Origin of the sequence: Delftia sp. SD018 (genome assembly GCF_017355445.1) — a bacterium.
Classification (GTDB): Bacteria; Pseudomonadota; Gammaproteobacteria; order Burkholderiales; family Burkholderiaceae_C; genus Comamonas; species Comamonas acidovorans.
The window spans coordinates 1-110,804 of the sequence record NZ_JADDRN010000023.1; the positions used below are offsets into that span (position 1 = coordinate 1).

The 110,804-nt window shown below is 65.6% G+C and carries 109 protein-coding genes, 3 pseudogenes and 1 riboswitch (1 of these 113 running past the window's edge); of the genes and pseudogenes, 39 read left to right on the forward strand and 73 right to left on the reverse strand.

What is annotated here, in order from left to right:
* Nucleotides 1-286 precede the first annotated feature (286 nt).
* Complete coding sequence (locus INR38_RS20835) at nt 287-667, forward strand: hypothetical protein (RefSeq protein WP_207442969.1); 381 nt, start codon at nt 287-289, stop codon at nt 665-667.
* Between the two features lie 49 nt (nt 668-716).
* On the opposite strand, the gene INR38_RS20840 is transcribed toward INR38_RS20835, so the two are convergent.
* From INR38_RS20840 to INR38_RS20865, 6 genes are all read right to left on the reverse strand, one after another.
* Nucleotides 717-2,003 carry an arsenic transporter gene (locus INR38_RS20840; RefSeq protein WP_207442968.1) on the reverse strand — a complete coding sequence of 429 codons (1,287 nt, stop codon included), beginning with the start codon at nt 2,001-2,003 and terminating at the stop codon, nt 717-719.
* 76 nt (nt 2,004-2,079) lie between these two features.
* Entirely contained in the window at nt 2,080-2,583 is a 504-nt protein-coding gene (locus tag INR38_RS20845) for an arsenate reductase ArsC (RefSeq protein WP_207442967.1), read from the reverse strand.
* A gap of 40 nt (nt 2,584-2,623) precedes the next feature.
* Nucleotides 2,624-2,947 (reverse strand): metalloregulator ArsR/SmtB family transcription factor, encoded by a 324-nt coding sequence (locus INR38_RS20850; RefSeq protein WP_012206185.1) that lies wholly within the window; start codon nt 2,945-2,947, stop codon nt 2,624-2,626.
* A 118-nt stretch (nt 2,948-3,065) separates the two neighbouring features.
* Complete coding sequence (locus tag INR38_RS20855; protein WP_046989091.1) at nt 3,066-3,770, reverse strand: SDR family oxidoreductase; 705 nt, start codon at nt 3,768-3,770, stop codon at nt 3,066-3,068.
* A 30-nt stretch (nt 3,771-3,800) separates the two neighbouring features.
* Nucleotides 3,801-4,802 (reverse strand): NADP-dependent oxidoreductase, encoded by a 1,002-nt coding sequence (locus INR38_RS20860; RefSeq protein WP_207442966.1) that lies wholly within the window; start codon nt 4,800-4,802, stop codon nt 3,801-3,803.
* Nucleotides 4,803-4,875: 73 nt separating this feature from the next.
* A complete protein-coding gene (locus INR38_RS20865) occupies nt 4,876-5,481 on the reverse strand; it encodes a TetR/AcrR family transcriptional regulator (RefSeq protein ID WP_207442965.1) in 606 nt (201 codons plus the stop codon).
* A 70-nt stretch (nt 5,482-5,551) separates the two neighbouring features.
* On the opposite strand from INR38_RS20865, the gene INR38_RS20870 reads away from it, so the two are divergent.
* The 4 genes from INR38_RS20870 to INR38_RS20885 all read left to right on the forward strand — a co-directional run bounded on the left by INR38_RS20870 (nt 5,552) and on the right by INR38_RS20885 (nt 9,359).
* Complete coding sequence (locus INR38_RS20870; protein ID WP_207442964.1) at nt 5,552-6,862, forward strand: flavin-dependent oxidoreductase; 1,311 nt, start codon at nt 5,552-5,554, stop codon at nt 6,860-6,862.
* A 131-nt stretch (nt 6,863-6,993) separates the two neighbouring features.
* Nucleotides 6,994-7,896 (forward strand): glutamate ABC transporter substrate-binding protein, encoded by a 903-nt coding sequence (locus INR38_RS20875; RefSeq protein WP_013801878.1) that lies wholly within the window; start codon nt 6,994-6,996, stop codon nt 7,894-7,896.
* A gap of 3 nt (nt 7,897-7,899) precedes the next feature.
* A complete protein-coding gene (locus INR38_RS20880; RefSeq protein ID WP_207442963.1) occupies nt 7,900-8,562 on the forward strand; it encodes an ABC transporter permease subunit in 663 nt (220 codons plus the stop codon).
* Entirely contained in the window at nt 8,559-9,359 is an 801-nt protein-coding gene (locus tag INR38_RS20885) for an amino acid ABC transporter permease (RefSeq protein ID WP_013801876.1), read from the forward strand. Before INR38_RS20880 ends, INR38_RS20885 begins: the two co-directional genes overlap by 4 nt.
* A 6-nt stretch (nt 9,360-9,365) precedes the next feature.
* Here the strand turns inward: INR38_RS20885 and INR38_RS20890 are convergent, their stop codons facing one another.
* On the reverse strand, nt 9,366-10,823 hold the full coding sequence (locus tag INR38_RS20890) for an MFS transporter (protein ID WP_242699141.1): 1,458 nt from the start codon (nt 10,821-10,823) through the stop codon (nt 9,366-9,368).
* A 128-nt stretch (nt 10,824-10,951) separates the two neighbouring features.
* Here INR38_RS20890 and INR38_RS20895 point away from each other — a divergent pair, with 128 nt between their 5' ends.
* The 3 genes from INR38_RS20895 to INR38_RS20905 all read left to right on the forward strand — a co-directional run bounded on the left by INR38_RS20895 (nt 10,952) and on the right by INR38_RS20905 (nt 14,218).
* Nucleotides 10,952-11,890, forward strand: coding sequence for a LysR family transcriptional regulator (locus INR38_RS20895; protein ID WP_013801874.1), 939 nt, complete (start codon nt 10,952-10,954; stop codon nt 11,888-11,890).
* A 150-nt stretch (nt 11,891-12,040) separates the two neighbouring features.
* Nucleotides 12,041-12,724, forward strand: a complete 684-nt coding sequence (locus tag INR38_RS20900) for an energy-coupling factor ABC transporter permease (protein WP_034395797.1) — start codon at nt 12,041-12,043, stop codon at nt 12,722-12,724.
* A gap of 330 nt (nt 12,725-13,054) precedes the next feature.
* A complete protein-coding gene (locus tag INR38_RS20905; protein WP_096916662.1) occupies nt 13,055-14,218 on the forward strand; it encodes a GGDEF domain-containing protein in 1,164 nt (387 codons plus the stop codon).
* A gap of 51 nt (nt 14,219-14,269) precedes the next feature.
* Here the strand turns inward: INR38_RS20905 and INR38_RS20910 are convergent, their stop codons facing one another.
* Nucleotides 14,270-15,349 carry a glycosyltransferase family 9 protein gene (locus tag INR38_RS20910; RefSeq protein ID WP_207442962.1) on the reverse strand — a complete coding sequence of 360 codons (1,080 nt, stop codon included), beginning with the start codon at nt 15,347-15,349 and terminating at the stop codon, nt 14,270-14,272.
* 186 nt (nt 15,350-15,535) lie between these two features.
* On the opposite strand from INR38_RS20910, the gene INR38_RS20915 reads away from it, so the two are divergent.
* The 7 genes from INR38_RS20915 to INR38_RS20945 all read left to right on the forward strand — a co-directional run bounded on the left by INR38_RS20915 (nt 15,536) and on the right by INR38_RS20945 (nt 22,479).
* A complete protein-coding gene (locus tag INR38_RS20915; RefSeq protein WP_065346221.1) occupies nt 15,536-17,650 on the forward strand; it encodes a metallophosphoesterase in 2,115 nt (704 codons plus the stop codon).
* A 227-nt stretch (nt 17,651-17,877) separates the two neighbouring features.
* A complete protein-coding gene (locus INR38_RS20920; RefSeq protein WP_012206197.1) occupies nt 17,878-18,033 on the forward strand; it encodes a hypothetical protein in 156 nt (51 codons plus the stop codon).
* A gap of 248 nt (nt 18,034-18,281) precedes the next feature.
* On the forward strand, nt 18,282-18,683 hold the full coding sequence (locus INR38_RS20925; RefSeq protein WP_034395786.1) for a BLUF domain-containing protein: 402 nt from the start codon (nt 18,282-18,284) through the stop codon (nt 18,681-18,683).
* A gap of 60 nt (nt 18,684-18,743) precedes the next feature.
* Nucleotides 18,744-20,528: a sensor domain-containing phosphodiesterase gene (locus INR38_RS20930; RefSeq protein WP_063325636.1), complete on the forward strand. Its 1,785-nt coding sequence runs from the start codon at nt 18,744-18,746 to the stop codon at nt 20,526-20,528.
* A gap of 86 nt (nt 20,529-20,614) precedes the next feature.
* Nucleotides 20,615-20,798: riboswitch (yybP-ykoY riboswitch) on the forward strand.
* A 14-nt stretch (nt 20,799-20,812) separates the two neighbouring features.
* The gene (gene mntP, locus INR38_RS20935) at nt 20,813-21,382 is read left to right on the forward strand and encodes a manganese efflux pump MntP (protein ID WP_043824905.1); all 570 of its coding nucleotides are present in this window, start codon (nt 20,813-20,815) and stop codon (nt 21,380-21,382) included.
* Nucleotides 21,383-21,546: 164 nt separating this feature from the next.
* Nucleotides 21,547-21,954 carry a PRC-barrel domain-containing protein gene (locus INR38_RS20940; protein ID WP_034395775.1) on the forward strand — a complete coding sequence of 136 codons (408 nt, stop codon included), beginning with the start codon at nt 21,547-21,549 and terminating at the stop codon, nt 21,952-21,954.
* A 150-nt stretch (nt 21,955-22,104) separates the two neighbouring features.
* Nucleotides 22,105-22,479, forward strand: coding sequence for a cytochrome c (locus INR38_RS20945; protein WP_207442961.1), 375 nt, complete (start codon nt 22,105-22,107; stop codon nt 22,477-22,479).
* A 2-nt stretch (nt 22,480-22,481) separates the two neighbouring features.
* Here the strand turns inward: INR38_RS20945 and INR38_RS20950 are convergent, their stop codons facing one another.
* Complete coding sequence (locus INR38_RS20950) at nt 22,482-23,417, reverse strand: LysR substrate-binding domain-containing protein (protein WP_207442960.1); 936 nt, start codon at nt 23,415-23,417, stop codon at nt 22,482-22,484.
* A gap of 90 nt (nt 23,418-23,507) precedes the next feature.
* On the opposite strand from INR38_RS20950, the gene INR38_RS20955 reads away from it, so the two are divergent.
* The gene (locus tag INR38_RS20955) at nt 23,508-24,857 is read left to right on the forward strand and encodes an MFS transporter (protein ID WP_207442959.1); all 1,350 of its coding nucleotides are present in this window, start codon (nt 23,508-23,510) and stop codon (nt 24,855-24,857) included.
* Complete coding sequence (locus tag INR38_RS20960) at nt 24,854-25,492, forward strand: LysE family translocator (RefSeq protein ID WP_013801864.1); 639 nt, start codon at nt 24,854-24,856, stop codon at nt 25,490-25,492. The genes INR38_RS20955 and INR38_RS20960 overlap by 4 nt, the downstream gene beginning before the upstream one ends.
* Before the next feature lie 116 nt (nt 25,493-25,608).
* Here INR38_RS20960 and INR38_RS20965 read toward each other — a convergent pair whose 3' ends face one another.
* Nucleotides 25,609-25,914: an antibiotic biosynthesis monooxygenase gene (locus INR38_RS20965; protein WP_207442958.1), complete on the reverse strand. Its 306-nt coding sequence runs from the start codon at nt 25,912-25,914 to the stop codon at nt 25,609-25,611.
* Between the two features lie 166 nt (nt 25,915-26,080).
* Nucleotides 26,081-27,076 (reverse strand): NAD(P)H-quinone oxidoreductase, encoded by a 996-nt coding sequence (locus tag INR38_RS20970; RefSeq protein WP_207442957.1) that lies wholly within the window; start codon nt 27,074-27,076, stop codon nt 26,081-26,083.
* A gap of 140 nt (nt 27,077-27,216) precedes the next feature.
* Here INR38_RS20970 and INR38_RS20975 point away from each other — a divergent pair, with 140 nt between their 5' ends.
* Nucleotides 27,217-28,113 (forward strand): LysR family transcriptional regulator, encoded by an 897-nt coding sequence (locus INR38_RS20975; RefSeq protein ID WP_013801859.1) that lies wholly within the window; start codon nt 27,217-27,219, stop codon nt 28,111-28,113.
* Here INR38_RS20975 and INR38_RS20980 read toward each other — a convergent pair.
* The 6 genes from INR38_RS20980 to INR38_RS21005 are packed head-to-tail and all read right to left on the reverse strand — an operon-like array spanning nt 28,085 to nt 33,613.
* On the reverse strand, nt 28,085-30,046 hold the full coding sequence (locus INR38_RS20980; RefSeq protein WP_207442956.1) for a response regulator: 1,962 nt from the start codon (nt 30,044-30,046) through the stop codon (nt 28,085-28,087). The genes INR38_RS20975 and INR38_RS20980 overlap by 29 nt on opposite strands.
* A 45-nt stretch (nt 30,047-30,091) precedes the next feature.
* A complete protein-coding gene (locus INR38_RS20985; protein WP_012206210.1) occupies nt 30,092-30,952 on the reverse strand; it encodes an ATP-binding protein in 861 nt (286 codons plus the stop codon).
* Complete coding sequence (locus tag INR38_RS20990) at nt 30,949-31,947, reverse strand: ATP-binding protein (RefSeq protein WP_347566765.1); 999 nt, start codon at nt 31,945-31,947, stop codon at nt 30,949-30,951. Before INR38_RS20990 ends, INR38_RS20985 begins: the two co-directional genes overlap by 4 nt.
* A 47-nt stretch (nt 31,948-31,994) precedes the next feature.
* Nucleotides 31,995-32,399, reverse strand: coding sequence for an anti-sigma regulatory factor (locus INR38_RS20995; RefSeq protein ID WP_012206212.1), 405 nt, complete (start codon nt 32,397-32,399; stop codon nt 31,995-31,997).
* Nucleotides 32,389-32,763 carry an STAS domain-containing protein gene (locus INR38_RS21000; protein WP_012206213.1) on the reverse strand — a complete coding sequence of 125 codons (375 nt, stop codon included), beginning with the start codon at nt 32,761-32,763 and terminating at the stop codon, nt 32,389-32,391. Before INR38_RS21000 ends, INR38_RS20995 begins: the two co-directional genes overlap by 11 nt.
* A 7-nt stretch (nt 32,764-32,770) precedes the next feature.
* A complete protein-coding gene (locus tag INR38_RS21005; protein WP_099752385.1) occupies nt 32,771-33,613 on the reverse strand; it encodes an STAS domain-containing protein in 843 nt (280 codons plus the stop codon).
* A gap of 435 nt (nt 33,614-34,048) precedes the next feature.
* Between INR38_RS21005 and INR38_RS21010 the strand changes: the two genes are divergently transcribed.
* Entirely contained in the window at nt 34,049-34,750 is a 702-nt protein-coding gene (locus tag INR38_RS21010; protein WP_043821199.1) for a pentapeptide repeat-containing protein, read from the forward strand.
* Nucleotides 34,751-34,785: 35 nt separating this feature from the next.
* On the opposite strand, the gene INR38_RS21015 is transcribed toward INR38_RS21010, so the two are convergent.
* Together INR38_RS21015 and INR38_RS21020 are read right to left on the reverse strand one after the other, a co-directional pair.
* Nucleotides 34,786-35,286 (reverse strand): hypothetical protein, encoded by a 501-nt coding sequence (locus tag INR38_RS21015; protein WP_207442954.1) that lies wholly within the window; start codon nt 35,284-35,286, stop codon nt 34,786-34,788.
* Between the two features lie 103 nt (nt 35,287-35,389).
* On the reverse strand, nt 35,390-35,653 hold the full coding sequence (locus tag INR38_RS21020; protein ID WP_097202027.1) for a VF530 family protein: 264 nt from the start codon (nt 35,651-35,653) through the stop codon (nt 35,390-35,392).
* Between the two features lie 206 nt (nt 35,654-35,859).
* On the opposite strand from INR38_RS21020, the gene INR38_RS21025 reads away from it, so the two are divergent.
* From INR38_RS21025 to INR38_RS21050, 6 genes are all read left to right on the forward strand, one after another.
* Nucleotides 35,860-37,416 (forward strand): methyl-accepting chemotaxis protein, encoded by a 1,557-nt coding sequence (locus tag INR38_RS21025; RefSeq protein ID WP_207442953.1) that lies wholly within the window; start codon nt 35,860-35,862, stop codon nt 37,414-37,416.
* A gap of 26 nt (nt 37,417-37,442) precedes the next feature.
* The gene (locus INR38_RS21030) at nt 37,443-37,748 is read left to right on the forward strand and encodes an NIPSNAP family protein (protein WP_012206218.1); all 306 of its coding nucleotides are present in this window, start codon (nt 37,443-37,445) and stop codon (nt 37,746-37,748) included.
* Between the two features lie 112 nt (nt 37,749-37,860).
* Nucleotides 37,861-38,853: an ABC transporter substrate-binding protein gene (locus INR38_RS21035; RefSeq protein WP_034395739.1), complete on the forward strand. Its 993-nt coding sequence runs from the start codon at nt 37,861-37,863 to the stop codon at nt 38,851-38,853.
* Between the two features lie 19 nt (nt 38,854-38,872).
* Nucleotides 38,873-39,736, forward strand: a complete 864-nt coding sequence (locus INR38_RS21040) for an ABC transporter permease (protein WP_207442952.1) — start codon at nt 38,873-38,875, stop codon at nt 39,734-39,736.
* The gene (locus INR38_RS21045) at nt 39,733-40,458 is read left to right on the forward strand and encodes an ABC transporter ATP-binding protein (protein ID WP_207442951.1); all 726 of its coding nucleotides are present in this window, start codon (nt 39,733-39,735) and stop codon (nt 40,456-40,458) included. Before INR38_RS21040 ends, INR38_RS21045 begins: the two co-directional genes overlap by 4 nt.
* Nucleotides 40,459-40,505: 47 nt before the next feature.
* On the forward strand, nt 40,506-41,873 hold the full coding sequence (locus tag INR38_RS21050) for an LLM class flavin-dependent oxidoreductase (protein WP_207442950.1): 1,368 nt from the start codon (nt 40,506-40,508) through the stop codon (nt 41,871-41,873).
* 31 nt (nt 41,874-41,904) lie between these two features.
* On the opposite strand, the gene INR38_RS21055 is transcribed toward INR38_RS21050, so the two are convergent.
* A complete protein-coding gene (locus INR38_RS21055; protein ID WP_013801845.1) occupies nt 41,905-42,798 on the reverse strand; it encodes an amino acid ABC transporter substrate-binding protein in 894 nt (297 codons plus the stop codon).
* Nucleotides 42,799-42,980: 182 nt separating this feature from the next.
* Here INR38_RS21055 and corA point away from each other — a divergent pair, with 182 nt between their 5' ends.
* Nucleotides 42,981-43,955, forward strand: a complete 975-nt coding sequence (gene corA / locus INR38_RS21060; RefSeq protein ID WP_012206223.1) for a magnesium/cobalt transporter CorA — start codon at nt 42,981-42,983, stop codon at nt 43,953-43,955.
* A gap of 114 nt (nt 43,956-44,069) precedes the next feature.
* Nucleotides 44,070-44,990 carry a polyphosphate kinase 2 gene (gene ppk2 / locus INR38_RS21065; RefSeq protein WP_043821211.1) on the forward strand — a complete coding sequence of 307 codons (921 nt, stop codon included), beginning with the start codon at nt 44,070-44,072 and terminating at the stop codon, nt 44,988-44,990.
* Nucleotides 44,991-45,128: 138 nt separating this feature from the next.
* Here the strand turns inward: ppk2 and INR38_RS21070 are convergent, their stop codons facing one another.
* Nucleotides 45,129-51,173, reverse strand: coding sequence for a DUF4011 domain-containing protein (locus tag INR38_RS21070; RefSeq protein WP_207442949.1), 6,045 nt, complete (start codon nt 51,171-51,173; stop codon nt 45,129-45,131).
* Nucleotides 51,174-51,374: 201 nt separating this feature from the next.
* Between INR38_RS21070 and INR38_RS21075 the strand changes: the two genes are divergently transcribed.
* Nucleotides 51,375-52,262, forward strand: a complete 888-nt coding sequence (locus tag INR38_RS21075) for a LysR substrate-binding domain-containing protein (RefSeq protein ID WP_207442948.1) — start codon at nt 51,375-51,377, stop codon at nt 52,260-52,262.
* 65 nt (nt 52,263-52,327) lie between these two features.
* Here INR38_RS21075 and INR38_RS21080 read toward each other — a convergent pair whose 3' ends face one another.
* Together INR38_RS21080 and INR38_RS21085 are read right to left on the reverse strand one after the other, a co-directional pair.
* Nucleotides 52,328-53,197 carry a DMT family transporter gene (locus INR38_RS21080; RefSeq protein WP_207442947.1) on the reverse strand — a complete coding sequence of 290 codons (870 nt, stop codon included), beginning with the start codon at nt 53,195-53,197 and terminating at the stop codon, nt 52,328-52,330.
* Between the two features lie 127 nt (nt 53,198-53,324).
* Complete coding sequence (locus INR38_RS21085; protein ID WP_242699142.1) at nt 53,325-53,618, reverse strand: metal/formaldehyde-sensitive transcriptional repressor; 294 nt, start codon at nt 53,616-53,618, stop codon at nt 53,325-53,327.
* Nucleotides 53,619-53,663: 45 nt separating this feature from the next.
* Between INR38_RS21085 and dmeF the strand changes: the two genes are divergently transcribed.
* Nucleotides 53,664-54,680, forward strand: coding sequence for a CDF family Co(II)/Ni(II) efflux transporter DmeF (gene dmeF, locus INR38_RS21090; protein WP_207442945.1), 1,017 nt, complete (start codon nt 53,664-53,666; stop codon nt 54,678-54,680).
* A gap of 2 nt (nt 54,681-54,682) precedes the next feature.
* Here dmeF and INR38_RS21095 read toward each other — a convergent pair whose 3' ends face one another.
* Nucleotides 54,683-56,353 carry an ABC transporter substrate-binding protein gene (locus tag INR38_RS21095; protein ID WP_207442944.1) on the reverse strand — a complete coding sequence of 557 codons (1,671 nt, stop codon included), beginning with the start codon at nt 56,351-56,353 and terminating at the stop codon, nt 54,683-54,685.
* 115 nt (nt 56,354-56,468) lie between these two features.
* A complete protein-coding gene (locus tag INR38_RS21100; protein WP_207442943.1) occupies nt 56,469-57,950 on the reverse strand; it encodes a leucyl aminopeptidase family protein in 1,482 nt (493 codons plus the stop codon).
* A 68-nt stretch (nt 57,951-58,018) separates the two neighbouring features.
* Here INR38_RS21100 and INR38_RS21105 point away from each other — a divergent pair.
* Nucleotides 58,019-58,171: pseudogene (locus INR38_RS21105) on the forward strand (DUF6616 family protein); the annotation flags it as partial.
* Nucleotides 58,172-58,226: 55 nt separating this feature from the next.
* On the opposite strand, the gene INR38_RS21110 reads toward INR38_RS21105, so the two are convergent.
* The 3 genes from INR38_RS21110 to INR38_RS21120 are packed head-to-tail and all read right to left on the reverse strand — an operon-like array spanning nt 58,227 to nt 60,854.
* Nucleotides 58,227-58,901: an RraA family protein gene (locus INR38_RS21110; RefSeq protein WP_063325658.1), complete on the reverse strand. Its 675-nt coding sequence runs from the start codon at nt 58,899-58,901 to the stop codon at nt 58,227-58,229.
* Between the two features lie 40 nt (nt 58,902-58,941).
* On the reverse strand, nt 58,942-59,928 hold the full coding sequence (locus INR38_RS21115; RefSeq protein WP_012206232.1) for a tripartite tricarboxylate transporter substrate binding protein: 987 nt from the start codon (nt 59,926-59,928) through the stop codon (nt 58,942-58,944).
* A 47-nt stretch (nt 59,929-59,975) separates the two neighbouring features.
* Nucleotides 59,976-60,854: an NAD(P)-dependent oxidoreductase gene (locus INR38_RS21120; RefSeq protein WP_207442942.1), complete on the reverse strand. Its 879-nt coding sequence runs from the start codon at nt 60,852-60,854 to the stop codon at nt 59,976-59,978.
* A 188-nt stretch (nt 60,855-61,042) separates the two neighbouring features.
* On the opposite strand from INR38_RS21120, the gene INR38_RS21125 reads away from it, so the two are divergent.
* Nucleotides 61,043-61,699: a GntR family transcriptional regulator gene (locus INR38_RS21125; RefSeq protein ID WP_012206234.1), complete on the forward strand. Its 657-nt coding sequence runs from the start codon at nt 61,043-61,045 to the stop codon at nt 61,697-61,699.
* A gap of 6 nt (nt 61,700-61,705) precedes the next feature.
* Here INR38_RS21125 and INR38_RS21130 read toward each other — a convergent pair whose 3' ends face one another.
* From INR38_RS21130 to INR38_RS21155, 6 genes are all read right to left on the reverse strand, one after another.
* Nucleotides 61,706-62,959 (reverse strand): MFS transporter, encoded by a 1,254-nt coding sequence (locus tag INR38_RS21130; RefSeq protein ID WP_207442941.1) that lies wholly within the window; start codon nt 62,957-62,959, stop codon nt 61,706-61,708.
* 84 nt (nt 62,960-63,043) lie between these two features.
* On the reverse strand, nt 63,044-63,481 hold the full coding sequence (gene aroQ, locus INR38_RS21135) for a type II 3-dehydroquinate dehydratase (RefSeq protein WP_016451445.1): 438 nt from the start codon (nt 63,479-63,481) through the stop codon (nt 63,044-63,046).
* Nucleotides 63,482-63,537: 56 nt separating this feature from the next.
* Nucleotides 63,538-64,596 carry a Gfo/Idh/MocA family oxidoreductase gene (locus INR38_RS21140; protein ID WP_207442940.1) on the reverse strand — a complete coding sequence of 353 codons (1,059 nt, stop codon included), beginning with the start codon at nt 64,594-64,596 and terminating at the stop codon, nt 63,538-63,540.
* A gap of 10 nt (nt 64,597-64,606) precedes the next feature.
* Nucleotides 64,607-65,758 carry a porin gene (locus INR38_RS21145; protein ID WP_207442939.1) on the reverse strand — a complete coding sequence of 384 codons (1,152 nt, stop codon included), beginning with the start codon at nt 65,756-65,758 and terminating at the stop codon, nt 64,607-64,609.
* Nucleotides 65,759-65,849: 91 nt separating this feature from the next.
* The gene (locus tag INR38_RS21150; protein ID WP_099751514.1) at nt 65,850-66,683 is read right to left on the reverse strand and encodes a ThiF family adenylyltransferase; all 834 of its coding nucleotides are present in this window, start codon (nt 66,681-66,683) and stop codon (nt 65,850-65,852) included.
* Between the two features lie 48 nt (nt 66,684-66,731).
* On the reverse strand, nt 66,732-68,126 hold the full coding sequence (locus INR38_RS21155) for an MFS transporter (protein ID WP_207442938.1): 1,395 nt from the start codon (nt 68,124-68,126) through the stop codon (nt 66,732-66,734).
* Nucleotides 68,127-68,322: 196 nt separating this feature from the next.
* Here INR38_RS21155 and INR38_RS21160 point away from each other — a divergent pair, with 196 nt between their 5' ends.
* Complete coding sequence (locus INR38_RS21160) at nt 68,323-69,093, forward strand: IclR family transcriptional regulator C-terminal domain-containing protein (protein WP_012206241.1); 771 nt, start codon at nt 68,323-68,325, stop codon at nt 69,091-69,093.
* Between the two features lie 51 nt (nt 69,094-69,144).
* Here the strand turns inward: INR38_RS21160 and INR38_RS21165 are convergent, their stop codons facing one another.
* Genes INR38_RS21165 through INR38_RS21175 form a run of 3 tightly spaced genes read right to left on the reverse strand, consistent with a single transcriptional unit; the run spans nt 69,145 to nt 70,901 of the window.
* Entirely contained in the window at nt 69,145-69,633 is a 489-nt protein-coding gene (locus INR38_RS21165) for an HIT family protein (protein ID WP_278251407.1), read from the reverse strand.
* The gene (locus tag INR38_RS21170; protein WP_207442936.1) at nt 69,634-70,587 is read right to left on the reverse strand and encodes a ThiF family adenylyltransferase; all 954 of its coding nucleotides are present in this window, start codon (nt 70,585-70,587) and stop codon (nt 69,634-69,636) included. It lies immediately after the preceding gene.
* Nucleotides 70,588-70,634: 47 nt separating this feature from the next.
* Nucleotides 70,635-70,901, reverse strand: a complete 267-nt coding sequence (locus INR38_RS21175) for a hypothetical protein (RefSeq protein WP_199959473.1) — start codon at nt 70,899-70,901, stop codon at nt 70,635-70,637.
* A 401-nt stretch (nt 70,902-71,302) separates the two neighbouring features.
* Here INR38_RS21175 and INR38_RS21180 point away from each other — a divergent pair, with 401 nt between their 5' ends.
* A complete protein-coding gene (locus INR38_RS21180; RefSeq protein WP_207442935.1) occupies nt 71,303-71,716 on the forward strand; it encodes a nuclear transport factor 2 family protein in 414 nt (137 codons plus the stop codon).
* Between the two features lie 16 nt (nt 71,717-71,732).
* Here the strand turns inward: INR38_RS21180 and INR38_RS21185 are convergent, their stop codons facing one another.
* The 14 genes from INR38_RS21185 to INR38_RS21250 form a co-directional block, all read right to left on the reverse strand.
* Nucleotides 71,733-72,758, reverse strand: coding sequence for an aldo/keto reductase (locus INR38_RS21185; protein ID WP_207442934.1), 1,026 nt, complete (start codon nt 72,756-72,758; stop codon nt 71,733-71,735).
* A gap of 72 nt (nt 72,759-72,830) precedes the next feature.
* Nucleotides 72,831-73,727, reverse strand: a complete 897-nt coding sequence (locus INR38_RS21190) for a sugar phosphate isomerase/epimerase (protein WP_088164342.1) — start codon at nt 73,725-73,727, stop codon at nt 72,831-72,833.
* Nucleotides 73,728-73,792: 65 nt separating this feature from the next.
* Complete coding sequence (locus INR38_RS21195; protein ID WP_207442933.1) at nt 73,793-74,677, reverse strand: 4-hydroxyphenylpyruvate dioxygenase; 885 nt, start codon at nt 74,675-74,677, stop codon at nt 73,793-73,795.
* A 51-nt stretch (nt 74,678-74,728) separates the two neighbouring features.
* A complete protein-coding gene (locus INR38_RS21200) occupies nt 74,729-75,688 on the reverse strand; it encodes a Gfo/Idh/MocA family oxidoreductase (RefSeq protein WP_207442932.1) in 960 nt (319 codons plus the stop codon).
* Nucleotides 75,689-75,770: 82 nt separating this feature from the next.
* Nucleotides 75,771-76,640, reverse strand: coding sequence for a class III extradiol dioxygenase subunit beta (locus INR38_RS21205; protein ID WP_207442931.1), 870 nt, complete (start codon nt 76,638-76,640; stop codon nt 75,771-75,773).
* Between the two features lies 1 nt (nt 76,641).
* On the reverse strand, nt 76,642-77,097 hold the full coding sequence (gene ligA / locus INR38_RS21210) for a protocatechuate 4,5-dioxygenase subunit alpha (RefSeq protein ID WP_034395671.1): 456 nt from the start codon (nt 77,095-77,097) through the stop codon (nt 76,642-76,644).
* Nucleotides 77,098-77,145: 48 nt separating this feature from the next.
* Nucleotides 77,146-78,063, reverse strand: a complete 918-nt coding sequence (locus INR38_RS21215) for an amidohydrolase family protein (protein ID WP_013801815.1) — start codon at nt 78,061-78,063, stop codon at nt 77,146-77,148.
* A 13-nt stretch (nt 78,064-78,076) separates the two neighbouring features.
* Nucleotides 78,077-78,760, reverse strand: a complete 684-nt coding sequence (gene ligK, locus INR38_RS21220) for a 4-carboxy-4-hydroxy-2-oxoadipate aldolase/oxaloacetate decarboxylase (protein ID WP_071956256.1) — start codon at nt 78,758-78,760, stop codon at nt 78,077-78,079.
* Nucleotides 78,761-78,793: 33 nt separating this feature from the next.
* Entirely contained in the window at nt 78,794-79,822 is a 1,029-nt protein-coding gene (locus INR38_RS21225; protein WP_012206251.1) for an amidohydrolase family protein, read from the reverse strand.
* A gap of 49 nt (nt 79,823-79,871) precedes the next feature.
* Entirely contained in the window at nt 79,872-81,254 is a 1,383-nt protein-coding gene (locus INR38_RS21230) for an aromatic acid/H+ symport family MFS transporter (RefSeq protein WP_063325670.1), read from the reverse strand.
* Nucleotides 81,255-81,355: 101 nt separating this feature from the next.
* The gene (locus INR38_RS21235; protein WP_207442930.1) at nt 81,356-82,480 is read right to left on the reverse strand and encodes a 4-oxalomesaconate tautomerase; all 1,125 of its coding nucleotides are present in this window, start codon (nt 82,478-82,480) and stop codon (nt 81,356-81,358) included.
* A 180-nt stretch (nt 82,481-82,660) separates the two neighbouring features.
* Complete coding sequence (locus INR38_RS21240) at nt 82,661-83,179, reverse strand: hypothetical protein (protein ID WP_034395652.1); 519 nt, start codon at nt 83,177-83,179, stop codon at nt 82,661-82,663.
* Between the two features lie 184 nt (nt 83,180-83,363).
* Entirely contained in the window at nt 83,364-84,374 is a 1,011-nt protein-coding gene (locus INR38_RS21245) for a tripartite tricarboxylate transporter substrate binding protein (RefSeq protein ID WP_207442929.1), read from the reverse strand.
* Nucleotides 84,371-85,234: an amidohydrolase family protein gene (locus tag INR38_RS21250; RefSeq protein WP_207442928.1), complete on the reverse strand. Its 864-nt coding sequence runs from the start codon at nt 85,232-85,234 to the stop codon at nt 84,371-84,373. Before INR38_RS21250 ends, INR38_RS21245 begins: the two co-directional genes overlap by 4 nt.
* Before the next feature lie 122 nt (nt 85,235-85,356).
* Between INR38_RS21250 and INR38_RS21255 the strand changes: the two genes are divergently transcribed.
* Nucleotides 85,357-86,244 (forward strand): LysR family transcriptional regulator, encoded by an 888-nt coding sequence (locus INR38_RS21255; RefSeq protein WP_047327543.1) that lies wholly within the window; start codon nt 85,357-85,359, stop codon nt 86,242-86,244.
* Nucleotides 86,245-86,394: 150 nt separating this feature from the next.
* Nucleotides 86,395-87,171, forward strand: a complete 777-nt coding sequence (locus tag INR38_RS21260) for an SDR family oxidoreductase (protein ID WP_063325673.1) — start codon at nt 86,395-86,397, stop codon at nt 87,169-87,171.
* A 124-nt stretch (nt 87,172-87,295) separates the two neighbouring features.
* Here INR38_RS21260 and INR38_RS21265 read toward each other — a convergent pair whose 3' ends face one another.
* Together INR38_RS21265 and INR38_RS28765 are read right to left on the reverse strand one after the other, a co-directional pair.
* Nucleotides 87,296-87,712 carry a phage late control D family protein gene (locus INR38_RS21265; protein WP_242699144.1) on the reverse strand — a complete coding sequence of 139 codons (417 nt, stop codon included), beginning with the start codon at nt 87,710-87,712 and terminating at the stop codon, nt 87,296-87,298.
* Nucleotides 87,713-87,735: 23 nt separating this feature from the next.
* Nucleotides 87,736-87,960, reverse strand: coding sequence for a hypothetical protein (locus INR38_RS28765; protein WP_242699145.1), 225 nt, complete (start codon nt 87,958-87,960; stop codon nt 87,736-87,738).
* A 433-nt stretch (nt 87,961-88,393) separates the two neighbouring features.
* On the opposite strand from INR38_RS28765, the gene INR38_RS21270 reads away from it, so the two are divergent.
* Nucleotides 88,394-88,819, forward strand: a complete 426-nt coding sequence (locus INR38_RS21270; RefSeq protein ID WP_012206260.1) for a transcriptional repressor — start codon at nt 88,394-88,396, stop codon at nt 88,817-88,819.
* A 113-nt stretch (nt 88,820-88,932) separates the two neighbouring features.
* Here the strand turns inward: INR38_RS21270 and INR38_RS21275 are convergent, their stop codons facing one another.
* From INR38_RS21275 to INR38_RS21300, 6 genes are all read right to left on the reverse strand, one after another.
* The gene (locus tag INR38_RS21275) at nt 88,933-90,297 is read right to left on the reverse strand and encodes a DUF3526 domain-containing protein (protein ID WP_207442927.1); all 1,365 of its coding nucleotides are present in this window, start codon (nt 90,295-90,297) and stop codon (nt 88,933-88,935) included.
* On the reverse strand, nt 90,294-91,721 hold the full coding sequence (locus INR38_RS21280; protein ID WP_207442926.1) for a DUF3526 domain-containing protein: 1,428 nt from the start codon (nt 91,719-91,721) through the stop codon (nt 90,294-90,296). Before INR38_RS21280 ends, INR38_RS21275 begins: the two co-directional genes overlap by 4 nt.
* Nucleotides 91,718-92,533 carry an ABC transporter ATP-binding protein gene (locus INR38_RS21285; protein ID WP_207442925.1) on the reverse strand — a complete coding sequence of 272 codons (816 nt, stop codon included), beginning with the start codon at nt 92,531-92,533 and terminating at the stop codon, nt 91,718-91,720. The genes INR38_RS21280 and INR38_RS21285 overlap by 4 nt, the downstream gene beginning before the upstream one ends.
* A gap of 8 nt (nt 92,534-92,541) precedes the next feature.
* A complete protein-coding gene (locus INR38_RS21290; protein WP_207442924.1) occupies nt 92,542-94,743 on the reverse strand; it encodes a TonB-dependent siderophore receptor in 2,202 nt (733 codons plus the stop codon).
* A gap of 117 nt (nt 94,744-94,860) precedes the next feature.
* The gene (locus tag INR38_RS21295; RefSeq protein ID WP_071956267.1) at nt 94,861-95,250 is read right to left on the reverse strand and encodes a DUF2946 family protein; all 390 of its coding nucleotides are present in this window, start codon (nt 95,248-95,250) and stop codon (nt 94,861-94,863) included.
* Between the two features lie 134 nt (nt 95,251-95,384).
* Entirely contained in the window at nt 95,385-95,999 is a 615-nt protein-coding gene (locus tag INR38_RS21300) for a TetR/AcrR family transcriptional regulator (RefSeq protein WP_012206266.1), read from the reverse strand.
* A gap of 768 nt (nt 96,000-96,767) precedes the next feature.
* Here INR38_RS21300 and INR38_RS21305 point away from each other — a divergent pair.
* Nucleotides 96,768-97,046, forward strand: coding sequence for an H-NS histone family protein (locus tag INR38_RS21305; protein ID WP_012206267.1), 279 nt, complete (start codon nt 96,768-96,770; stop codon nt 97,044-97,046).
* Between the two features lie 87 nt (nt 97,047-97,133).
* Here INR38_RS21305 and INR38_RS21310 read toward each other — a convergent pair whose 3' ends face one another.
* The 7 genes from INR38_RS21310 to INR38_RS21340 all read right to left on the reverse strand — a co-directional run bounded on the left by INR38_RS21310 (nt 97,134) and on the right by INR38_RS21340 (nt 105,115).
* Complete coding sequence (locus INR38_RS21310; RefSeq protein WP_207442923.1) at nt 97,134-97,538, reverse strand: RidA family protein; 405 nt, start codon at nt 97,536-97,538, stop codon at nt 97,134-97,136.
* A gap of 4 nt (nt 97,539-97,542) precedes the next feature.
* Nucleotides 97,543-97,995 carry an acyl-CoA thioesterase gene (locus tag INR38_RS21315; protein ID WP_013801801.1) on the reverse strand — a complete coding sequence of 151 codons (453 nt, stop codon included), beginning with the start codon at nt 97,993-97,995 and terminating at the stop codon, nt 97,543-97,545.
* Between the two features lie 9 nt (nt 97,996-98,004).
* Nucleotides 98,005-99,645: an AMP-binding protein gene (locus INR38_RS21320; protein ID WP_207442922.1), complete on the reverse strand. Its 1,641-nt coding sequence runs from the start codon at nt 99,643-99,645 to the stop codon at nt 98,005-98,007.
* Nucleotides 99,646-99,686: 41 nt separating this feature from the next.
* The gene (locus INR38_RS21325) at nt 99,687-100,856 is read right to left on the reverse strand and encodes an acyl-CoA dehydrogenase family protein (RefSeq protein ID WP_207442921.1); all 1,170 of its coding nucleotides are present in this window, start codon (nt 100,854-100,856) and stop codon (nt 99,687-99,689) included.
* Nucleotides 100,857-100,858: 2 nt separating this feature from the next.
* Nucleotides 100,859-101,716, reverse strand: a complete 858-nt coding sequence (locus INR38_RS21330) for an enoyl-CoA hydratase family protein (RefSeq protein ID WP_012206272.1) — start codon at nt 101,714-101,716, stop codon at nt 100,859-100,861.
* A 42-nt stretch (nt 101,717-101,758) separates the two neighbouring features.
* Nucleotides 101,759-102,562, reverse strand: coding sequence for an SDR family NAD(P)-dependent oxidoreductase (locus INR38_RS21335; protein WP_207442920.1), 804 nt, complete (start codon nt 102,560-102,562; stop codon nt 101,759-101,761).
* 204 nt (nt 102,563-102,766) lie between these two features.
* The gene (locus INR38_RS21340) at nt 102,767-105,115 is read right to left on the reverse strand and encodes a bifunctional salicylyl-CoA 5-hydroxylase/oxidoreductase (RefSeq protein ID WP_097201988.1); all 2,349 of its coding nucleotides are present in this window, start codon (nt 105,113-105,115) and stop codon (nt 102,767-102,769) included.
* Nucleotides 105,116-105,303: 188 nt separating this feature from the next.
* Between INR38_RS21340 and INR38_RS21345 the strand changes: the two genes are divergently transcribed.
* Both INR38_RS21345 and INR38_RS21350 read left to right on the forward strand, forming a co-directional pair.
* Complete coding sequence (locus INR38_RS21345) at nt 105,304-105,558, forward strand: hypothetical protein (RefSeq protein WP_013801796.1); 255 nt, start codon at nt 105,304-105,306, stop codon at nt 105,556-105,558.
* Nucleotides 105,555-106,301: an enolase gene (locus INR38_RS21350; RefSeq protein WP_207442919.1), complete on the forward strand. Its 747-nt coding sequence runs from the start codon at nt 105,555-105,557 to the stop codon at nt 106,299-106,301. The genes INR38_RS21345 and INR38_RS21350 overlap by 4 nt, the downstream gene beginning before the upstream one ends.
* A gap of 19 nt (nt 106,302-106,320) precedes the next feature.
* Here INR38_RS21350 and INR38_RS21355 read toward each other — a convergent pair whose 3' ends face one another.
* The 7 genes and pseudogenes from INR38_RS21355 to INR38_RS21385 form a co-directional block, all read right to left on the reverse strand.
* Nucleotides 106,321-106,722 carry a hypothetical protein gene (locus INR38_RS21355; RefSeq protein WP_034368079.1) on the reverse strand — a complete coding sequence of 134 codons (402 nt, stop codon included), beginning with the start codon at nt 106,720-106,722 and terminating at the stop codon, nt 106,321-106,323.
* Nucleotides 106,723-106,825: 103 nt separating this feature from the next.
* Nucleotides 106,826-107,299, reverse strand: coding sequence for a hypothetical protein (locus INR38_RS21360; protein WP_242699146.1), 474 nt, complete (start codon nt 107,297-107,299; stop codon nt 106,826-106,828).
* 126 nt (nt 107,300-107,425) lie between these two features.
* Nucleotides 107,426-107,851, reverse strand: a complete 426-nt coding sequence (locus tag INR38_RS21365) for a hypothetical protein (RefSeq protein WP_207442918.1) — start codon at nt 107,849-107,851, stop codon at nt 107,426-107,428.
* Between the two features lie 47 nt (nt 107,852-107,898).
* A pseudogene (locus INR38_RS28770) lies at nt 107,899-108,169 on the reverse strand (RHS domain-containing protein); the annotation flags it as partial.
* 913 nt (nt 108,170-109,082) lie between these two features.
* A pseudogene (locus INR38_RS21375) lies at nt 109,083-109,451 on the reverse strand (RHS repeat-associated core domain-containing protein); the annotation flags it as partial.
* A 121-nt stretch (nt 109,452-109,572) separates the two neighbouring features.
* A complete protein-coding gene (locus tag INR38_RS21380) occupies nt 109,573-110,034 on the reverse strand; it encodes a hypothetical protein (RefSeq protein WP_207475991.1) in 462 nt (153 codons plus the stop codon).
* Nucleotides 110,022-110,804, reverse strand: part of the annotated coding region (locus INR38_RS21385; RefSeq protein WP_207442916.1) for an RHS repeat-associated core domain-containing protein (this coding region is incomplete at its 5' end). 370 nt of the annotated region lie beyond the right edge of the window; 783 of its 1,153 annotated nt are in view. The genes INR38_RS21380 and INR38_RS21385, both read right to left, overlap by 13 nt.

Below are 110,804 nucleotides of genomic sequence, written 5' to 3' on the forward strand. Positions count from 1 at the left end.
ATAGCGGTTGAGCCTTCCCGAAAGAAGGCCTCGTCACGTCTGAACACCTGGCAAGTGGGCCCGCCCGCTCGTCCACACGGTTACGGGCGGGATGGGGCTGTCCGCAAGGCTGCCCGCACGTCTATGCGCGTGTTTTGAACATCCCGTCCACCTTTTCCGTGCTTCAAAACACGGGGCTGGTGGTTTCAAATCTCGCATAGGAGTACGGAACCATGAACGCCGTTTCTCTCGCTCTTGCCTGCGCGCCCTCTTTTGGCGCCGCCCTTTCCACACGGAGGGCCCAGGCATGAACCCCGCCCAGCCCAAATCCGCCACGGACAGCCACAGCACCCGGCAGCTGTCCAACGCCCTCACCCAGGTGGACCATCTCGTGCAGCAAGGCTGTGCAGAAATCTCCGCCATCGCCCAGTTGGCCCTGGCATGGCTGGAGACGCCCAAGGGCCATCGCCACATGGACGTGGTGGCCCGCGCACTGCAAAGCATCCGCGACAGCGCGGAGACGCTGGCCGACTACGCGGGCACCGAGGCCCAGGCCATGGGCTGCGGGTTCGAAGACGCGGCCGAGATGCGCCGCGCCGAAGCGGCCGAGGCGGCGGCAAAGGCCATGGCCCACCTGTTTGAACGCCGCGCCAATGTGCCGATGCCTGCGCAGGACGGCAGCAGCTGATGCGCCAGCACGCCGGCCGGCCGGCGTTCAGACCACGCCCAGACCACGCTCAGCCCACACTCAGCCGCAAGGCAAGCGCGACCAGCGTGATGGCAAGGACCGGAAGGGTCAGGACGATGCCGACGCGCAGGTAGTAGCCCCAGGCAATCGTCATGCCCTTGCGGGCCAGCACATGGAGCCAGAGCAAGGTGGCCAGGCTGCCGATGGGCGTGATCTTGGGGCCGAGGTCACAGCCGATCACATTGGCATAGACCATGGCTTCCTTCACCAGCCCCGTGGCCCCGGAGTGCTCGATGGACAGGGCGCCCACCAGCACCGTGGGCATGTTGTTCATCACGGAAGACAGGCCCGCCGACAGAAAGCCGGTGCCTATTGCGGCGCCCCACACGCCGCCGCCTGCAAAGACTTCCAGCACCCTGGCCAGGGCGCCGGTCAGCCCAGCGTTGCGCAAGCCATAGACCACCAGGTACATGCCCAGTGAGAACACGACGATCTGCCATGGCGCGCCCTTCAGGACCCGTCCTGCGCTGATGACCCGGCCATGGGCGGCGACGGCCAGCAAGAGCAGCGCACAGGCTGCGGCCACCGCGCTGACGGGAACGCCCAGCGGCTCCAGCCCGAAGAAGCCCAGCATCAACAGCGCCAGCACGGCCCAGCCTGCGCGGAAGGTGGCCAGGTCCCGGATGGCGGCCGATGGCGGCTGCAGGCGCTCCAAGGCGTAGGTGCGGGGCAGATCCTTGCGGAAGAACAGGAACAGCACGCCCAGGCTGGCGGCCACGGCAACCAGGTTCACCGGCACCATGACCGACGCGTAGTCGTTGAAGCCGATGCCGAAGAAGTCCGCCGAGACGATGTTGACCAGGTTGGACACCACCAGCGGCAGGCTGGCCGTGTCCGCGATGAACCCTGCCGCCATGACGAAGGCCAAGGTGCTTGCGGCAGAAAAGCCCAGGGCCACCAGCATGGCCATCACGATGGGCGTCAGGATGAGCGCGGCGCCATCGTTGGCGAAGACCGCAGACACCACGGCGCCCAGCAGCACGATGAAGGCAAACAGGCGCCTGCCGCTTGCGCGCCCCCAGCGGGCCACGTGCAGTGCAGCCCATTCGAAGAACCCGGCCTCGTCCAGCAGCAGGCTGATGATGATGACCGCCACGAAGGTGGCGGTTGCGTTCCAGACGATGCCCCAGACGACGGCGACATCGGCCCAGTGCACCACCCCCAGGGCCAGTGCCACGATGGCGCCGAGCGACGCGCTCCAGCCGATGCCCAGGCCTGCGGGCTGCCAGATGACCAGAACAAGGGTGGCTGCAAAGATCAGGAGGGCCGCAAGCATGTGCTGTTTTCTTCGAGGATGTGCAGGCGGCAGCGGGGGCCGCAGCGGTTTCGGTGGCGGGTGTCAGTGGCAGGCTTCAGTCACGGGCCAGGTCGCGGGCAGACTGCTGCAGCGCGTGCCTGGCCAGGGACGATGGCGGCAGGTTGACGAGCCGCTCCAGGCGCTGCCGCATGGCCAGCAGGGTCTGGAGGAATGCGGCCTGCCGGCCTTGGTCGCTTCCTTCGGCCTGCGACGGGTCCGCGTAGCCCCAGTGCGCGGTGGCGGGCTGGCCCGGCCAATAGGGGCATGCCTCGCCAGCGGCGCTGTCGCAGACGGTGATGACCAGGTCCATAGGGGGCGCATCAGGCGCGCCGAACTCGTCCCAGCTTTTGCTGCGCAGGCCTTCGGTGCAGACGCCCGCCTGCTCCAGCGCCGCAATCGCCAGCGGATGGGGCTGCTGGTTGTCGCGGGGGCTGCTGCCTGCGGAGTAGGCCTTGAAGCGCCCGCCGCCGAGGTGATTCAGAAGGCCTTCCGCCAGGATGCTCCGGGCAGAGTTGTGCGTGCACAGAAACAGGACGTTCAGGGGTTTGTCGGAAGTCATGGCAGGAAGTGTTCGGGGCGGGGAAACCGGGGGAGCAGCGTCAGCAGGACTTGCAGGACATGTCGGCCACCTCGCATGCCGCACCTGCACAGCAGTTCTGCGTCAGGAAGCCGAGCAGGCCGTTCATGCGCTCATAGGCGGCGCGGTACACCAGGTTGCGGCTGGCCCGCTCCTGCGTCACCAGGCCCGAGCGGGTCAGTTCCTTGAGATGGAAAGACAGCGTGGTGTTGGCGGCGCCCAGGCTTTCTGCCATGACGCCCGGCGTCAGCCCCTCGGGCCCGGCCACGACGAGCGCGCGGAAGATGCGCAGGCGCAAGGGGTGGGCAAGCGCGGCCAGGGATTCGACGACTTCAGATTCATCCATGGGCAAATCATACGATATTTCAACAAATATGGAAATATAGGCCAAACCGGCGCTGACCGATTGTGCCAGCCCACGCCGATCCATGCGGATGGGCACCCATGGCTGGCACGGTCCGATCTCAGGCGCCCTGCGGCAGATAGCTTGGCCGGGCCGCCGTCATGCCGCGCTTGACCTGCTGGGTGAGCTCGTCGGCCAGCACTTCATCGAGCCCGGCCTCCAGTCCATCCAGCGCGCGGCTGACGATGTCCTCGGGGCTGGACTTCGGCGCGTCAAGCCCGCGCGTGAGGTCCGTGTCGACATAGGCCATGTGCAGGCCCAGCACCTGTGTCTTCTGCCCTGCAAGCTCGCTGCGCAGGGCGTTGGTGAGCGACCAGGCGGCCGACTTGCTGGCCGAGTAGGCAGCCAGCTCGCCGCCATTCACCCAGGAGGCCACCGACAGCACATTGAGCAAGGCCCCGCCGCCGTTGGCCTTGAGAACCGGCGCGAAGGCCTGGCTCATGCGCAGCACGGCGAAGAAGTTGGTCTCGAAGATGCGCCTGGCGACCTCTTCGCTGTCGGGCGCCATGAAGCCGCCGGGCTGGGCGATGCCGGCGTTGTTGATCACCAGCGTGACGTCCGACGCCTGCGCAGCGGCGGCGGCCACGTCCTGCGGGCGGTTCACGTCCAGCTGCAGGGCATGCACGCCGGGCTGGGTGACCGTGGCGGGGTCGCGCGCGCCGGCGTAGACCTTGCGGGCGCCACGGGCAAGCAGCTCGCGTGCGAAAGCCAGGCCGATGCCGCGATTGGCGCCGGTGACGAGAACAACAGCGTTTTCAATTTTCATGGAGCACTCCAGGGGTGGGGGAAAACAGATTCAACGGATCTTGATGACGACCTTGCCCTTGGCATGGCCGGCTTCGGAATAGGCAAGGGCCTCGTTGGTGGACTCGAATGCGAAGACCTTGTCCACGACCGGGCGGATGGCGCCCGCTTCGATGAGGCGGGTGATCTCGCGCAGCTGGCCGCCGTTGGCCCGCATGAAGAGAAATGAGTAGTCAATGCCACGGCCTCGCGCCCGGCGCCTGACACCGGAGCTGAGCAGCCGCATCACCAGCCGCACGAATGCGGGCGCCGCGATGTTTCTGCCAAATGCGGGATCGGGTGGGCCGGAGATGGAGACCAGCTTGGCGCCGCCCTTGAGCACGCGCAGGGATTTGCCAAGCGTCTTGCCGTCCTGGCTGTTGAGCACCACGTCGTAGTCGTGCAGGACGTCCTCGAAGTCCTGCGTGCGGTAGTCGATGACGACATCCGCTCCCAGGCTCCTGACCAGTTCGAAGTTGGCCGCGCTCGTGGTGGTGGCAACGGTGGCACCCAGGTGCCTGGCCAGCTGGATGGCGAACGTGCCCACGCCGCCGGAGCCGGCCTGGATGAAGACCCTTTGCCCCTTCGACAGCTTCGCTGTCTCCACCAGGGCCTGCCAGGCCGTCAGGCCCACCAGGGGGATGGAGGCCGCCTCTTCCATCGTGAGCCCCTTGGGTTTTGGCGCCAGTGACGACTCCTTGACCGGCACGAACTCCGCGAACGTACCGATCCGGAAATCGTCCGTGCGTGCATAGACCTCATCGCCGGGCTTGAACTGCCGCACGCTCGGGCCGGCCTTGACCACCACACCGGCCACGTCGTGGCCCAGGATCAGGGGCAGGCGATAGGGCAGGATGAGCTTGAATTGCCCGTCCATGATCTTGGAGTCCAGCTGGTTCACGCCTGCGGCATGGACCTGGACCAGGACTTCGTCGTCACGCAGCTGCGGCTCGGGTACGTCTGCCAGCTGCAAGGCGCGGTTCGCTCCATGGCTTTCCAGAACAAATGCCTTCATGGTCTTCCTTTATATGATGATCATCATATGTAACGACGAAAAAAATCCAGGCACATGCACAGGGCATGCGCCATCACTGGCTGGCCGGCGTCAGGTGCTTGAGTGCTGCTTCGCGCAGGCTGTCGGACAGGGCCGGATCGTCCACTGCCCGAGCCAGCAGCAGGCTGCCGACCATGGTGGACAAGGTGACGAGCGCGCGCTCATGGGCGCCGGGCTGTCCCCAGTCCGGCGATTGGCGGGCGATGAGATCGACCATTTCCTTGATGTGGCCCGTGGCCACGCGGCGCACCTCCGGCGCCTGGCGCGAGGTCTCGGAGCCCAGGGCCGCCAGGGGGCAGCCCACCTCGGCGCGCTGGACATGTTCCTTGGAAAGATAGGCGGCCAGCATGGCCTGCAGCACCATGCCGGGCGGCGCCTTGGCCACCACGTCGGCGACGGCGGCGCAGGACTCGGCGCAGGCCTTGCCCGCCGCTTCGGCCAGCATGGCGTCGCGCGAGGCGAAATGGGCGTAGAAGGCGCCGTGCGTCAGGCCTGCCTCCTTCATGATGTCCGCCACCCCGGTGCCGCCATAGCCGCTGCGGCGGATGGCACGCGCCGCCACGGAGACGATGCGCTCATGCGTGGCCTCCTTGGCGGAAGCCCGGGCGCTGGAATTTGTGTTTCGCATGATGGCCATCATACATTTTTTGCGCCATGCACGCGCCGCAGATGGGACATCCGCCCGCAGCCATTGCATGGACAATCCCGGCATGTCTGCTGCTGCTTCACACAACAATCCATCCCGCCCCGTGCTCATTGCCGGCGGCGGCATCGGTGGCATGGCCACTGCCCTCACGCTGCACCAGATCGGCGTGCCCTGCATCGTGTTCGAGTCGGTGGCGCAGCTGCAGCCGCTGGGCGTGGGCATCAACCTGCAGCCGAACGCGGTGCGGGAACTGCATGACCTGGGCTTCGGCAACGATGTGCTGGACACCATCGGCCTGCAGGCGCGGGAATGGGCGCTGGTGGGCCGCAACGGCAACGAGGTATATGCCGAGCCGCGCGGGCTGCAGGCGGGCTACCACTGGCCGCAGTACGGGGTGCACCGCGGGCAGTTGCAGATGATGCTGTTCAACGCCGTGCGGGAGCGCCTGGGCGACGACGCCGTGCAGCTGGGCCGGCGCGTGGTGGGCTACCGGCAGGATGCCGAGGGCGTGACCGCCCTCATCGACACCCGCGATGGCCAGCGGCTGGAGGTGCAGGGCTCGCTGCTGGTGGCGGCCGATGGCCTGCACTCGGCCGTGCGCGCGCAGATGCACCCCGCTCAGCCGCCCATCCAGTGGGGCGGCGCCATCATGTGGCGCGGCACCACGCCCGGGGTGCCTGTGCGCACCGGTGCGTCCTTCGTGGGTGTGGGCTCGCTGCGCCATCGCGTGGTGCTGTACCCCATCACGCCGCCGGACCCCGTCACGGGCCTGGCCACCATCAACTGGATCGCCGAGATCACGGTGGACAACGACGGCGGCTGGCAGCAAGGCGACTGGAACCGGCGCGTGGCGCTGGAGGAATTCATCCACCACTTCGAGGGCTGGGACTACGGCTGGCTGGACGTGCCGGCCATGCTGCGCGGCGCCACGGATGTCTTCGAGTACCCCATGATCGACCGCGACCCCGTGCCCACCTGGGTGGACGGCCGCGTGGCCTTGCTGGGCGACGCGGCGCATGTGATGTACCCGGTGGGCTCCAACGGCGCCAGCCAGGCCATCGTGGACGCGCGCGTGCTGGGCGCGCAGCTGCTGGACCACGGCGTGGGCCCGCAGGCGCTGCGCGCCTATGACGACAGGCTGTGCAAGGACATCTCGGCCCTGGTGCTGCGCAACCGCGGGGCCGGCCCCTTCGGCCTGCTGGGGCTGGTGGACGAGCGCTGCGGCGGCGTCTTCGACCATATCGACGAGGTGCTGCCGCGCGAGGAGCGCGAGGGCTTCATGGCCCGCTACAAGGCAGCGGCCGGCTATGCGATCGAGACGCTCAATGCCGCAGCCCCCACCATCGCACCCGGTCGGCGCATGGCCGGGACGTGACCGGCGCATGACCGGCGCATGACCAGGGACTGAGCCCTTGTGCGGCAGCAAGGGCCGCGAGTCGCCATAATCGGCCCTTGCCCCTGGCAGCCATCCCTAGATTTACATCACAGACCAAGCAGGAAGACCACATGCCCATCAAATCCATTCTGAAATCCACCGTGGTGACGCTGGCGATCGTGGGCAGTGGATCGCTTTTTGCGCAGGGCGCGCCCCTGAACACAGCGGCGTTTGACGCCCTGGTGGCGCAAGGCCCCGTCGCCGACGCCGCGACTATTGCATCGAGCACCTGGGCCAGCAAGATCAAGCAGACCGGCACGCTGCGCCTGGGCAGCACCCAGACCTCGAATCTGTTCTCCCTGCTCAACGAGAAGGACGGCAAGATCCGCGGCTTCGACGCAGGCCTGGCCCAGCTGCTCACGCGCTACATCCTGGGCGATGCGTCCAAGTACCAGTTCGCACAGGTGACCTCGTCCACGCGCGAGCAGGTGCTCATCAACAACCAGGCGGACATGGTGATCGCCACCTACTCCATCACCCCCGCACGCGCCGAGAAGATCTCGTTTGCCGGCCCCTACTACACCTCGCAGGCCGGGGTGCTGGTCAAGGCAAGCAACAAGACCGTGCAGTCGTACAGCGACCTGGCAGGCAAGAAGGTGGCCACGCAGGCCGGCTCCACGGGCCCCGCCATCCTGGCGCAGCACGCGCCCAAGGCGGTCGTGCAGGAGTTCCAGACCCACCAGGAAGCGCTGGACTCCCTGCGCCAGGGCCGTGTGGATGCCTATGTGACCGACTACACGCTGCTGCTCAACACCCTGAGCCTGGGCACTGGCGACGCGCGGCTGGCAGGCGCGCCCTTTGGCGCCCAGGATTCCTACGGCATCGGCCTGCCCAAGGGCTCGGACGGCGTGGCCTTCATCAACGCCTTCCTGAAGAAAATCGAAGCCGATGGCACCTGGGCCAAGCTGTGGACCGTCTCCATCGGACAGCGCACCGGCAGCACGGCCGTTCCCACGCCGCCCGCCCTGCCCTGAACGATGGGTGACATCTCCCGGCTCCTCGCCGACCACGGGCCTGCCTTCTGGCAGGCCCTCTTGCTGACCTGGAAGCTCTCCGCCTTCTCGTTCCTGCCCGGCTTCCTGCTGGGCGTGGTCGTGACGGTGCTCAGGCTTCTTCCGCTGCCGCCGCTGCGCTTCGTGCTGACCGCCTACGTCGAGATCTTCCGCAACATTCCCAGCGTGGCGCTGCTGATCTTCATCGTGTTCGCGCTGCCCGATCTCAATGTCGTGATCGACTATGAACCCAGCGTGATCCTGGCCCTGACCCTGGTCTGCTCCGCGTTCACGGCGGACTATCTGCGCGCGGGCATCAACACCATTGCCGGCAGCCAGATCGAGGCCGCGCTCAGCCTGGGCATGCGGCCCATGCAGATCATCTCGGCCGTGGTGCTGCCGCAGGCGCTGCGCTCGGTGGTGCAGCCGATGACGTCGCTGCTCATTGCGCTGATGCTGTCCACCTCGCTGGCGTCCCAGGTGCCGCTGGCGGGCCGGGAGCTCACGGCGCTCGTGTCCAAGATCGCCAACGACTCCGCCGCCGGCATGGCCGCGTTCGCGGTGGCCGCCGCCCTGTACGTGGCCACCGGATTGCTCATTGCCTGGGTGGGCGCCATCCTGGAAAAGAAGCTGCGGATACTGCGATGAGCCGTTCTCTGGAAGACATTCTGTTTGGCGCGCCCAGCCCGCAGGCCAGGAAGATCACGCAGGTGGTCAGCCTGATCGCCGCGGCCGGGCTGATTGCGCTGGCTGCGGGCGTCGTGTGGCGTTTTCATTCCGCAGGCCAGCTCGAGGCCCGGTTCTGGGAATTCTTCGCCTGGCCCACCACCTGGGCCTTTCTGGCCAAGGGCCTGCTCGGCACGCTGGCGTCCTCGGCCATGGCCGCCGTCATTGCGCTGAGCCTTGGGCTGGTGCTGCTGGCGGGGCGCCTGGCGCGGCCCCGCATCGTGCGCTGGCCCAGCATCGCCGTCATCGAATTCCTGCGCGGCACGCCCACGCTGCTGCTCATCTACGTGTGCTTTCTGGTGCTTCCCGCAGCCGGCATCAAGCTCGGCACGTACTGGATGCTGACCCTGCCCATAGGCCTGAGCACCGCCGCCGTGGTGGCCGAGGTCTACCGCGCAGGCGTGCTGGCCGTCCCTCGCGGCCAGACCGATGCCGCGCGAAGCCTGGGGCTGACCGAGGTCCAGGTCTTCCGGTTCGTCGTCTTCCCGCAGGCCCTGCGCTACATCGTCCCGGCCCTGGTCGCGCAGCTGGTCATCGTGGTCAAGGACACCACCTTCGGCTACATCGTCACCTATGGCGAGCTCATGCAGAACGCCAAGGTGCTCATCGCCAACTACCACGCGCTGGTGCCCGTGTACCTGGTGGTGGCGGTGCTGTACTGCCTGGTGAACTACGCGATATCGAGGGCGAGCAGGCGGCTGAGCCGGCCGGTGCACTGAGCCTTGTCACGAACGGCTTGTCGCGCGAGCACGGCTTGCAACTGCCATTGCCATGGCCAGGGCAACGACGATCAGAACGGCCGAGACTGCGAACGTGATCCGCATCGCGTTGGCAACGGCCTCGGGATGCGCCGTTGCGATGTCGGGCGTCTTTGAAGCGAGCGCGAAAACCGTCCCCATCATGGATGCCCCGGTGATGAGCCCGAGGTTGCGCGACAGGCTGAGCATGCCCGAGATGACTCCGCGCTGGTCTGGATGGACATTCGCCATGACGGCGGTGTTGTTGGCCGCCTGGAAGAGCTGATATCCAGGGGTCAGGACGACGATGGCCGCAACGTATCCCGCCACGCCGAACATCGACGCAAGCACGGACAGTGCAAATGCCCCCGCCGCCATGGCGATGAGCCCGACGATGGCCATGGATGGCGCGCCCCAACGATCGACGGCACGGCCAGAGGGGACACCGCTCAATATGGCGATCAACGGGCCCACCGCCATCACGATGCCAACAATGGCTTCGTTGAGCCCGAGCGCACGGGCGAGGTAGAACGGCCCCACCACCAGCGTCGACATCATCACCGTCGAGACGAGCCCGTTCATGGCAAGGCTTGCGCTGAAGCCTGGATCACGGAACATCGCCAATCGAATCAAGGGCGATGCGGCTTTCGCCTCGGCAAGCACGAAGAGCACGGCACCCAAGGCAGTGGCCAACACAAGAGCCCCGTTGAGCGGACCGAAACTTCCGCGCCCCAGCGTCATGGCCAGTGCGTACGCCACAAGCGTCACAGCCAGCAGCAAGGTGCCCAGATTGTCGAAGCGGGCCCGCCCCGTCTTCTCCCCCCGGCAATCGGCGGGCAGGTAACGGTGCGCGAGAACCCATGCCACGATACCCAGCGGTACGTTGACGAGAAAGATCGCCTGCCAACCGAGTCCGGCGATCAGAACGCCGCCCAGCGATGGACCGAGAGCGGTGCCCATTGCGGACATCGTTCCGAGCAGTCCCATGGCGCTGCCGGTCCTTTCCTTCGGCACCGTCCCAGCGACAAACGCCATGGTGAGGGCCATCATGATGGCCGCGCCAAGACCCTGCACCGCCCGGGCGGCAATCAGCAGCCGGAGCGTGGGCGCCAGGCCGCAAAGGACCGAGGCCAGCGTGAACAGGAAGATACCGACCAGCAGCAGCCGTCGGCGGCCCATGACGTCGCCGAGCCGTCCGACGCTGACGATCAGGGCAGTGATGGCCAGCAGATAGGCAAGGACGACCCACTGGACCTGCTGGAAAGAGGCGCCGAACGCCTGAGCCAAGGTAGGCAACCCCACATTGGCGATGCTGGTGCCCAGCGATGACAGCAACATCGATAGCGAAAGGCTGGCAAGCACCCACCGAATCGACGGCGTCTGCTCTGCACGGTCAGCGGCCATCCCATCTCTTGCTGTCGTGGCTGATTCTGGTGTGATTTTCATCGTTGGCGACTCCCGAAATTGAGCTATCGGAAGCGTAGTTCCCTGCCCGGCATGGCGGAAGGCGCACCACTTTCACTTTATTCGTGCGTCTGGCGCCATGTCACCACACGCCGTGCTACGGTCGATCCATGTCAAGACCCGATCTCAACCTGCTTGTCACCCTGGATGTGCTGCTTGCGGAAGGCAACGTGGCGCGCGCCGCCCAACGGTTGCGGCTGAGCCCGTCAGCGATGAGCCGGGCGTTGGCGCGTTTGCGGGAGACGACGGGCGATCCGCTGCTGGTCCGGGCCGGGCGCGGCCTCGTTCCCACACCTCGGGCGCTCGAACTCCGCGAGCGGGTCAGCCAGCTCGTGCAGGACACGGAAGCGGTTCTGCGCCCTGCCGAGCAGCCCAACCTCCAGCAGCTGGTCCGAACGTTCACACTGCGGACCAGCGAAGGCTTTGTGGAGAATTTCGGACCGGACCTGATTGCCCGCGTCGGCGAGCAAGCGCCTGGAGTTCGCCTTTGCTTTGTGCAGAAGTCAAACAAAGGGAGCGGCCCGCTTCGCGACGGCACGGTCGATCTGGAGACCGGCGTTGTCGGGAGCACGATAGGTCCGGAGGTGCGTGCGCAGGCGTTGTTCCGAGACCGTTTCATTGGCGTCGTGCGAATGGGGCACCCGCTGAGCCAGGGCGAGATCACGCCCGCGCGCTATGCAGCCGGCAGGCATATCCTGGTGTCCCGGCGAGGGCAGGACAAGGGCCCCATCGATGAAGCCTTGAGTTCTCTCGACCTGCAACGGCAGATCGTTGCGATCGTTGGCGGCTTTTCAGCGGCGCTGGCCTTGGCCCGGGCCTCCGACCTGATCGCCAGTGTTCCCGAACGGCACACGGGGAACCTGCGTGCCGGAATGCACAGCTTCCCCCTTCCGGTCCCTGTGCCGGAGATCACGGTTTCACTCCTGTGGCACCCGAGGCTGCATGCCGATCCGGCGCACCGGTGGCTGCGCGGGTGCGTACGGGAGATCTGCGCGGAACAGCACAGCGATTCCTGGCCATGCGAAAAAGCGGCCGAGAGCCCGGCGTGAAGCCGATGGCTATCCGAAGTGCGGCAGCGTGACTACAGCGTGAAATGAACATGGCGCAGCACACCGTCCCCGGCTATGCTCGGTGCCTTTGCCGTTGCGCAGTCGGTGCCCGCCGGCTCTCCAACGGACCTTGCCTGTTCAGGACCTCCCATGCACATCGAACCCGGCGTCGTCAGCCCCGAGAAAATCGCCCTCAGTTACGTCACTGCCGCAGCGGCCTTCGGCCTGACCGCCGCCCTGGCACGGCAAAGCCTGCGCGACAACGGCGGCGCGCTCGCGCTGCTGGTGCGCAGTGTGATCACCACCGCGCTGGTGTTCAGCTTCTTCGAGGTGTTTCCGCATGAGCCGGTCGGCGTATCCGAGGTCCATCTGATTCTGGGCTCGACCTTGCTGCTGATGTTCGGCGCGGGTGCTGCGGCCATTGGCCTGGCGTGCGGCCTGCTGGTCCAGGGCCTGTTCTTTGCACCCTTCGACCTGCCGCAGTACGGCATGAACGTCACCACCTTGCTGGTGCCGCTGTATGCGGTGAGCCAGCTGGCGCGCCGGCTGATTCCAGCCGGCACGGCCTATGTGGACATCAGCTACCGGCAGGCCCTGGCCCTGTCCACCACCTACCAGGGCGGCATCGTGCTGTGGGTCGCCTTCTGGGCCATCTATGGCCATGGCGCCAGCCTGGCCACCATGACCGAGGTCGCAAGCTTTGGTGCCGCCTACATGTGCGTGGTGCTGGTGGAGCCGCTGGTGGACCTGGCCGTGCTGTGGCTGGCCAAGCGTCTGGCCGCCTTCACGCAAGGGCCGCTTTTCAATACCCGCCTGCACGCAGCGGCCATCTGACAGCCGGCTTCCCGGTCACCGCACCCTCGGTGCTCCGCTGTGGCGGGCTGCTCAAGACTCCAGCCGCATCCGCGCTGACCAGCGCCACGGCGGCTGCATCACGGAAATCAGGCCGAAAATCAGGCAACGGGCTCCCGTTCACGGGCCGCCCGATCCGTGACTTCCACCCAACGGACTGCCGCGCAGCAAGGGCCTGAAGGCCCGCATCCTGCGACAATTCGGCCCGCGCGCTCCGCTCCATTTCAATGCGACGGCCCCGACCTGCGCCGCATTGCGCCTTGCCTGGCAGCTATTGCACGGGGCCTGCCTGCGCCGATATCTTCATCGTCCATGGTTCTCGATCCCTTCACCCTGCTCGTTCTCACCACGGCCATGGCCGCCGCCTCGGCGCTGTATCTGGCTGCGGAATGGGGCAGCGTGCGCGAACGCTCGCTGCTGCTGTGGAGCGGGGGGTTTGCCATCATCGCCGTGGGCTGTGTGCTGGCCCTGCTGCGCTCCAGCGGCCATGTGCTGCTGGGCATCTGGTTTCCCAACGGCTTGCTGATCTGCGCACACTGGCTGTTCCTGGCCGGCGTTGCCGCGTTCACGCACACCCGGCTGCCGCGCCTGTGGTGGCTGGTGGCCGTCGTCTGGCTGGCAATGCTGTTCATGCCCAGCGGACCGTGGTGGTCCAGGGCAATGCTGGGCATCCAGTCGCTGCTGATCGCCGTCATCAGCCTGCGCGCCGGCCTGCTGCTGCGCCCGCACGGCGGCACGCTGGGCGTGGGCGCGGCGCAGCTGCGCTTCGTTCTGCTGGCCCACGGCCTGTTCTATTTCGCCAAGGCCGCCTCGGCCGTGGCGCTGGACACCTTCATCAACCTGGCCAATTTCCACGGCACGGTGATCCTGGTCTCGCTAGTGGAAGGCGTGATGGCGATCATGCTGCTCGCCATGTCCATGACCGGCACGGAGCGCCATCGCCGCGAGGAACGCATCGCGCAGATCGCCGCCCGCGACCCGCTCACCGCCCTGGACAACCGCCGCGCGCTCTATCTGCGCGCACCCCAGCTGCTGGAGCAGGCCTCACCGGCCAGCCCCTGCGCCCTGCTGCTGATCGATATCGACCACTTCAAGCAGGTCAACGACCTGCACGGCCACGATGCCGGCGACCGCCTGCTGCTGACGCTGAGCGACCTCATCCGCAGCGCGCTGCCGCGCGGCGCACTGGCCGCACGGCTGGGCGGGGACGAGTTCGTGATCGTGCTGCGCAGCGTCGACCACGCGGCAGCGCAGGCGCTGGGCCAGGACTTGCGCGAGGCCTTCGCGCAGCAGGCGCGCACCATGTTCGAGACGCCGGAACCGGTGTCGCTGAGCATCGGTGCCACCTTGTTCGACCAGCCCGGGGTGGAGCTGTCCCACTGGCTCAAGCAGGCCGACGAAGCTCTCTACACCTCCAAGCGCAAGGGACGGGACCGGATGGAACTGGTCCCGCTTGCGCCCGGGCGGCCGCACTGAAGGCGCCGGGGGCGCCGGGGGCGCCGAGGGTGCCCTGGCCCTGGGCATGCCTCACGCCAGCTCTTCATCCGCCAGCGCCAGCGCTGCTTGCGCCAGCAGTTCGGCGGCATGCGCATCGTTGCCGGGGGTGAAGACCCGGTGGCGCTGCGGGTCCAGCGGCGGACCCCGGTCCACTTCGCCGGCTTGCGAGGCGACCACGCTGCGCGTGCCCAGGGCAGCAGCCATCATGGAGACGGTGGTGTTGTTGCACACGGCCACGCTGGCCGATGCCAGCGCCGCGCCCAGCATCCAGATGTCGGTGCGGCCGCTCAGGTCCAGCGCGGGGTGGCGCATTTGCGCGGCCACCGATGCCACCAGGGCGCGCTCGTCCTCGCTGCCGGTGAGCACCACTTCCAGCCCCGCCTGTGCCAGCCGGTCGGCCACGGCCGCGAAGCCGCTGGCGGACCAGCGGCGCACAGCCAGCCGCGCGCCCGGGTGCACGATGGCGTAGCGGCGGCTTGCGGGCAGCAGCGGGCGGACGCGGGCGCGGTCATCGGCATTCAGCGGCAGGTCCAGCTTGAGACCGCGGCGCGGCAAGCCCATGTAGTCGGTCAGGGCCAGCAGGCCCAGCACTTCGCTGCCCTGCCCGGGCCAGGGCACAAAGCGCAGCGCATCCGCCTCGGGCACCCAGTCATCGGGGTCCGCAAAGCCCGCGTTGCGGCGCGCGCCAAAGTCGGCGACCAGGGTATTGGTGTTGCGGCCCGAGTCGTGCAGCTGCACCACCAGGTCAAAGCGGCGCGAACGCATGCGGCGCTGGAAGAAGCTGTATTCATCGGCCTTGGCCGAGGGCACGCCGGGCAGACCGGGCCAGCCGGGAAACAGCTCGAAGTCATCGACCGAAGACAGCCTTTGCGCCAGGCCTTCGGCCTCGGGCAGCCCCACCAGGGTGATGCGTGCCTTGGGCCAGGCCGCAGCCAATGCACGCAGAACGGGCGTGGCGCACAGCAGATCCCCAAAGCGGCGCGCGCGGAACACGCCGATTCTGCGCAGCTGCGGCAAGACGGCCGACCTGCGGTGGTCCGTGTATTTGCCGGGCCTGAGGGCGGGGGTTGAATCGGCCAGCCTCAGCAAGGGGTGATTCATGGAATTCATGGGCACTCTCCGCCTGTGGTTGCAGGCCATGGATACGTAGCAATCGGCGTGCCCGCTGCGCCGTCCCCCTGCAAAAGCCGGACGCCGTCTACCACGCCTGGCTGGGTTGCCCTGTCACACCCATGAAACATGGGCTGCAGACAATGCCGGACTTTGTCAATCAGAGCGCCCCGCGCAACACGAAGAATGCAAGTCTGGAAATTGGGAATGGTGGCCGGTGCCGCAGCGCTGGCCCTGGCGGGTTGTGGTGGCAGCGATGGCGATAGGGCAGATGGGGGAACGAACAGCCAGGCCGTGGCCTTCATGGCCGATGTGCACTTCCAGGACGTGTACGGCGACCTCAAGAACAGCAGCTTCAAGGGCGTGCCCACGGCCAATGGCATGTTCGCCACCATCCGCACCATGTATGCGCAGCTGACTTCCACGCGGCTGTTCAACGAGAACTACTTCGCCTTCCGCGCCGCGCTGGACGATTCGCTGGCCAAGGGCGTGAAGCTGGTGGCCTTTCCCGGCGACTTCTCCGACGACGGCCAGCCGCTGAACGTGAACGGCTTTCGCGCCGTGCTGGCCGAGTACGAGAAAAAGGGCATGCGCTTTTTCATCGCGCCCGGCAACCATGACCCTGTCGCCCCCTACGACGATGACGAAAAGGGCAAGGACGACTTCATGGCCGCCAACGGCAGCACGGTCAAGGTCTACGCCAAGAACTACCAGGGCTGCCTGAACGCCGAAGCCAACGTGGTCTGTACCGACCAGTTGATGGAGCAAGGCTATGCCTCGCTGCTGCGCGACCTGGCCCCCTACGGCCTGATGCCCAATGAGAAGGACGTGTACTGGGAGACCCCCTACAGCACCTACGCGCAGGACAAGTACAGCTATGCCGAGGCGGCCAGACAGGCCCAGCTGGGCCAGCGCAGCTACGAGATCTGCAAGGAAGGCGAAGGCGGCAGGTTCAAGCAGGCCGGCTACACCAATTGCACCAGCATTGCCGATGTGAGCTACCTGGTCGAGCCCGTCAAGGGCCTGTGGCTGCTGTCGGTGGACGCCAACGTCTTCGTGCCGGACAAGCTGGACCCCGCCAAGCCCAACTCGCCCAAGGGCTTCACCGGCGCCGGCAATGCAGGCTGGAACAAGATGACCACGCACAAGAAGAGCGTGATGGCGTGGATCGAATCGGTGAGCGCGCGCGCCAAGGCCCAGGGCAAGCAGCTGGTGGCCTTCTCGCACTACCCGACCATGGACTTCTACGCCAACCAGACCGATGCCATCAAGGCCGCCTTCAAGCCCGGCGCCTTCCAGACGGCGCGCGTGCCCGAGCAGGCCACGGCCGAGGCGGTGGCCGCCACGGGCCTGCCGCTGCACATCGGCGGCCACATGCACTTCAACGGCACCAACGACTACCTGAGCAAGAGCGGCAAGTACCTGGTGAACGTGCAGTCGCCGTCGCTGGCCGTCTACGGCGCGGCCTACAAGATCGTGCGCTTCGACACGCCGCGCAAGGTGGACGTGCAGACCGTGGCGCTGAACAACGTGCCGCGCTTCAACGAGCTCTTTCCGCTGTACGAGATGGAATGGAAGTACGTGGAAGGCAGCAGCAAGCCCGAGGACGCCAAGCGCCGCTGGGACAAGGCCATTCTGTCCAGCACCAGCTATGGCGACTTCACCAGCCGCTACTTCGGCGAGCTGTCGCGCCTGCGCTTCCTGGACGAGTACTGGGCCTGCGACATGAAGGACCTGGTCAGCCAGCTCAACCTGCAGCAAATGCTGACCATGGCCCAGCTGGACACCAAGGTCACCTATGCCCAGCTCGCCGGCCTGGCCGCGCAAGGCGTTGCCGTGCCCTTCAAGCCCAGCGCCGGCTGCCTGCAAGGCAGCCCCGTGGCCGGCAATGCCGCGCAGTGGGCCGCCGACTGGAGCGTGGCCGAGAACGCCGCCCGCGCCAAGGCCCAGGCCGCGGGCGTGGACTTCAACGCGCTGGCCAAGGTGTCGGCCTATACCTTCTACGGCGACTTCCACCGCACCGTCTACGCGGGCGGCCTGTCGCTGAACGACATGGGCAAGCAGCGCGTGGAGCAGTACCGCCTGCTGATGAGCGCCTTCCCTGCCCTGACCTCGGCGCCCCAGAAAACGGGCGACAAGCTGGCCGACAGCACGCCCGTGGGCCAGCCCTTCCAGTACAGCTTCAAGCAGGTGTTCTCCATCCTCAAGGGCCTGGGCTCGGGCAAGCCCAGCGACCATTTCTCGGTGGACTTCGACGCCAGGACGCTGCGCGCCGAAGGCAGCGACAGCCTGAAGTTCTGACGGACAAGGCGCGGCCTGTACAGCGCTGATCTGTGCCAAGGGGTGCCCTGCCCCTTCGTGCAGGTCAGCGCTTTCTTGCATTTGCGCAGGCATGACTACACGGCTTCCGATCTTTCCTACACCCGGATTTCACGGCGCGCCACACACTTGCTGCATTCGTCCCGCAACCCCTAAAGACCGGCGACATCGGCCTCCAGCCGCCACCCGCCGGATCAGGAGTTCTCCCCATGAAGCAGCTCATTCCCATGGCAGGGTCCCATCACCGTTCGTATGTCCCCATGCAGATGGGCCAGCCCATCAGCGACGGCAACTACACCCAGCAGCAGACCAAGGCCAACCAGCGACAGATAGGCCAGCCCTTGCCGCAAAAGCAGCAGCAATGAGGGCGATGCCGCGCCTGTGAGGCCGGCCACGTCAATCCAGGCCTGGAGCACCCTGCTCCTCTTGCACAAGCTCCCGCAAGCCCTGCCCGCCAGCGTTTGTGGGGGCTTGTTGTCCTTGGGCCCCGCAGCCGCCCAGGCCCAGGGTGCAAGCAGTATGGTTACATATGCAACAACGGGTTGCGCACCTACGTGACCCCCCTCGCGCAACGCATACCATCGCCGCCCAACAACTCAGAAAGGCGGAGGGCATGCAAGAAAATTCTCTCGAATGTTTCCTTTATCACAGCCAGCTGGCCCCAGGGGCTGACACCACATGCATCGCGGCGATCATCAAGGCGGCGCGCACCTTCAACTGGTCGGCCGGGATCACGGGCATGCTGGTTTTCGACGGTGAACGCTTCTTCCAGTATGTCGAAGGGCCGCCAGAGCAACTGGCGCTGCTGGTGGAGTCCATCTCGCGCGATGAAAGACACATCAACTTCACGCCCCTGTTTCCGCAGGCACGCCTTGATCAAAGGCGTTTTGCCAAGTGGTCCATGGCCTATGTGATTGTGGAAGACACGGAGCCGCTGGGCACCATCTCCGAGCTTCAAGGTCCAGGTGCACTGGAAAAACTGCAGGAGCTTTTACCGCTGCTGGACGCCCAGTAATCCCTTTGCCCCCAAAGGCGCGGCAGTTTTATAGTATGGGTTCACTGAGGCAGGAAATCGATGCTTACCCGTTGGACTACCGAATCCGAGAAAGAGCAACTGCTCGGACTGCAGACCGCTGAAATCCTGGACCTGAACGCCAGAAAGGAATTTCAGCGCATCACCGAGCTCACCAGCCGCATGTTCATGGCTCCGATTGCCATCATCACGGTTCTGGACGAGCACAGGCAATGGTTCAAGGCACCGGTGGGTGTGGATATGGATGGCAGCCTGCGCACGGATGCCTTCTGTGACCACACCATCAGAAACGAAGGAATCATGGTGATTCCCGATACGCACCTGGACAGCAGATTTTCAGAAAATCCCCTGGTCACCCACAAGCCCAATATCAGGTTCTATGCAGGCGTGCCTTTGATAATGGAATCCGGCCACGCCATCGGCAGCCTGTGCATCATCGATACCCAGCCCAGGACATTCTCCGAAGAGCAAGGCCAGCAACTGCAAGCCATGGCTGCCATCGTTCAGGCTCAACTTCACTACCATCACAGAATTGGAAAAATAAACGAAGTCACGGGCCTGCCAAATCGCACGCAACTCAAGCTGGACCTGAAGAGCCTTTGCATTCTGGCCCCGGGATCGGCACGCGGTCTGGTATTGATGGAGGTGCTCAACCACGCCAGCCTGCTGGAAATGAGCAATGCGCTGGGCTTGAACTATGTCGAGCAGCTCATGCGTGACATTGCCAAGGCAGTCACGGACATGACGGGGCCGCACGCAACCGTCTACCACGTGGGCCTGGCCAGGTTTGCCTGGGTGATCAGCGCCGGCAGGCAAGAAGATGAGGAGGCATTGGTCAACCAATTGCTGGAATACCTGCAAAAACCGATCACCAGCGCCGATCTGCGGTTCGAACTTCAACCCAGGGCAGGCGTGGTGCGGTTCTACCTGAACCAGGACGAGGTGGACGATGTCATCCGCAAGGCGATGGTGTGCGTGCAGCAGGCCGGATACAACGCACGATCGTTTCACCGCTATGAGGAGAATGAGGACAGTCTCCAGCAAAGGTCCTATCGGCTCCTGCGGGACTTCGGACATGCGCTGGGCAATGGGCAGCTGCGGCTGGTGTACCAGCCCAAATTCGACAACCACAGTTTCAGCTGCAAGGGGTTGGAGGCGCTAATACGCTGGAAGCATCCACAAATGGGAGAAATCCCGCCCAGCGAATTCATCCCTCTGGTTGAAGCCACGCCGTTGATCCACAGCCTGACACGGTTCGTGATCAAAACGGCGCTGGCGCAGGTGGCGGCCTGGAAAGCCGAGAAACTCGATCTTCAGGTCTCCATCAACATCTCCCCGCGCAATCTGGATGAGGTCGATTTTCCGGACTACCTGAACGCCATGTGCAACCAGCACGGCGTTCCGCTGAAAAACATCGTGATCGAGTGCACAGAAAGCGATGTGCTGACAGGCCATGGCACGGTTCAGGCGCTTCAACAGATCAGGAAACTCGGCATCAAGGTTGCACTGGATGATTTTGGCGCCGCATATTCCAATCTTGCATCGCTCAAGAATCTGCCTGCCGAGATATTGAAGATAGACCGGTCCATGGTCTGCGACATCGATACCAATGACCGGGCCCTGTCCGTATTGAAATCCATCATGACCATGGCCTCGGATCTTGGCTATCGCCTGGTGGCAGAGGGCGTTGACAGCGCCGAAGTCTTTGATTTACTGGTTTCCCTGGGTTTCGATGAAATACAGGGCTACTATTTCAGCAGGCCCATTGAAGCGTCGGAAATCAGGAAATTCGTTGAAGAGCGCAATCGGTACGCCAACGGAAAATAGCGGCAGCCACGAAGATACGAATCATTTCCAGAGAGCCGCATGCCGATGGGGGCATAGGCCCCGATCACGCCCTGCGCTCCTAGAATCACGCATCCCTTGGGGAGTAGCCTGCTTGCAACCTGCAAGCGCCTGCGTCAACACACTCGGCATCCTGCATGCTGTGGCGCAGGCATCCGTTCTTCGGTTGGCGAGACCATCGGCATTTCACCGCGACACAGGTCACAAGGTCGGGCAGCGGTGAAGTGCCGTTGTGCGCTTGCCCGGCCGTGAAGAACCCCTCCCAGATGAACGCCGCATCCATCCTGCTCCTGGCCTTTGCCATGTCCACCGACGCCTTTGCCGCCGCCGTGGGCAAGGGCTCCGCCCTGCTCAAACCCCGCTGGTCCGAAGCCCTGCGCACAGGCGCCATCTTCGGCGTCATCGAAGCCCTGACGCCGCTGGCCGGCTGGGCGCTGGGCTATGCGGCTTCCGACTACGTCAAGGCATGGGACCACTGGATTGCCTTCGTGCTGCTGCTGGTGCTGGGCGGCCGCATGCTGCTGGGCGCCCTCAAGGCCGCTGACGGCGAAGAAGAGGCCAAGCCCGCCCGGCACGGCTTCTGGCTGCTGGTGGCCACAGGATTCGCCACCAGCATCGATGCCATGGCCGTGGGCGTGGGCCTGGCCTTCCTGGATGTGAGCATCACCACCGTGGCCCTGGCCATCGGCTTTGCCACCTTCGCCATGGTGACCCTGGGCGTCATGGTCGGCCGCCTGCTGGGCAGCATTGCGGGCCGCTGGGCGGAGGCCGTTGGCGGTGTGCTGCTGATCGGCATCGGCTCGGTGATTCTGTATGAGCATCTGAGCGCCATCTGATTGGGGGCCTGCACCCCGCCAGCGCACGGTTGCGGGAGCTTGTAGGCAGGCTCCTCGCCGCGCCGCTCGATTGGCTGACAGGCCTTTGCTTGCTTTTCCGATCTCCGTGCGCTTGGGCAGCGCTCCTAATGAGGGCTTCAAATTTTGTTTTCCAGGAGTTCTCTATGACAGGTCACAAGACGCTGAAGATGGGTTTGATCGCTGCCGCACTGATCGCAGGCGCAGCCTCCACCAGCTGGGCCCAGCCCGTGGCGGGCACCACCACGCTGGGCGTGGCGGCCACTGAAGTCCAGGCCGTGGCCACGGGCTGGAGCCTGAAGAAGTCCGTGCTGGGCAAGAGCGTCTACAACGAGGAAGGCAAGGCCGTTGGCAAGATCGACGATGTGATCGTCGCACCCGACAAGGCCGTGTCGTACGCCATCATCGGCGCAGGCGGCTTCCTGGGCATGGGCAAGCATGACGTGGCCATTCCCGTGAACCAGTTCCGCGTGGAAAACAACAAGATCACCCTGCCCGGCGCCACCAAGGACGCGCTGAAGGCGCTGCCCAAGTTCGAATACGCGAAGAAGTAAGCCAGGCGCGCCCTGTCGCCTCATTCACAAGCCCTGCACTGCAGGGCTTTTTCGTGGGCGCGTGGCTGGCAGCCAGGCAAGCGTCCAGGGTGGCCGTGGAAGGCAATATGATCGCGGCGGATCAGATTCATACAAAAAATCCACGAGCAAATGAAAATACTCTTCGCCGCGTCATTGGGAATATCGTTGGCCATTCAGTCATCGCCCTGCTTTGCGGACAACAGCAATGGGAAGCAGCTCTATTCATCGAGATGCGCCATGTGCCACGGGGCAGACGCCAGGGGCACGGGCCCGCTGGCCAACAAGAGCAACCCTCCCACGCCCGACCTGACGACCGCCGCCTTCAGAAAAAGGCTGCATGATTATCCGGGGGTGATTGTCTCGTCCGTCATTCTTCGCCCGAATGGAGATTTGATTCCCCGGACCTTGCGGGAAAACGGCGTGAAAGCACCGCCCCATGCCTGGACGGTGAAGGATTTTCGTGACCTGAATGAGTATTTCAGTGGCCTGATCACGAAGAAATAAATTCAAATTGCGATTTCCTGCCTGCGCACATGCTCGCGCACGGCATCGACCAGGATGCGCGCAAGGCGCTCCACGGGCTCCGGGGCATCCAGCGCGGCGCGGCCCAGGATCAGGTCCATGGACGGCAGGGCCGGCAGGCCAAGGGCCTGTGCATCCAGCGGCCTGACGTGGGCGGGCAGGCCGAACGGCGTGCGCACGGACAGGCCCAGGCCGGCCGCCGTGGCGGCCCAGACGGCGGTCAGGCTGGCGCTGTTGAAGGCGTGGCGCCAGGCCAGGCCCTTTTTGTCCAGGGCGGCCGTCACGATGTCCCGCAGGGAGCAAGGCGCCTCAAGCATGGCCAGGGGCAGCGCCTCATCGCCCTGCGCCCCGCCGTTGAGGCCGCGCGCCCAGCCGGCCTCGGCCGCATCCAGCGATGCCGGGCCAATCCACTGAAGCGGCAGCCGCATGATGTGCTCGCCATGCACGCAGGCATGGTTCATGCCCACATCCCAGAGCAGCGCCAGGTCGAACTGGCCCAGGGCCATGCGTTCGCGCAGTTCATCGCTGCGGGCCACGCTGGCCTCGATGCGCACATGCGGGTGGGCCCGTGCGAACTGCCCAAGCACATGGGGCAGCACGCTTTCGCCCAGGTCTTCCTGCAGGCCCAGGCGCACCAGGCCGCGAAGCTCGCTGCCGCGCACGGCCGCCACAGCGCGGTCGTTGAGTTCCAGCAGGCGCAGCGCGTAGCCGCGCAAGGTTTCCCCCGCCTCCGTCAGCACCAGCCCCCGCCCAGACTTGCGCAGCAAGGGCGTGCCGCACTGGGACTCCAGCTTTTTGAGCTGGGCACTGACGGCGGATGTGGAGCGGCCCAGCCGGTCCGCCGCCCGGGCAAAGCTGCCCAGTTCGACGCCGGTGCAAAAGGTGCGCAGCACATCCAGGTCATAGAGAACGCGTGTCATTGCCAAGCCCCCAATCGTGCTGAAAAAAAGGATTGTAGATGCGAAATTATGTGATTTTCAGGATGGTTGAGGCCCAACATACTGCCGCCCATGACCTCCTCTTCTCCTGCACCCAGCGCCGATCCGGGCCCCCTGCCCTTGCCCTCCCCGCCCCGCCACCGATGGAAGGTGCTGGCGGCAGGCGTCATCGCCAATGCCGCGTTTTCCGTGGCTTTCAGCGGGATTCCCATGACAGCCATCCTCATGCGTTCGGGCTACCAGCTGGACACCCGGACGCTGGGCCTGGCGCTGGGGCTGATGGGCCTGGGCATTGCGCTCAGTGAATTGCCCTGGGGATTGCTGACGGACCGCTGGGGTGACCGGCCGGTGCTGCTGCTCGGCCTGAGCGGCACGGCCGTGGCCCTGGCGGCCATGGCGCTATGGGCTTCGCCATCGCCGGCCCATGTCCCGCCGTTTGGCTTGCTGGCTGGCGGCCTGGTGCTGGTGGGGCTGCTGGGCGGCAGCGTGAACGGTGCCAGCGGCCGGGCAGTCATGGGCTGGTTTGCCGAAGGCGAGCGCGGCCTGGCCATGAGCATCCGCCAGACCGCCGTGCCGCTGGGCGGCGCCATCGGCGCGCCCTTGCTGACCGGCCTGGCCACGCATGCAGGCTTTGCCGCCGTCTATGGCGTGCTGGCTGCGCTGTGCCTTGGGGCTGCCGCATTCGCCGCGCTGTGGATTCAGGAGCCGCCGCAGTCACCGCTTCGAAGCAAGGCCGCCGCGCCGCACCACGCCGGAGCCACCACGCCCGGACCATTGCGCGATCTGCAGGCCTGGCGCATGGCCGCCGGCATCGGCATCCTGTGCGCCCCGCAGTTCGCCGTGCTGTCCTTCGGTACGGTGTTCCTGCATGACCATGCCCAGTTGGGGCTGGGCGCGGCGGCGGCCCTCATGTCGGTCGTGCAACTGGCTTCCATGGCCTTGCGGATCTGGAGCGGCCGCTGGACCGACAGGCACCGGAACAGGCCCGCCTTTCTGCGCGCCTGCTGCCAGCTCACCCTGGCGCTGTTCGTGGGCCTTGCGGTCCTGAGCTGGGCCGGCCACCCGGCCGGGTCTGCTGCGATGGGCGGGGCTCTCATGGTGATGCTGGGCATCTGCGGCATCTGCGTGTCCGCCTGGCATGGCGTGGCCTACACGCAGCTGGCCGGGCTGGCCGGTGCGGCCCGCGCGGGCACGGCGCTGGGCATGGCCAATACCTCCGTGTTCGCGGTCTGTTTTCTGGTGCCCCTGGCCATACCGCATCTGCTGTCGGCCCAGGGCTGGGGGCTGGTCTGGGCCTGTGCGGCGGCCTGCGCGGGCTGGGCCATGCAGCTGTTTGCACGGGCCGGTGCCATTGCCGCGAAGACCCCCCAATTGCACGAGAATGTTGGCTGTCTTCCCCCACCGACCTCCCCCCGATCATGACCATCGCCCACTGGCTTGTTTTCTGCGGCGTCTCGCTGCTGATGTGCTTCACCCCCGGCCCCGCCGTGTTGCTGGCCATCTCCAACTCGGTGGACGTGGGCGCAAGGCGAACGGCACTGAGCTCGCTGGGCAGCTCGGTCGGCATCTTTGTGGTGTCCGGGCTGGCGATGATCGGCATGGGGACCATCCTCGCCATGTCGGCCCATGCATTTCTGGCCATGAAGGTGGCGGGCGCCATGTACCTGATCTGGCTGGGCGTCAAGCGCTGGCGCAGCAAGGACGGCTTGCTGGGCAGCGATGCGGGCCTGGCCCCCACCCAGCGGCGCGAGCGCAAGAACTGGCAACTGGTGGCCCAGGGCATGGGCGTGTCGCTGACCAATCCCAAGGCCATCCTGTTCTTCTCGGCGCTGTTTCCCCAGTTTGTCGTCCCGGGCGAGCCGCTGCTCACGCAGTACCTGGTGCTGACCACCACCTTCGCGGTCTGCGCCCTGATCTCGCACGCCTGCTACGTGCTGCTCATCTCCCTGATCAAGGGCCACCTGGTGGCACACGCCAAGCTGTTCAACCGCATCGTGGGCGGCACCTTCATCGCGCTGGGTGTGGGACTGCTCAGGACACGGCACAAGCTGGGCTGAGTGCGTGCGCAGCCCTTGCTCGCACGGGCCAGGTGCGCTGCGCAAGCCAATGCAAGCCCGCCCCCAGCGCCGGCCACGCCCGCGACACCCACGAAGGGCGGCCGCAGATGCCAGGGTCAGGTCGCCTGCGCATCCCTCACCACGAAATGCTCCACATGCGGTGCCTGCGCAAAGTATGGGCCGATGATGGCGCGCCACTGCGCGAAGGCGGGTGACTCGCGAAAGCCCACGGTGTGGTCTTCCAGGGTCTCCCAGTTCACCTGCAGCACGTAGCGGCCGGGCGTTTCCATGCAGGCAAGAATGCTGTGCCCACGGTATCCACCGGCCTTGGACAGCACGTCGGCCACGGCCTGGGTCAGGGCCTGGCCGAATTCCTCGTGCCTGGCGGGATCGACCCTCAGTTCGGCAATTTCAACAATCACGGATATCTCCTGGAGAGGCGGCTCGATGTCGGCGCGGGAGGGCGGCCGGGGTCATCGCTCCTGGTTGAGAGACTGGATGCGCGCAGGGCTGCGCGCATCCGGAGACTTGGAATATTGCAGAACTTGAGGATTCCTGCCCAGGGGGTGCGCGCCCCGGGCAAGCGCCTTACTGCCCGGCCTGCTCAGGGATCAGCAGCAGCTTGCCCACGCTCTGGCCCGATTCCATGCGCCGGTGCGCCTGCGCGGCCTCGGCCAGCGGGTAGGTGTTGTCGATCACCGGGCGGATGGTGCCGGCCGCCAGCGCGGGCAGCCAGCGCTGGGCGAAGCGCTGGACCATGGCCTGCTTGACTTCGGGCGGGCGCGACTTCATCACCGTCCCGAAGATCCGCAGGTGCTTGTACAGCAGCACATCCATGGGCACGGCCGCCGCCAGCGCGCCGCCCAGCAGGCCCACGCAGACCATGCGCCCGCCCATGCCCAGCGAGCGCATATTGCGCTCCAGGTAGGGGGCGCCAATGAAATCGACCACCACGTCCACCCCCTTGTCGCCCGTCCTGTCGGCCACCACGGCCTGGAAGTCTTCGCTGCGGTAGTCGATGAACACGTCGGCGCCAAGGCCCGTGACGGCGTCCCGCTTGTCGCCGCTGGCCGTGGCAAACACGCGCGCGCCGGCCGCATGCGCCAGTTGCACGGCCGCCGAGCCCACGCCGCTGCCCGCCGCGTGGATCAGCACCGATTCGCCGGGCTGCAGGCTGGCCAGGTGGAATAGCGCCTCATGCGCGGTGACGAAGACTTCGGCCACCGCGCCGGCGTCGGTCAGCGACAGGCTCTCGGGCACATGCATGGCCATGCGGTAGTCGATGCGCGACAGCTCGGCATAAGCGCCGCCGCCCACGATGCCCATGACGCGGTCGCCCACGGCAAAGCCCTGCACCTGCGCGCCCACCTCCACCACGGTGCCGGCGATCTCCAGGCCCATGAGGTCGGATTCGCCAAAGTGGGCGCGGCCATAGGCGCCCTTGCGGTGGGATACATCGGCACGGTTCACGCCAATCGCGGCGTTGCGCACCAGAAGGTCATGGGGCCGGACTTCGGGCCGGGCCACGTCGCGGGCCACGAGCACTTCGGGGCCGCCGAAGTCGTCGAAAACAATGGCTTGCATGCTTGTGCTGTCTTTCATTGCGCAATGAGTATTCAAAAAAGGGTTGAAGGTCCGATACCCAAAGCTTACGACTGCTCCAAGCCGCTCAAACGCAGCGATTTCGCTCTACAGTGCTGCAAATCTGCATCACCAAAACCGCCATGAACTGGGATGACACCCGCATCTTCCTCGCGCTGACGCGCACGCCCTCCCTGCGCGCCGCCGCGCGCAGCCTGGGCGTGGACCAGGCCACCGTGGGCCGGCGCCTGAACGCGCTGGAGGCCGAGCTGGGCAGCAAGCTGTTTTTGCGCGCCAGGGATGGCTACCTGCTCACCGCCGCTGGCGAGGCCGCGCTGGGCGCCGCGCGGCGCATGGAAGGCGCGGCGCTGGACCTGCGCACGCGCATCGAGGGGCTGGACGACAGCCCAGCCGGCCTGGTGCGCGTGACCAGCACCGACTCGATCGCCACCGAATTCCTGCTGCCCGCCATAGAACGCCTGCAGCAGCGCTGGCCCGGCATCCGCGTGGATCTGGAGGTGTCCACGCACATGCTGAACCTGGGCCGCCGACAGGCCGATATCGCGTTTCGCAACGTTCGCCCCGAGGCACCCGAGCTGGTGGTGCGCCGCGTGGTCGCCTGGCCCGTGGGACTGTTTGCGAGCGCAGCCTATGTGGCGCGCTTTGGCCAGCCGTCGGCAGAGGACGAGTTGCGCGGCCACCACCTCGTGGTCTATGGCCCGTTTCTGGAACAGCGGCCCGTTCCCACCATGGTCGATGTGCCCGCGCGCCAGGCCCGGATTGCCATGGCCGCCAACTCCAGCCTGCTGGTGCGCAAGGCCGTGGCGGCCGGCATCGGCCTGGGCGAAATGCCCGTGAGCATGGGCGAGCGCGAAGGCCTGCTGCGCATCTGGCCCCAGCGCCAGCGCTCGGACGACTACGAGGTCTGGCAGGTCATGCACCCCGACCTGCAGCGCACGACCCGGGTGCGCGTCACGGCCGAGTTCCTGGCCCAGGCGCTGGGCCAGACGATCAGCCCTGCTCCAGCAGCACCCGGATGAGGAGGTGCGGCTGCAGCGGCTTTTCCAGATAGTGGTCAAAGCCTGCCTGCAGCGCCTGGGTGCGGTCCTGCTCCCGGGCAAAGGCGCTGAGCGCCACGATCTTCACCTGTCTTGTTCCGCCAAAGTGCGCGGCCTCCGCTTCGCGCAGGGCCTTGACCAGCTGGAACCCGTCCTTTCCCGGCAGCCCTATGTCGCTGACGATGAGGCTGGGCCACTGCGCCTGGACCAGGGACATGGCCTGGTCGAAGTTCTCGGCACTCCTGACGGTGGCGCCCTGGTCGGTCAGCACCACTTTCAGCATTTCGCTGGTGTCCGCATTGTCTTCAACGATGACGATGTCCTTGCCTTTCAGGGATTCGCCATTTTCAAGATGCACATTCATCGGGTCGGCCTGGGAGGCGCTTGCCTCGTGCAGCGGAATCTCCACCCGCATGGTGACGCCACGGCCCACGCCTTCGCTGTGGGCGCGCACGGTGCCCCCATGCAGCTCCACCAGGTGCTTGACGATGGACAGCCCCAATCCCAGGCCGGAATGGCCACGGGTGGCGGGGGCGGAGGCCTGCGAGAAGCGCTCGAAGACATGGGGAAGGAATTCAGGCGCGATGCCCACGCCCTCGTCCGCCACGCTCATCACCAGGCTTTCGTCACTGATTTCAAGGCCCACCTTCACCGCGCTGCGCGCATTGGAGAACTTGATGGCGTTGGAGACCAGGTTCCACAGGATTTGCTGGAATCGCGTGACATCGATCCACGCCATGATTTCATCGGACGGCGCCTCGAACTGCAGGGTGATGTTCTTGTCGGCGGCGTTGTCGCGCAACGGCTCCAGGCTTTGCACGGCCAATGAGCAGACATTGACCTCCTCGCGGTGCAGATTGAGTTTTCCCGTCGTCAGGCGCGAGATATCCAGAATGTCCGCAATGATGCGGCTTTGTGCCTTCACGCCTTTCTCGATGGCATCTATGCCCTTCTTGAGCATGGCCTCGCTGAGGTTGGCGCGCTTGAGCAAATGCGTGCCCCCGTTGAGCAGGGACAGCGGGGTGCGCAGTTCATGCGAGAGCACGGCGACAAAATCATCCTTGGTGCGGCTGATGCGCTCTGCGGCCACGCGCGCCGCCTGCTCCTGCTCCAGCATCTGCTGGCGCTGCCTCTCGAACTCCAGGGACTCCGTCAGGTCCTGGGCCACGGCCAGGCGGATGCCGGGCTCGATGGGATCGGAGAACTTCCAGGAGATCAGGCGCTCCTGCCCGTCTGCCGGGAGGATGGGGAATTCGCCGCGCCAGGACTTTTCGGGGTCTTCGGCCAATTGCTGCGCAGCTTTTTCCCGAACGGCCTGCGGAACAAAGCCGGTCAGCGGCTTGCCCGCCAGGTCGTCAATGCCGCGCTGCAGCAGTGCCTGCGCCTGGGAGTTGGCATCGCTGATCAGGCCGCCGGCGCTGACCAGCATCATGGCCGCCGGCGCCTGGTCATAGATGGCGCGAAAGCGTGACTCGCTGCGGCGCAGCCCGTCTTCCGCCAGGCGTGCGCGGATCAGGGCATGCAGCGTGGCAATCAGCAGCTGCGGCTCCACGGGGTGCACCATGTAGGCATCGGCCCCGGCATTGAGGCCCGCCACCTGGTGGTTGCTTTTCACATACTCGGCCGACAGGTGCACCACGGGAATCAGGCTGGTGTGCCGCGCACCGCGGATAGTGCGACATACGTCGAAGCCCGAGATATCGGGCAAGTGCACATCCAGCACCACGGCTGCCACGCCGGTCTCCGACAGGGCAATGGCCTTTTCCCCGGTTTCCGCCTCGACCGTCTGGAATCCCGCCGCCCTGATGACCCGTGCCGTGGAGTAGCGCGTGGCAGGGTTGTCGTCAACGACAAGAATGGTGTGCAGGCTTCGGTCGAATGAGGGAAGAATCATTCCAGTCGTGTTCTTGGGCATGATGTTCCTGTTGTTTTTGATGGGATAAAGACCGGCTTGGCCGTATCAGGCCTTCAGATCCTTGGTATCGACCGGAAGATGCGCGGGAACGATCACGGAGAAGGTCGAGCCTTCGCCCAGGGCGCTTTGCACTTCCACCCAGCCCCCCAGAAGCTGCGCCAGCTGCTTGGACAGGGCCAGGCCCAGGCCCGTGCCCCGCAGACGCTTCTGGATGGGTGAATCGACCTGGGTGAAGTCATTGAAAATCGCGTCGTGGAATTCCGAGGCGATGCCTATGCCGGTATCCGCCACCGAGAATTTCACCAGCATGTCCCCCACCAGTTCTGCCGACACCTTGATCTCACCCTGCGGCGTGAATTTCAGCGCATTGGAGATGAAGTTTCTGAGGATCTGCGAGAGCTTGCGGTTGTCGGTGTAGAAGCGCGGCAGATCACCGGGCTCTTCGAACACCAGGCTCAACTCCACGTTGTCCGCCATGGCCTTGAACATGCCGCGCAAGGCAGCAAACAAATCCATCATCTCGAACCAGCCCGGCGAGATTTCCAGGCGGCCCGCCTCGATCTTGGCCAGGTCGAGCAGGTCGTTGACCATCTCGGAAAACTCGGCGGCGGTTTCCTGGATGAAGCCGACCTGCCGGGTCTGCTCGGTGGTAAGCGGTCCATCCACATGGTCCAGCAGCAGGCGCGCATTGCTGCGGATGGCGCCTATGGGCGTGCGGAACTCATGGCTCATGTAGGAGAGGAAATGGCTCTTGAGCTCGGTGGCCTTGCGCAGCTTCTCGGCCTGCACATCCAGCTCGCCGTAGAGCGCGACCACGCCGCGATTGGTCTCGTCCAGCTCCTCGCGCAAGGACCTGATCTCGGCGCGGCACAGTTCCAGTTCGGCTTTGAGATCGTCTTCGTTCATTGCTCTTCCTCGGCCTTGAGGACGACCACGGTGGCGTCATCCCTGCTGCGGGTGTTGTGCCAGAGAAGGCAGGCGGCCAGCAGGCCGGGGTCCCTGCCCAGCAGGCCCGCATAGTCCTCATGCTTCCAGCGGGCAGACACGCCGTCGGAGTGCAGCACCAGAACGCCATGGTCAAGGCTGGAGCAGTCGGCCACCCTGGGCCGCGAGATCTGTACACCTGCCGTGCCGTGCTGGCTGCTCAGGGAAAGGCTGGCCACGCCATTGAAAAGCCTGCCACTGATGTTTCCCGCACCGCAGCTGTGTACGGCCTGTGCGCCGAAGCGCACCGCCAACAGGGCCGCCCCGCGCGTGCCGCGCAGCGCTGCATGGGCCTGGGCCACGAACTCGTCCAGCGGCATGGCGGCATCGGCACCGCCGTTCCGGTTCTCGTTCCCGTTCCCATTCCAGTTCTGCGACGCAAAGACATCGACCGCCGCACGGGCCGCCTCGCCCGCCAGCGGTCCATGGCCCAGGCCGTCGACCACCAGCACCTCGGCCAGCCCCACGCCTGACCTGACCGCCCAGGCGTCGCCGCTGATGGTCTCGGGCGCAACGGCCAGACAAACGGCGCCCATGCGCAGCGACAGTGCCGACGGCGCCCTGCGGCCTTCGCGCAGCCGCGCCAGACTCACCGTGCCGGTGGCTTCGGAGACGACAAAGAAGTCGTCGGCCACCCTGGAGATGGCCCCCAGGCCCGTGCCCGGCGAGCCCGAGCCGGTGCTCACCCCGTCCTGCATGGCGGTGGCGATGTCCTCGATGCCCGGGCCGCGATCGACACAGATGATTTCGATGTCATGCAGGGGCGGCCGCGCGGCTATCCAGATTTCAGCATCCCGCGCATGCCGCACCAGGTTGGTGGCCAGCTCGGTCGCCACCAGCCCCGAACGGCCCATGTCCTCGTCGCCCCAGCCCATGTCGGAGGCCAGTGCAACCACATGGCGCCTGACCTCACCCACACGGCTCGCATCGCCTATTGGAAATGAACGATGGGTCCAGCCCCGGATTACTTCCACTTGGTGATACTCACTCGTGTGCCCTGGCCCAGCTCGGTTTCTATCTTGAAATCATTCACCAGCCGCTTGCTTCCCGGCAGGCCCAGGCCCATTCCCATGCCGGTGGTGAAACCATCGGTCATGGCCATTTTCAGATCCTTGATTCCAGGCCCTGTGTCTTCAAAAATCAATTGCAAGGCCTGTTTTCCATTGACTTCGATGATGGCCCAGTTCATGTGGCCACCTTTTCCATGAATCAGCGTATTGCGGGACAGCTCGCTTGCAGCGGTAATCATCTTTGTCTGATCGACCAGCGAGAACTTCAGCATCTGGCAAAGCGAGCGCACCGTCTGGCGCGTGGCAACAATCTGCTGCTCGTTTTGTAACGGCATTTGGCCGCTGCGATCATGTTCCAAGGGTGGCTCCCGACTGCTGGGCCCGCAAAAGGGCCATTCCCCTCTCGACGGTCATCGCCGTCCTGACCCCGCCAAGGGACAGGCCCAACTCCACCAGGGTGATTGCAACGGCAGGCTGCATGCCCACCACGACGGTGGCGGCAGACAGGATGCGGGCAATGCCCGAGATGGTCACCAGCATGCGCCCGACGAAGGAGTCCACCACCTCCAGCGCCGAGATATCGATCATGACGCCGCTGGCGCCCGTGCTCGCGATGCGCTCGGCCAGGTCGTCCTGGAGCGCCAGCGCCGTCTGGTCCTGCATGTCGATCTGGATGGAAACCAGCAGCACATCGCCCATGCGCAGGATTGGAATGCGGTCCATGGATGGCTCACTCCTGTGTCTGGCGGGTGATGCGCCAGCCGGTCTTGCCCATGGCCAGCTTGAGCGCCTCGGCCAGCGTGGCCTTGGTGGTGATGTCGCGCATGTCGATGCCCAGGTGCACGATGGTCTGGGCAATCTGGGGCCGGATGCCGCTGATGATGCAGTCCGCGCCCATCAGGCGAATGGCCGTCACGGTGCGCAGCAGGTGCTGGGCCACCAGCGTGTCCACCGTGGGCACGCCGGTGATGTCGATGATGGCCAGCTCCGACTCGGTCGACACCAGGCTTTGCAGCAAGGACTCCATCACCACCTGGGTGCGGTTGCTGTCCAGCGTGCCGATCAGCGGAATGGCCAGCACCCCCTCCCACAGCTTGACGACGGGGGTGGACAGCTCCAGCAATTCTTCCTGCTGGCGGATGATGATCTCCTCGCGTGCCTGCTGGAAGCTGCTGACCGTGTGCTGGGCCATGTTGTCCACCAGCACGGTGGCCCTCCAGATTTCCTGGATGGCCGCAGCAGGATCGCCCGACAGCCCGCGCTGGATGTGTGCGAACAGCGGCTTTTTCAGCGACAGAATGAACTGGCTGGTTTCACCGGCACGCTGGCCCTGGGCGGCGCGGGTGCGGGACAGCTCGGCCAGCAGGCGCCGCGCGGGATTCCAGCCCTCGTCCGAAAACCTTTGCGGATCGGCGCCGGAGGCGAAGGCGCCCACAATGGCGTTGATAATCCCGCGCGCATCTTTTTCAGCATTCTTCCCGAGCGTGGAATCACCCGCGCTGGCCTGGGCCATCCAATCATGGATCAAGGCATCAATATCATTTTGGAGTGTTTGCTGGATAATTCCGGTCATAGATATTTGCTGGATTTCAAATAAATTATTCGTTGAGGCTGCCAGAGAACTGCATTGGTGAAAATACAGCTGGCGTGCCAACCATGTTTTCTGCAGATTATTTACTGGCACCCTCGCCACGAGAGACACATTTTGTAATATCAAATAGCATCTTCCTGTAGGGGTTTTTCGACAGATGCATGTCCACCAAGCCGCGACCTGGTCAGCAAGCCCCCGGTACGCAGCCACGGGGGACGCGGGCACGCCGGCTCCCCCCTTCCTGGAGGGCGGAGCCGGCACCGGAAGCAGCCCGCAACCCGTTTGCTCACAGGTTTTCTCATCCGTCAAACTGCGCAATGCATGCCCTTGGAAAATCCCAAGGACATTTCATACCTGGGCGCGGCAAGGCCATACACTGCCCAGCCTTTCTGAAATACGCCATGCCTGATATTGACCATGCAAACAACGCCTTCCACAAAAACCATCGTCAATCAGATTTTTGATGAGGACCGTTTGTCGGAGCTATTGAAACAAGAAGCCTCTCATGGCCTGGGTTTCGAGCAATGCGAATTCGATGGATTGAATCTCTATCAACTCGATTTGCAGGGCGCGCAATTTGTGGAGTGCAGTTTTGCCGACACCTGCTTTGAAAGCTGCCAACTGGCCGGCACCCGCTGGCTGCATTGCAAGGCGGGCCGCGCCGATTTTCGGCTGGCCAACCTGACGGATGCCCTGTTTTGCCAGAGCGACCTGAACAACACCAACTGGGAATTGGCCAAGCTGGCCTCAGCGCGCTTTCTTGAAGTCAAGCTGACCGGCGCCAGGTTTGGCGGTGCGCAAACCCTGGGCATTGATTTTCATGAGTCCCTGCTGATTGGTGCCGATCTGCGCGGCATGTCCTTCCGCAAGAAAACGCTGGAAGGCCTGAACTTCAGCGATGCAGATCTGGCCGGCTGCGACTTCCGCGATGCCGTTTTCCACAAGGCAAGCCTGCGCGATGCCCATCTCAAGAATGCCCGGTTCGATGGCGCGGACCTGCGCTCGGCGGACTTGCGCGGCTTGACGATTGCCTCGCTCAGCCAGCATTTCAAGGGCAGCCTGATCTCGCATGAGCAGGCTGCCGAGCTGGTGGGCGGGCTGGGCGTGCGCGTGATGTGAAGTCGCGGCGGGCGTGCCGCCACCGCCATCCGCACTCAGTAAACGATGTCGTGCTCGTACAGCAGCCTGGAGATGTCCTTGGGCACAAAGCCTGTCAGCAGCGAGTTCTCGTCCAGCAGATTGATGAACTCCCCCGCCGTGCAGGACTTGGAGTGGTCAATGATGAAGTCCAGGAACTCCTCGCTGACGCGGTCACCGTCCTGCTCGAAGGACCAGCTGTGTTCCTGGCCGCCCGATTGGAAGCGCAGCGTGACGGTGTCGCCCTCCATGCCGGATTCGATGCCCTCATAGCCGATGGCGCCACCGCAAGCCTTGGCGAAGCGCTTGAGCAGGGCCACGTAGTCTTCGTCGGCCCCGTTGTCTTCGCCAATGCCGCCATCGAACAATTTGACCTGTGCAGCCTTGGTGTGCTGGCGCAGTGCCGCCATCAAGGCGTACTCGTCCTCGATGGAGGCGATGTCGAAGTCCGCAGGCACGATGCCGTGCGTCCTCATGGCGGAGGCAATCACGGCGACAGGGTTCTGGCTCTGGGTCATGGTGGTGTCTGAAAGGGTTGCGGGATCGGAGACGGTGCCGATGATAGGCACAGCCTGTGCCTGCGCACTGGACATCTTGTCCGGTGGCATCCGGCTTGCGCCTTCAGTCTGTGGAAGCGGGCCTGCGCCTGTCCTTGCGCAGCATGTCCAGATAGAGCGCTTCCACCTTCTCGCGCGCCCAGGGCGTCTTGCGCAGGAATTTGAGGCTGGAGCTGACGCTGGGGTCCAGCGTGAAGCAGCGCACCGGAACCTGCCGTGCCAGGTCGGGCCAGCCATAGCGGGCCTCCAGGGCACGGACGATGGCTTCGAGCGTGACGCCGTGCAGCGGATTGCGGGGCTGGGCGGCGGGGGGCGGAGTTTCTTGCATGGGGTGATTCTCCCTTGTGATGGACCGCAAGCCTGGCAGTGCGGTGCACGCGCTGGTGCCGAGGTTGGCAGCGGCAGGACAGATTCCGCAGGAACGGGGCCGCGCCGGCACTGTGCGAGCGCGGAAAAATTTGTAAACACATGAAACCAAAGAAGAAGTTTCTGTAGCATTCACGGCGTCCCTGCCTCTTCTTCGAACCCGCTTCCATGCCTGCCCTGTCCCTTCGCCAGAAACTGCTGGCTCCGCTGGTTTTCTGCCTGCTGGCGCTGCTTGCGCTGACCCTGTTCAACGCCTACCAGGCACGCAGCAAGGCCTATGAGGCCCGGCAGCAGGCACTGCGGGACTTTGTCGATTCGGCAGACAGCCTGATTGCCGCCATTGCGGCAGAGGCCAAGGCCGGCAAGCTGCCTGAAGAAGACGCCAAGGCCACGGCCATTGCCCGCGTGGGGCAGCTGCGCTATGCCGGTGGTGCGGGCTACATCACCAGCATCACGACGGATTCCGTGGTGCTGAACAACCCCGCAAGCCCGGGCATCAACGGCAAGAACATGGCCGGCTTCCAGGACGCCAAGGGCAGCTACCTCTACCGCAGCATTGCCGCCGTGGGCGCTTCTGCCCAGGGCAACGGCTACCTCACCTACTGGTGGCCCCGTCCCGGCGCGAAGGAGCCCAGCGAGAAGCTGGCCTATGCCAAGCGATCCACCTCCTGGAACTGGGACCTGATCGCGGGTGACTATGTGGACGACATCCAGCAGGCCTTCATCGCCACCATCATCAAGTCGGTGGCGGCGCTGGCGGTGCTGGGCGCACTGCTGTCGTTGATCGCCTGGATGACCACGCGCAGCGTGCTCCATGCCATCGGCGGCGAGCCGGCCGTGGCGGCAGCGATCGCCAACCGCATCGCCGCCGGGGATCTGTCGCAAACCGGGCTGGAGGGGGCATCGCACGCACCGGAAGGCAGCGTGATCGCGGCGGTGCAGCGCATGAGCGAGCAGCTGCGCCAACTGGTGACGCGCATCCATGACACGGCGGGCATCATCCACCGCTCGGCCGGCGAGATTGCCACGGGCAGCCTGGACCTGTCGCAGCGCACGGAGCAGCAGGCCAGCTCACTGGAGGAAACGGCGGCGTCCATGGAGCAGTTGACCGCCACCGTGCACCAGAACGCGGAAAACGCGCAGCAGGCAAGCCAGATCGCCTCGGGCGCCTGCGCGGTGGCCGAGCGCGGCGGCACCGTGGTGGACCAGGTGGTGAGCACGATGGGCGAGATCAATACCTCATCGCGCCGCGTGGTGGACATCATCGGCGTGATCGACGGCATCGCCTTCCAGACCAACATCCTCGCGCTGAACGCGGCCGTGGAGGCTGCCCGTGCTGGCGACCAGGGGCGCGGCTTCGCGGTCGTGGCGGGCGAGGTGCGCACCCTGGCGCAGCGCAGCGCATCGGCCGCGCGCGAGATCAAGACGCTGATCCAGGCCTCGGTGGAGCGTGTGGATGCCGGCGCCACCCTGGTGGACCAGGCGGGGCAGACCATGCGCGAAGTGGTCACCACGGTGCGCAACATCACAGGCATCGTGACCGAGATCGCCTCGGCCAGCCGCGAGCAAAGCACCGGCATCGAGCAGGTGGGCCATGCCGTGACCGACATGGACCGCGTGACCCAGCAGAACGCCGCACTGGTGGAACAGTCCTCGGCCGCCACGCAGGTGCTGCAGCAGGAGTCGGAGAAGCTCTCCCGCCTGACGGCATCGTTCAAACTCTAGGCTTCGCTTCCCTTCTCTTTTCAGACATGATCACCTGCTACCTGCGCTACATCATCGACCCGTTCAAGGCCAAGGAATTCGAGGAGTACGGCAAGACCTGGATTCCGCTGGTCGAGAAATTCGGCGGCAAGCACCACGGCTACTTCCTGCCGTCCGAAGGCGCCAACAATGTGGCGCTTGCCATGTTCAGCTTCCCCAGCATGGCGCTGTACGAGGAGTACCGCATCAAGTCCATGCAGGACCCCGAGTGCCAGGCCGCCTTCCGCTACGCGGAGGACACGCGCTGCATCCTGAGCTACGAGCGCAGCTTCATGCGCCCGGTGTTCGGCTGAACCTCCCCCCGCGCCACGCCCATGTGTGTGGCGCGCGTTTGCAAATACGGAATCGGTATTTTCACAACTGAAGCACGCTAACTAGCATCCATCCCATTGCAATCTTTTGAGGATGGAGCGCGTGAACAAGCGTCGTTTCCTGCTGGCCGGCCCTTCCCTGCTGGCCGCTGCCGCCCTGGCTTCCACCACCGCCGCGCGGGCTGCGGCCGACCCCAGGACCCGATTGGTCGTTGCCGACCAGAGCGAGCTGCTGCGCCACCTGCTGGACGCCAGCGGCGAGCGCAAGCGCCTGGGCTTTCAGCTGGAGCTGCCCAACTTCGCGGGCGGCCCGGCCATCTTCGAGGCCATACGCGCAGGCGCGCTGGACATTGCCTATGTGGGCGACACGCCGCCCATCCAGGCGCGCGCCGCCGGTGTGCAGCTGCCCATCATCGCCACCTTCACGCGCGAGCGCGCCCAGTACCGGCTGGTGCAGCGTGCCGATGCAGGCATAGAGCGCCTGGCCGACCTGCGCGGCAAGCGCCTGAGCTATGTGGAAGGCTCGGGCCGCCAGGTCTTCCTGATCGAGGCATTGACACGCGCGGGCCTGACGCTGGCCGACGTGAAGCTGGTCAACCTGCGCGTGGCCGAACTCAACGACGCGCTGCGCGCCAAGGCCGTGGACGTGGCCGTGCTCATGGAGCCCCATGTCACGCGCCTGGGCAAGCAGATCGGCGCGCGGCCCGTGCCCGATCCGCAGGAGCGCACGCTGCTGCCCGCCACCTCGTACCTCTATGCCCGGCCCGACGTGCTGGCCGACCCGGCCAAGTCCCAGGCCATCGTCGATTTCCTGGGCGCCTTCGTGCGCGCAGGCAAGTGGAGCAATGGCCACGAGCAGGAATGGGGCCGCCACTACTACACGCAGTTCCAGCGCATCGATGCGGAGAGCACGGCGGCCATCCTGGCATCGCAGTCCGACCTGCTGTTCCAGACGGCCGCCGAGGCGCAGCCGCACCACCAGAAGCTGATCGACATCCTGCACGCCGCCGGCAGCCTGCCGCAGCGGCTGGATGCGGCCGGCTCCTTCGTGTCCACCTACGACCGCGTGATCGTGGCCAACCGATGAACCGGCCAGAAAACACACGATGACGCAAGCGCAACTGGACATCAACGCGGCCGGTCTGGCACCGGCCACCGCAGCCACCGCTCAATCCGAGCCCGCCCCCCGGGCCGCCGTGCAACTGGTGCCCGCGCGCCTGTCGCAGGGCGCGCTGCTGGTGGGCCCCGGCCTGCTGCTGGTGCTGTGGGAGGCGGCCTCGCGCCTGGGCTGGCTGTCGCCGGAGACGCTGACCGCGCCCTCGCAGGCCCTGGTCGCCGGCTACGGCATGGTGGCCGACGGCAGCCTGCTGCCCCACCTGCTGGCATCGGCAGGCCGTGCCTACAGCGGGTTGCTGCTGGGCGTGGTGGCTGGCGTGCTGCTGGCCCTGGCCTCGGGCCTGACGCGCACGGGCGAGGCCCTGCTCGACGGCCTGGTGCAGATCAAGCGCGCCGTGCCCACGCTGGCGCTGATTCCCCTGGCCATCATCTGGCTGGGCATTGGCGAATCCATGAAGATCTTCCTGATCTTCACGGCCGTGCTGGTGCCCGTCTACATCAACACCCACGCGGCCCTGCGCGGCATCGATATCGGCCATGTGGAGCTGGCCCAGACCCTGGGCCTGTCGCGCGCCGAATTCATCCGCAAGGTGGCGCTGCCGGGCGCACTGCCGGGCTTCTTCGTGGGCCTGCGCATTGCCGTGTCGCTGTGCTGGACGGCGCTGGTGGTGCTGGAGCTGATCAACACGCAGACCGGCATCGGCTACCTCATGAACCGCGCCCGCGACTGGGGGCAGACCGATGTGATCGTGGTGGGCATCCTCATCTACGCCCTGCTGGGCCTTCTGTCCGACGCCGTGGTGCGCCGCATCGAGGCGCATGTGCTGTCCTACCGGAGGTCGCTGGGATCATGAGCCATCACCCCACCCCGGGCGCCGTGCGGCTGCAGCGCTTCACGCGCAGCTTTGGCGGCAAGAACGTGCTGGACGCCATCGACCTGGACATTGCCTCGGGCCAGTTCGTGGCCCTGCTGGGCGAGTCCGGCTCGGGCAAGACCACCTTGCTGCGCGCGCTCGCGGGGCTGGACGGCCATGCGCAGTCCAGCGGCGCGGCCAGTGCGCAGGGCAACGTCTCCGTGCTGTTCCAGGACGCGCGTCTGCTGCCCTGGCTGTCGGTGCTGGACAACCTCACGCTGGGGCTGGACGCCCGCGCCGTGCTGCCCGCAGCACGGCAAATCCTGCACGACGTGGGCCTGCAGGACAAGGCTGGCGCCTGGCCCGCCACGCTGTCAGGCGGCCAGAAGCAACGCGCATCGCTGGCCCGCAGCCTGCTGCGCGACCCGCACGTGCTGCTGGCCGACGAACCCTTCGGCGCGCTGGACGCGCTCACGCGCATGCGCATGCACGGACTGCTGCTGCGCCTGGTCGAGCGCATACGGCCCACGGTCATCCTCGTCACGCACGACGTGGACGAATCCCTGCTGCTGGCCGACCGCATCCTGGTGCTCAGGGACGGCCGCATCGCCGAGGACCACGCCGTGGACCTGCCCCATCCCCGCCGCCCCGACCATCCTGCCTTCATGCAGCTACGCGCCACCTTGCTGCGCAGCCTGGGCGTCGAGACAGAGATCGCCTGACGCCGGCCCCGCCCGCGAAACAACCCACACAACAAAGGACTGCTCCCATGTCTCGGCAACTGCACCTGAACCTGTTCCTCATGACGCGCGGCCACCATGAAGGCGCCTGGCGCCATCCCGGCGCCAACCGCAAGGCGCTCACCGACCTGGAGCTGTACGTCGATGCCGCACGCATCGCCGAGGCCGCCAAATTCGACGCCGTCTTCCTGGCCGACAGCCTGGTCGGGCCCGAGAACGGCCAGCAGATCACCTCGGGCCTGCTGGACCCGCTGGTGCTGCTGACGGCACTGGCGCTGCGCACCGAGCGCATCGGCCTGATCGGCACCGCCTCCACCACCTACAGCCATGCCTACACGCTGGCGCGCCAGTTCGCCTCGCTGGACCATCTGTCCAAGGGGCGGGCGGGCTGGAACATCGTCACTTCCTGGGCGCCCAACGCGGGCCTGAACTTCGGCCTGGCCGACAACGTGGACCACGGCGACCGCTACCGCATCGCCGAGGAATTCGTGTCCGCCGTCGATGCGCTGTGGCGCAGCTTTCCGGCCAGCGCCCTGCTGGACGACACGGCGGCCGGCCAGTTCCTCGACGCATCGCAGATCCGGCCCGTCCACTTCGAGGGCAAATACATCCGCACGCGCGGCCCGCTCAACGTGCCCGGCAGCCCGCAGGGCCGGCCCGTCTTCGTGCAGGCCGGCCAGTCCGGGTCCGGCCGCGCCTTTGCCGCGCAATGGGCCGAGGCCATCTTCACGGCCCACGGCTCGCGGGAATCGGCCCAGGCCTTCTATGCCGACATCAAGGGACAGGCGCAGCAGCTGGGCCGCCGCCCGCAGGACATCGTGATCCTGCCCGGCATCAGCGCCGCCATAGGCTCCACCGAATACGAGGCGCGCCAGGTCTGGGAAGAGCTCGACAGCCTGACCAGCATCGAGGTCGGCCTGGCCCGCCTGTCCGCACGCTTTGGCGGCCACGACTTCTCGGCCGTGCCGCTGGACCGCCTGCTCACGCGCGACGACTTCCCCGATCCCGACAAGGTCGAAGCCTCGCGCAGCCGCGCCGTGGGTTACGTGGAAACCAGCCTGCGCGACGGCCTCACCCTGCGCGGCCTGCTCAAGCGCCTGGCCGGCGCCCGCGGCCACCTGGCCGTGGCCGGCACGCCCGAACAGGTGGCCGACATCATCGAAGACTGGTTCAGGCACGGCGCGGCCGACGGCTTCAACGTCATGCCGCCCATACTCAACCAGCAGTTCGAGCTGTTCACCAGCGAAGTCGTGCCGATCCTGCGCAAGCGCGGCCTGTTCCGCGAGGAATACGACAGCCGCACGCTGCGCGGGCATTTCGGGCTGGGGGAGCTGGCGGGGACGGGAGCGGTTGGTGCCCCAGCCGCCCGCCCAAGGGAGCAAGCGCTGGCGGCTTGACCGATGCGGCGCTGCGGCTGCACAGACAGGCCTACAGCAGAATGTCCGCCGTGGGGTACTTCCAGAAGTCGCGCAGCAGGTAGCTGATCGGCAGGTTCAGATTCGTGGAGCTGGGTGGAATCGGCTGCAGGAACCACTTCTCGTAGATAGGGTGGATTTCGCGGCTGGTGATGATCCGCTTCATCTCTTCATCGACCAGTTTCTTGAACGCGGTATCGGCCTTCGGCAGCATGATGGCCAGGGGTTCGGTGGACAGGAACTTGCCCACCACCTTCAGGGCGCGTGGATCGGGCCGTGCAGCGGCCAGCCCGTTGAGAAGCACGTCATCCATCACGAACGCGTCGGCTTCGCCCTTCTCCACCATCTCCAGGGCCCTCGCGTGATCGGGGGCCTCCACAATGGTGATGCCCATGAGGCGCTGCCTGTTGGCCTGCGTCACCAGGGCCATCGGGCTGGTGCCCTTGGTGGAAACCAGCTTTTTGCCCTTGAGATCTTCCATCGCGTTGATGGTGCTTTCGGCCTTCACGAGCATCCGGGCGCCGGTGATGAAATGAGGAACCGTGAACGCCACGGTCTGGCGCCGCTGCGCGTTGTTCGTGGTCGAACCGCACTCCATGTCGGCCTTGCCCTGCTCGATCACGGCCATGCGATTGGCGGGCGTGACCATCAGGAACTCCACCTTCATGTCCTTCCTGCCTGTCTGCTTGCGCACCGCCTCGGCCAGGCGAAGGCACAGATCCAGCGCGTAACCGACGGGCTTGCCGCTGCGCGTGTCGATGTAGGAGAAGGGGACCGACGATTCCCGGTGCGCAATCACCAGCGCGCCACCGGCCTGGACCTTGTCCAGCACACCGGCTGCAGATACACCGCTCAAGGCCGACAGGCCCAACGCACCCAACGCAATTCCCCACTGGCGAAAGATCATCGAAGTCCTTGGATCGCAGGCGCCGGGCGGCGCCCAGCAGTGTCGTGACAGGTTATACACGTATTGTTACCAAATGCGCAAACCTGGGCTGCTGGCGGTTTTGCCGGCACCTTGGCCTCTGGCTTTTCCCCCTCTCCCGTTATGGCAGGATCACCAGCACCAGAATTACCGAGGGAACTCCCATGCTGATCAACTGCGTCGCCTACGAAAACGGGGCCAAGCTGGCGGACATTCCCGTCGCCGACATCAGCAACTACATAGAGCGGCCCGGCTGCTTCGTCTGGGTGGCGCTGGCGGACGCCACGCCGGCCGAGCTGGAGGAGATGCGCCAGGAGTTCGGCCTGCATGCCCTGGCCGTGGAGGATGCGCTGCACGGCCACCAGCGGCCCAAGCTGGAGGAGTACGGCAGCTCGCTGTTTGCCGTGATGCACCTGCTGGAGCCCGAGCCCGAGCGGCCCGGCCACTTCAACCACGGCGAGGTCGATGTGTTCGTGGGCTCCAACTACGTGCTGTCGGTGCGCAACCGCAGCAAGCGCGGTTTCCTGGGCGTGCGCGAGCGCTGCGAGAGCGAGCCCGAGCTGCTGCGCCACGGCTCGGGCTTTGTGCTGTATGCGCTGATGGATGCGGTGGTGGACCGCTACTTTCCCATCATCGACGCGCTGGAGGTGGAGCTGGAGCAGATCGAGCAGCAGATCTTCACCAAGGGCGCGGCGCGCGACAACATCAAGCAGCTGTATGAACTCAAGGGCCGCGCCATGGACCTCAAGCACGCCGTGGCCCCCCTGCTGGAAGCCGTGGGCAAGCTCAACGGCGGGCGCGTCCCCCAGATCTGCGTGGGCTCCAGGGACTACTTCCGCGATGTGATGGATCACCTGGGCCGCATCAACGCCCAGATCGACACCATGCGCGACACCGTGGGCACGGCCATCCAGGTGAACCTGTCCATGGTGTCCATCGAGGAAAACGAAGTCACCAAGCGGCTGGCAGCCTGGGCCAGTATCTTCGCCATCTGCACGGCCTTCTTCGGCGTCTGGGGCATGAACTTCGAGAACATGCCCGAACTGAAGTGGCAATACGGCTATCCGGCCGCACTGCTGTTCGTGCTGGGTGTTTGCGGCCTGCTTTACTACAAGTTCCGCAAGGCGGGGTGGCTGTAGGCGGCGGGAAGGCGACGAGTGCCAGGGTATTCACCCAGCCGCACCGTCACAGCCGCGTCACACATCCACGCCACCATCCCAGGCGCCAACTCCTGGACGCCCGGATTCCCCACCATGTACGACGAACTTCTGCCCGACCACCATGATTCGCTGATGCAGCGCATCGAACGCGATCTGCTCGACAGCTACGACGAAGAACTGGAGATGGAGATAGACGACGCCCGCCTGAGCAGCGGTGGCGACGATCTGGACGGTGCCGACTCCGTGAGCCGCCAGACCTACTTTCGCGAACTGCTGCGCCTGCAGGGCGAGCTGGTCAAGCTGCAGGACTGGGTGCAGCACCACAGGAAAAAGGTGGTCATCCTCTTCGAGGGCCGCGATGCGGCCGGCAAGGGCGGCGTGATCAAGCGCATCACCCAGCGCCTGAACCCGCGCGTATGCCGCGTGGCCGCCCTGCCCGCGCCCAATGACCGCGAGCGCACGCAATGGTATTTCCAGCGCTATGTCTCCCACCTGCCTGCGGGCGGCGAGATCGTTCTCTTTGACCGCAGCTGGTACAACCGCGCGGGCGTGGAGCGCGTGATGGGCTTTTGCTCCGACGAGGAGTACGAGGAGTTCTTCCGCTCCGTGCCCGAGTTCGAGAAGATGCTGGTGCGCTCGGGCATCACGCTGGTGAAGTACTGGTTCTCCATCACCGACGACGAGCAGCACCTGCGCTTTCTGGGGCGCGTGCACGACCCGCTCAAGCAGTGGAAGCTCAGTCCCATGGACTTCGAGAGCCGCCGCCGCTGGGAGGACTACACCAAGGCCAAGGAAGCCATGCTGGAGCGCACCCACATCGCCGAGGCGCCCTGGTGGCTGGTGCAGGCCGTGGACAAGAAGAAGGCCCGGCTCAACTGCATCTCCCACCTGCTGACGCAGCTGCCCTACGAAGAGATAGAGCACCCGGCCATCGTGCTGCCAGAGCGCACGCGCAATCCCGAATACACACGCAACCCCGTTCCCCAGCACATGTACGTTCCGGACAAGTACTGACACCCCCTGAGGCGCTTCGCGCCTTCCCCCTCTCTACCCGCCTTGCGGGGGAGGGGGACGACACCCTCGGTGCGGGGGCGGCCCTTCCTTGGTGTCTCTGGCTTCAGCAAGTGCCCATTTCATGCGCACGGCCGACTTTCAGACCTTATGCGCCTCGCCGTCCTCCACGGATGCCTCGGACGCCTCAGGCGTCTCTGGCGTCTCTGGCGTCTCTGGCTCTGCCCCGGCGACTGCAGCCGCCTGCGGCACCTCGGCAACCTCGGCCGCACGCTTGCGCCGGTCCTGCTCCAACAGCTCGGTCAGCGCCGCGTGGATGCGCTCCAGCGTGCCGCCCGGGTTGACCCACCAGTCCGTGGACCAGATGCGCAGTATCTGCCAGCCCAGGCCGCGCAGCACCTGCTCGCGCAGCTTGTCGCGGTCGCGCGCCGTGGCCGAGCGGTGGTATGTGGCGCCGTCGCACTCCACGCCCGCCAGGTAGCTGCCCGCATGGTCCGGGTGCACCACGCCCAGGTCCACGCGGAATGAGGATGCGCCGATCTGCGTGTGCACGCGCCAGCCCTTGCGCTCCAGCGCCTGGGCCACGCTGGCCTCGAAGGGGCTGTCGAAATCGCCCTGGCTGCCATGGTGCGACTCGGCCAGCGCGCGCGGGCCGCGCTCGGCAAATTCCAGGAAGTGCTTGAGGTCGCGCACGCCCGCCGCCTGGGTGCGCGACAGGTCCATCTGCTCGCCGCGCAGGCTGGAGAAGATGCGCAGCTCCTGCCGCGCTCGCGTCACCGCCACGTTCAGCCGCCGCTCGCCGCCATCGCGGTTGAGCGGGCCGAAGTTCATGGACACCGCGCCCGAGATATCAGGCCCGTAGGTGATGGAAAAGTACATGATGTCCCGCTCATCGCCCTGCACGCTTTCCAGGTTCTTGACGAAGACGGGCTCCAGCAGCGCATCGGAGAAAAACGGCTCCAGCCCCGGGTCCTTGCGGCGCTCCTCGTCCAGCAAATCCTCGATCAGGCTTTGCTGCTCGGAGTTGAAGGTGACCACGCCGATGGTGGCACCCGACTGCGCAAACCCCGGCGACTGCAGCCGCGCCACCAGGTCGGCTACGAGGGCCTTGGCCTCGGGCTGGTTGATGCGGGCACCACCCTTCTCATAGCGGCCCTGCACGGCGTGGAAGCTGACGGCGCGGTCGTCGGTGACGGGCGAGGGAAAGGTCACCAGCCCGCCGCCGTAGTAGCGGTGGTTGCTGAAGGCGATCAGGCTTTCATGGCGCGAGCGGTAGTGCCACGACAGGTTGCGCGTGGGCAGGCTGGCGCCCAGGCATTCATCCAGGATGCTTTCCATGTCGCCTTCCACGCCCTGCGTGTCGTCTTCGAAGGTGTCGGAGGTGTCGGCGCGGCCGAAGAAGCTGGTGGGCGGCAGCTGCTTGGGGTCGCCCACCATGACCACCTGCTTCGCACGCGCCATGGCGCCGATGGCGTCCCAGACGGGGATCTGCGAGGCCTCGTCGAAGATGACGATGTCGAAGTTGCTGGTCTCGGCGCTCAGGTACTGGGCAATGGACAGCGGACTCATCAGCAGGCAGGGCGTCAGGCGCAGCACGGCCGAGGGGATCTGCTCCAGCAACTGGCGCAGCGGCAGGTGCTGGCGCTTCTTGGTGATCTCGCGCCGCAGGATGCCCCACTCGCTGTTGCGCTGGATGCTGTCGGCCGACGGCAGGCCCGCGCACAGCCGCGCACGTATCCACTGGCGCGTGACGGAGGTGAATTCATCGTCCAGCGCGCGGAAGTCGGCAATGCGCCGCTCATGCTCGGCAGAGACGAAGCGCTTGAGCACCTCGTCCTCGTCCACGGCCAGCGCCAGCCACCAGCGCGCGTAGTTGACCTCGAAGGCCTGGGGCGCCTGGGCCGGCTCCAGGCTGCCGGACTTGATGGCGTCGGCCAGCGCACCCAGCCCGCCCGCGCGGGCCGTGGCCTGGGCATTGCGCCAGGCGCACCAGGCATGCAGGCCGCCCTGCCCGGCCAGCACGCCGCCCGCCGTGGCCGCCAGTTGCTCGGCCGTGCGCTGGGCCAGGGCACGCTGCTGCGGCTCGCCATGGGCTGCCGCCGCGCTGAAGGGGTCTATGGCCGCGTGCAGGCCGGCCAGGCTGTCCAGCAACTGCTGGCAGGCCATGCCGATCGCGGTGCCCTCGCCCAGCTCGGCGCTGCGCAAGGCCAGCACCTGGTGCAGGGCCTGGCGTGCCTGGGCCAGTTCAGCCTCCTGCCAGCCCAGCCCGGTCAGCCCTGCCTGCAGCGACCCCTGCAGGCGCAGCGCATGCTCCACGGCTTGCGGGCGCGTGTCCAGGCCGTCCCAGACGCCGGGGCAGCGCAAGCGCAGATCGTCCAGCGCCTGCAGCTGTTCCTCGATGGCGCTGCGGGCCGCCAGCTGCGCATGGGCCTGCTGCAGCGCCGCGCCACAGCGGCCCTGGGGCACGGCGGCGTGCGATGCCATCAGGCCGCCGCGCCGCGTCAGTTGCAGGCGCTCGCGCTCGAAGGCCAGCGCGTCCTGCAAGGCCTGGGCATCGGTTTCCAGGCCGCGCCACAGGCCGTGGCTGGCATCGGCCAGCGGCAGGTAGCCATCGAGCTGGCGGTCGATCTGGTACAGGGCCTGCAGGCGCTGCACTTCGGCCGCCCAGCGCTCGCCGCCATGGCCTTCGGCCACGGCCTCCAGTCCATCGAGCGAGAAGGATTTCTGCGCACGCGCGGCCAGCAGGGCCGCATTGGCCTTCAGGGCGCTGCGCGCATGGTCGGTGCGCGTGCGGTGTCCGGCCCACAGGCCGTCGGCTGCGGCGCCGGGCTGGATCTGGTCCAGTTCCTCGCGCAGGCCTCGGATGCGCACCAGGGCGGCCAGGTCATCGGCCACGCGCGGCTCGCCCGTGCCCTCGATGGTGGCCTCCAGCGCCGCGCGTACCTTGCGCCGGCCCAGCCAGGACAGCGGCCACAAGGACTTGCCGGCCCTGGCCCATTCGCGCTGCAGCTGCGAGACATTGAGCTGGCCCACGCCCGCGCCGTACTTGACGGACAGGCCCTGGCGCAGCGCCGCGATCTCGTCGATGCACTGCAGGCCGCGCTCCAGCTCGTCGCCCAGGGCCACGGGCCAGGGCGTGCCCAGCCCGGCCTGCAGGCGCCGGCGCTGCGCCAGCAGGTCCAGCGCCTGGGCCAGGCGCGTCTGCAGCTCGGCCGGCCAGGGCGCCGGAATCTGTGCGGACAGATCACCGTGCTGCGCCAGCAGCTGCAGCCCCGATTGCAGGGATTCTCCAATGCGCGCGCCGTCAGGCAGCATGCAGAAAGCCAGGTTGCGGCCTGCGGCCGCAGGCAGCGCGCGCGCGATCACGCCCAGCGCCGAGCGCGCCTGGCGCCCCAGCGCCGGCCACTCGATGCGCAGCAGCCGGCCCAGCTGCTGCGCCGCCTCGGCAAAGCCCTGGCCTGCATCGTGCAGGGCCTGGGCGGCATCCACCATCTGCTGCTGCCAGCGCACGGACCAGTCGCTGGCCTGCACCGTGGCCAGCGGCCCGTCCTTCAGATGCTGCGCGCCCACGGCCTGGGCATTGGCCTGCAGGCGGCCCGCAGTCTCGCGCAAAAGGGCCAGGCCCGCTTCGTCATGGGCCTGGGGCGTGGGCCAGTGAAATCCCAGGCGCGGCAGCGCCTCGCCACCGGCCACGGCGCCAATGGCGCGGTAGATGGTCCAGCCGTTGGCGTGGCGCCGGTGCAGGCGCTCCACATAGGCCGACAGCTGCTCGCGCAGGCGGCCGAGCTGGCTGGCCTTGGCGGCCCAGGCCTCGGCATCCACCTGGCCATGCGAGTCCCAGGATTTCTGCAGCTGGCCCAGCACATCGAGCTTGCGGCTCTTGTTGGAGTGCAGCTCCAGGCAGAACTCGCCCAGGCCCACTTCGCGCAGGCGGCGGTAGACCACGTCCAGCGCGGCGATTTTCTCGGCCACGAAGAGCACGCGCTTGTCCTCGGCCAGGCACTGCGCGATCAGGTTGGCAATGGTCTGGCTCTTGCCCGTGCCCGGCGGGCCGATGAGCACGAAGTCCTTGCCGCGCGCAGCGGCCATCACGGCCGACAGCTGCGATGAATCGGCCGGCAGCGGGCTGAAGACCTGCTGCGGCGCGAACTCCTGGTCCAGCCGCCGCGTGTCGGGAAAGGCGATCTCCGAGCGATAGGGCTCGCGCGGCGTGTCGATCAGGTGGGCGACCACGGGCGAGCTGCGCAGCTGGTCGGCGCGCTCGGCCAGGTCCTTCCACATCAGGTATTTGGCGAAGGAGAACATGGACAGCACCACGTCCTCGCTGACCTCCCAGCCGCGCACGTCCTTGATCGCCTCGCGCACGCGGGCCCAGATGCCGGTGATGTCCAGCCCGGCCTCGTCGCGCGGCAGGTCGCCTGCGGGCACGCCCAGCTCCAGCTGGAAGTCCTGGCGCAGCATCTCGACCAGGGTGGGGTTGAAACGCGGCTCGTCCTCATGCGCCTGCAGCGTGAAGCCCGAGCGCGCGCTCTTGCGCTCCAGCGTGACGGGCAGCAGGATCAGCGGCGCGCGCACGCGCACATCGGGCTTGTCGGGCCGGCTCCAGACCAGAAAGCCCAGGGCCACGAACAAGGTGTTGGCGCCGCCTTCCTGCAGCGCGTTGCGCGCGCCGCGGAACAGCTCCACAAAGCGGCTGTCCAGCTCCAGCGGCTCCAGGTCGATGAAGACCTCGCGCCGCTGCAGCGCCTCTTCGGCGTGCGCGCCGCGCAGGTCTTCCAGGCTGCGCGCCTCGTGCAATGGCTGGCTGCGCGGGTCCTTGCCCTGCATGAGCTCGGGGCTGGGCAGCAGCTTGAGCACCTGGCCCCGGGCCAGCGTGTCCTCCAGCGCGGGCGCGGCCACCTGCAGCAGCAGCGATTTCTTGCCGGGCTTGAAGTTGAGCAGGGCATTGCGCAGCGACAGGTCCAGCAGCCGGCGCTGCCAGCGCGCCAGCCTGTCCTTGGGATCGAGCTGGGAGGTGGGCACTTCGCGTGTCTGCGCGTGCGGCAGGAGTTCGGGCGGCGGCTCCACGGTGAGTCGGGGCTCGGCCTGGCCTTCGCCGGCCTCGGGCGCGGCGTCCTGGGGCTGGGCCAGCGCCAGCGGGCGGATGCGCTGCATGCGCGCGCGCCGCACGTCCACCAGCAGCTCGAACTGGTCCTCATGCTCTTCGGCCAGTTGGCGCGCGCCCTGGGCAATGGCCTGGCTGAAGGCCACGGCCTGGCCTTGCGCGGCCAGCGTGGTCTCGAAGACCACCAGCTCCTGCAGCTTGAGCCGCTTGCGCACGGCCGTGATGTCATCGACCACGGCGGTCGAGAATTCCTGCCTGCCCAGCCACAGACCCACGAAGGCATGGCCGCGCGTGAAGACCAGCAGCGGGTTCAGGTGCGCCTGCTCCAGGCAGGAGGCGAACAGCAGCGTCAGGTCCAGGCAGGTGGCCAGGCCCGCATCCAGCACCTGGGTCGCGCCGCGTATCTTCTGGCCCGCATGCTCGAAGCTGGCCGGCGGCAGCGCGTAGTTGAGTTTCTTCTGGAGCACGGAAGTCCAGATGGCCGAGGCCAGTTCCCAGGCCCGCTGCGGCCCCTGTTCATAGCCGTTGATGGCGCCGGACTTGCCCGCCGCCTCCAGCGCCTGCGCCGCGCCCTTGAGGATGCGGTCCACGGCCGGATCGTTGGGTTGCACGAAGGCCGCCACCATCTCGGGCAAATGCCCCAGGCCGCCCCACTGGTTGCGGGCCAGCAGTTCCAGCGGGTGTTCGTGCCGGGCCAGCACCGTCTCTGCCGGCTGGCCGCTGCGCAGCTCCAGCCGCAGCACGGCGGGCTCGGCCTCGGTCAGGCGCGAGAGCAAGGCGCCGTCCAGCGCCACATCCAGGTCGGTCAGCGCATAGGTGCTGTGCGCGGCCACCGACTCCAGGCGCCAGGTGCGCGGCTTGATGAAGGCAGGCTCCGAGGCCAGGTGCAGGCTCAGCGCCTGCAGCGGCAGCTCGCCCTCGTTGACGATGGCCAGCTCCAGCAGCGCGGGCACGGCGTTCTGGAAGTCGGCGAGATTGAGCTTGGCGACGGTGCCGATGCGCAGCTGCGGGGCCGTCTGCGGCGCCTGGGCGGCGGCGGTGGCGGCATCTGCGGGGGAATCTCGGCGGGGGTCTTCTGTCATGCGCGGTAGTCCTTGGCTGGCCAGCAGGCGGCGGGAACTGTCGAAATCCCGTCATATTCCTGGCCCGACGATTGTCCGCTGCGAATGGGGCGCCGTGTCCGAGATGGGCGGTTTTCAGGGGTCACTGTTTGCAAAAAATGAGAGCATGGATGAAGGTGCCGGCCATCGGCGCGCCCGGCTCCAGTACGATGCCGGCCAGCCATGCGCAACATCCCGCCCCTTCACCTCATCGCCGCCTTCGATGCCGTGGCGCGAAGCCAGAGCTTCAAGCAGGCGGCCGAAGAACTGAACCTTTCGGACAGCGCCGTCAGCCACCGCATCCGCGAACTGGAAAAGCTGCTGGGCACCCCGCTGTTCCACCGCACCACGCGCGTGGTCACGCTCAGCGCCGAGGGAGCCTGGCTGCACCAGCAGACCCGCGCCCCGCTGCAGGCGCTGGAGACCACCTTCGGCAGCCTGGTGCAGGGGCGCGACGTGGTGCGCATCAGCGCCCTGCCCTCGTTCGCACGGCTGCGGCTGGTGCCGTCGCTCACGGCCTTTCAGCGCAGCCACCCGGACGTTTCCATCGCCATCGATCCGACCACGCGCACCGTCAATCTCCAGCAGGGCGAGGCGGACATCGCCATCCGCTTTGCACACCAGGCGCCTCAGGCACCTCTGGCATTCCACTGCGAGCGCCTGCTGGACGACGAATGGTTTGCCGTGGCCGCGCCACGCTACCTGGAGAAGTTCGAGGGCCTGGATCTGGCGGGGCTGTTCCGGCGGGCCAACCTGCTCTCGCACAGCCGCCAACCCTGGGAGCCCTGGCTGCAGGCCGCGGGCCTGCGCATCTCGGCAGCCCAGCGCCAGCTCAGCTATTCGGACACGGGCTTCATGCTGGACGCGGCGCTGAACCTGCAAGGCATTGCGCTGGGCCGCCGCTCCCTGGTCCAGCGCCTGCTGGCCGAGCGCAGCCTGGTGCGCGTCTCGGACACGGCCATCCCCTGCAGCCAGAGCTATTTCCTGCTGGCTTCCGAGCGCGCCATGGTCTCGCGCCATGGCGCGGCCGTCATGGACTGGATTCGTGCGGTGGCGGCCGAGGCCGGATAGCCGGGCGCCGCCGCCCGCCGCCCGCCATCCGCGTTCACGCTTCACACGTTCACGCCCTCACATCCTCAGCGCGCCATGGTCAGCGCAATGCCCAGCAGCACGCCCGCCATGGCCGCCGCCTTGGGCCGCAGATGGCGTTCGGCAAAGAACCGTGCCGAAAGCGCAAACACCATGACCAGATTGGCGCGGCGCAGCACCGAGATCACGGCAATCTGCGCGCCCTCCATCTGCACGGCGGCCAGGTAGATGGACTCGGCCAGCACATAGGCCAGCGCAATGGCGGGCACGGCCCAGTTGCGCCCCAGCAGGCTGCGCAGCTCCAGCCCGCGCCAGATCCAGGGCAACAGCAGCAAGGCCAGGGCGCCGCGCTGCAGCGCAGACCAGGCCTGGACGGCAACCAGGTCCATGCGCAGCGTGGCCAGAATGTGCTTGTCGTACAGGGCATTGGCCGAGGACAGCAGCGTGGCCGCCAGCATGCACAGCACCCAGAGATTGCGACCAAAGCCTATGCCCTCCTTCCGGCCGACCAGGGAGAACAGGTAGTACGAGGCCATGGACACCGCCAGCCCCAGCCATTGCCACCAGCCCAGTTGCTCGGACAGCAGGAGCACCGCGCCCAGCGCCGTCCACAGCGGCCCGCTGGCACGCACGCCCGCAGAGATGGACAGCGGCAAGGCCTTCACCGAGTAGTACGACAGCACCCAGGTGGCCACCATCATCAGCGACTTGGGCAGCAGCAGCATCTGCTGGCGCAGGTCCAGCTCGGCGGACGAGGAATCGCCCATCGCCACGAAAGGCAGCCACAGCAGCGCGCCCAGCGCCGAGCACCAGAACACCACCTCCAGCACGGACTTTTCCCCCAGCGCCAGCTTGGTCAGAAAGTCATATGCCCCCAACACCAGGCCGGCCAGCAGCCCCAACACCATCCAGTCCATATCCGCCTGCACTCCTGAATTGACACGGGTGCAAGCGTAGGAGCGATGGCTGCAGGCATTGCTGAGACCTGTGCGGCGATTGCGCAATCGCGCTCATGAATGCGCGGCCCCGCGGCAGGGCCGGCCGTCACTTCATGTACGAGCGCATCACCGACAGCACCAGGTCCACATCGGCGTCCCGGGTCTCATGGGCCTCACGGGCCTGGCTGCCGGCCGTGCCATCGCCCAGATGGGTGCGCACATGGCCTTCGAGCACCTCGAAGATCATGCCGTTGACGGCGCCGCGCACGGCCGCCAGTTGCTGGAGGATGGCCGCGCAGTCGTGCTCGGCCTCGAGCGCGCGCTCCAGCGCCTGGGCCTGGCCCTGGATGCGGCGGATGCGCGTGAGCAAGCGCTTCTTGTTCTGAATCGTATGTGCCATGAGGGCCATTCTAGGCGCCTGCACATACTGGGGTACAGTATCTGCATGCGCAGCATTCCATCCCTCTCGACCGCTGGCGTCGCCAGCCCCAGGCAGCATTCACACCGTTTCGACGAAGGCAACCCGCTGGGCGAGCGCCGTGCCATGCTGGCTGCGGGGCTGACGGCGGCCATGATGGTCGGGGAGATCGCAGGCGGGTACGGATTCAACTCCATGGCGCTGCTGGCCGATGGCTGGCACATGGGATCGCACGCGCTGGCGCTGGGGCTCTCAGCTGGCGCCTATGCGGCCGCGCGCAGATTGGCGGGAGATACGCGCTTTGCCTTCGGCACCTGGAAGATCGAGGTGCTGGCCGGCTACACCAGCGCCATCTTGCTGCTGCTGGTGGCGGGCGGCATGGCCTGGCAGTCGGTGCAGCGCCTGTTCTCGCCCTCGCCCATCCACTACGAGCAGGCCCTGGGCGTGGCCGCGCTGGGCCTGCTGGTCAACCTGGTCTGCGCCTGGCTGCTGAAGGGCGGGCACGGGCATCACCATGGCCATGGTCACGACCACGGACATCACCACGGGCACGGCAGGCATGCGCACGGCGGCCACGCGGGCGACCGCCATCACGGCGACCATGGCGATCTCAACCTGCGCTCGGCCTACCTGCATGTGCTGGCCGATGCCGCCACCTCGGTGATGGCCATCGCCGCCCTGTTCGGCGGCATGGCCTGGGGCCTGGGATGGCTGGACCCGGCCATGGGCCTGGCCGGCGCCGTGCTGGTGGCGGCATGGGCCCTGGGCCTGCTGCGCGACAGCAGCCGCGTGCTGCTGGACGCCGAGATGCACGCCCCCGTGGTCCGCGAGGTACGCGAGGCCATCGCCCAGGCGCCGTTTGCCGCGCAGATCTCCGACCTGCATGTCTGGCGCGTGGGCAAGGCGCGCTACGCCTGCATCGTGGCGCTGGACGCGCCCGCAGGCGTGGACCCCGATGCCGTACGCCAGCTGCTTGGCGTGCACGAGGAACTGGTCCACGTCACGGTGGAGGTCAACCGGCCGCAGCCGGCTGCGACACACTGAGCCTACTGCGCGCCGGCCACCGCAGCCTGGCGCGCACCGGGCTGCTTGAACAGCTTGAAGTACGGCGTGTTCGACGGATTCACCGGGATGTCGAACTTGCGCACCATGGCATAGGTCTGGATCTGGTCGTGCAGCGGCAGGTAGATCAGCTCCTTTTGCACCGTGCTCCAGATGGAGTGGATGGTGGCATCGCGCTTGCGCGCATCGCCCTCGGAGGCCAGGGAGACGATCTGGCTGTCCAGCTCGGCATTGCTGTAGCGCGTGGCATTGGTGTTGCCCCGGCCATTCTTGCCGCGCGTGTGCACCAGGTAGTCGAAGACATAGGCCGAGTCATAGGTGGGCACGCCCCAGCCGTACAGGTAGAAATCCGTCTCCTGGTTGTTGATGGCCGCCGTCTGGATGGCCAGCGGCCGGGACGACACGGCGGTCTTCACGCCGATGCGGCCCAAAAAGCCGGCGATGGCCTGGCAGATGGCCTCGTCGTTCAGGTAGCGGTCGTTCGTGCAGTGCAGGGTGATGCCGAAGCCGTTGGGGTAGCCGGCGTCGGCCAGCAGCTTCCTGGCCTGGACAAGGTCGGCCTTGCCCACAGCGCCAAAGGATTTCTCGTAGCCGTGCACAAAGGGCGGCGCAATGATGTTGGTGGGCACGGACAGGCCGCGCATCACGGCGCGCTGTATGGCCTGCCGGTCGATGGCCAGCTGGAAGGCCTGGCGCACGCGCAGGTCGGCCAGGGGGTTCTTGTCCTTCACATCGGAATGCGCCAGCGGGGCGGCGCCCACGTTCAGGCCCAGGAAGATGGTGCGGTTCTCGGCCGCCTGGTTGATGCGAAAGCGCGGGTCGGCGCTCAGGCGCGCAATGTCCTGGATGGGCAGGTCCTGCACGAAGTCCACCTCGCCCGACAGCAGCGCCGCCACGCGCGTGGCCTGGGACTTGATGGGCAGGTAGACCAGTTCGTCGATCTCCAGCGGGAACAGCCCCTTGCCCCAGTAGCCGGGAAACTGCCGCAGCACGGTGCGCGTGTCCTGCTCGCGCGAGGCGATGACATAGGGCCCCGTGCCGTTGGCGTTGCGCGTGGCGTAGTTCTCTTCCTTGGCCAGCGCGTTCTGCGGCTGCTCGGCACCATGGGCCTTGGCCCAGGCGGCGCTCAGGATCTGGATGTTGATGAGGCTGGCCGGCAGCAGCGGGTTGGGCCCGTTGGTCCTGATGTGCACGGTGAAGGCATCGACCTTGGTCACGTCGGTGATCGAGGTCAGCAGCGAGCGCATGTCCGAGGTGGCCGAGCGCGCGCGGCGCAGCGAGAACAGCACGTCGTCGGCCGTGAACAGGCTGCCGTCATGAAACTTCACGCCCTTGCGCAGCTTGAACTCCCAGACCGAGGGGTCGGCAGTCAGCGCCCAGGACGTGGCCAGGGTGGGCAGCAGCTTGCCATCGGCCGTGCGGATGATCAGCGGCTCGTAGATCTGGTGCAGCAGGTTGTGGTTGGGGCCGTTGTTCAGCGCGTGCGGGTCCAGCGTGGATGCGTCGGTGGAGCGCGCCCAGCGCAGGGTTTCGGCCTGGGCGGGCGATGCGCACAGCAGGGCTGCGGCCAGAGCGGGAAGCAGTGCGGAAGTTCGCAGGGTGCGCAAGTGGGTGCGCAGCAGGGAAAGGCGAGGCAGGAAGCGTCTTTGGGTCATGAAGTGTCCTGGCAGCCGGAACAAGATCGCAGGAAGGCGGCGGCGGGTGCCGCGCCGGCTGCACCAGACGGCCGATTGTGTGGAGCCACCAGCCCGCCGCAAAGCCTGATTGCGCCTATGCAAATGCGCTGCGCGCAGATGCAAAGTGCTGCGACAGCAGGGCGTACAGCGCGCGCAGGCCCTGGGCCTCGCCGCCCCTGGGACGGCCGGGGCGCTCCTCCAGATTCCAGGCGAACAGGTCCAGGTGCAGCCAGGGCAGCTCGGGCGGCACAAAGCTCTCCAGGAACAGCGCAGCCGTGATGGCGCCGCCCTGCGGCGTGCTGGCGGCGTTGAGCAGGTCGGCCTGGTCGGAGCGGAGCATGCGGCGGTACGGGGCCCACAGGGGCAGGCGCCACAGCGGGTCGGCTTGCGCGCGGCCCTGGGCTAGCAGGGCCTCGGCCCAGCCGTCATGGTTGCTGAACAGCGCGGGCAGGTCCGGCCCCAGCGCCGTGCGCGCAGCGCCCGTAAGCGTGGCCAGGTCGATCAGCAGCGCGGGAGGCATGGGCGCGCTGCGAATGGCGTGGTGCAGCGCATCGGCCAGCAGGAGCCGGCCTTCGGCATCGGTGTTCTCGATCTCCACGCGCCGGCCGTCTCCGGCCTCGATGATGTCGCCGGGCCGCAGCGCACCGGCACCCACGGCGTTCTCCACCGCAGGCACCAGCAGCTTCAGGTGGATGGGCAGGCCCGCCTGCATCAGCAGATCGGCCAGGGCCAGGGCGTGCGCGGCGCCGCCCATGTCCTTCTTCATCCAGCGCATGCCTGCGGCGGGCTTGAGGTCCAGCCCGCCGGAGTCAAAGCACACGCCCTTGCCGATGAGCACCACATGGGGCAGCGCGGCATCGCCCCAGGTCAGCTCGGCCACGCGCGGCGCCTGGGCCGCCGCCCGACCCACGGCGTGCACCAGGGCAAAGCCTGCGGCAGGCAATTCGTCGCCCACCCATTGCCGGTAGCGCGCGCCATGGCGCGCGGCCAGGTCGGCCACGGCCTGGGCCAGCTGTTCGGGACCCAGCTGGTTGGCAGGCAGGTTGACCAGCCGCCGCACCTCGCCAATGGCTGCGGCCATTGGCGCGACGGCGGCCTGCTCATCAGGGCTTGCCACCAACTGAGCGAGTGATGGAGCGGTTGCCGCATCCGACTGCCGCGCCTGGCGGGTCGATGGCAACGCGCCCAATGCCCAGCCCAGGAGCAGATGCGGCCTCTGAGCCTCATCCGCATCGGTGAGCGTGTAGGTGCCGGGCGGCAGCGCAGCCGGCAGGCCGGCCAGCTGCCACAGCGGCTGGTCCGGGTCCACGCCGACCAGCACGCCAGCGAGGACAGTGCCCTCGCCCTGCCCTTCCCTCTGCACTTCAGCCTGCATGCCGGGCAACAGCAGGATGCGGCCCGGCTGCGCATCAAAGCCTGCGGCGCGCGCCCATCGGGCCTGGGCCGGGGACAGTTGCTCCAGCACGGCCGCCAGCGTGGCGGGCGTGGCACGGTGCAACGCCGTGGCGGGTTGGGATGAAATGGCAAAGGCGCCGGGGCGGGAATCGGAATGGACAGTTGCGACGGGGCTGGACATGGCGTGGTCAAAGCGCGCCAGCCTAAAGGCCAGCCCGGCTATCGCAAACAAGCCTGCCGCATATGGATATGCGCATCTGGCGCTTTCCCGATACCGCCGCGCGCGATGCCCTGCTGGCAGGCATCAAGGCCAGCGGCTGGTACGGCTACTTCGACCATGTGAACGCGGCCAGCGGCACGGGTGGCCTGGAAAGCCATCTGAAGGCGCTGGCCGAGGCCTGAGGCGGACGGGCCATGGGTGCTGGATGGGTGCCGGATGGGTGATGCCGCACCGGCCCTACGGCTGAATCGGGCACCCCAGACGCTTGAGCGTCTCGTCGATCCATGGCGCGCTGTAGGTACCGGCAGCGATGTCGGCCACCATCCTGGCCTCAACGACCTGCTTTCCGTGTGCCGCATCCAGCAGGGCCTGCGCCTGCGCATGCGGTACGCACAGCAAACCATCGTCATCGCCAATCATGAGGTCACCTGGCTCGATCACCATGCCATCGATGGCGATCGGCACATTGATCTCGCCCGGGCCGTCCTTGTAGGGTCCGCGGTGCGTGACGCCCGCTGCGAATACCGGGAAGCTGCCAGCACGAATCCATGCCGCGTCCCGGATCGCGCCATTGATCACGATGCCGCCCAACTGGCGACGCATGGCGTCTCCCACCATGATTTCTCCGATGAGTGCGTTGGTGAGGTCGCCGCCCGCATCCACCACGATCACGTCACCTGGGCTGGCCAGTTGAAGTGCCTTGTGGAGCATGAGGTTGTCGCCCGGGCGTGTCTTGATGGTCAACGCGGGGCCGGCCATGCGCCCGCCGCCGTGCATGGGGCGCAGCCGCGCGCCGCCAGCCGTCATGCGGGCCATGCAGTCGCTGACGTTGGCAACAGGCACGTCGAGATAGCGCCTGGCAATATCAAGGCTGACAGCGCGTTGCCGCTTCAGAATTTGAAGACCGATCATGGTGTGGTTCTCAGAGTGGATGGAATGAAAGCCGTGCCGCTCAATCGAGCGTGGTGCCAGAGCTCTTGACGATGGGTGCCAGGCGTGCGCGGTCGCTGGCGTAGAGCCTGGCCATGTCCTGCGGTGTGCCGGTGATGAGTTCGGCGCCGGAGTCGGCGATCTTCCTGGCCGTGTCGGGTGCGTTCACCACCTTGTTGATGGCTTCGTTGAGCTGCTTGACGATGGCGTCGGAGGTGCCGGCCGGGGCCATCACGCCCCACACGCTGGCCAGCTCCACGCCCTTGATGCCGGATTCGGTGTAGGTCGGCACGTCGGGCAGCAGCTTGGAGCGGCTCGCGGTGGTCACGCCGATGGCGCGCACCTTGCCCGACTGGATGTGCGACAGCAGCGTGGGGACGGAGCCCATGTACATGTCGATGCGCCCGCCCAGCAGGTCGGGCATGGCCTGCGCCATGCCGCGAAACGGCACGTGGGTGAACTTCACATTCGAGCTTTTCTGCCAGGCCTCGCTGATGAGGTGCGAAATGGTGCCGGTGCCCGGCGTGGCAAAGCTCAGGCGCCCGGGGTCCTTCTTCGCCGCCTGGACGATGTCGTCCAGGGACTTGTACGGCGAATCGGCATTCACCACGAGCACGGCCGGGCCGGCTGCGACCAGGGCCACGGCGCGCAGGTCCTTGTCGGGGTTGTAGGTGAGCTTGGAGTACAGCAGCGGGTTGAGCACCACGTTGTCGGTCTGCGCCATCACCAGGGTCAGGCCGTCGGCGGGGGCCTTGGCCACCTGGTCCAGAGCCAGGTTGCCACCGGCACCGGGCTTGTTCTCCACCACGATGGCCCAACCATGGGCCTCGGTGAGCTTGGTGCCGACCAGCCGCGTGAGGTTGTCGGTGCCGCCACCGGCCGGAAAGGGCACGATGAACCTGATGGGCCGCTGCGGATAGGTGCCCTGGGCATGGGCCGGGGCCATGGCGGCAGCGGTCAGTGCCAGCAGGCCGGCGAGGGCCAGGCGGCGTCGGGTCGGGGTCGTCATTGCGGATGTCTCCTTTGGTGGTGTCGGTTGGCGCAGGGGTACGTTGATCAGGCTTGGCTGGCGAGCACGTGGCTGCCCAGCCAATCGATGGCCTCGTCGGTGGAGGTGCCGGTGAACGGCTGGGCCGCATGCGCCCGGGCCGTGGCGGCGAACAGCGCCTCGACGGCGGGCGAGGCGATGGGCGCCAGGCCGTTGCGGGCCATCTGCTGCCGGGCCTCGGCCACCTCGTTGCGGCGGCGTGCGGAATGCGGGATGTGCGTGCGCACCATGGACTCCATCAGCGTGCGCAGCGGTGTCTCGTCGATGTCCTGCAGCACGGCATGCAGCTGCTCGCGCAGGCCCATCTGCTGGGCCGTCACCAGGCACTCCACGGCCAGCGCCTCGGTCCCCTTGGTGTAGATGCTGCGCAGGAGCTTGAGCGCGGCGGCATCGCCCGGCTGTCCGCCCACCACGCGAACGAAGCCGCCAAGGGGCAAGAACAATTCCTGTACAAAACCGGCCTTGCCACCGGCCACGAGCAGCGGCGTCTTGCTGCCGCCCAGGTTGACCGCGCCGGTGATGGCCACGTCCACGAAGTGCACCGCCCTGCCCTGGGCGACGCGCCGGGCCAGCTCGCCGCATTCGCGCATCTCCTGCGGGTCGGCCGTGGTCATGTCCACATAGACCACGCCATCGCGCAGATGGGGCAGGCAGGCCTCGAACAGGCTGCGCGCCACGGTGCCGAACACGGCGCTCACCACCACGTCGGCCTCGGCCAGCCAGGCACCGGGCGCGGTATGCACCTGCGCGCCAGCGGCCTGCACGGCGTCGGCCACCGCAGCGTTGAGCTGCAGGTCGCACAGGCCCACCAGGCTGTGCCCCTGCTCCACAAAGGCCTGCATATAGCAGGCGCCGACCATTCCACCACCCAGTATTGCGAACTTCATAAAAGTACAAATTTAAAACATTGAGCGCAGTCTATGGAGCGCACCTGCTATCCACTCATAGAGATTTCCCGTAGAACTGCAGATTTTTGTACTTGTTTTGTACTTTTCTGAATGGAGCGCAGCACAGCGAGCCCCTCCGTCGTCACCTAGAATCGGCGCACCATCCCCACCCACCTGGTGCAAACACAGTGCAAAACGTGAAAGACAAGGCGTACGAGGTTCTGCGGCAGCGGCTCATCGGCGGCCACTACCGACCCGGCGAACAGCTCAAGGAGGAGCCCATTGCCCGCGACCTGGGACTGAGCCGCACGCCGGTGCGCAATGCGCTGCACCGCCTGGTGGAAGATGGCCTGGCCACCGATGGCGCGGGCCAGGGTATCCGCGTGTCGGAGTGGAGCGATTGGGATGTGGAGGAGACCTTCCAGCTGCGCATGCTGCTGGAGCCGTACGCCTCGTTCCTCGCGGCCACACGCGGCGGCGAGGGGCTGGCCGATGAGCTGGAGGCCAGCAACCAGCGCATGGAGGCCGGCATTGCCGCTGGCCACGACGGCATTGGCGAGGTGCAGTCAGCCAACCGGGATTTTCACCACGCGCTGATCGAGGCATCGGGCTCGCCGCGCCTCAAGACCATGCTGGCGACGATGATCGACATGCCTATCATCAAGCGGTCGTTCTACATCTACACGCCCGAAGAACTGGTGCAAAGCCTGCACCACCACTGCGACCTGGTGATCGCCATACGTGCCAGGGATGGAGAGCTGGCACGCCAGGTGATGCAGCTGCACCTGCGCATGTCCTACCACCGGTTCATGAAGCATCGGGGGGAATACCGCGCGGATGCATGAACAGCGTCATGACCGGGGCTGAACCCTTTGCGCTGACTGCACCCGGTACAGCCACGGCAGCCAGACAAAGGCGATGAGGACCAGCACAACGCCTGCCAGCGCCATGGGCAACACCATCGGCCAGGCACCGTGGCGCATCGTCGGATCGACAAATTGCGCCGCCAGCTGGCCGGCGCAGAAGGCCACGCACATGATCGCGAAGCCCGAACACGACACGGCCCGCCCAGCCAGCTGCGGCGGCAGGCCACCCACCGCGCCCGCCTGGCCGCAAGGCTGGTGCAGGCCATGGCCCAGCGCATACACCGCGTGCCCCAGCAGCAGTGGAAAGGGCGAGGTCGGCGCCAGCACGCAGCCGGCGATCTGGATGCACGGCCCCAGCAGACTGAGCGAAGCGCCCAGCTGCACCGTGCGCACCGGCCCGTGGCGCGACAGCAGGCGCCGGCACCATGTGATGCCGAGGATGTAGACCAGCGAGCCGCCCGCTGGAATCCAGCCGTAGAGCACGGGCGACAGGCCGAACAGGTCGACGTACACCATCGGCGACAGCAACAAAAAGCAGAAGATGCCGCCGTAGGTGGCTGCGGCCAGTGCCGTCCAGGCGCAAAAGCCGGGGTCGGCGATCACCTGGCGCACACCGCCAGCGGATACGGATACGGGTACGGATGCGATGACCGGGGCAGACTCCGCTGGCACTTGCCGCGTCTCGCTGAAAGTGCGCCAGCACAGTGCCAGCAAAGCCAGCGAGTAGACGCCCATCGCCACCAGCACCCAGCGCCAGCCGGTGGCCTGGACTGCCCATGCACCGGCAATCGGCGCCACCAGGGCCACCAGCCCCAGGCCCATCAGGCCGCGGGCCATGATGCGCGGCCCTTCATGGGCCGGATACAGGTCGCGCACCGCAGCCCGTGCGCACACCAGGATGGCCGCCATGGCCGCGCCCTGCACGGCGCGCCAGGCCACCAGTGCGTCCGCGCTGCCCGCCAGCGCACAGCCTGCCGCCGCTGCCGTGTAGCAGGCCAGACCCGTCAGCAGAACGGGCCGGCGCCCGAAGCGGTCGGCCAGCGGTCCGCACACCAGCTGGGCGACACCGAAGGCCAGCATGAACACGGTCAGGCTGCTGCTGGCCGAGCCCAGGTCGCGCGCGATCTCGGGCAACGCCGGCAGATAGCCATCGGTGGCGACCGGCTGCGCGGCCAGCAGCAGCGGCAGCAGCAGAAGAAAGGAAACGGAGCGGCGCGGGCCGGGATCGGCGAAGTTCATCTCAATGAAGCCTGGTCACGGCATGCAGCGCGTCGAGCGAGGGAGTTCGAAGGACGATACATGGCCAGTTGCGCGCCATGCATCCTATGCGACGGCGGACAGCACGGCCCGCAGGCCCAGCAGATAGCTGTCCGCGCCGAAGCCGCAGATCTGGCCCCGGGCGATGTCGGCAAAGACCGAGTGGTGGCGGAAGGGCTCGCGCGCATGGATGTTGCTCATGTGGATCTCCACCACGGGCACGGTGAGCATGGCCAGCGCGTCGCGGATGCCGTAGCTGTAGTGCGTCCAGGCGCCGGCGTTGATGAGCACGCCATCGACGCCGTCCCGAAAGCCCTGGTGGATGCGATCGCACATGGCGCCTTCGCAATTGGTCTGGAAGCTGTCCACCTCGCAGCCCAGCTGGCTGCCCAGGCTGCGCAGCGAGGCGTCGATCTCGGCCAGCGTGACCGTGCCGTATTGGGCAGGGTCGCGCTGGCCAAACATGTTGTGGTTGATGCCGTGCAGCATCAGGATCTTTTTCATGGAGGCTCCGTGGCTTGATGTCATGGATGGAGGATGGCGCGCCGGTGGTGTCCGGGTCACGCCGTGGTGTCGATGGCGGCGCCCATGCGGGCAGCCTCTGCAATGGCCTCGGTGATCTGCAGGTTGCGCAGGCCGTCGTGCACGCTGACCAGGGGCTGCGCCAGGCCGCGCGCCACCTGCGCGAAATGCGCCATCTGGCGCACCAGCGGGTCTTCGCGCTCCACGGCGGCCACATCCAGGTCGAAGGGCTCATTCCAGGAGCGCTGCCCGGCCGATGCATAGGTCTTCAGCCGCATGCTCGGTATGGCCAGCGAGCCGAAGGTGCCCGCCACCAGGTAGCAGTCTTCGTCCTCATAGCTGGCATAGGCCTTGTTTTCCTGCGAGGTCTGCTCCCAGCTGCGCGCGCTGGCGGCCGTGTCCGAAAGCACAAAGCTGCCCAGCGCGCCGCTGGCAAAGCGCAGGTTGATGGCCACCGTGTCTTCCACGGCAAAACCGCGCGTGGCATGCGAGGCGAAGGCCTGCACGGCCACGATGTCGCCGCACAGCATGCGCAGGTTGTGGACCTCGTGGATCATGTTGAGCAGGATGGGGCCGCCCCCGGCCTCGCGGCGCCAGGGGCCTTCCTCGAAATAGGCGTCCGGCTTGTAGAACAGGGCCGCGCCGGTCACGGCCACCAGGCGGCCCAGCCGCCCCTGGGCGATGAGGGCTGCGGCCCGCGCCATGATCGGGCTGTGGGCGCGGTGGTGGCCCACCAGCACGCGGGCGCCGCTGCGCTCGGCCAGCGCGGCCAGGCGCTGCGCCTCGGCCACGGTGGAGGCGACGGGCTTTTCCAGCAGGATGGGCAGGCGCGCATGCATGCACTGCGCCGCCTGCGGGGCATGCAGGCGGTTGGGCGTGGCCAGCACCACGGCGTCGGGCCGGTCATGGGCGATCAGCTCGCCCAGGTCGGGCCACAGCGGCACTCCGGCCCTTTGGGCAAGCTCCCGGGCTGCGGGCGCCGGGTCCACGATGGCGGACAGGCGGCAATCCGCCTGGGCCCCGATGGCGGCGATATGCGCCTGGCCGATCGCGCCGGCGCCGGCCACGGCAATGCGAAGCGGGTGCAGCTGTGCCATGGCATGCCCCTCAGAAGCGGTGCAGCACGCCCAGCTGCACGCCCTTGATGGTGCGGCCGTTGACGTCGTCGGCCGATGTGAAGTTGGGCTTCATGCCGCCCGAGGCCGCCAGCCGGAAGCCCGCATTGCGGTCGTTCTTTAACTGCTCGGCCACCGCGTAGAGCATGGTGCGCTTGGACAGGTCGTAGTAGGCCGCGACCGCGCCGCCCGATGCGCCGCGCCCGCTGTCCGATCCATCCTGTATGCGGCCCCACAGTGCGCCCACGCGCAGCTGCGGCGTCACGCGGTAGTCGGCCGACAGCTGCCAGACGCGGTAGAAGCGGCGCACATCGGCATTCGTGCCCGCAACCAGCCCGCCCACATTGCCCAGCACCGTGCCCGTGTTGTTGCCCGCCGAGCCTGCCGTGCTGTTGTTGGACCGCACAAAGGCCAGCTGGACCTTGCCCTTGCCGTAGTCGTAGTTGGCGTAGAGGTTGTCGTAGCGGACCGCGTCGGTATAGGCCGCGTTCTGCGGCGCACGCGCATACAGGCCTGCATAGCCCACGCGGTAGGGGCCGTTCAGGTAGTCCAGGCCCAGCTGGTAGATGGCCTGGCGCGCTGGAGCACCGGTCTCGGCCATGGCGTAGTGGGCCTCGAACAGGAAGCCGGCCACGCGCGGCGAGGTGTAGGAGATGTCGTTGTCGAAGCGCGAGGGCACGCCGAAGTTGTTGACCATCGATCCCAACGTGCGCGAGGTGAAGTCGATGTAGTCGCCGCGCCCGAAGATCACGGTGTTCTGCCGGCCCAGCCGCACCTCGCCCCAGCCGCCGCCCAGGCCCACCCAGCTTTGGCGGTCGAAGCCGCGCGTGCTGTCGGCCTGCGTGCCGTTGTCGGCGTTGATGCCCATCTCCAGCTGGAACTTCGCGTACAGGCCACCACCCAGGTCTTCCTGCCCGCGAAAGCCCAGGCGGCTGCGCAGCAGGGCGCCATCCTCCAGCGTGGTCATGGATGCGCCCGAGCTGCTGCGCATGTGGTTGACGTACTGGTCCACGCTGCCGTAGATGGTGACCGAGGACTGGGCGTGGGCACCCGCGCCCCAGGCGCCCAGCACGGTGGCGAGGGCCAGGATGCGAAGGGCCCCGCGCTGCGGCACTCGCGGTGTCTGGTGCATTTGCTGTTGCATGGTCTTGTCTCCTTCTCTGTGGAAAATGCTTTTTCGGGCGTGGCTGCGCCCTGCCCTGGACGCATTCAGGGCCGGTTGTCTGTCGGCTGGATCAGTAGGAGATGTGGGCGGTGGCGCGCAGCTCGTCGGGCGTGGCGCTGCCGAAGCCGAAGAATTCGAGGTAGGCGGGAATCATCTCGAACAGCATGTCCGTGCCCACCTGGAAGTCGCAGCCCTTGTCGCGCACGGCGCGCAGCAGGGGCGTGAACTCGGACTTCATCACCACCTCGCCCACAAAGGTGGTGGGCGCGATGCGCTGCACATCGAAAGGCAGCGGGTCATCGGCCTTCATGCCCAGCGGCGTGGCGTTGACGACCACGTCAAAGCCCTGCGGGTCCCTGGAGCCCGTGCCCACCTTCATCCTCGGGTAGTAGGCAGCGAGCCGTCCTGCCAGGGCCTGCGCGCTCTCATCACGCGTGTCGAACAGCATCAGCTCGCCCACGCCGGCTGCCGCCAGCGAGGCGGCAATCGCCGACCCTACGCCACCCGCCCCGGAAATCAGCACCCGCGCGCCCTGCAGCTGCCGCCCCTTGCGCAGCACGCCGCGCACAAAGCCCGCGCCGTCGAACTGGTCGCCCAGCAGCGAGCCGTCCTCGCGCCGCAGCACGGCATTGCAGGCGCCTGCAATGTGCACGGCGGGCGTGACCTCGTGCACCAGGTCCACCACGGACACCTTGTGCGGCATGGTGATCAGCGCGCCGCGCAGGTTGGTGAAACGCATGATGGCCGCGAAGTCCGGCGCGAAATGCGCCGCCTTCACGCCCATGGGCACGACGCAGGCGTCTATGCCCCGGCCGTCGAACCACGGGTTGTAGATCATGGGCGACTTGAAGGTCTCGGTGGGATCGCCGATGTGCGCGATGAGGGTGGTTTTTCCGGAAATCATTCCCTGGGCTTTCGGATGCTTGGGTTGGCGGAATGTGGCGTGTGAAATTCAGCGGCCGGACTGGGACAGTGCCTGGGTGCGCAGGCGCTCGTACTCGGCGGCGTCCACAGGCTGAGCACCGGCCTCGCCCAGATCCTCCATGCGCACGCGGTACGTCTCGCGGGCGCTCCAGGCGGCCAGGGCTGCCACCACGGTGATGCCGAAAGCGATCAGCCCCACCGTCAGCCAGATGTTCTGGGATCCCGGAGGCGCCACGGCCGTGAACAGCGCGGGCAGCATGGCGGTGATGGCCGTGCCCACGTTCTGCGAGATGGCCATGGCCGAGACGCGTGTGCGGGTCGGGAACAGCTCGGGGTAGAAGCTGGGGAACACCGCGTTGTAGCCCTGGTAGACCACGCCCCACATCAGGATGGACATGGCGAAGGCCAGCGGCATGTTGCGCGTGCTGATGGCGTAGAGGTAGCCGATGGCCAGCAGCCCGGACAGCAGCGCGCCGAAGATGATGGGCGGGCGCCGGCCGATGCGGTCGGACAGGTTGCCCACCATGGGAATCACCAGCACCGCGACGATGTTGCCCACCACGGGAATCCACAGGTACATGTCCTTGGCGAAGCCGATGCCGTAGGCGGGCTGCACCGCATAGGCGGCACCGAAGATGGTGGCCACCACGGGGATCACGTTCATCAGCGCCATGCAGACCACGCGCAGCATGTCGGGCGAATGGTGGCGGAAGGCCTCGACCACGGGCGAACGCGGACGCGCCTCGCTGCGGCCTGCGGCGGTGAAGGCCGGGGTCTCGTTGACCTCGCGGCGGATGATCCAGCCCGCGATGATGACCACGAAGCTCAGGATGAAGGGAATGCGCCAGCCCCAGCTGTTGAACTGCTCGGTGGGCATGTAGTGCGCCAGCGGCAGGAACACGGCCGCTGCCAGGATCTGGCCGGCCTGCACGCCCTGCAGCGTGAAGCTGGCGAAAAAGCCGCGCCGCCCGAACGGGGCATGCTCCAGGATCATCGAGCTGGCGCCCGAGATCTCGCCGGCCACCGCAAAGCCCTGGATCAGCCGCATCAGCACCAGCAGCGCCGGTGCCCACAGGCCGACCTGGTCATAGGTGGGCAGCAGCCCCACGGCGATGGTGGAAAAGCCCATCAGGAACATGCACCACACCAGCACCTGCTTGCGCCCGTGCGTATCGCCCAGGTGGCCCAGCACGAAGGCGCCGATGGGCCGCGCCACATAGCCCACGCCATAGGTGGCCAGCGAGGCGATGATGGCAATCGCCGGATCACCCTGCGGAAAGAAGATCTGCGGAAAGATCAGCGCCGCAGCCGTGGCGTAGATGAAGAAATCGTAGTACTCCAGGGCCGAGCCTATCCAGCCGCTGGTTGCGGCCTTCCTGGGTTGGTGCTGCGTTGACTGCGTATGTACCGGTGTTGCGCTCATGTGTTGTCTCCTCCAGGCAAAAGATCCCCGCTGCGGCAAGTGATGGATGCTTGCGGCCAGGCCAGCGGGATGTAAAAAATGTAGTTCCCGCCTATGAATCTGCCCAAGCCAATTTCCAGGGGCATGTGCGCTGATCGCACCGCGCTGTTCGATAATCGCACGCACCCAGGGTTAATACGGAAAAATCAAAACCGTCATGACAACACCTTCCACCCTCGCCCAGCGCGACTGGATTGCCGGACTGGAACGCGGCGTATCGATCATCGAAGCCTTTGACGACGCCCACCCGCGCATGACGGCGGCCGAGGCCGGCCAGCGCACGGGCATGACGCGCACCGCCGCGCGGCGCTATCTGCTGACGCTGCAGCACATGGGCTACGTGGCGGGGGACGGCAAGCTGTTCTGGCTCACGCCGCGCGTGCTGCGGCTGGGGCAGTCGTACCTGGAGTCGGCGCGGCTGCCGCGCATCGTCCAGCCGTTCCTGCAGCGCGTGGCGGCCGGCACCCATGAAACCGCCTACCTGGCGGTGCTGGACGACGACGAGGTGGTCTACATCGCACGCAACGGCCCCAACCGCAACATGAACACCGGCTACGTGCTGGGCGCGCGCGTGCCGGCCCAGGTCACGGCGGCCGGCATGCTGATGCTGTCCATGCGCAGCGACGCCGAGCTGGAGCACTGGCTGGACAACCGCGCGCTGACGGTCTTCACCTCGCACACCATCACCTGCCCCGCCGAAATGCGCCGCGAGCTGGCCCTGATCCGCACCCAGGACTGGGCGCTGTGCGAGCAGCAGCTGAACCTGGACTCGCGCGGCATTGCCGTGCCGCTGCGTGACCGCCACGGCGCGCTGGCCGGCGCCCTCAACATCACCATGCCCATGGGTCGCGAAACCGGCAAGGACGCCGTGGCCCGCGTGCTGCCCATGCTGCGCGAGACGGCGCAGGCGATGCGGGATTTGATTTGATCGAATGCAGGGGGCAGCCGGCCCGACAATTCCGCAAGAGTGCCGCATTCTTCAAACTTGGTCCCTCTCACCATGGCGATCTGTCTTTTCCATTGCGCCAATCTTCTCGGCCATTCTTTTCAAATGCCCTTCATCGGCTCTTTGGTGGTCGTGGGAGGATATATAGCCCTCATATTTATCAAAGAACTTTTTGACGTTTGATGATATTTTCTGCCAGGGTTGCGTCTTGCTGGTTCCATGCATCGGGAATAGCTTGGCATGGACATGGTCGACTCCGTACCCTTCAAATATCATTCCATTACGCCCGACATCGTCAAATGCCCGATCCAAGAGCAGTGCCACCTTCCTCGCCGCAAGCGTCAATCCTATCAACTCGGCATCTTCAAGTGCAAATGCATAGCTTGGCATATGGATCTTTGGGAATACCACGGTAAATCCATCGGTATTGGGGAAAATGGAGAGTATCGCCATGTACTTATCGTCTTCCCATATCTTGTGGGCTGGTGCAATGCCATCCACGATCTTGCAGAATATGCACATTTAGCAATACCTCCTTGGAAAAATCTTAGCATCCCATTGCATGGAAAAACCATCATTGCGGCTCTTAATAATCCCGCAAACTCTTTGAATAATGAAAGACGACATAATTCCAGCAATTTCGGTATTGGAAGGACCAAAACTAGGACCAATGAATTCTGGACCACGATGCCATTGAATAAAATCTTGCGAGAGATCTTTGGACCCCACCTCCAGTCTTGAGTAACCATGAAAATACCCACTGGATACCACCTTCTCTGCGCAGCCATTTTTCAGGTTGCGACCAATACCCAGTGGCTCATCGGCAGTTATCGCAATATCTGAGAACCCTGCAGCCATCTCTTCAATAGCTCCATTTGATAAAGATGATAATTGCACCGTACATTCAACGTCAGGAAATCTCTTCCCTATCTCCCTCTCTAGAACCTCAACTTTATTTTTTCCAACATCCTCAAGCGTCCAGAATAATTGTCTATTTAAGTTGCTATTCTCTACAAGGTCGTCATCAACCAAATACAAATGACCAATACCGGCTCCAGCCAGATTCATGGCAACCAAAGACCCTATTCCACCGCAACCAACGACCAATACCGAACCATTCTTGATGTTCGACATCTTCTGCAGAAATTCACCGCAGTTTGCGCTATTTGCCATAACATAAGACGCCGTTCTACTCCTCCTTGATTCGTTCAAAATTCTATCGGCACAAAGCACTTCATTGTGTTCTCCGAAAATTATGGCACCGACTGAAACCAGGGACTTCATTAAATCACTGGATTCTGGTTTCACGTTATTTACCAAACCAGCTGGGCCAACAAAAGAATAATCCCCATTTTGATTTTCACCCCACACCAACGAGGGTATTATCAGCCCCACATAATTTCCATTTATGGAAATCAATCTTCCAGAGATTTTTTCATTCGCGTTTGATTCAAATATATTTTCAAGAAATTTCATGCGCCCAAGGGTGAGATTTCTCTCACCCCTCCCTCAAACATCAAAAGTTAGTTGCACTGAAAGCCTCGACCTAATCCTTCCAAGCGATGAATTTCAACATAAGTGTCATTTCCTTGTAAGTACGCCGGCAGAAATGCCATCCATGTTTGACAGCTGACAGACGCAACCTGCTTTACATCCGAATGCACTGTCTTTGATAGCTGCTCTACGGGGTAATCCTTGTTAATAAGCCGGTCTGCCGGTTGATTTTTATAAATAGCATGCGCCTGAGCCGCCAGAAGCATTAGACCTGCCGCAGAAATTTCTTTAATCACAGCATAAACTCCTAAAAGATCGCCAGAAATTTGGCAAGCCCATGCTACATAAGAATAGTTATCATTAACATCCAAATATATATAAAAAATATGTTTCTATTGAAACTATAATTTCTTTTGCCATTCATTTAATAGCACGAATGCCCCATGAAAAGGCGGTAGTACGCTATTTAACAAAATGTATATAAGACAGGTCCTATTCTTTGCAAAAATTCCATAACTAATGCATCGTGCGGAGGATGACGCAACAACCAGGGAGGCTTTCCGACGCTGATGGAATACGCAAATGGAATTGGAATAGGCCTCGGAAATTCCTTAGACCGTGCTACTGCATGCACAATGCAGATCAACCATGGCAGCGGACAGTTGCTATCAGCACTAATCCGCCTACTACTCAAGCCATGAGCCAAGACGAGATCCATCTGCTCCAACATCTACAAGCACTGGAAACGCAGCTGCACGATCCGCAGGTGCGATCGGACGCAGGCCAGCTGCAGGCGCTGCTGCATGAAGACTTCCTGGAATTCGGCCGATCGGGCGGCGTGCACGACCGGGCCGCCACCGTGGACAGCCTGGTGGCCGCCTTGCCAGCACAGGCCCCTGCCCGGCTGGTGTCAGGCGGCTTTGCGCTGGCGCGCCTGGGACCGGACAGCGCGCTGCTGACCTACCGCTCGGCCAGCGTGGCCGAGGATGGAACGGCCGGCCGGCATACGCTGCGCTCCTCGGTCTGGCTGCGCACGGCCCGGGGCTGGCAGATGCGCTTCCACCAGGGCACGCCCACGGCGCCATTCGACCTGGCCGCATCCATGCCATGAGCGGCCTGCGGCGTGTTCAGACCGTCTCGAACGCGTACTTTTCCGTATCCACCTCGCGCTGCGAGGCCACGGCATAGCGGTCGCCCTGGATGCGCTCGGGCTTGAAGAGGTCGTCCAGTTCGGCCAGCAGGGCCGCGTCCAGGCGCACGGCGCCGCCGCGCAGGTCTTCGTGCAGATGGTCCACGCTGGTGGTGCCCGGCAGGGCAATCACATGCTCGCCCTGGTGCAGCACCCAGGCGATGGCCAGCTCGGCCAGCGTGCATTCGGCGCGCTCGGCAATCGACTGCATGGGCGCGAGCAGCTGCAGGTTCTTCGCATAGGCCTCGGGCGCGAAGCGCGGCATGGCGGCGCGGATATCGCCCTTGACCAGGCCCTCGACCTCCTGGAGCTTGCCCGTGAGGAAGGCGCGGCCCAGCGGGCTGAAGGCCACGTAGGCAATGCCCAGTTCCTTGCAGGCCTGCAGCGTGCCCAGTTCGGCATTGCGCGACCACAGCGAATACTCGCTTTGCAGCGCGGCGATGGGGAAGGTGGCATGGGCGCGGCGCAGCGCGTCGGCGCCGATCTCGGACAGGCCCAGGGCGCGCACCTTGCCCTCTTCCACCAGGCGCGACATCTCGCCCACCGATTCCTCGATGGGCACGCGGCGGTCCCAGCGGTGCAGGTAGTAGAGATCGATGACATCGGTGCCCAGGCGCTGCAGGCTGTCTTCGCAATTGCGGCGCAGGGTCTTGGGGTGGCCGTCGATCACGCGGCGCACCACGCCGTCGTCGCCGCGCACGCCGGCCATGCCGCATTTGCTGGCCAGGGTGATGTGGTTGCGGTGGGACTTGAGCACGGGGCCGACCAGGGATTCGTTGGCGCCGAAGCCATACAGCGCCGCCGTGTCGAACAGGGTGACACCGGCGTCCAGCGCCGCATGCAGCACGGCCTTGCCCTGCTCGGGCGACGGCGGATGGCCATAGGCGTGGCTGAGGTTCATGCAGCCCAGGCCGACGGCGCTGACGGAGAAGGGACCCAGGTGGCGTGTGGACAGGTTGGTCATGGTTTTCTCACAGGGAAAAGAAGCAAGGGAGCGGCCAGCGCTCCCTTGCAATGTCGAAGGCCCATTTTGCCGTCAAACCGACGTGCCCCTCACGCCCGTGCGCGCCCAGGCCGGCAGCGGCACGGGCCGGTGCAGCACGTCGTCGTTGAGCCACAGGGCGCTGCGGCGCGCACGCTCGGCCACGGTGTCCAGCGGCAGTTGCTGGTAGTCGTCGTTGAAGACCTCGAAGCTGTAGTCACCCCGGTAGCCCAGGCGGTCCAGGCGCAGCACCAGATCGGCCAGGCGCTCGCTGTGCACGCCCTCGCCCGGGAACACGCGGAAGGTGCGCGCCGTGGTCATGCGCTCTTCGAAGGTGGGAGCGTCGTGCCACATGAAGTCGGACAGCTGCACCAGGAAGATCTTGTCGCGGTCGATCAGCTCCAGCGCATCCAGCGGCGTCTTGGCGGCCAGGATGTGGAAGGAGTCCAGCCCGATGCCCAGGTTGGACGTGTCGGCACGGCAGACCACGTCCCAGCTGGTGGTGAACTCATTGACGGAGCGGCCCCAGGACAGGCCCTCGTAGGCGATCTTCACGCCCAGCGGAATGCCCAGCATGGCCAGCTTGCGCAGGTCGCGCGCAATCACGTCGAGATCGCCCGTGGCATGGCGCGAGGTGGACGAGCAGGCCAGCAGCACGGGGCTGCCGATCTCGGCGCACATCTCCAGCATGGATTTGGCGATGTCCACCTTGTAGTGGTGCAGGTGGTCGGACAGGCCCTCGAAGTCGCGCAGCACCTGAAAGCCCGTGGGCCGCAGGCCGCTGGCGCGCACGGCCGCCGCTGCCGCCTTGACGCCGCCGGGGTGGCCGGCCAGGTCGCGCGCACTGAGCATGACCTGGGTGAAGCCCGCGCGCCGGATGGCGTCGAGCTTGGCCTCCAGCGAGCCATTCAGAGTGATGGTGTCCATGCCATAGCTGTCCAGCAAGCCCATGTTGCCCTCCAGGATCGTTGTGTGTATCGGCGGTTGAATCGGACGGCGGCGCGCCAGGCTTTGCGCTAGGCGTCGCGGTGCACCAGCTCGAACACCACGGTGCCCATGGCGTTGCGCGTGAGCGCGCCGCGGTCATCGGGGTGCAGGCGGCTCGATTCCACGAACTCCACGCCGCGCTGGCGCAGCGCCTGCACGGCGCCAGGCACGTCGGTGGTGCCCAGGCCGATGCGCTGCAGGCGCTCGGGCATGTCGTCCCACTCCAGGCCCGGGTCGGGCTCGATGAGCTGCCACAGGAAGCGCTTGCAGGGGCTGCGCATGAGCTTGCCCTTGGGCAGGATGCCGAAGCGCTGCGCGTCGGGCAGCAGGTGGAAGTCGAACATGCGCTCGAAGTAGGTGATCCAGTCGGCGCTGCGGCCACGCCCTATGTACTGGACCACGCCGAAATAGCCCAGGCCGGCCAGCGCCAGTGGATGGGGATCGGCCCCGGCGATGGGCTTGAAATCGATGTCATAGATGGAGAACTCCTGCCATCGATCGACAAAGTAGAAGCGGCTGCCACCCGGGCCGTGGATGGCCGGGATGTGCAGCTCCATCGCCTGGGCCTGGCTGGGCGCCGCCCAGGCTCCCAGTTCGATGCAGCGCGTATGCGCCTGCAGGGCATCCTGCACGCGCAGCGCCACGGCCGAGATGACGGGCTGCCCGTCCGAGGCGGCATTGGCCAGCGCATCGGCAGCGCCCGCATTGACCACCAGGTTCATGTCCCCCTGCCGGTACAGCGTCACCTCGCGCGAGCGGTGCCGCGCCACGGGGCGAAAACCCAGCCCCTCCAGCACCTGGCCCAGGGCCTGGGGCTGGCTGGTCGTGTACTCGATGAACTCTATGCCGTCGATCCCGAGGCGATTGGACGCCTCGGGCACGTCTTCCCGGCTACTGGAGGAGGAATCGGTCATTGCGGTACTCCGGATGGAAACATGGTGCGCTGCGACGGCTCGCCGGGCGGGTCAGGCCTGCAGTTGCTGCTCGAGGTCGTGCAGGACCTGATAGCAGGGCAGCACCTGGGCCACGCTGGAATTGGGGTCGCGGCCTTCGCGGATGGCGGCGAAGAACTCGCGGTCCTGCAGCTCGATGCCGTTCATGGACACATCGACCTTGGAAACGTCGATCTTCTCCTCCTTGCCGTTGACCAGATCGTCATAGCGCGCGATGTAGGTGCCGGTGTCGCCGATGTAGCGGAAGAAGGTGCCCAGCGGGCCGTCGTTGTTGAAGGACAGGCTCAGCGTGCAGATGGCGCCATTGGCGGCCTTGAGCTGGATGCTCATGTCCATGGCAATGCCCAGCTCCGGATGGATGGGGCCTTGCACGGCGTTGGCCTTCACGATGGGGCTGCCGGCCTGGTAGGCGAACAGGTCCACGGTGTGGGCGGCGTGGTGCCACAGCAGGTGATCGGTCCAGCTGCGGGCCTGGCCCAGCGCGTTCATGTTGGTGCGGCGGAAGAAATAGGTCTGCACATCCATCTGCTGGATGTTGAACTCGCCGGCCGCGATCTTCTTGTGCACCCACTGGTGGCTGGGGTTGAAGCGGCGCGTATGGCCGCACATGGCCACCAGGCCGGTCTGCTTTTGCAGATCGGCCACGGCCTGGGCGTCCTTGAGGCTGTCGGCCAGCGGGATCTCCACCTGCACATGCTTGCCGGCCTTCAGGCATTCGATGGCCTGGGCGGCATGCATCTGCGTGGGCGTGCACAGGATCACGGCGTCCACCTCGGGCAGGGCCAGGCTGTCGGCCAGCTCGGTGGTCACATGTTGGATGCCGTACTTGTCGGCCACTTCCTGGGTCTTGGCCAGCTCGCGGCCCACCAGGGAGACGACTTCAACGCCGTCGATGTTCTTGATGCCGTCCAGGTGCTTGATGCCGAAGGCACCGGCGCCCGCCAGGGCGACTTTGATGGTCTTGTTGCTCATATGAGTCTCCGTAGAGCCGCCTCAAGGAGGCGAAGGCCCCCTCGGGGGGCAGTGAATACACGCAGTGATGAACGTGGGGGCCTCAGCCGTTCTCCAGGATGAGATGTCCCACGGCCGTATTGGACGCGGGCACATGGTAGAAGCGGTGGTTGACCTTGGGCAGCGGCGCGGGGCCATCCACATCGGCCATGGCACCGCGCGCGATCAGCCACATCACCAGCTCGATGCCTTCGGAGCCAGCCTCGCGCACGTAGTCGATATGCGGCATCTTCGCCAGGCCGGCCGGATTCTCGATCAGCAGGTCCAGGAAGCGGTTGTCCCACTCCTTGTTGATCAGGCCCGCACGCGCGCCCTGCAGCTGGTGGCTCATGCCGCCCGTGCCCCAGATCTGCACGTTCAGGTCTTCGTCGAAGCTTTCCACGGCGCGGCGGATGGCACGGCCCAGGTTGAAGCAGCGCTGGCCCGACGGCACGGGGTACTGCACCACGTTGACGGCAAACGGAATCACCGGGCAGGGCCAGGCGCCCGTTCGAGCGTCCTGCTGGCCGCACATCAGCGACAGCGGCACGGTCAGGCCGTGGTCCACGTCCATCTTGTTGACGATGGTCAGGTCGAAGTCCTGCTGGATCACCGACTGCGCGATGTGGCTGGAAAGCTCGGGATGACCGACAACCTTGGGCACGGGGCGCGGGCCCCAGCCTTCGTCGGCGGGCTGGTATTCAGCGGCCGTGCCGATGGCAAACGTCGGGATGAAGTCCAGGCTGAACGCGGTCGCGTGGTCGTTGTAGACCAGGAAAATCACGTCGGGCTTGTTGTCCTTGAGCCATTGGCGCGAGTGCTCGAAGCCCTTGAACAAAGGCTGCCAATAGGGCTCGTCTGCCTTGCCCAGGTCCATGGCCGCGCCGATGGCGGGCACATGCGAGGTGTAGACGGATGCGGTGATGCGCGCCATGTCAGTTGCCTTCCTTGTTCTTGTTCGCTGCGCCGGCCAGGCCCTGCGGCTGGCGGTGGGCCTGGGCATCGCCCTCCTCGCCCACGCGGCGGTTGCCTTCGGCCGAACGGCCTCCGCCCACCATCATGTTGCGGTATTCCTCTTCGGACATGCCGGTCATGGAGCCTGCCATCTGCTGGAAGCTCTTGCCGTCCGTGGCGCCGATCTTGGCCAGGAAGTAGATGTTGCCGCCCGTGCGCATGCACCAGTTGAGGTCGCGGGCCAGCACGGCCTGCTTCTGTTCCTCGCTCATGGCCCATTCGTCCAGGTAGGCACGTTCGTCGGCCTTGAAGCGCTCGCGGTTCTCGGCCTTCATCAGCGACATGCAGAACTGGTTGAGCCAGTAGCCTTTGCGGGACTGCTCGGCATCAAAAATGATGGTGCCGGGCACGTCCAGATAGGGTTTGTCCAATGCCATGGATATCTCCTTGAATATGTCCGGCACCCAGGCCGGACATGGTTGCCTTCAGGCCTCTTCGGGCCAGTAAAGGCGCATGGGGTTGTCCACCAGCAGCTTGCGCTGCAGTTCGGCCGTGGGGGCGATGTGCGGGATGAAGTCGACCAGCAGGCCGTCATCGGGCATGTGGTCCTTGAGGTTGGGGTGGGGCCAGTCGGTTCCCCACAGCACGCGGTCGGGGAACTCCTCGACCACGCGGCGGGCGAAGGGCACCACGTCACGGTAGGCATTTTGCTCGCCGTCCAGCGCCTTGGGGCCGGTGACGGACAGGCGCTCTGGGCAGCTGACCTTGCTCCAGACGTTCTGGTGCTCGCGCATGAACCTGAGGAACAGCTCGAACTCGGGGCCGTCCACGGGCTTGTTCACATCGGGGCGGCCCATGTGGTCCACAACCACGGTGGTGGGCAGGCTGGTGAAGAAGTCCCACAGCTCGGGCAGGTCCACGGCCTCGAAGTAGATGACCACGTGCCAGCCGAGCTTGGCGATGCGGCCCGCGATCTCCAGCAGCTCGTCCTTGGGCGTGAAGTCCACCAGGCGCTTGACGAAGTTGAAGCGCACGCCGCGCACGCCGGCGGCGTGCAGCTCCTGCAGTTCCTCATCGGTCACGCTGCGGCGCACCGTGGCCACGCCGCGCGCCTTGCCGTTGGCGGCCTTGCAGGCATCGACCATGGCGCGGTTGTCGGCGCCGTGGCAGGTGGCCTGCACGATGACGTTGCGCGCAAAGCCCAGGTGGTCGCGCAGCGCGAACAGCTGCTGCTTGCTGGCGTCGCAGGGCGTGTACTTGCGCTCGGGCGCGAAGGGGAATTCATCGCCGGGGCCGAAGACGTGGCAGTGGGCATCCACGGCGCCTGCGGGCACCTGGAACTTCGGCTTGGAGGGGCCGGCGTACCAGTCCAGCCAGCCGGGGGTCTTCTCGAAATTGCTCATGCGCTTCTCCTCCTCAATCGATATAGCGCAAGCCGGCCTTTTCCAGGGGCTCGCGCATCTTGTACATGTCCAGGCCCAGCACGCCGGAAGCCAGCTTGGCGCGCTTCTCGCCCTCGAAGCTTTCGCGCTTTTGCGCGGCTTGCAGCGTGGCGGCGGCCTTGGCGGCGGGCACGCAGACCACGCCGTCATCATCGGCCACGATCACGTCGCCGGGCGTGACCCACATGCCTGCGCAGACCACCGGGATGTTGACCGAGCCCAGCGTGGCCTTGATCGTGCCCTTGGAGGAGATGGCGCGGCTCCACACGGGGAAGTTCATTTCCTGCAGCGTCTTCACGTCGCGCACGCCGGCATCGATGATCAGCGCCCGTGCGCCGCGCGCCTGAAAGCTGGTGGCCAGCAGGTCGCCGAAGTAGCCGTCCGTGCATTCCGAGGTCACGGCCGCGACCACGATGTCGCCGGGCTGGATCTGCTCTGCGGCCACATGCATCATCCAGTTGTCGCCGGGCTGCAGCAGCACGGTGACGGCCGTGCCCGAGACCTGCTGGCCCGCATAGATGGGACGCATATAGGGCTTGAGCAGGCCCACGCGGCCCATGGCCTCGTGGACGGTGGCCGAGCCCAGGGCGGCCAGGCCATCGGCGGCTGCGCGGTCGGCGCGCTGGATGTTGCGGTAAACCACACCGAGTTCGTACATGGTGTTCTCCTTGGATCTGTGGTGGCGGCCTGCTTACAGGCCCTTTTGCTTGAGGGCGGCGTCCATGCGCGGGAACACGCGGCGCGCGTTGCCCTCGTAGACCTGGTAGCGCTCCTCTTCGGTGAGATTGGCCGTGGCCTCGATGTAGCGCTTGGTGTCGTCGTAGTAGTGGCCCGTGGTCGGGTCGATGCCGCGCACGGCGCCGATCATCTCGCTGGCGAACAGGATGTTCTTGACGGGGATCACCTTGGTCAGCAGGTCGATGCCGGGCTGGTGGTAGACGCAGGTGTCGAAGAAGATGTTGTTGAGCAGGTGCTCGTCCAGCAGCGGCTTCTTGAGCTCCTGCGCCAGGCCGCGGAAACGGCCCCAGTGGTAGGGCACGGCGCCGCCGCCATGGGGGATCAGGAACTTGAGCGTGGGGAAGTCCTTGAACAGGTCGCTGGTCAGGCACTGCATGAAGGCCGTGGTGTCGGCATTCAGGTAGTGGGCGCCCGTGGTGTGGAAGCACGCGTTGCAGCTGGTGGAGACGTGGACCATCGCGGGGATGTCGTACTCCACCATCTTTTCGTAGATGGGATACCAGGAGCGGTCCGACAGCGGGGGCGAGGTCCAGTGGCCACCTGAAGGATCGGGGTTCAGGTTGATGCCCACGTTGCCGTACTGCTCCACGCACTTGACCAGTTCGGGGATGCAGGTGGCGGGGTCCACGCCCGGCGACTGCGGCAGCATGGCGGCCGGGATGAAATGCTCGGGGAACAGCTCGCTGACGCGGTAGCACAGCTCGTTGCAGATGGCGGCCCAGGTGCTCGATGTCTGGAAGTCGCCGATGTGGTGGGCCATGAAGCTGGCGCGCGGGCTGAAGATGGTGAGATCGGAGCCGCGCTGCTTCATCAGCTTGAGCTGGTTGGTCTCGATGGTCTCGCGGATCTCGTCGTCGCTGATCTTCAGGTCGCTGGCCCTGGGGGCCTTGGACGGGTCCTTGAGGCCTGCGATCTGCAGGTCGCGCCAGGCGCCCAGGGCCGCGGGCGCGGTGGTGTAGTGGCCGTGTACGTCGATGATCATCGGATGGTCTCCTGCGTCTTTATGGGGTGGGAATGTGTCAGTGGAGGGGTCAGTGGAGGGGTGCGGCAGGCGCCGCGCCGCCCTGCGGCTCGGGACTGCTGTACTGCTTGATGATGAGGGCGGCCATGGCGATCACGCCCGGAATGGCCACCACCGCAAAGATCTCGCTGAAACCCAGCTGGCGCGCCGACAGCTCGGCCACCAGGAAGGAGCCCGCAATGCCGCCGAAGCGGCCAATGCCCAGCATCCAGGCCACGCCCGTGGCACGGCCCCGCGTGGGGTAGTAGGCGGCGGCCAGCGCCGGCATGGACGACTGGGCGGTGTTCATGATGGTGCCGGCCAGGAAAACGGCCACCACCAGCCAGCCCAGGTGGCCAGCCGTCTGGCCTATCCACCAGATGGAGGCCGCCGTCAGCGCATAGCCGATGGCGATGATGCGGTTGGCATTGAAGCGGTCCATGAGCCAGCCGAACAGCACGGCGCCCACGCCGCCCAGCGGGAACAGCGCGGCCACCAGGGTGCCGGTCTTGGGGTCCAGGCCCGCTTCCCTGAACAGCACGGGCATCCAGTTCATCAGCGCGTAGAAGATGACCAGTCCCATGAAGTAGGCGATCCACAGCATGATCGAGCCCACGCGGTACTCGCGCGACAGCACCACGCCCATGCCGCTGCTGGCCTGGGATTCGGGCTGGGGCTTGGACTCGGTCATCACGAAGCGCTGCACGCCCTGCACGGCATCACCGGCAATGCGCGCCAGCACCTTGCGGATGCGCTCGGCCGGGTAGTTGTTGGCCACCATGTGGCGCACCGACTCCGGCAGCAGCACGATCAGGGCCACCAGCAGCAGCAGCGGCGCGGCGCCGCCCAGGATGAGCACGCTGCGCCAGCCGAAATGCGGAATCATCCAGGCCGCCAGAAAGCCGCCGAAGGCCGCGCCCAGCGGAAAGCCGCAGAACATGGCGTTGGTCAGCGTGGCACGGCGCGAATCAGGGCAGTACTCGCTCATCAGCGTGACGGCATTGGGCATGGCGGCGCCCAGGCCCAGGCCGGTGACGAAGCGCAGCACGGCCAGCGTCCAGATGTCGGGCGAAAAGCCCGAAGCCAGGCAGGACACGGCAAACACCGCCACCGAACCCACCAGCACGGACTTGCGGCCCAGCCGGTCAGCCAGCGGACCAGAGAACAGGGCGCCTGCGGCCAGGCCGAACAGCGCCGCGCTGAGCACGGGCGCCAGTGCAGGCTTGCTCACGCCCCACTCGCCGATCAGCGAGGGCGCGATGTAGCCGATGGCCGCCGTGTCAAAGCCATCGAGCAGAACGATCAGGAAACACAGCGCAAAGATCACCCACTGGAATCCCGAAAACGGGTGCTCGTTGAGCAGGGTCTGCACATTGACGCCGGTTGCTGCGGCGTCCTTCTGGACGGATGTCATGACTTGTCTCTTCCACTGTCTCTCGGCCTGGCGGATACCGCATCTGCGCGCGCGACCCGCCCCTTGCACTGCAGGGGCCGGCAAGCCCCTGCGCTGTTTCTTCAGTCCTGCCTGCGGCCGTCCCAGGCCGAGCGCGGCACCATCACTTCGCCACGCATCAGCAGGCGCGCCGTGCGCAGCAAGGCGGCCTTGGTCACCACCTCGGGGTGGGCCGGGTCGCTGTCCAGCGTCACGCTGAATTCGCCCGTGGGATGCTCCACCGACACCGTGAGCGGGCCCGCGCCCTGCGTGAGCTGCGCCACGCCGTCGCACACGGTGCCCGGCATCTTCACGGCCGTGCCCACGGTAACGGCTGCCAGCACGCCGATGGCGTCATGGCAGACGTGGGGGATGAAGCTGCGCGTGGTCAGCGCGCCGCCATGCTGGGGCGGCGCGATCAGCGTCATCTTGGGGTAGTTCTTGGCCGAGACATCGCCCAGGCCCATGGTCCGGGAGATCTGCAGGCGCAGCGCCTCGATGCGGCGCTTGAGATCGGTGTCGGCGTTGAGCTCGGCCACGGTCTCCAGGCCGGTGGCGCCCACGTCGGCGGCCTTGAAGATCACCAGCGGCATGCCGTTGTCTATGCAGGTGACGTCAAGCGTGAAGTCTTCGAAACCCTCGCCCGTCACCGTGACCGTGTCCCGGGGCTTGCCCGTGGGCAGCAGGCCCGAGCAGACCGAGCCGGCCGTGTCCAGGAAACTGATCTCGATGGGCGCCGAGCTGCCGGGCGCGCCGTCGATGCGGGCCGAGCCTTCGTACTCCACCTGGCCGCCGGGCGTCTGCACGGTGATGTCGGCCGCCATGCCGGTGTTCAGCGTCAGCACGCGGAAGGTGCTGGTCTCGCCGCGCGAGAAGACCATGCCGGTCTCCAGCGCAAAGGGAACCACGCCGGCCAGCATGTTGCCGCAGTTGGGCGTGGTGTCCACCGTGTCCTTGTCGGGCTGCAGCTGGGCGAAGAGGAATTCGAGGTCGATGCCCTCCTTGTCGGAGAGGCTGACGATGCCGACCTTGCTGGTCAGCGGATGCGCGCCACCCACGCCGTCGATCTGCCGCTTGTCGGGCGAGCCCATGGCCGCGAGCAGCACGCGGTCACGCGTGGGCAGGTCGGAGGGAAGATCGGTGGCCCGGAAGAAGGGGCCCTTGGAAGTACCGCCCCGCATCAGCAGGCAGGGAATGGCCGTTTGCATGGCTGTCTCTATCAGTATGGGTATGACAGCTATTGTGAGCATGGCGCGGGCCAGGCACCACTGAGCAAGCCCGCTAGCAGCTATAGCAAACCGGCATAGCTCAGTGCCAGGCTTGCGCTGCGGGTTGCGGCGCCCGTGCGCCGCAACTGCTTGATACAACTTATTTTTGTGCGGTGCCGCTCAATCGCGGCCATGGCCCCGGCCGCGATCATGGCCATGCCCGGGGCCACGGTGGTCATCACCACGCCCGCCATGGCGATCGTGGCGGTCGTCACGGTCCCAGCGGCGGTCATCGCGGCGGTGTTCCCATTCGCGGTGGCGGCGCTCCTCGCGCCAGCGCGGATCGGGACGCGGCGGCCCGGCATGCCAGTGCGGCGGCGGGTTGCGCAGGAAGTACACCGGGCGGCCGCAGGCGCCGTAGCGGGCGCAATGCTTGCCCCAGTGCTTGGCGTGGCCCGGGGGCACCCACATGTAGACAGGCGGCGGGGCCATGGGGGCCGGCGCAATGATCACGGGGCGCTGGTACAGCAGCGCTGGCGGCGGCGCGTTGCCGATGTCCACGGTGCCGTAGACGCCCGGTGCCAGCTGGCCCGAGACCGAGCCGCTGATATAGGTCTGCGCCTGGGCCGCAAGGGCCGAGCAGGCCAGCGCAAAGGCGGCCGCAGCGCGCAAGGTGGTTCGCAAGGTGAGCAGGGCCATGTTCTTTTGAAGTGGGTGAAACAGGAAAGGCCCCGTTTCTACCAAGCGCGCGGGGCCGCGTGGGCCGCTGCGCCTGAAAAGGTGTAAGAACCCGTTCAGGCCAGCGCCCGTTCCTGTTCAACGCGCCAGGGCTGCCTGCGGTGCACAGCAGACCGCAATGGTCCGCTTTCTGGCCTGCACGCGCTCAGTCCAGCTTGAGCCGGGAATCCTTCACCACCTTCTGCCATTTGGCGATCTCGGCGCGGCGGAAGGTCTCCAGCTCGGCCGGCGTGGAGCCTATGGGCTCGGCGCCTATGCCAGCCAGCCGCTCCACGATGGCGGGTTCGCGCAGCACCTTGGCCAGCACCGTGGACAGCCGGTTCACGATGGCCTGCGGCGTGCCGGCCGGCGCAAAGATGGCGTTCCATTCATAGGTCTCGTAGCCGGGCACGCCCGACTCGGCAATGGTCGGCAGCTCGGGCGCGGCCTTGGAGCGCTCCAGCCCGCCCACGGCCACCGCGCGCAGCTTGCCGGTCTTCACGTGCTGCCAGGCCGAGCCCATGCTGGCAAACATCAGCGGCACCTGGCCCGACATCACATCCATCATGGCCGGGCCGCCGCCCTTGTAGGCCACATGGTGCAGTTGCGTCCTGGCCAGCAGGTTGAACAGCTCGCCCGCCAGGTGCTGGGCCGAGCCCGGGCCTGCGGACGCAAAGTACAGATGCCCGCCCCCCTCGGAGCGGCCGGCCTGGATCAGGTCCTGCACGCTCTTGATGGGCGACGAAGGCGCAACCACCAGCACATTGGGCACGCGCAGCAGCAGCGAGACCGGCGCGAAGGCCTTGAGCGTGTCGAACTGCATGCGCGCGTGGATGGCGGGATTCTGCGCGTGGTTGGAGGCATCGAGCATCAGCGTGTAGCCGTCGGGCTGGGCCTTGGCCACCTGGGCACCGCCGATCATGCCGCCTGCCCCGCCCCGGTTCTCGATCACCACGGGCTGGCCCAGCTCGGCAGCCAGCCTGGGGCCGATCAGGCGCGCCACCACATCGACGGTGCCGCCGGGCGGATAGGTCACGACCAGGGTGACGGGGCGATCGGGGTAGTTGGCCGCTGCAGCCGCCGCAGCCGCTGCGGCCGGCGCGGCTATGCCGGTAACAGCCGAAAGCAGGCCTGCGGCCACCCACAGGCTGGCGGTGCGTCTGGACAGGGAATTCATGGTGTGTCTCCTTGGTTTGGCATGTCGTTTTGGAATCGGAACAGCTCGAAGGCGGTGCGGCCCAGCACGGCCTGCAGGGGACCGGCATCGTCCAGCCAGTCCTGCATCCAGCGCACGGCCGCCGGATAGCTGGCCTGGCCGGCGTGCTGCGTGTGCGGCCAGTCGCTGCCCCAGAGCAACCGCCCGGCCGTGAAGGCCTGCAGCAATTGCGCGGTGGCCTGCCGGCCCGAGGCGGCGCAGTCGGCGGCCCGCCAGATGCGGTAGGGCGCAGACAGCTTGACCCACACACGGCCGCTGTCGGCCTGCTGCAGCAGATAGCCAAAGCCAGGGTCGCGCACGCCCAGGGCCGGGTCAGGACGCCCGAAGTGGTCAACCACCACGCGGCAGCCGGCGGCCAGCAAGGCGGGCAGCAGGTCCGGCAAGCGCTCGGCCTGCAGGTGCAGCTCCACATGCCAGCCCAGGGTGTTGGCCTGCTCCAGCACGCGGCGCCAACCGGGCGCATTCAGATCGGGCAAAGGCAGACCGATCAGGTTCAGGCGCATGCCCACCACGCCGGCATCGGCCATAGCCTGCAGTTGTTCATCGCCCGTGCTCTCATCCACCACGGCCACGCCGCGCAGGCGCTGCGGCTGGGCGTGTAGCGCCTGGAGCAGGTAGCTGTTGTCCGTGCCCAGAAAGCTGGGCTGCACCAGCACGCCATGGGCCAGGCCGTGCGTGTCCAGGTGGTGCAGATAGGTGCCCAGGAGCGCGTCCTCTTCGGGCGCATAGCGGCGCGCATCCGGCATGGGCAGGCCACGCTCGAAGACATGGGCGTGGGTATCGACGCTGGACGCAATGGCGAACCGGGGCACTGCAGACACGGGAAGAACTCCTTGTGGGTTGCGCCACGCAAGGCGCGGCGCTGGGGGCATGGGGCCGGATTCTAGGAACGGGGGGTATATATTTCCATTCTTCAAAATGGATTTATTCATACCGGATCAATATGGAAACCCGGCATCTGCGCTACTTTCTCGCGGTGGTGGACCAGGGCAGCGTCAGCCGCGCAGCCGACTGGCTGGGCATTGCACAGCCGGCCCTGAGCCAGACCCTGGCCCGCATGGAAAAAGACCTGGGCGTGCAGTTGTTCCAGCGCTCACGCCAGGGCGCCCTGCCCACCCCGGCCGCCCTGGCCATGCTGGACGATGTGCGCACCAGCGTGGCCCGCATAGATGCCGCCGCCAGCCGCGCGCGCGAGATCGCCAGGGGCAGTGCGGGCCAGTTGACCGTGGGCCTGGTGTCCTCGGCGCTGTTCGGCACCCTGCCCCGCGCCCTGCGCGCGTTGCGGCAGCAGGCGCCCGGCGTGCGAGTCATCCTGCGCGAGATGAGCAATGCCGAGCAGGCCGAGGCCCTGCAGACCGGCGCCATCGATATCGGCCTCATGCACACGCCCGTAGCCGTGGGCGGCCGCATGCGCGAGCGCCAGCTGCTGCGCGAGCGCCTGGTGGCCGCCGTGCCCGATGAATTCCAGATCGGCGAGGACGGCCAGGTCAGCCTGGCCCAGATCGCCGAGGCCGGGCTGGTGATGTACCCGCAGGCGCAATTGCCCGTGCTGCATGCCGGCATCCTCGACGCGCTGCGCAAGGCCGGGCACGAGGCCCATGTGGCGCAGGAAGCCAACCGCACCCTCACCGTGCTGGCTTGCGTGGCCGGCGGCTGCGGCGTGGCCCTGCTGCCCAGCTGGATACGCTCCATGGACTTTCGCGGCGTGCGCTTTTGCGAGGTGCGTGACGGCCAGGCCCTGCCCAGCCTGGACCTCAGCGCCATCTGGCCCGCACGCTCCACGCCCACGCTGGCCGACCTGTTCGCGCACCTGGAGCTGGGCGAAGACTGAGCGCTCCCTAGCGCGCTGCGACCATGTGCAGCGCGGCACGGCCCGGCACCACCGAGCGCGGCCCGGCGCCCGTGCAAGAAGCGGGATGCGCGTCCGCCTGCGCCGCACTACAAACCGCTTTCCCTTATTCACGGAAAGAAAAGGTGCGAGATGCAGCCATCGCCACAGCAACTCCACGGAAAAGTCGCCCTCATCACGGGCGCCAGCTCAGGCATAGGACGCGAAGCCGCCAGGCTGTTTGCCCGCCACGGCGCCAGGCTGGTCCTCACGGCCCGCCGCCAGCCGGAACTGCAGACGCTGGTGGCAGAGATCGAGCAGGACGGCGGCCAGGCCATCGCGCTGGCCGGCGACGTGCGGGACGAGCCGCTGGCACAGGCGCTGGTCGAGACCGCCACGGCGCGCTTTGGTGGCCTGGACATCGCCTTCAACAATGCCGGCATGACCGGCGATCCCTGCGCCCTCCCCGATCTCTCGCTGCAGGCCTGGCAGGACGCCATCGCCACCAACCTCACCAGTGCCTTTCTGGGCGCCAAGCACCAGATACCGGCCCTGCTGGCACGCGGCGGCGGCTCGCTGATCTTCACGTCCACCTTCGTGGGCCATACGGCGGGCCTGCCCGGCATGGGCGCCTATGCCGCCAGCAAGGCCGGCCTCGTCGGCCTCACCCAGGTCATCGCAGCCGAATACGGCCCCCGCGGCCTGCGCGCCAACGCCCTGCTGCCCGGGGGCACCGACACTCCCATGGGCCGCGCCAGCACCCCCACGCCCGAGGCGCGCGCCTTCGTCGAAAACCTGCACGCGCTCAAGCGCCTCGCCACGCCCGCAGAAATCGCGGCGGCGGCGCTGTTTCTGGCGTCGGACGCGTCCAGCTTCATCACGGGGACGGCCATGGTGGTCGATGGTGGCGTGTCCATCAACCGGACTTGAACGAGATCCCTGGCCGGCATGCCCCGGGCCAGGGGCCGCAGCGCCTGGACCGCATCTGTCCCCGTCCTGGCCATGCCTGCCCGTGCAACTTCAGGGCCTCGCTGCAATGGCGGTCCGGCTTGATTTACTGCTCCAGCTGCCGGGCGTGGATGTTTTGCGGATCGCCTGCGCCGGCCTTTTCAGGAGGATGGAAAGGAATGGATTCATCCCCGGGCAATGCGCTGTGCGAGGCATGCTCGAAGAAGAAGTAGATGCCTTCGTGCAGCATCCACCGAGGGACAAGGTCGCAATCGCTTTCGTTGAATTGAACGCAGCAGTACCCGCTGCGATAGCCGCGCGTGAGTTTCTTTCGCAGCGGATGGCCATAGACGCCCAATACCTGCTCGATGATGACGGGCACGGTCTGGTTCTGGAAGATGCGAAAGTCGCTCCTGCGTTTGGCCAGCCACAGCCAGGGGCTCAGGCGGGCCTTGCAGGCGTGGCCGCGGTGGACCTGGCCCTGCATGCCCAGGCGGGCGACGATGCCGTCCATGTAGCGCATTGCGCCGCCCTGGATTTGTATTCCTATGGTGGTGCTTTACCCAACAGGGCCTTGGCGAAGATGCTTTCGCTGAGCATTTCCCAATCGTGGCGGAAAGGCCGGCTGATCTTTTTCCGCCCGCGCAATTCGAGAAAATGCACTTCATCGCCCAATCGGCTGTGGATCGCGACTCGGCATGTCATTGCGCAAACCACCCTGGGTGGCAGTTCCAGGGCAGCCTCCTTTCCCCTTTCAAGGAAACGGATCATGGACAAACGAAGCGCATTGAGGCAATCTACCCGTATTGGCAATACACTGTCCATGTAAGTAATTGCATCTCACCTTGGGCCAGCGCCACCTCCTGCAGCCCTGACGGTAAGCACCACACATACCCTCATTCCAAGCACTCTTCAATCAATAGATCAATTACATCCCATTACAGCATTGTTGACGGCTATGGCATTTAACCAGCGCATAAGGTCCATCGAATGCTCACCACATATACTCGCGAAAACTGGCAGGAATGGAGCATCTGGTGTCTGTCAAATGGAATTTCTTCCCCTTGGGGCAGAGATCCATTGCACACACTGCATCTCCATGCTTGTGGGACCCGCAGGTAAACACAGTGTAAATTTCAGCTGTGAGCGCTCGTGAGCACTGATTAATCGCGTCGAGATTGTTATAGTAAATAACGGAACCACCATGACTAGACACACTCAGCCCATCGTGGAGCGCTTGTTCAGGCCTATGGAACGCTCGACCCGTCAACGCAGCTCGATACGCACGGTCATGGAAGAGGCTGGACGCCCCTTGCTGCCGGCCGAGATCCTCGGCGCAGCGCAGCGCGAGGTGCCAGCCATCGGGCTGGCCACGGTGTACCGCAACATCAAGCAGCTGATGGAAGCGGGCGAAGTGCAGGCCGTGGACCTGCCCGGCGAGGCCACGCGCTACGAACTCAGCGGTCGCGCCCACCACCACCATTTCCGCTGCATGAGCTGCAACCGCGTGTTCAACGTGCCCGGCTGTCCGGGCGACATGCAGCGCATCGCCCCCGAAGGCTTTGTGGTGGAGCGCCATGAGATGACGCTGTACGGCGTCTGCAGCGACTGCCACCAGAACGTGCAATAACAGGGAGCCGCCCGCCTCAGGCTCAGCCTCGGGCCCACGGATCAGGAAGATGACAGCCATGGTGCAGGCCCCGCCTGAACCATGGCTGTTTCCTTTTTCACCCGCCCTTGGCCTCAGCGCCTGCCCGGCCGCACGCGGCCTGCGGCAACACCGCCGGCCAGCAAGGCCAGCGCAGCCACCACCCACAGCATTGCCGTCTGCCCCCAGGCCTGTCGCTCAGGCCGTGGGCTGGCCGTGAAGACGGGCTGGGCTGCAAAATCCTGCGCACCGAATGTGCGGTCCTCAAACAGGTAGGGATAGAGGAAGGCGCGCAGGCGTGCGTGAAAGGCGGCGATGTCGTCCTGATAGGCCAGTTGCGCCAGCAGGTCGGTGCCGGCCTGGCGGTGCAGCGCAGCCTGCACGCCCACGCCGGGCAGCAGCCAGCCCAGGCGTCCGGTCCAGGCCTGGCGTGCCTGCAGGCCGGCGCGGTAGGCGGCGAACTGGGATGCGACACTTTCGTCGCCGAGCTGCTGGAAGGCGTAGTACCACTTCCAGTGAAAGCCTGCAGGCAGCGCCGCGGTGTCGCGCCATTCGGGGTGGCTGCGGAAAAAGCGCTCCATGGTCTGCTCGCGCGGCAGGTCCCAGGCGCCATGCACGGTCTGGCGCTGGGCCAGCATCAGCTCCACGCCCTGGCTCACGGGGATGGCGCGCGACAGCGCGGCATTGGCCAGCGTGGGCAGCACCAGGGTCAGCACGGCCCAGCAGCCCATGAGGGCCATGGCATTGGCGACCGAGCTGCCGCCCAGGGCGGCAACCACCAGGCACAGGCCGCTCCAGAAAACCACATAGGCCGTGGCGGACAGCAGCACCGTGGCAAGGGCACCCGCCGCTGCCCCGCCAGCCAGTGCGCCTGCCAGGGCAGGCAGCGCCACGCAGGCCAGCACCAGCACGGAACGCAGTCCCGCGCGGCGCAGCCACAGCCGCCGCCCGGTGCCAGGCATGGCCTGCAGCATGCCCAGGCGGCCCGATTCGCGCTCGCCCGAGACCAGATCGTAGAGCAGCGCAATCAGGAACAGCGGCACCAGGTAGACCAGCACAAAGGCGAAGTCGAAGCGGCCCGCCAGCGCCAGTTCCGGGTTGAAGCTTTCGCCTTCATGCAGCTGTGCCTGCAGCGCCAGGGCGCGCACGCGCAGCACATAGGGCGCGGCATCGCGCAGGCCCAGGGCAAGAAAGGCCGTGGACGATGGCGCATCCCAGGTGGCGTGAAAGCCGTAGTAGGCCACCGAGCCTGCGTCGCCGGACTGGGCATGCCGGCTTGCCTGGGCCGCCATGTCCTGCTGCTGCAGTTGCGCAAGGCGGTCCAGGGTCAGGCGTTGCGAAGCGATCTCGCGCAGACCAGACAGCACGGCCAGCGTGGACAGCAGCAACAGCAAGGCCAGGGCGCACAGCGCCAGGCGCGAGCGCGTCAGAAGACGCCATTCATGCAGGAGCCAGCTCATCGCGCCACCCTCCCCAGCCGTTGCGTGGCCAGTAGCAAGGCCACCGTCAATACAGCCAGCCATGCCAGCAGCACATAGGCGGCAGGCGCCGCGCGACGCAGGGCCGCCAGCGGTGGATCGGGCTCATGGTGGAAATCGGAGACGCCGCGCCAGTGCTCGTGGCCGATGCGGTTGTCGCGGCTCGATCGGTCGCCCGCATAGCTGAGCTTGTCCACCTGCAGGCGGTTGAGGGCCTGCACCATGCGGTAGCGATGCTGCTCGGCCTGCTCCAGAAAGCGCCGGTAGCCTTGCAGGTCGGTCCCGGCCACGGCCATGGACAGGCGGCGCAGCGCGAGCACGGGGCTGATCAGGGCAAATGCGTCAGCCCGGCGCAACTGCTCGGCCTGCAGATCGAAGCTGGCCTCGGCATGGCGCCTGAAGAGTTCACTCGTCAGCCGCTCGCCTTCCATGCCGACCAGGCCCTTGTAGTTGACGGGCAGGTCCTCGACGCGCGAGACACCGTACTGCGCCAGCACCCTGGCGCGGAAAGCGGCGAAATAGGGATCGTCGGGATTGTGGCTGTCGCCCAGCGCCGCCAGCTCGCGCGCGGTGGCGATGTCGGTCTCGAAGCGCGTGGGCAGCGCCAGGGCAGATCCCACCAGCTCCGGCACCAGACGGGGCAGCAGCACCACGGCGACGGCCCAGGCCGCCAGCAGGGCCAGCAAGGCATCGCGCCCGCGCCGCATGAAGGCCGAGACAGCGACGATGCCCACCGCCCAGAGCATCAGCCACAGCACATGGCCTGCCGCCAGCGTGGCCACCAGGCTGATGGGCACCGGCGTGGCCACGGCCATCCAGGCCAGGGCCAGCAGGGCCGGCAGCAGCACCAGGGCCGCCACGCCCGCCAGCGCCAGCAGCTTGCCGGCCACGAACTGCCGCGTGCCCACGCCCTGGGCCAGCAGCACGCGCAGGGTGCCGGCCTCGCGCTCGCGTGCAATGCAGGCATGGCCCATGAAGATCAACAGTAGCGGCGCCAGCACCTGCAGCACAAAGGCCGGCGTGAGCTGGCCGAACCGCAGCAGCAGCGAGGACTGGCGCACATCGCCGAAGTTGGCGCTGTTCTGGCGGTGGCCCTCCAGAAACAGCGTGTGGCCGGTGTAGGCGTCGATGCCCGCATCAAAGGCCGCCAGCGGATTGAGCGGGCGGAACACGAAGTGGCCGTAATGCACCATGCGGTGCGGATGGCGGTCGGGCTGGGCTTCGAACTCGCTGTCCACCTGGGACTGGTGGCGCTCGCGCTGGGCCTGGGCCGCGCTGCGCTGGTCCCAGGCGGTGAAGGCGGCAGCGGCGCTGAGCAGCAGCCACAGCGCCATCCCCAGCACGGCCACGCGGTCGCGCAGCAGCAGGCGCCATTCCTCGCGCGCAATGGTCCAGGCCGCGCTCATGCCGCCGCTCCCTGCGTGTCGGCTTCAATGTGCGTGTCCGTGCCCGTGTGCGTGTCCGTGCCCACCCCTGCATAGTGGCGGTGCAGTGCGCGCACATCGAAGCGCTCCTCGCCGCTGGCCGCCACTTCCTCGACCAGGCGCCCGCCTGTGATGAAGCCCATGCGGTCGGCCACGTCGGCGGCGCCCAGCAGGTCGTGCGTGACCATGAGAATGGCCACGCCCTGGCCGCGCAACTGCATGAGCAGCCGGCTGAACTCGGCCGTGGCCTGCGGGTCCAGGCCCGAGGTGGGTTCGTCCAGCAGCAGCGCCGGCACCCTGCGCGCCAGCGCCAGCGCAATCGCCACCTTCTGGCGCATGCCCTTGGAAAAGCCGGAGACGCGCCGGTCGTGCGCGGCAGCGTCCAGCCCTGCGGCAGACAGCGCCTGGCCGATGGCACCGGCCACGGCCGGCTGGCCCGCCAGCTCCAGCAGGTAGGCCACGTTCTCGCGCGCACTCAGGTGCTCGTACAGCGCCACGTTCTCGGGGATATAGGCGATCAGGGCACGCGCCTGCGCAGGCGCCGTCACCGGGTCCACGCCCTGCACGCGCACCTGTCCGCTGCGCGGCCGCACAAAGCCCAGCAGCAGGCTCAGCGTGGTGGTCTTGCCCGCGCCGTTGGCGCCCAGCAGCGCATAGATCTCGCCCGCATGCACGGCCAGGTCCAGGCCCTGGAGGATGGTGCGCTCGCCGTAGTCCACCACGGCGCCCAGCGCTTGGAGCACGGGCGTGGAAGCAGAAGTGGGGTTGGAAGAAACAGGAAGGGATGGATGCATGGCGGGGCTCAGAACTTTGCTTGAAGGCCTACGGTGACGGTGCGGGCCGTGCCCGGCGTCACCCACAGCCGGCTGTACGAGCTGGTGTAGTAGGTCTTGTCAAAGAGGTTGTCCACGTCCAGCGTCAGGCGCAGCGTGGGGCTGATGCGCCAGTAGGCAACCAGCTTGGCCGTGGTGTAGCTGGGCAGCTCGAAGGCGGCCTTGCCGGCATCGGCCTCGGCCTGCGTGCGGGCCTGGCCCAGGCGCTTGCCCATGTGGGTGATGCCGCCGCCGATGCCATAGCGCTGGCCGTTGGAGAAGGCGTTCTCGTAGACCGCCAGCACGCTGCCATTGACCTTGGGCACGTTGAGCAGGCGCCCGCCCACCTCCAGCGTGTTGTCGCGGGAGATTTCCACATCGTTGAGCACCAGGCTGGCATTCAGGCGCCAGCGCTGCGTGACCTGGCCGGCGAAGTCGAATTCCAGGCCCCGGCTGCGGATCTCGCCGGCCGAGACCGAGTAGCCAGCGTTGCCCGGGTCGGCCGTCAGCACATTGCGCTTGCGGATGTCGAACAGCGCGGCCGTGGCACCCATGCGCTGGTCGGCGCTTTCCCACTTGGCGCCCAGCTCCATCGAACGGCCGGATTCGGGGCTGAAGCCCGCACCGGCCACATCGATGCCCACGTTGGGCCGGAACGAGCGGCCCGCGTTGGCATAGAAGGTCCATTGCGGCAGCGGCAGCCAGCTCAGGCCAAGGCGCGGCGAGGTCGAGGTCGGGTCCTGCTGCGTGGTCGCCCCCGTGCGGCGGTTGTGCAGCGACTGGTCGTAACGGTCCATGCGCAGGCCGGCCACCACGCGCCATTGGGGCGAGAGCTTGATGGCGTCCTGCAGGTAGAACGCCGTGTTGCGCTGCCGCTCGAAGGTGTCGGTATTGGCCGTGGGCACGGGGCGCGCGCCGCCGTAGATGGGGTTGTAGATGTTGATGGCGTAGGGATTGGCCGCCGTCGGGTTGGCGCGCAGCATCAGCGTGTCCATCTCGAAGCGAAAGCTCTCCAGGCCCAGCAGCAGTTCGTGCTCGACGGTGCCCGTTTTCACCGTGCCCTGCAGCTCGGCCTGCACGGCGATGTCGTCGGACTGGTAGTCGCGAAATCGCCGCTGGCGCGTGAGGTCGCCATTGGCCAGCAGCGCGTGCGGCTCGGTGGAAAAACCGTTGATCGAGGTTTCTCGATAGGACAGGCCCAGGCGGCTGCGCCACTGCGCATTCCACTCATGCGAGAGGATGAACTGGTGGGTGCGGTTTTCCACCGTCACATCGCCGTCGCCCGGCTCGCCCAGGAAGCGGCTGCGCGAGATGGCGCCCAGCCGGTCGCCCACGGCCACCACGCCGCGGTCCAGCGGCGTCTTGTGGCGCAGCAGCTCGCCCGAGTACTCCAGCACCGTATCGCGCCCCAGCTTCCAGGTGAAGGCCGGTGCGATCACCTGGCGGCTGGCGCCCACGAAATCGCGGAAGCTGTCGCGGTCCTCCACGGCGATGTTGAGCCGGTAGGCAAAGTTCTCGCCCACCGGTCCCGTGGTGTCCAGCGCGCCACGCCGCAGGCCGTAGCTGCCCGCATAGGCTTCCACGGAATGCGAAGGCGTCCACAGCGGGCGCTTGGAGACCACGTTCAGCGTGCCGCCCGGCTCGCTGCTGCCGTAGAGCGCAGCGGCCGTGCCCTTGAGGAACTCGATGCGCTCCACGCCGGCCAGGTCACGCGGCGCATTGAAGCCGCGCCCCGAGGAAAAACCGTTGAACAGGGTGGCCATGCCCACGTTCTGGTCGCCGGGCAGGCCGCGGATGACGATGTTGTCCCACAGCCCGCCAAAGTTGTTCTGGCGCGAGACGCCGCCCACGTAGTCCAGCACGTCGTCAAGCTTGGTGGCGCCCAGGTCGTCCATGGCCTGGCGCGTGATCACGCGCACCGACTGCGGCAGCTCGCGCAGCGGCAGGTCGGTCTTGGCGCCGGCCGCCTCGTCGGTGTGATAGGCGCCCGAGGCCGTTCGGCCCACGACTTCCACGGCAGGCAGCAGGGTCTGCTCCTGCGGGGAAGCGGAGGCGGAGGCGGGGCCGGGGCCGGAGGACGGATCCTGGCCTTGGGCCAGCGCAGGCATGGACAGGAAGGCGGCAGCGCTCAGGGCAAGCGGCAGCGGGCGAAGGCGGGGAAGCGGCTTCGCGGGGAAGAAGAAGGCAGTCATGTTGAAAACGGGCACAGGCGCATGCCGCCGGCATCCACAGCCGGCGCGCGCAAACACGGACATGCCGCCGGCACCAATGGGCGCTGGCGGCAGAGAAGGAGAAAAGTGCTTGCGGGTTCAGCGCGGCGGGTCGCGCGATGCAAAGGCCCAGCGGTTCTGCGAGGGGATGGTGCCGCCCACGGTGCGCGGCGGCACCCTCTCAGGCGGCGCGGCCACGGCCAGCGGCAGGCCGAAGTGCGGCAGCCAGGCCGCCGCATGCGGTGCATGGCCCATGCACCATACGCAAACGGCTTCGGCAGCTTCGACGACTTCAGCCTTTTCGCCAGCCTGGCCGCGTTGGCCGGCCTGGCCGGTCAGCGCATCATCTTCGCAGCCGTTGAGGCCTACAAAAGCCTGTGCAGGCCCGGCCACCGCCTGCCGGATATGCGTTGCGCCGTGCAGGGGCATGCCAATGGCCGTGTTGAAGAACACGGCCAGCAATAGCAGGCGCAAAACAAGCAGACGCATAAGACGGCGATCTTACTATTGACAGTTAAATATCATTAACAACCCGCCGCCATTTTCTGCACAGGGCCGGGACAGCAGCGCGGGAATATGCCACCGGCATGTGACAGGCCGATTGGCGATTTTCAGCCTTGCGCCTATTTATCTGCCGGTCCCACGCCCCGGAAGAACATGTCGCAGATCTGGTCCGCCACCTTCTCCAGCGAGCCCTTGCGGGGGTTGAACCAGGACTGTATGGAGTTGATGCTGCCCAGGATCATGATGCGCGCCAGGTGGATGTCGGCGTCGGCCCGCAGGCGGCCTTCGGCACGCAGGTCTTCCAGCAGGCCGCTCCAGAATTTCTGGTGGCGCTCGCGGCGCTTGATCTGGCGCTCGCGCACCTTGTCGGGCAGCTGGCCCAGCAGCCGGCCGTGGGCCAGGGCGAAGTCGCCATGCTTTACCAGCCCCGCCATCTGGCCCAGCACGGCTGCGCGAAAGCGCTGCTCGGCCGTGGCGTCGGCGCCCAGGGCGGCAAGGCGCTCCTGCTGCTGGCTGATGATGCGGTTGCCGCCCTGCTCCATGACCTCGTCCACCAGTTCCTCCTTGGAGGCGAAGTGGTAGTAGATGCTGGCGGCCTCGATCCCGGACTGCTCGGCAATGTTGCGCATGGTGGTGGCAGAGTAGCCCTGCTCACCGAAGGTACGGGCGGCCAGCTTGAGAAGGGTCTCGCGGGTCTCGTTGCCGTCGTGGGCGCTGGTCTGCCTTCTTGCCATGTCTGCCAGGTGGTGGATCGTTGTAGTGCGGCGATCCTAACAGGCTGTTGGTAGCGCGCCAATCAAGCGTTCGGTGCCTGCCGCCCGCCGACTGCCGCATGGCCGGGCCGCGAAATCCGATTCAAGAATCACCCTTGAAACAACTGCAGACTGCAATGGCTTAGGCAATCGGTAAGCCGATGCGCTTGTCCTGTATAGACAGAAGGCGCCGCCATTCACCATTCGAACAAGCGGTCTTTGACAATAAAAAAAACCTATCCTGCAAATCGATTATTCAAATGAAACCACAGGCATCAATCAATGCATTGGATAACCCAATCAAATCACATGTAATATATTTTATAAATCGCTTTTATGATTTGATTGTTAAAATGCAAATGTTGATTGTTTTCCATAACCAAGGCGGAACTTTCGCGGCCAACGTTGCGCACTCCCCTGAAAAAGCCATGACAGCACGTCGTCTCCAGAGGAGGAAGCACCAACCACAGTGCTCTGCAAATGTAACAACGGCACAACAGCTTTTGTAAAGTGCCGGTTATCCAGATTGCCCTGGATATAATGCGGATCGCCTTGGAATATGCCCAGGCATGAGAAGAAGCGCCCTACCCTCCATAGAGCGCCAACATCATCAGTATTTGTACTTACGGTGAGTTCTTCATCCCCACTGCACATGCACCAGAATTGACCATTCTGCAAAGAGTCCTGGGTCCAGGCTCTTGCTGCGCAGTTTTCACACAAATAGCCGCACTTAGAAATTCTTCCATCAAGATGACTACATACCAAGAGCTGATTGCCCAGAAAAAATTGCTCGACCAGCAAATCGACGATGCCCGCAAGCTGGAGTCCAAAGCGGCCCTGGCATCGGTGCAGGAGCTGGTCCGTGAGTTCGGCTTCACGGCACAACAGGTCTTCCCCTGGAAGCCCGATGGCAAAAAGAGCGCTCCCGCCAAATACCAGGACCCCGAGTCCGGCAAGACCTGGACCGGCCGCGGCAAGCCGCCGAACTGGATCCTGGGCAAGGACCGCACCCTGTTCGAAATCAAGTGAGTCCCTGCCGCGCATGTGCCCGCCCGCTCGGCGGCACGCATGCGCGGGCATTGCCCGGTTGTCGCGCGAATGGCGCGCGGATGGACATCAGGCCGGCACCACCGCCGTGACCTCGATCTCCACCTTGGCCCGGTCTTCCACCAGATCCGCCACCTCCACCGCCGTCATGGCCGGGAAATGCCGCCCGATCAGTTCGCGGTAGTGCTTTCCAATGGCGGGATAGGCCGCCACGTATTCCTGCTTGTCGGTCACATACCAGGTCATGCGCACGATGTGCTCGGGCCTGGCGCCGCCTTCGGCGAGGATGGCGACGATATTGGCCAGCGCCTGCCGCACCTGTTCCGCAAAGTCGTCCGACTCGAATTGCTGCTGGCCGTTCCAGCCAATCTGGCCGCCGACGAACACCAGCCGGGAGCCGACCGTCATCTCGGTCAGGATGCCATTGGCATAGCCTCGGGGCGCCAGCCAGTCCGGGGGGTGCAGAGTCTTCATTGCTTCATCCTGTTCTCGTTGAATCCATAAAACCGTCCTGCGGCACCAGATAGGCCTGCAGGCGCTCGCGCAGATCGGCCGGCAGTGGCGTGGCCTTCATGCTGCGCAAATCCATGGTGACGATGGTCATGCGCGCAGACAGCCGGCGTTGGCCATCTGGCCCCTCGAAACGCACATCGAACTGGAACGATGCCCCGCCGATGCGGCGCACCTCCAATACCTGGCGCAGCGTGTCGTGCCAGCGGCTGGGCGCCGTGAAATCGCATTGCACCGACACCGTGGGCGTGCCCACCTGGCGCTGTACATGCAGGGTGTGGAATGGCAGGCCCATTCCCCTGTCGAACCATTCCTCGACCAGGTCGTTGACCATCTCGAAATAGCGCGGGTAAAAGACGATGCCGGCCGGATCGCAATGGCGAAACAGCACCTGCACCTGGCTGACGAAGGCGGAGGCCATGGCGCGCGCTCACGGCATCTTGCGCAGCACGAAGCGCTGCAGCTTGCCGGTCTCGGTGCGCGGCAGGGCCGGCACGAAGACAATGGCGCGCGGGTACTTGTAGGGCGCAATGCTGGCCTTGACGAAGGCCTGCAGCGTGGCGGCCATGTCGTCGCCGGCCGCAAAGCCGGGCTTGAGCACCACAAAGGCCTTGACCACCTGGCCGCGCTCGTCGTCTGCCGCGCCAATCACGCCGCATTCGGCCACGGCCTCGTGGCGCAGCAGCGCATCCTCCACCTCGGGGCCGGCGATGTTGTAGCCGGCCGAGATGATCATGTCGTCATTGCGCGCCTGGTAGAACAGATAACCGTCGGCGTCGCGCACAAAGGTGTCGCCGGGCAGGTTCCAGCCGTTTTGCACAAAGCGCTTCTGGCGCTCGTCGGCAAGATACCGGCAGCCGGTCGGTCCCTTGATGGCCAGGCGGCCGGGCGTGCCGTCGGGCACGGGCTGCATGTCGTCGTCCACCACCTGGGCCACGTAGCCGGGCACGACCTTGCCGATGGCGCCCGCGCGCACCTCCTCAGGCGGGCTGGACACGAAGACGTGGATGAGCTCGGTGCCGCCGATGCCGTCGATCATCTCGATGCCCGTGGCCTGCTTCCACAGCTGGCGCGTGGCGTCCGGCAGGGCCTCGCCCGCCGACACGCTTTTCCTGAGCGACGACAGGTCGAAGCGCGCTGCCTGCGCCGCCATCTGCCGGTAGAAGGTGGGCGCGGTGAAGACAATGGTGGCGCGGAAATCCTGCACCAGCTGCAGCAGGCCCTCGGGCGTGAGTTTTTCGGCCAGCACGGTGCTGGCGCCCACGCGCAGCGGAAAGCACAGCAGCCCGCCCAGGCCAAAGGTGAAGGCCAGCGGCGGCGTGCCGCAGAAGATGTCGTCCGGGCCGGGCCGTATCACATGGCGCGGAAACAGGTCGCACATGGCCAGCACGTCGCGGTGGAAATGCATGCAGCCCTTGGGCGCGCCCGTGGTGCCGCTGGTGAAGGCGATCAGGCAGACATCGTCTGCCGCCGTATCGCAGCAGGCGAAGGTGTCGGGCTTGGCTGCGGCCAGGGCGTCCAGCGCATCGGCTGCGCCGTCGTTGAAATACAGCACGCGCGAAAGGTCCGGGCAATGGTGTTCATGGCCGGGCTGCAGGCACAGCTGCACCTCGTCCTTGAGGCGCACATCGCACAGCACGGCCTGCACCTGGGCCTTGGCGATGATCTGCTGCAGCTCCTTGGCGCGCAGCAGCGGCATGGTGGGCACCGTCACCAGCCCGGCCTTGATGGCGGCCAGCCAGGACGCGGCCATCATGGCGTTGTTGGGGCCGCGCAGCAGCAGCCGGTTGCCGGGCACCAGCTGCAGGTCGTCCACCAGCACATGGGCGATGCGGTTGGTCAGCGCCTGCAGTTCGGCATAGGTCATGGCGGCCTGGTCGGCGCCCTGCCTCCAGCGCAGAGCCACGCGGCCGCCCTGGCCGCGCGCCACCATGGCATCGACCAGTTCGGCCGCGCAGTTCAGGCGTTCGGGATAGGCCACGTCCGGCCCGTCCAGCAGGAACTCGGGCCATTGGTCGGGCGGCGGCAGGTTGTCCCGGGCGAAAGTATCGATGTGGGCGGAGGCTTGCATGCGATGTTCCCTGGCTTTGCGTTGAATGGGCAGCCTGCCGCTCAGGCCTTGAGCAGCTCGCGCGCGATGATGAGTTTCTGCACCTCGGTCGCGCCCTCGTAGATGCGCAGCGCGCGGATCTCGCGGTACAGCGTCTCCACCGGCATGCCCGAGACCACGCCCCCCCCGCCGAACATCTGCAGCGCGCGGTCGATCACGGCCTGGGCCGATTCGGTGGCCGTCATCTTGGCCATGGCCGCCTCGCGCGTGGTGCGCGTCTTCTTCACATCGCGCATCCAGGCGGCGCGGTAGGTCAGCAGGGCCGATGCGTCGATGGCCGTGTCCATGTCGCCCAGCGCGGCCTGGGTCAGTTGCAGGTCGCCCAGGGTCTGGCCGAACATGCGGCGCGACTTGGCGCGTGCCAGGCCTTCGTCCAGCGCGCGGCGCGCAAAGCCCAGTGCGGCGGCGGCCACCGAGGCGCGGAAGATGTCCAGCGTCATCATGGCCAGCTTGAAGCCCTGCCCCGGCTCGCCCAGGCGCTGCGACACGGGTATGCGGCAGTTGTCGAAACGGATGGTGGCCAGCGGGTGCGGCGCGATCAGTTCGATGCGCTCGCCAATGGAAAAGCCCGGCGTGTCCGCATCGACCACGAAGGCGCTGATGCCGCGCGCCCCCGGCGCCTCGCCCGTGCGGGCGAACACGCAGTAGAAGTCGGCAATGCCGCCGTTGGAGATCCAGGTCTTGGCGCCATTGAGCACATAGTGATCGCCTTCGAGCCGCGCCTCGCAGGCCATGGCAGCCACGTCGGAGCCGGCATCGGGCTCGGACAGCGCAAAGGCCGCAATGGCCTCGCCGCGCGCCACGCGCGGCAGGTAGCGCTGGCGCAGCGCATCCGACCCCATGAGCGATATCGCACCGCTGCCCAGGCCCTGCATGGCAAAGGCGAAGTCGGCCAGGCCTTCATGGCGGGCCAGGGTCTCGCGCAGGATGCAGACCGCACGCGAGTCCACCTCGGGCAAGGCCCCGCCCCAGGCGCCGCCGGGGCCGGACGGCACGGCATAGCGCAGCCAGCCGGCCTGGCCCAGGGCCTTCACCAGTTGGCGGCAGGCCGCATCGGCATCGTGGTGGTCCACATCGCCCAGGGATTGGGCGCACCAGGCATCGGCCTCATGCGCCAGCGTGCGGTGGGCGTCGTCGAAGAAGGGCCAGTCCAGCCAGGAGGAATCACGCATTTTCAGTTTCCTTCAAAGACAGGCTTTTGCTTGGCCACGAAGGCCTCGTAGGCGCGGTGGAAGTCGCGCGTCTGCATGCAGATGGCCTGGGCCTCGGCTTCGGCCTCGATGGCCTCGTCCACGCCCATGTTCCATTCCTGGTGCAGCAGCTTCTTGGTCACGCCATGGGCAAAGGTGGGGCCGGCGGCCAGCTGGGCGGCCAGCGCGTGGGCGGCTTCGCCGATCTGTTCGGCGCCATGCAGGGCATTGAAGAAGCCCCAGGCAGCGCCCTCCTCGGCCGTCATGGCGCGGCCCGTGTACAGCAGCTCGGAGGCGCGGCCCTGGCCGATCATGCGCGGCAGCAGCGTGCAGGCGCCCATGTCGGCACCGGCCAGGCCCACGCGGGTGAAGAGAAACGCCGTGCGCGCCGCGGGCGTGCCCAGGCGCATGTCGGCCGCCAGCGCGACCATGGCACCCGCGCCCGCGCAGATGCCGTCCACCGCCGCCACGATGGGCTGCGGGCAGGCGCGCATGGCCTTGATCAGATCGCCCGTCATGCGCGTGAAGTCCAGCAGCTCGGGCATGCTCATCTTGGTGAGCGGGCCGATGATCTCGTGCACATCGCCGCCCGAGCAGAAATTGCCGCCCGCGCCCGTGACCACCACGGCCTTGATGTCGGTGGCATAGACCAGGGCACGGAACAGGTCGCGCAGCTCGGCGTAGGAGCCGAAGGTCAGCGGGTTCTTGCGCTCGGGCCGGTTCAGGGTGATGGTGCCGATCTTGCCGTCGGCCGATACCTGCCACACAAAGGTCCTGGCCTCGTAGCCGGCCAGGGGGCGCTTGTGGTGCTTCATGCTGTGTTCTTCGGGCTGGGTGCTCATGGTGTCTCCATCAAGAATTCAGAAAACGGGGGTGGACCGGGTTCAGCCGGTCATCACCTCGCCGCCGTCGACGGCAATGGACTGGCCGTTGACCGAGGCGGACGCCGGCAAGGCCAGCCAGGCCACGGTCTCGGCCACTTCCTCGGGCTGGACCAGGCGGCCCTGCGGGTTGCGTTCGGCCAGCCTGGCGCGGGCCTCATCCGCCGTCATGCCGGTCTTGTCCACGATGTTGGCCACGGCGCCGCGCACGATGTCGGTCTCGGTATAGCCGGGGCAGACCGCGTTCACCGTCACGCCCTTGCCCGCCGTCTCCAGCGCCAGCGAGCGCGTGAGGCCGATCACGCCATGCTTGGCCGCGCAATAGGCGCTGACATAGGCATAGCCGATCAGCCCTGCCGTGCTGGCCACATTGATGATGCGGCCCCAGCGCGCAGCCAGCATGCCCGGCAGCGCGGCCTGCATGCAGTGGAAGGTGCCCGTGAGGTTGACGGCCAGCATGGCCTGCCACAGTGCGGCATCGGTGCGCTCGAACTTCTGGCTGCTGGCCTGGCCCGCGTTGTTGACCAGCACCTGCACGGGACCGAAGGCCGCCTCGGCCTGCGCGAAGGCCTGGCGCACCGAGGCCTCGTCGGCAATATCCGCCTGCACGGACTGCACCATCTGTGCTGCCGGTGCCGTGCCGCCCAGCTCGCGCACGGCAGCCTCCAGCGCCGCACCATCGCGTCCCAGCAGCGTGACCCGCGCGCCGCGCGCCAGCAGCGCCCGCGCGCAGGCCAGGCCTATGCCGCGCGCCCCGCCCGTCACCAGGGCATGGCGCTCTTCAAGAAGATTCAAAGATATGGTCATTTCAATCACCCGTGGCGATGCGAGCCACCCGCAACCTATGAAACCGGCGCGCCACACAGCAAGGGACGCCGAGGAAGGGCCTGGGCCGGCCGCGCCGCCCCGCACCGACGGTGTCGCCGGTGGCCCGTATGCCCCCCTCCCGCGAAGCGAGAGAGGGCGCCGTGCACACGGGGGAAGGCGCGAAGCGACTCAGGGGGTGTAGTTTCATTTCGCGTCCAACTGCGCCATGGCGGCGGCGCGTTCGAAGTTGGTTTCCAACTGGCGCTTGCCGGGCTGGTACTGCGGCGGCCAGTCCACATCGTGGGCGCCCAGGCGTGCGGCCTCGCGCAGCGTCCAGGCCGCATCGGCCAGGTGCGGGCGCGCCAGCGCGCACAGGTCGGCCCGGCCCGAGGCGATGATGGCGTTGGCATGGTCGGCCTCGAAGATGGCGCCCACGGCAATGGTCGGTATGCCGGCCTCGTTGCGGACACGGTCGGCAAACGGCGTCTGGTACATGCGGCCGTAGACCGGCTTCTGGTCGGGGCTGACCTGGCCCGAGGAGCAATCGATCATGTCCGCGCCCGCCGCCTTGAAGCGGCGTGCGATCTCCACCGCATCGTCGGGCGTGATGCCGCCCTCCACCCAGTCATGGGCCGAGATGCGCACCGACATGGGCCGGTCCTGCGGCCAGGCTGCGCGCACCGCCTCGAACACCTCCAGCGGAAAGCGCAGGCGGTTGTCCAGGCTGCCGCCATATTCGTCATCGCGCTGGTTGGTCAGCGGCGAGATGAAGCTGGACAGCAGATAGCCGTGGGCGCAGTGCAGCTCCAGCCAGTCAAAGCCCGCTGCCGCGGCGCGCCGCGTGGCGGCCACGAAGTCCTCGCGCACGCGATCCATGTCGGCGCGGGTCATGGCGGCGGGCACTTGCGAGAGTCCCTCGATATAGGGCAGGGCCGATGCCGACAGCAGCGGCCAGTTGCCCTGCTCCAGCGGATGGTCGATCTTTTGCCAGCCCAGCTGGGTTGATCCCTTGCGCCCCGCATGCCCCAGCTGCACGCCAATGTGAGCACCGCCCTGCGCGTGCACGAAATCAACGATGCGCCCAAAGGCCTGCGCCTGCTCGTCGTTCCACAGCCCGGGGCAGCCGGGCGTGATGCGCGCGTCGGGCGAGGTGCAGGTCATCTCCACCATCACCAGGCCCGCGCCGCCCATGGCGCGCGCGCCCAGGTGCACCAGGTGGAAATCGCCGGGCACGCCGTCGGTGCAGGAATACATGGCCATGGGCGAGACCACGATGCGGTTCTTCAGCCGCAGGCCGCGCGCCTGGTAGGGCGTGAGCATGGGCATGGGCGGGCGGCGGCCTTCGGGCACGGTCTCGCCCGCATGCTCGGCAATCCAGCGCTCGAAGCCCTGCAGCCAGGCGGCATCGCGCAGGCGCAGGTTCTCGTGCGAGATGCGCTGCGAGCGCGTCAGCAGCGAATAGGCGAACTGCTCCGGCTCCAGGCCCGCATAGCGCTCCACGTTCTCGAACCATTCCGTGGAATTGCGCGCCGCGTTCTGGATCTTGAGCACCTCCACGCTGCGCACCTCCTCGTAGTGGCGCAGGCCGGCCTCGATGCCCCCCGCAGACCGCAGGCTGCGCGCCAGCTCGATCGCATCCTCCAGCGCCAGCTTGGTGCCCGAGCCAATCGAGAAATGCGCCGTGTGCGCCGCATCGCCCATCAGCACCACGGGCACGCTGCGCGGGCCGCGCGGCGTGTCCAGCGCATTCCAGTGCACCCAGGTATTGCAGATCACGCGCGGAAAGCGGATCCAGATGGCCGAGCCGCGCAGGTGCGTGGCATTGCTGACCAGGGCATGGCCGTCCAGCCAGGGGGCGAACAGCTTCTCGCAATAGGCAATGCCCTCTTCCTGGCTCATCTGCTCGATGCCGGCGGCCTGCCAGGTCTCCTCGGGCGTCTCCACGATGAAGGTGGACATGCCGTCTTCGTAGCGGTAGGCATGGGCCTGGAACCAGCCGTGCTCGGTCTGCACGAAGGCGAAGGTGAAGGCATCGAACACCTTGGTCGTGCCCAGCCACACGAAGCGGCAGCGGCGCTGGTCGATATCGGGCCGAAAGGTATCGGCATAGCGCGTGCGCACTTGGCTGTTGATGCCGTCCGAGGCGATGACCAGGTCGGCGTCGTACTCGCGCGCAATCGCCTGGTCGTCCTGCACGAAGTTCTCGAACACCAGCTTCACGCCCACGTCCTCGCAGCGCGCCTGCAGGATGTTGAGCAGCTTCTTGCGGCCTATGCCGATGAAGCCATGACCGCTGCTGCGCAGGCTGCGGCCCTTGAAGTGGATGTCGATATCGTCCCAGTGGTTGAAGGCGTCACCAATCGTGCGGGCCGACACGGGATCGGCCTCGCGCAGGTTGTCCATGGTGGCGTCCGAGAACACCACGCCCCAGCCAAAGGTGTCGTAGGGCCGGTTGCGCTCCACCACCGTGACCTCGTTGGCGGGGTCCTGCAGCTTCATCAGCAGGCCGAAGTACAGGCCGGCGGGACCACCGCCGATGCAAACGATCTTCATACCGCAAACCCTTTTCTCGCAGGGCGACGGCACAGGACGCCCCAGGTTCAGAATCCAGGCCCAAGAACTTTAAGCCTGAATAGTTTAGGTTTGAAATATATAGACGAAACGCCGGCACGAACCTAGGGAGAACACGCATGAGCCCCCCCGACAGCCGCTACGATGCCGGATCGCCAGGAGGATCTCCCTTGGAAAAATACCGGTTCAATGTCTTCGGCCGCATCATCGCCATCGAACGCGCGCAGGCCCAGTGGCGCTGCTTCAACGTCGGCGCCGACGGCAAGCGTGCTCCCGCCCTGCTGGCCATTCCCTGCGATGTCACCCACGCCGAACTGGCGCAGTACCTCTACGACATCTACCACGAGAGCGCGGCCGCATCGGACCAGGACATCTTCGAGATCACCCCCGGCACCACCACCCCCTCACCCAGGAGTTCCTCTTGACCCAGCAAACCGAAGTCCGCGAACTGAGGCCGGGCCTCACCCCCTTCCCCGATGCCGCCGACATCTTCGTGGCCGACCAGCCCTGGCTGGCCGAGCACCTGCTGCCGCTGATCTCCATCGACCTGGGCCTGGTGCGGCCCGAACTGGCCGGCACCGTGGTCCACATGCTGTGCCCTGTCGAGCCCTTCGAGGGCTGCATCGGCGATGAGACCGAAGCCCACCACAACGCCTTCACCGCCCCCAACTGGTTTGCGCTGGAGCTGACGCCCGACAACCGCTACCGCTTCCTGGGCAACGAAGGCTTCTTCCAGCGCGCGCCGCAGCATGGCGGCCAGTTCACCAAGGATGCCTTCGCCTGCGAGCACACCGACGAAATGCTGGCCAGCCACGCCAAGGCCAGTGCCTACTACGCCGAGCACGGCCGCCTGGCCAGCTACTCGCGCTACGGCACGGGCGAGCCCATGGAGCACGACTACCTGGACAGCCTGGGCGGCGGCATCTGGTACGGCAACTGGACCGGCCACCCGCCCATTCCCCCGGCCTTTCAGCTGGACGAAGCGGAAAACGCCGGCATGGGCGATGAACTGGAAGACGACGGCATCCGCATCACCCGCGACGGCAAGCCCTTCTTCCACGTGGCCAACGTGGCCGGCTACAACTGGTGCGCCACGGGCGCGGACAGCATCCTGCTGTTCTACGAGCCGGAAAGCCGCACGGTGCTGTTCACGTTCGACTGGACCTGAGCCGGCCGAGCAGCGCCGCTCAGACGCGGCCCTGCTCGGGCGTGACGATCAGATGCGCCAGCAGCGGGCGGATGCGATCGTCCTGGTAGTAGCCGCCGTATTCCGTGTAGCGCAGAAAAGCGGCATTGCAATGGTGGCAGCGCCAAAGCGTGCAGCGGTTGTACGGGTGCCAGCCCAGGGCGATGGGAGCATCCGGCGACCACTGGTTCGTGCCCTGTGGGTGATATTCATCGAGCAATTCCCGTGTCTCCGGCGTGCCCAGCGCACCAACCTGCTGCAGATGCGAAGTCTTGTCCGCCCCCGACAAGGACTCCCAGCCCGGCCTCCACAGCACAGCGCAGTCCGTGCATCGCTGCTGCTCGGCCGCCGCTGCGGCGAAGGCCCTCAATTCGGGTTCGGGAAGGGGGGTTGAAGTTGTCATGGAACGGTGCCTTGGTTTCCATGGATTGTCCGGCAGGTTTGGGGCGGGCTACCGGTGGAAAACATCTTGTTGTTCCACGAACCTGGCAACGCTACGGTACTCTTCACCATCGACTGGACATCACGATCAGCCATGGCCTTGCCCCGGCTAGTCGGCTGGCAGGCATGCCCGTGTCAATCCAGCGGCTCGGGGCAACCAGCGGCGTGGCGCCCCTCCAGACAATCGAACGCCCTTTCGGCACAGGCCACCACCCTCGTCCATTCGGCAACTTGTATGTAGAAGCTGTCCGGCATGTCCGTGCCGTACGCCTCAAGGACGGCATTGATGGCATCCACCAACTGCCCATCAGTGCTGCCTCCTGCTCATCGAGAAGAATTTCACCGATCGCCATACGAACATCGCTACCAAGATCCGTATCGTCAAAAATGAAAAGTATGGCCAAATCAAGATGGTCGTATTGAACGGCTGCAGGAAAATCCTGATTCACCCAGGCTTTCATTTGATACTTCAAATCCTTGAGTTTCCTCAAATATCCGAGCAATTCCATCCTCATTTCAGGATATTTCAAGCGAGGCATCTCAATATCTTCCTATCCTGTTACCCGCCGATTGTGAGTAGCCCTGGAGCGTGTTATGCACTTTATAAAATCAATAAGATTTTATACCATTTATTAACTAGATTAATAATTAAATTAATGGCAGCATTAAGATGAAAGGAACTTATAATACCCCGTTGGCAGCACCTTCACGATCTCTCCTGTAGATTCCAAATAAATCAAGGCAGATTTAATCGCATCGTCTGTATCTTGGTTTTTGAAATTAAATTTAATCGATTCGAAATAGAAGAATAATCTATTTGCGCTAAAAAAATCTCCATTTGACAGGAAATAATCATTTATATCAATAGCCGTACCTTCATGAGAGAATTCATAACCACACCCATGCTTTTTAAATTCCCATTTATTCATTTCTTCATCAAAAATAAATCCACTGCGAGGAAGAAATTCTATATTTGATAGCTTCACAAGATCACTATGGGCTCTGATGAAAGAAAGATGTAGAATCTCCTGTTTTTCTACATATTTTTTTATGCCAAAAGCAATATTTTTGATAAGGGAATAATCTACCATAATCAATACCTTGTTCTATTTAAACGAGCAGCGGCGGCGTCTTGAGCCTGCCCCGGCAGCCGCATCGCTTGGTGGATGCCTTGCGGGTTGTACTCCTGCAGCACATTGCCCCAGGGGTCCAGCTTTGCGGCCCAGGCCACCTGGCCGGTCTGGTCCGGCAGGGCCATTGGCGTGCCCAGTGGGTCGCAGTGGTAGTGGGATGGCGATGCGCTGTTGCCGCTCCTGTTCCTGCAGTTTTGCCTGCATGCCGCTCAGTAGGCGTGTGGCCCCCTCGGCCTGTTCGCCTAGGATCGCCTGGGCGCTGGGCTGCAGGCTGTGCGCATGGCGCTGAGCATAAAATCGCCCATCTGGCACATTCAAATTGGTTTATTTTTTATTTCAAATATGACAAAAATCATAGACGAAATGATGCCAGCAAAAAAACCAAATATCAGATAATAAAAATCGAGAAGATCAATTGTCAAGGATAAATTGAAAAATAATTTCTTAGTTATGATGACTGCAAGTGCCCCAATAGTTGCAGAGATACAGAAATAGAAAAATATGCCGTATTTGTTTTTTAAATGCACAAGAAATAATTGAAACAAAAAATTAAGAGGCAGCGAAATTAGAAAAACGAATAAGAAAAAATAAACATAAAGCGATTTATAATCTTTATCCGTCATTAACCCCGTAAAGAGAAATCCAATAATTACAGATGAAACGATGCTTGGCTGTATTAACTTAATCATTTGCAGCTTTCCGCATATTCGAAGACATTTTTATCAACTTGGCCCCAAAGTGTGTCTGCAAGTGCACTGTTTATTCCACCCATAGGACCAACACCTTCCCCGAACGTATGCACTGTCACCTAAGTTGCGCTTTCTGAGACCCAACGGCGTACTATTCTTGGGTAGAGTAGGTGCGAATTTCCCGTAACGTTAACGACCATTGTACGATCTGAATTAACTACATGGCTCAGGGGGCCCACAGGAATTGCGAAACCGCGCTGGCCGTTTTGTATAGGCTCCCCTTTTGCACCTGGAGCTGGATAACGCATTAGTCCTTCGGATACGTTTTTAAGAGTGCAGCCACTTGTGCTCTTCTTGCAAGAATTCCTCGTGTTGTAACTGTGAAAGTCGTTGTTGCCTTCATCAAAAAGCATTACTCCGTTACTGTCTTCGCCTAGCAATCCGGGGTAGCTCTTTCTATTTTTGCTTAAATAGCCCCGTTGCGCCATTGTTCCTGACTCAAGACCAAGCGGGTCGGCCAGATTAACAGGCGAATTTCTAACATATCCGCAGGGGTTAGTCCCACCCATCAAACCAATCGGGTCCTGATTGATATAACTCCCCACTACCGGGTCGTAATACCGATGCCGGTTGTAATACAGCCCCGTTTCACTGTCATGGTGCTGCCCCGGCAGCCGGATCGCCTGGTGGATGCCCTGCGGGTTGTGCTCCTGCAGCACATTGCCCCAGTGGTCCAGCTTGGCGGCCCAGGCCACCTAGCCGGTCTGGTCCGTCAGGGCCATGGGCGTGCCCAGGTGGTCGCAGTTGTAATGATGGATGGCTACGGAGCCCTGTTGCGCTCGCTCCTGCTTTTGCAGTTACTTGCGCATCTCCTGCGGCATTTTTATGGTGTGCTCGTCGTGGATACCCAACATGACCAAGCGATCTGCACGCGTTTTGGCCCCATCTTGTTATAATCCATGGGGCTGAACAATCCACGCATATCGAGACTCACTGTGACTGGTGATCTTTATTTTCAACAATCTCTTTACTTATTAGAAAATCACCGTATGGCCATACGGTTATGGTGGTCGTTCTAATAAAATTATTATTTCCGTCAGATCTTGAGTGTTTTGATAACTTGAAATAATGAGTTTCTTCTCCCAATGTATTTGAAATACTTATTGATGCAGGGAAAGCAGTTGGTTTAATGTTCGATTCTTTTATCCTAAGTTCGACATTTTGACGAATTAGATAACGATGGCTTTGCCATCCCAGTATATCTTTGACACTCAAATCATAGTCTGGATTTCCCAGTTTATTAAAAATATAAGATAAATTAAATCCCTCTATATCCGATAAATCAATTTTCATTGGTGCCATCAAGAAAGTTAGCAAAGATATTATTTGAAAACCAAGCGTTGCGGCTATTATGTAAATTACTGTCTTCATCATCTTTTTCAATCTTTGCATCTTCTATATATTGGATTGCCTTTAGGCGATGCCCCATTCCATGGCCAACCTGTTGAATGTGATCCGTCTTCTGAGCCTGCGCCAATGGTTGTACTACTCCCTGTCACGACTGCCACATGTCCAGTAGCGTCCCCATATGGATATGCTACCGCAACAATATCACCAGGCTTTGGAGACGTAACAATTTCGAATCCGGGAATCGCTTTTTGTGGATTTGCCCAATCTCCAGCAGTTGCTGGTCCTCTTGGGATAATTCCAAATCTGTAGCGCGAGGGAGATTCGACATCTGCATTTTCTAGCACTTCATGAACAAAGAGATTACATTTATTTCTCTTTGACCCAAAGCCATAATTCGAGGCGTATGAGTATCTTTCTTGATTATTTAATTTCTCCGCTGCTTTCAAAATTCTCTCTGCACACGTTTTTACGGGGGCCAAGCCCAAAGGATCCATGGAAATCATGGGATTTATCGCATATATACTTTTGTTAACCCCTCCGGCCAACCCAATAGGATCCTGATTGATATAACTCCCCACCACCGGATCGTAATACCGATGCCGGTTGTAATAAAGCCCCGTCTCCCTGTCATGGTGCTGCCCCGGCAGCCGGATCGCCTGGTGGATGCCCTGCGGGTTGTACTCCTGCAGCACATTGCCCCAGGGGTCCAGCTTGGCGGCCCAGGCCACCTGGCCGGTCTGGTCCGTCAGGGCCATGGGCGTGCCCAGGTGGTCGCAGTGGTAGTGGTGGATGGCGATGCGGGCGTGCTGTTC

Excerpts from the sequence above, each read along its gene's own strand:
- INR38_RS20835 (WP_207442969.1), top strand. The coding sequence starts at position 287 with ATGAACCCCGCCCAGCCCAAATCCGCCACGGACAGCCACAGCACCCGG.
- INR38_RS20840 (WP_207442968.1), bottom strand. The coding sequence starts at position 2,003 with ATGCTTGCGGCCCTCCTGATCTTTGCAGCCACCCTTGTTCTGGTCATC.
- INR38_RS20845 (WP_207442967.1), bottom strand. The coding sequence starts at position 2,583 with ATGACTTCCGACAAACCCCTGAACGTCCTGTTTCTGTGCACGCACAAC.
- INR38_RS20850 (WP_012206185.1), bottom strand. The coding sequence starts at position 2,947 with ATGGATGAATCTGAAGTCGTCGAATCCCTGGCCGCGCTTGCCCACCCC.
- INR38_RS20855 (WP_046989091.1), bottom strand. The coding sequence starts at position 3,770 with ATGAAAATTGAAAACGCTGTTGTTCTCGTCACCGGCGCCAATCGCGGC.
- INR38_RS20860 (WP_207442966.1), bottom strand. The coding sequence starts at position 4,802 with ATGAAGGCATTTGTTCTGGAAAGCCATGGAGCGAACCGCGCCTTGCAG.
- INR38_RS20865 (WP_207442965.1), bottom strand. The coding sequence starts at position 5,481 with ATGATGGCCATCATGCGAAACACAAATTCCAGCGCCCGGGCTTCCGCC.
- INR38_RS20870 (WP_207442964.1), top strand. The coding sequence starts at position 5,552 with ATGTCTGCTGCTGCTTCACACAACAATCCATCCCGCCCCGTGCTCATT.
- INR38_RS20875 (WP_013801878.1), top strand. The coding sequence starts at position 6,994 with ATGCCCATCAAATCCATTCTGAAATCCACCGTGGTGACGCTGGCGATC.
- INR38_RS20880 (WP_207442963.1), top strand. The coding sequence starts at position 7,900 with ATGGGTGACATCTCCCGGCTCCTCGCCGACCACGGGCCTGCCTTCTGG.
- INR38_RS20885 (WP_013801876.1), top strand. The coding sequence starts at position 8,559 with ATGAGCCGTTCTCTGGAAGACATTCTGTTTGGCGCGCCCAGCCCGCAG.
- INR38_RS20890 (WP_242699141.1), bottom strand. The coding sequence starts at position 10,823 with ATGAAAATCACACCAGAATCAGCCACGACAGCAAGAGATGGGATGGCC.
- INR38_RS20895 (WP_013801874.1), top strand. The coding sequence starts at position 10,952 with ATGTCAAGACCCGATCTCAACCTGCTTGTCACCCTGGATGTGCTGCTT.
- INR38_RS20900 (WP_034395797.1), top strand. The coding sequence starts at position 12,041 with ATGCACATCGAACCCGGCGTCGTCAGCCCCGAGAAAATCGCCCTCAGT.
- INR38_RS20905 (WP_096916662.1), top strand. The coding sequence starts at position 13,055 with ATGGTTCTCGATCCCTTCACCCTGCTCGTTCTCACCACGGCCATGGCC.
- INR38_RS20910 (WP_207442962.1), bottom strand. The coding sequence starts at position 15,349 with ATGAATTCCATGAATCACCCCTTGCTGAGGCTGGCCGATTCAACCCCC.
- INR38_RS20915 (WP_065346221.1), top strand. The coding sequence starts at position 15,536 with ATGCAAGTCTGGAAATTGGGAATGGTGGCCGGTGCCGCAGCGCTGGCC.
- INR38_RS20920 (WP_012206197.1), top strand. The coding sequence starts at position 17,878 with ATGAAGCAGCTCATTCCCATGGCAGGGTCCCATCACCGTTCGTATGTC.
- INR38_RS20925 (WP_034395786.1), top strand. The coding sequence starts at position 18,282 with ATGCAAGAAAATTCTCTCGAATGTTTCCTTTATCACAGCCAGCTGGCC.
- INR38_RS20930 (WP_063325636.1), top strand. The coding sequence starts at position 18,744 with ATGCTTACCCGTTGGACTACCGAATCCGAGAAAGAGCAACTGCTCGGA.
- mntP (WP_043824905.1), top strand. The coding sequence starts at position 20,813 with ATGAACGCCGCATCCATCCTGCTCCTGGCCTTTGCCATGTCCACCGAC.
- INR38_RS20940 (WP_034395775.1), top strand. The coding sequence starts at position 21,547 with ATGACAGGTCACAAGACGCTGAAGATGGGTTTGATCGCTGCCGCACTG.
- INR38_RS20945 (WP_207442961.1), top strand. The coding sequence starts at position 22,105 with ATGAAAATACTCTTCGCCGCGTCATTGGGAATATCGTTGGCCATTCAG.
- INR38_RS20950 (WP_207442960.1), bottom strand. The coding sequence starts at position 23,417 with ATGACACGCGTTCTCTATGACCTGGATGTGCTGCGCACCTTTTGCACC.
- INR38_RS20955 (WP_207442959.1), top strand. The coding sequence starts at position 23,508 with ATGACCTCCTCTTCTCCTGCACCCAGCGCCGATCCGGGCCCCCTGCCC.
- INR38_RS20960 (WP_013801864.1), top strand. The coding sequence starts at position 24,854 with ATGACCATCGCCCACTGGCTTGTTTTCTGCGGCGTCTCGCTGCTGATG.
- INR38_RS20970 (WP_207442957.1), bottom strand. The coding sequence starts at position 27,076 with ATGCAAGCCATTGTTTTCGACGACTTCGGCGGCCCCGAAGTGCTCGTG.
- INR38_RS20975 (WP_013801859.1), top strand. The coding sequence starts at position 27,217 with ATGAACTGGGATGACACCCGCATCTTCCTCGCGCTGACGCGCACGCCC.
- INR38_RS20980 (WP_207442956.1), bottom strand. The coding sequence starts at position 30,046 with ATGCCCAAGAACACGACTGGAATGATTCTTCCCTCATTCGACCGAAGC.
- INR38_RS20985 (WP_012206210.1), bottom strand. The coding sequence starts at position 30,952 with ATGAACGAAGACGATCTCAAAGCCGAACTGGAACTGTGCCGCGCCGAG.
- INR38_RS21000 (WP_012206213.1), bottom strand. The coding sequence starts at position 32,763 with ATGGACCGCATTCCAATCCTGCGCATGGGCGATGTGCTGCTGGTTTCC.
- INR38_RS21005 (WP_099752385.1), bottom strand. The coding sequence starts at position 33,613 with ATGACCGGAATTATCCAGCAAACACTCCAAAATGATATTGATGCCTTG.
- INR38_RS21010 (WP_043821199.1), top strand. The coding sequence starts at position 34,049 with ATGCAAACAACGCCTTCCACAAAAACCATCGTCAATCAGATTTTTGAT.
- INR38_RS21015 (WP_207442954.1), bottom strand. The coding sequence starts at position 35,286 with ATGACCCAGAGCCAGAACCCTGTCGCCGTGATTGCCTCCGCCATGAGG.
- INR38_RS21020 (WP_097202027.1), bottom strand. The coding sequence starts at position 35,653 with ATGCAAGAAACTCCGCCCCCCGCCGCCCAGCCCCGCAATCCGCTGCAC.
- INR38_RS21025 (WP_207442953.1), top strand. The coding sequence starts at position 35,860 with ATGCCTGCCCTGTCCCTTCGCCAGAAACTGCTGGCTCCGCTGGTTTTC.
- INR38_RS21030 (WP_012206218.1), top strand. The coding sequence starts at position 37,443 with ATGATCACCTGCTACCTGCGCTACATCATCGACCCGTTCAAGGCCAAG.
- INR38_RS21035 (WP_034395739.1), top strand. The coding sequence starts at position 37,861 with ATGGAGCGCGTGAACAAGCGTCGTTTCCTGCTGGCCGGCCCTTCCCTG.
- INR38_RS21040 (WP_207442952.1), top strand. The coding sequence starts at position 38,873 with ATGACGCAAGCGCAACTGGACATCAACGCGGCCGGTCTGGCACCGGCC.
- INR38_RS21045 (WP_207442951.1), top strand. The coding sequence starts at position 39,733 with ATGAGCCATCACCCCACCCCGGGCGCCGTGCGGCTGCAGCGCTTCACG.
- INR38_RS21050 (WP_207442950.1), top strand. The coding sequence starts at position 40,506 with ATGTCTCGGCAACTGCACCTGAACCTGTTCCTCATGACGCGCGGCCAC.
- INR38_RS21055 (WP_013801845.1), bottom strand. The coding sequence starts at position 42,798 with ATGATCTTTCGCCAGTGGGGAATTGCGTTGGGTGCGTTGGGCCTGTCG.
- corA (WP_012206223.1), top strand. The coding sequence starts at position 42,981 with ATGCTGATCAACTGCGTCGCCTACGAAAACGGGGCCAAGCTGGCGGAC.
- ppk2 (WP_043821211.1), top strand. The coding sequence starts at position 44,070 with ATGTACGACGAACTTCTGCCCGACCACCATGATTCGCTGATGCAGCGC.
- INR38_RS21070 (WP_207442949.1), bottom strand. The coding sequence starts at position 51,173 with ATGACAGAAGACCCCCGCCGAGATTCCCCCGCAGATGCCGCCACCGCC.
- INR38_RS21075 (WP_207442948.1), top strand. The coding sequence starts at position 51,375 with ATGCGCAACATCCCGCCCCTTCACCTCATCGCCGCCTTCGATGCCGTG.
- INR38_RS21080 (WP_207442947.1), bottom strand. The coding sequence starts at position 53,197 with ATGGACTGGATGGTGTTGGGGCTGCTGGCCGGCCTGGTGTTGGGGGCA.
- INR38_RS21085 (WP_242699142.1), bottom strand. The coding sequence starts at position 53,618 with ATGGCACATACGATTCAGAACAAGAAGCGCTTGCTCACGCGCATCCGC.
- dmeF (WP_207442945.1), top strand. The coding sequence starts at position 53,664 with ATGCGCAGCATTCCATCCCTCTCGACCGCTGGCGTCGCCAGCCCCAGG.
- INR38_RS21095 (WP_207442944.1), bottom strand. The coding sequence starts at position 56,353 with ATGACCCAAAGACGCTTCCTGCCTCGCCTTTCCCTGCTGCGCACCCAC.
- INR38_RS21100 (WP_207442943.1), bottom strand. The coding sequence starts at position 57,950 with ATGTCCAGCCCCGTCGCAACTGTCCATTCCGATTCCCGCCCCGGCGCC.
- INR38_RS21110 (WP_063325658.1), bottom strand. The coding sequence starts at position 58,901 with ATGATCGGTCTTCAAATTCTGAAGCGGCAACGCGCTGTCAGCCTTGAT.
- INR38_RS21115 (WP_012206232.1), bottom strand. The coding sequence starts at position 59,928 with ATGACGACCCCGACCCGACGCCGCCTGGCCCTCGCCGGCCTGCTGGCA.
- INR38_RS21120 (WP_207442942.1), bottom strand. The coding sequence starts at position 60,854 with ATGAAGTTCGCAATACTGGGTGGTGGAATGGTCGGCGCCTGCTATATG.
- INR38_RS21130 (WP_207442941.1), bottom strand. The coding sequence starts at position 62,959 with ATGAACTTCGCCGATCCCGGCCCGCGCCGCTCCGTTTCCTTTCTTCTG.
- aroQ (WP_016451445.1), bottom strand. The coding sequence starts at position 63,481 with ATGAAAAAGATCCTGATGCTGCACGGCATCAACCACAACATGTTTGGC.
- INR38_RS21140 (WP_207442940.1), bottom strand. The coding sequence starts at position 64,596 with ATGGCACAGCTGCACCCGCTTCGCATTGCCGTGGCCGGCGCCGGCGCG.
- INR38_RS21145 (WP_207442939.1), bottom strand. The coding sequence starts at position 65,758 with ATGCAACAGCAAATGCACCAGACACCGCGAGTGCCGCAGCGCGGGGCC.
- INR38_RS21150 (WP_099751514.1), bottom strand. The coding sequence starts at position 66,683 with ATGATTTCCGGAAAAACCACCCTCATCGCGCACATCGGCGATCCCACC.
- INR38_RS21155 (WP_207442938.1), bottom strand. The coding sequence starts at position 68,126 with ATGAGCGCAACACCGGTACATACGCAGTCAACGCAGCACCAACCCAGG.
- INR38_RS21160 (WP_012206241.1), top strand. The coding sequence starts at position 68,323 with ATGACAACACCTTCCACCCTCGCCCAGCGCGACTGGATTGCCGGACTG.
- INR38_RS21165 (WP_278251407.1), bottom strand. The coding sequence starts at position 69,633 with ATGTGCATATTCTGCAAGATCGTGGATGGCATTGCACCAGCCCACAAG.
- INR38_RS21170 (WP_207442936.1), bottom strand. The coding sequence starts at position 70,587 with ATGAAATTTCTTGAAAATATATTTGAATCAAACGCGAATGAAAAAATC.
- INR38_RS21180 (WP_207442935.1), top strand. The coding sequence starts at position 71,303 with ATGAGCCAAGACGAGATCCATCTGCTCCAACATCTACAAGCACTGGAA.
- INR38_RS21185 (WP_207442934.1), bottom strand. The coding sequence starts at position 72,758 with ATGACCAACCTGTCCACACGCCACCTGGGTCCCTTCTCCGTCAGCGCC.
- INR38_RS21190 (WP_088164342.1), bottom strand. The coding sequence starts at position 73,727 with ATGGGCTTGCTGGACAGCTATGGCATGGACACCATCACTCTGAATGGC.
- INR38_RS21195 (WP_207442933.1), bottom strand. The coding sequence starts at position 74,677 with ATGACCGATTCCTCCTCCAGTAGCCGGGAAGACGTGCCCGAGGCGTCC.
- INR38_RS21200 (WP_207442932.1), bottom strand. The coding sequence starts at position 75,688 with ATGAGCAACAAGACCATCAAAGTCGCCCTGGCGGGCGCCGGTGCCTTC.
- INR38_RS21205 (WP_207442931.1), bottom strand. The coding sequence starts at position 76,640 with ATGGCGCGCATCACCGCATCCGTCTACACCTCGCATGTGCCCGCCATC.
- ligA (WP_034395671.1), bottom strand. The coding sequence starts at position 77,097 with ATGGCATTGGACAAACCCTATCTGGACGTGCCCGGCACCATCATTTTT.
- INR38_RS21215 (WP_013801815.1), bottom strand. The coding sequence starts at position 78,063 with ATGAGCAATTTCGAGAAGACCCCCGGCTGGCTGGACTGGTACGCCGGC.
- ligK (WP_071956256.1), bottom strand. The coding sequence starts at position 78,760 with ATGTACGAACTCGGTGTGGTTTACCGCAACATCCAGCGCGCCGACCGC.
- INR38_RS21225 (WP_012206251.1), bottom strand. The coding sequence starts at position 79,822 with ATGATCATCGACGTACACGGCCACTACACCACCGCGCCCGCGGCCCTG.
- INR38_RS21230 (WP_063325670.1), bottom strand. The coding sequence starts at position 81,254 with ATGACATCCGTCCAGAAGGACGCCGCAGCAACCGGCGTCAATGTGCAG.
- INR38_RS21235 (WP_207442930.1), bottom strand. The coding sequence starts at position 82,480 with ATGCAAACGGCCATTCCCTGCCTGCTGATGCGGGGCGGTACTTCCAAG.
- INR38_RS21240 (WP_034395652.1), bottom strand. The coding sequence starts at position 83,179 with ATGGCCCTGCTCACCTTGCGAACCACCTTGCGCGCTGCGGCCGCCTTT.
- INR38_RS21245 (WP_207442929.1), bottom strand. The coding sequence starts at position 84,374 with ATGAATTCCCTGTCCAGACGCACCGCCAGCCTGTGGGTGGCCGCAGGC.
- INR38_RS21255 (WP_047327543.1), top strand. The coding sequence starts at position 85,357 with ATGGAAACCCGGCATCTGCGCTACTTTCTCGCGGTGGTGGACCAGGGC.
- INR38_RS21260 (WP_063325673.1), top strand. The coding sequence starts at position 86,395 with ATGCAGCCATCGCCACAGCAACTCCACGGAAAAGTCGCCCTCATCACG.
- INR38_RS21265 (WP_242699144.1), bottom strand. The coding sequence starts at position 87,712 with ATGCGCTACATGGACGGCATCGTCGCCCGCCTGGGCATGCAGGGCCAG.
- INR38_RS28765 (WP_242699145.1), bottom strand. The coding sequence starts at position 87,960 with ATGATCCGTTTCCTTGAAAGGGGAAAGGAGGCTGCCCTGGAACTGCCA.
- INR38_RS21270 (WP_012206260.1), top strand. The coding sequence starts at position 88,394 with ATGACTAGACACACTCAGCCCATCGTGGAGCGCTTGTTCAGGCCTATG.
- INR38_RS21275 (WP_207442927.1), bottom strand. The coding sequence starts at position 90,297 with ATGAGCTGGCTCCTGCATGAATGGCGTCTTCTGACGCGCTCGCGCCTG.
- INR38_RS21280 (WP_207442926.1), bottom strand. The coding sequence starts at position 91,721 with ATGAGCGCGGCCTGGACCATTGCGCGCGAGGAATGGCGCCTGCTGCTG.
- INR38_RS21285 (WP_207442925.1), bottom strand. The coding sequence starts at position 92,533 with ATGCATCCATCCCTTCCTGTTTCTTCCAACCCCACTTCTGCTTCCACG.
- INR38_RS21290 (WP_207442924.1), bottom strand. The coding sequence starts at position 94,743 with ATGACTGCCTTCTTCTTCCCCGCGAAGCCGCTTCCCCGCCTTCGCCCG.
- INR38_RS21295 (WP_071956267.1), bottom strand. The coding sequence starts at position 95,250 with ATGCGTCTGCTTGTTTTGCGCCTGCTATTGCTGGCCGTGTTCTTCAAC.
- INR38_RS21300 (WP_012206266.1), bottom strand. The coding sequence starts at position 95,999 with ATGGCAAGAAGGCAGACCAGCGCCCACGACGGCAACGAGACCCGCGAG.
- INR38_RS21305 (WP_012206267.1), top strand. The coding sequence starts at position 96,768 with ATGACTACATACCAAGAGCTGATTGCCCAGAAAAAATTGCTCGACCAG.
- INR38_RS21310 (WP_207442923.1), bottom strand. The coding sequence starts at position 97,538 with ATGAAGACTCTGCACCCCCCGGACTGGCTGGCGCCCCGAGGCTATGCC.
- INR38_RS21315 (WP_013801801.1), bottom strand. The coding sequence starts at position 97,995 with ATGGCCTCCGCCTTCGTCAGCCAGGTGCAGGTGCTGTTTCGCCATTGC.
- INR38_RS21320 (WP_207442922.1), bottom strand. The coding sequence starts at position 99,645 with ATGCAAGCCTCCGCCCACATCGATACTTTCGCCCGGGACAACCTGCCG.
- INR38_RS21325 (WP_207442921.1), bottom strand. The coding sequence starts at position 100,856 with ATGCGTGATTCCTCCTGGCTGGACTGGCCCTTCTTCGACGACGCCCAC.
- INR38_RS21330 (WP_012206272.1), bottom strand. The coding sequence starts at position 101,716 with ATGAGCACCCAGCCCGAAGAACACAGCATGAAGCACCACAAGCGCCCC.
- INR38_RS21335 (WP_207442920.1), bottom strand. The coding sequence starts at position 102,562 with ATGACCATATCTTTGAATCTTCTTGAAGAGCGCCATGCCCTGGTGACG.
- INR38_RS21340 (WP_097201988.1), bottom strand. The coding sequence starts at position 105,115 with ATGAAGATCGTTTGCATCGGCGGTGGTCCCGCCGGCCTGTACTTCGGC.
- INR38_RS21355 (WP_034368079.1), bottom strand. The coding sequence starts at position 106,722 with ATGACAACTTCAACCCCCCTTCCCGAACCCGAATTGAGGGCCTTCGCC.
- INR38_RS21360 (WP_242699146.1), bottom strand. The coding sequence starts at position 107,299 with ATGCCTCGCTTGAAATATCCTGAAATGAGGATGGAATTGCTCGGATAT.
- INR38_RS21365 (WP_207442918.1), bottom strand. The coding sequence starts at position 107,851 with ATGGTAGATTATTCCCTTATCAAAAATATTGCTTTTGGCATAAAAAAA.
- INR38_RS21380 (WP_207475991.1), bottom strand. The coding sequence starts at position 110,034 with ATGCAAAGATTGAAAAAGATGATGAAGACAGTAATTTACATAATAGCC.